Raw genomic sequence first — 113,290 nt, 5'->3', positions numbered from 1 at the left:
CCGTGCGGGGCAACAGCGCACTGGCTGATATACGCGCGATGTTAAAGCGCTAGAATTGACCACTTTTTACTAGACCTTCGGCGCACAAAGCGCCAAATGAGGACAGCTTCATGGAAGCATTGCACCAGAAAATCCGCGAACAAGGCATCGTGCTTTCCGACCAGGTCCTGAAGGTCGACGCCTTCCTGAACCACCAGATCGACCCGGCCCTGATGAAGCTGATCGGCGACGAATTCGCCACGCTGTTCAAGGATTCGGGCATCACCAAGATCGTCACCATCGAAGCCTCGGGCATTGCCCCGGCGATCATGACCGGTCTGAACCTCGGCGTGCCGGTGATCTTCGCCCGCAAGCAACAGTCCCTGACCCTGACCGAAAACCTGCTGTCGGCGACCGTTTACTCGTTCACCAAGAAGACCGAAAGCACCGTGGCCATCTCGCCGCGTCACCTGACCAGCAGCGACCGCGTGCTGATCATCGACGACTTCCTGGCCAACGGTAAGGCTTCGCAGGCGCTGATCTCGATCATCAAACAGGCTGGCGCCACGGTTGCCGGTCTGGGCATCGTGATCGAGAAGTCATTCCAGGGTGGGCGTGCCGAGCTGGACTCGCAGGGCTATCGTGTTGAATCGCTGGCTCGCGTGAAGTCGCTGAAGGATGGCGTCGTGACCTTCATCGAATAAAGCCACACCGCAGCTCCCCTGTAGGAGCTGTCGAGTGCAACGAGGCTGCGATCTTTTGATCCTGATTTTTACAATCAACATCAAAAGATCGCAGCGTGCCGCAGCTCCTACAGGTTTGCGGTAGACAATTATTGTGCGGTGGCTTTGAGGCCGGTGAGCAGCAGGCGCTGGAACAGGTCTTCCTTCAAGCCTTCCGGGTTGGTCAGCTGCATACGTTCAAGGTGTTCGGGGAACGTCGAAGCCTCCGGCGCATCCAGCGCAGCCTTGCCCAATTCCAGAATCTCGCTCAGCTTGAACTTGCTTTTCAGCCAGTTCAGCGCTCGCAGCAGATCGCGCTCGATCGCGGTGAAATCACAACCCAGCGGATACTCCGGAAACAGGTTCGGATGCTTTGCGGCGATGGCCTGCAAGCGTTGCGGGGTGTTGTCGGCAAATCGCGGATCGAGGCGGAAGTCCTTCGGCAGCTTGCCGACCTTCTGTGCCTGCTCGATCAACCCCGGCTGGAAGCGCGAATCGCTGATATTGAGCAACGACTCGATCACCACCGCATCGGCCTTGCCGCGCAGGTCGGCGATGCCGTACTCGGTGACCACGATGTCACGCAGGTGCCGTGGAATCGTGCAGTGGCCGTACTCCCAGACAATGTTCGAACTGACCTCGCCGCCGGACTCGCGCCAGCTGCGCAGGATCAGAATCGAGCGTGCATCATGCAGCGCGTGGCCTTGGGCGACGAAGTTGTATTGCCCGCCAACCCCGCTAAGCACCCGCCCGTCCTCCAGTTGATCGGCCACGCCCGCGCCCATCAGGGTCATGGTGAACACGGTGTTGATGAACCGGGCATCGAGGCGCTGCAAGCGCTTGAGCTCTTCCTGACCGTACAGCTCGTTGATGTAGCTGATGCGGGTCATGTTGAATTCGAGGCGCTTGCTCTGCGGCAGCTCGCGCAGGCGCTCGTAGAAACTGCGCGGGCCGAGGAAAAAGCCACCGTGCACCGAGATGCCATCGGTCTGCGCCGCTTCATCGAGGGTGCCGGCGTTGGCCTGCTCCTGAGTCTGCACGTCGGGGTAGACTTTGCGCCGGATGATCCCGGCATCGGCCAGCACCAGCAAACCATTGACGAACATTTCACTGCAGCCATACAGGCCCTTGGCGAATGGCGCGGTACCGCCCTCGCGCTCGATCAACTGCGCCCACTGGCTGAGATTGATGTCATCGAGCAACGCTTGGTAACCGGCGTTATCTGCCTGCCGCGCCAGCAGTGCGGCGGTCAGTGCATCGCCCATCGAGCCGATGCCGATCTGCAACGTACCGCCGTCGCGCACCAGCGTACTGGCGTGCAAGCCGATGAAGTGATCCTGAAAGCCCACCGGCATGTTCGGCGTGGAAAACAGCGTGCTGCTGTCCTTTGCGTCGATCAGCAGGTCGAAGGTGTCGATATCGACTTCGGCATCGCCGGGCATGTACGGCAGGTCGGTGTGCACCTGACCCACCAGCAAAATGGTCTCCCCGGCATCGCGGCGCTTGGCGATCATCGGCAGCAGGTCAAGGGTGATGTCCGGGTTGCAACTCAGGCTCAACCGATCGGGATGTTCGCTGCTGCTGGCAAGTAACTGCGCCACCAGATTGAGGCCGGCGGCATTGATATCGCGGGCGGCGTGGCTGTAGTTGCTGCTGACGTAATCCTGCTGGGCCGGTGCGCTGTTGAGCAGGCTGCCGGGCTGCATGAAGAACTGTTCGATACGGATGTTGGCGGGCAGGCTGTCACGCTGCAGATCGGCGAGGAAATCGAATTCGGGGTAGTCGCCGAACACGCGCTCAACGAAGGGTTCGATAAAGCGCTTCTGCAGACCGTCGCCCAGTGTCGGGCGCCCCAGGCACAGCGCGGTGTACATCGTCAGTTGTCGCTCGGGCAGATCCTTGATGCGCCGGTACAGCGCGTTGACGAAATGATTGGGCTTGCCCAGCCCCAGCGGCATGCCCATGTGGATATGCGCCGGCAAGCGTACGAGCACCTCGTCCACTGCCTGTTCGATCGAACACAACTGCACCATCTGAAGCCTCCTGCCCGTTCCGTGAATAGAGGTAGACCGAGCTTGCCTCGACTTTGCTGCAAAGGACAGCCCACGTCGCGAATCGCAGGCACAAAAAAACCGTCCGAAGACGGTTTTTTTCGTCAGAAGCGCGGCTTATTTCAGGCCGGACATCTTCTGGATCGCGCCTTTCAACTCGTCATCCGAGCAATCGGCGCAAGTGCCTTTAGGCGGCATGGAGTTGATGCCGGTGATGGCCTTGGCCAGGATGCCGTCGAGGCCGCCCTGATGATCGGCGCGGTCTTTCCAGGCGGCGGTGTCACCGATTTTCGGTGCGCCCAACAGGCCAGTACCGTGGCAAGCGTTGCAATGTTTTGCAATCACTTCATCCGGGGTCTTCGCACCACCGCCGCCGCCCGCAGAGGCAGCGACTTCCATTCCTTTGCATTCCTGCCCCTGAACGCACACCTGGCCCACTGGCTCGAGGCGCTTGGCAATGTCGTCATTCGTCGCAGCTTGAGCGCTGACAGCCCAGAGGGCCAGTACGGTTGCTGGTGCGGCCAGCATTTTCATAATTAGGTTCACGCGTTCACCCTCAATGGTGGCTATTCACGCCTGCGGCCACGGTTCGCAGGCGGGCGCAAGTATAGCGGGTAGCCCGCCACACTGAAACAACCCCATAGTCGAAGGGGTTATACCGCGCAGTGGAAAAACTCTTCGGATGCCTTCGCCGTCATGGCCTGGCGCCTCTGTGTTTAAAAATTCGCCGGCGTGGCTGCGCTGATTAGTCGCGCAGGCGCGTCGAACGGATTACGGAAACGGTGCGGCTTGGTACTTTCAAAATAGTAGCTGTCGCCGGCTTCGAGAATAAAAGTTTCCAGCCCCACCACCAGTTCCAGACGACCTTCCACCAGAATCCCGGTTTCCTCGCCTTCATGGGTGAGCATTTCTTCGCCGGTATCAGCGCCCGGCGGGTAGATTTCGTTGAGAAACGCGATGGCGCGGCTCGGGTGCGCGCGGCCGACCAGTTTCATGGTCACGGCGCCGTCGGAGATGTCGATCAGCTCGTTGGCCTTGTAGACGATCTGGGTCGGGACTTCCTGCAGGATTTCTTCGGAAAAGAACTCGACCATGGACATGGGAATCCCGCCCAGTACCTTCCTCAGCGAACTGATCGAAGGGCTGACGCTGTTCTTTTCGATCATCGAAATGGTGCTGTTGGTGACGCCCGCGCGTTTGGCGAGTTCACGCTGGGAAAGCCCTTTGAGCTTGCGGATCGATTGCAGTCGTTCACCGACGTCCAAGGCGGGAGCCTCCTGATGTTGTAAGAATATTGAGCGTTATCATGGCGACAGCGTTCAGTATTTACAACACTTGGCCCCCGCAGCGGCGTCAACCCTCGGAATAGAGCCTTGGCACCCGACGCAGGTTGCAGAAGATCTGATACGGAATGGTGTCCGCCCACTGCGCCACTTCGCTGGCGAGGATGTTCTTGCCCCACAGCTCGACGGTCGAACCGAGGTCTGCTTCCGGCACCTCAGTGAGGTCGATGCACAGCATGTCCATCGACACGCGACCGAGAATCCGGCTGCGTTTACCGGCCACCAGCACTGGCGTGCCGGTCGGTGCCTGACGCGGGTAGCCGTCGGCATAGCCCATGGCGACCACGCCGATGCGCATCGGCTTATCGGTAATGAATTTGGCGCCATAGCCAATCGGCTCGCCGGCGGGCAGTTCGCGCACGCAGATAACTTTCGATTCGAGGGTCATCACCGGTTGCAGACGCTCGGCCACGGCGTTGGCTTCTTCGAACGGGGTCGCGCCGTAGAGCATGATGCCCGGGCGGACCCAGTCGCTGGGGATCTGCGGCCAACCGAGCACCGCCGGCGAATTGCGCAGGCTGACTTCGGCCGCCAGGCCCTGACGCGCCGCCTCGAACACCGCCACTTGATCGGCGCTGCTCTGCTCGTGCAACTCATCGGCACGGGCGAAGTGACTCATCAGCACGATCTTCGCCACTTTGCCGCTGGCCAGCAGGCGTTGATAGGCCGCCGCGTAATCCTTCGGATGCAGGCCCACACGGTGCATCCCGGAATCGAGCTTCAACCACACGGTGATCGGTTTGCTCAATGCCGCCTGCTCGATGGCTTCGAGCTGCCACAACGAATGCACAACGCACCAGAAATCATGCTCGACGATGAGCGCCAGTTCATCGGCTTCGAAAATGCCTTCGAGCAACAACACCGGGGCCTTGATGCCCGCCGCGCGCAGCTCCAGCGCTTCTTCGATGCAGGCGACGGCGAACCCGTCGGCCTCGGCTTCCAGCGCCTGGGCGCAACGCACCGCGCCGTGCCCGTAGGCATCAGCCTTGATCACCGCCAGCGCCTTGGCGCCGGTGACTTCGCGGGCAATTCGGTAGTTGTGGCGCAGGGCTTCTAGGTCGATCAGGGCACGGGCAGGACGCATGGCGGCAGACTTCTAGGCGGTCATGGGAATAAAAACCGGCGCTGGCTGACGGCGTGAACCGCCAACAGCGCCGGGAGAGGGATCTTTGAAACGGTTACGGCAACGCGGCGACGATGGAAATCTCGACGAGGATGCTCGGCTTGGCCATCTTCGCTTCGACGGTGGCGCGGGCCGGCGCGGCGCCTTTGGGCAGCCACTGATCCCACACCGAGTTCATCCCGGCAAAGTGCGCCTCGATGTCGTTCAGGTAGATCGTCGCCGACAGCAGGTGCTGCTTGTCAGTCCCTGCCAGATCCAGCAAACGCTCGATGTTGGCGAGCACGTCGCGGGTCTGCTGTTCGACCCCGGCGTTGAAGTCATCGCCGACCTGACCGGCCAGATACACGGTGCCGTTGTGGGTGACGATCTGACTCATGCGCTCATTGGTGAGCTGGCGCTGGATTGCCATGTTTTGCGGACTCCTGAGGCTTGTTGCCGTAACGGGAAATATCGAGGCCTTCGGCGCTGATCTGCGGCTTTTTCTTCGCCATCAGATCGGCCAGCAAACGACCGGAACCGCACGCCATGGTCCAACCCAGGGTGCCGTGACCGGTGTTGAGGAACAGGTTCTTGAACGGCGTGGCACCCACGATTGGCGTGCCGTCCGGCGTGGTCGGACGCAAACCGGTCCAGAAGCTCGCCTCGGTCAGATTGCCGCCCTGAGGATAAAGGTCGTTGACGATCATCTCCAGGGTTTCGCGCCGACGCGGGTTGAGCGACAGGTCAAAACCGGCGATTTCCGCCATGCCGCCGACGCGGATGCGGTTGTCGAAACGGGTGATCGCGACCTTGTAGGTCTCGTCGAGAATGGTCGAAGTCGGGGCCATGTCCGGGTTGGTGATCGGCACAGTCAGCGAGTAGCCCTTGAGCGGATACACCGGGGCCTTGATGCCCAGCGGCTTGAGCAGTTGCGGCGAGTAGCTGCCGAGGGCCAGCACGTAGCGGTCGGCGGTTTCCAGCTTGCCGTCGATCCACACGCCGTTGATGCGGTCGCCAGCGTAGTCGAGGCGCTGGATGTCCTGACCGAAGCGGAATTCCACACCGAGTTTCACGGCCATTTCCGCCAGACGCGTGGTGAACATCTGGCAGTCGCCCGTCTGGTCGTTCGGCAGACGCAAGGCGCCGGCGAGGATATCGGTGACATTGGCCAGCGCCGGCTCGACGCGGGCAATGCCGGCGCGGTCGAGGACTTCAAACGGCACGCCGGATTCTTTCAGCACGGCGATGTCTTTGGCGGCGCCATCCAGCTGCGCCTGGGTGCGGAACAATTGCGTGGTGCCCAGGCTACGGCCTTCGTAGGCGATGCCGGTTTCGGCACGCAGTTCGTCGAGGCAGTCGCGGCTGTACTCGGACAGACGCACCATGCGCTCCTTGTTCACCGCGTAACGGCTGGCGGTGCAGTTGCGCAGCATCTGCGCCATCCACAGGTACTGGTCGATGTCGGCAGTGGCCTTGATCGCCAGCGGCGCGTGGCGCTGCAGCAGCCATTTGATGGCCTTGAGCGGCACGCCCGGCGCGGCCCACGGCGAAGCGTAACCCGGCGACACCTGGCCGGCGTTGGCGAAACTGGTCTCCATGGCCACGGCTGGCTGCCGGTCGACCACCACCACTTCAAACCCGGCACGGGCCAGATAGTAAGCACTGGCGGTACCGATGACGCCGCTACCCAAGACCATTACGCGCATTTTTGTATCCCTCATCGCGGCGGGGCCGCGTACGTCTGTTGTTAGAGCAATGATGCGCGCAGTGTAAAAAAGAATGGCCAGTGCATTTCACTATATAAGCGCCTATATTTGGCGACAATTCTCGGCAAAAACCCTTTTCACGGAGGCGCATCCCCTATGCGTACCAACACTCAGACCAAACGTGAGCTGGACAAGATCGACCGCAACATCTTGCGGATCCTGCAGGCAGACGGGCGCATATCGTTTACCGAACTCGGGGAGAAGGTTGGTTTGTCCACCACGCCGTGCACTGAGCGGGTGCGACGGCTGGAGCGTGAGGGGATCATCATGGGCTACAACGCCCGCCTGAATCCGCAGCACTTGAAGGGTAGCCTGCTGGTGTTCGTCGAGATCAGCCTCGACTACAAATCCGGCGACACGTTCGAGGAGTTTCGCCGCGCGGTGCTGAAACTGCCGCACGTGCTGGAATGCCACCTGGTGTCAGGGGATTTCGACTATCTGGTGAAGGCGCGGATTTCCGAGATGGCTTCGTACCGCAAGCTGTTGGGCGACATTCTGTTGAAGCTGCCGCATGTGCGTGAGTCCAAAAGCTATATCGTGATGGAAGAGGTGAAGGAGAGCCTGAGCCTGCCGATTCCAGACTGAGATTTGGAAGATCAAAAGATCGCAGCCTTCGGCAGCTCCTACAGGTGAATGCATTTCCATGTAGGAGCTGCCGAAGGCTGCGATCTTTTCAGACCAGCACCTGCCGATTCGAAGCCATGTACTCGAAGATCTGCTTTTCCACCTGTGGATGAATCAGCTCCACCGGCCCGCGCCCGTTCGGGCACGGCAGGGTTTTAGTGGTACCGAACAAGCGGCAAATCAGCGGACGCTCGCCATACACCGTGCAACCATTGGGGCCCAGGTGCACACAGTTCAGCTCTTCCATCGCCGCATCCTGTTCGGCGCGGGTCTTGCGCGGCAGACGTGACATTTCTTCCGGGGAAGTGGTCACCGGCCCGCAGCAGTCATGGCAGCCTGGCACGCACTCGAACGTGGGGATCTGCTGACGCAGGTCGCGAATGGTCTGGCGGTTGCAACTCATCGAAACGGTAATCCACATGAAATAGGCGGCAATTGTGCCGCAAAAGCCGTGATCCAGACAGCAACGACCGACCAGTGTTGCCCGTGCTCGGGCGTGCGGCTTATGCTCCGTCAAATTTTCTCGACACTCAGCCGTTGGATGACGCCCATGAACGCCCGCGCCCGAACCTTCGCGAGCCAACCCCACGTTGCCTCTTACTACGCCGCCAGCAGCCTGCCGCAGCCCGATCATCCGCAGCTGCAAGGTGAAGTGATGGCCGACGTGTGCGTGGTCGGCGGCGGGTTTTCCGGGTTGAATACCGCGCTGGAACTGGCCGAACGCGGCCTCAGCGTGGTGTTGCTGGAGGCGCACCGGATCGGCTGGGGCGCCAGTGGCCGCAACGGCGGACAGTTGATTCGCGGGGTCGGCCACGGCCTCGACCAGTTCGCCAATGTCATCGGTGCTGACGGCGTACGCCAGATGAAACTGATGGGCCTGGAAGCGGTGGAAATCGTCCGTCAGCGCGTCGAGCGCTTTCAGATCCCGTGCGATCTGACCTGGGGCTACTGCGACCTCGCCAACAAGCCGGCCGACCTCGAAGGCTTCGCCGAAGACGCCGAAGAGCTGCGCAGCCTCGGCTATCGCTACGAAACCCGCCTGTTGCAAGCGGATGAAATGCACACCGTGGTCGGCTCCAAACGTTACGTCGGGGGCTTGATCGACATGGGTTCCGGGCATTTGCACCCGCTGAACCTGGCGCTGGGCGAAGCCGCTGCCGCACAGCAATTGGGTGTGAAGCTGTTCGAGCAATCGGCGGTGACGCGGATCGATTACGGCACCGAGGTTCGCGTCCACACCGCTCAAGGTTCAGTGCGGGCGAAAACCCTGGTGCTGGGCTGCAACGCTTACCTCAACGACCTCAATCCGCAACTCAGCGGCAAAGTGCTCCCGGCCGGCAGCTACATCATCGCCACCGAGCCGTTGAGCGAAACCCAGGCGCACAGCCTGCTGCCGCAAAACATGGCGGTCTGCGACCAGCGGGTGGCGCTGGATTACTACCGGCTTTCGGCGGATCGGCGTCTGCTGTTCGGCGGTGCCTGCCATTATTCCGGGCGTGATCCGAAGGACATCGGCGCCTACATGCAACCGAAGATGCTCGACGTGTTTCCACAACTGGCAGGCGTGAAGATCGACTATCAATGGGGCGGGATGATCGGCATCGGTGCCAACCGGTTGCCACAGATTGGCCGACTCAATGACCAGCCGAACGTGTATTACGCCCAGGCCTATTCCGGGCACGGGGTAAATGCCACGCACCTGGCCGGCAAGTTGCTGGCCGAGGCGATCAGCGGGCAGCACAGCGGCGGCTTTGATCTGTTTGCCAAGGTGCCGCACATCACTTTCCCCGGCGGCAAGCATTTGCGTTCGCCGTTGCTGGCGTTGGGGATGTTGTGGCATCGGCTCAAAGAGTTGGTCTGATGCTTTTGCTGCGTCCTTGAAGCCGCCATCGCTGGCAAGCCAGCTCCCACAGGTTTTTGCGGCGAATACAAATATTGTGAACACCAAATTACTGTGGGAGCTGGCTTGCCAGCGATGAGGCCCGCCAGAAAAATACAGGTTTCAGATCCGCCAGAACGGCTTCAACCCCTCTTCATGCGCCTGCTCGCGGGTCAACCCGACATCCTTGAGCTGCTCCGGCGTGAGATTCAGCAACGCCTTGCGCGTGTGCAGACGATGCCAGAACAGGCCCCAGCGACTCAGGCCGGACGGCGCGTTGCGCATGGCGCTATTCCATGCGCTGTCCTCCTGCCCTGCCGCCAGTTCCTGACTGTGTAACGTCAGCCGCACATCGCTCAAGCCGTTCATTTTTGTCGCTCCTGTTTACTTGGGTAGCCAGAGATTCCATGATGCGCGGGTCCGCAAAAGCATTACAGATTCAACACATCTGTATTAATCCCATACAGATTTGCCGTTTCTGCGTCTGAATCACCGATTTTTGCTGCATCTGTACTGGTTTAACGAATCACCTGCATCGAGGCATTGCCATGACCCTGTATGTGAACCTCGCCGAGCTGCTCGGCACCCGCATCGAACAAGGCTTCTACCGTCCCGGTGATCGCCTGCCTTCGGTGCGCGCCCTGAGCGTAGAACACGGGGTCAGCCTGAGCACCGTGCAGCAGGCCTACCGCATGCTTGAAGACAGCGGCCTGGCAACGCCGAAACCCAAGTCCGGCTATTTTGTGCCGGTCGGTCGCGAGCTGCCGGAGCTGCCCGCCGTCGGGCGTCCGGCGCAGCGGCCGGTGGAGATTTCGCAGTGGGATCAAGTGCTGGAGCTGATTCGCGCAGTACCGCGCAAGGACGTGGTGCAACTGGGTCGCGGCATGCCCGACGTGACCACGCCCACCCTGAAACCACTGCTGCGTGGGCTGGCACGGATCAGCCGCCGGCAGGACATGCCCGGGCTGTATTACGACAACATCCACGGCACCCTCGAACTGCGCGAGCAGATCGCCCGGCTGATGCTCGATTCCGGCTGTCAGTTGAGCGCCAGCGATCTGGTGATCACCACCGGTTGCCACGAAGCGCTGTCCACCAGCATCCACGCGATCTGCGAGCCGGGCGATATCGTCGCGGTGGATTCGCCGAGCTTCCACGGCGCCATGCAGACCCTCAAAGGGCTGGGCATGAAAGCCCTGGAAATCCCCACCGATCCACTGACCGGCATCAGCCTCGAAGCGCTGGAACTGGCGCTGGAGCAGTGGCCGATCAAGGTCATCCAGATCACCCCCAACTGCAACAACCCGCTGGGCTACATCATGCCGGAGTCGCGCAAACGCGCGTTGTTGACGCTGGCGCAGCGTTTCGACGTGGCGATCATCGAGGACGATGTGTATGGCGAGCTGGCCTACACCTACCCGCGTCCGCGCACGATCAAATCCTTCGACGAAGATGGCCGCGTATTGCTGTGCAGCTCGTTTTCCAAGACCCTGGCGCCGGGGCTGCGCATCGGTTGGGTCGCGCCGGGACGGTATCTGGAACGGGTGCTGCACATGAAATACATCAGCACCGGTTCCACCGCGCCACAGCCGCAGATTGCCATTGCCGAATTTCTCAAAGGTGGATACTTCGAGCCGCATTTACGGCGGATGCGCACGCAATACCAGCGCAATCGCGACACGATGATTGACTGGGTCACCCGCTACTTCCCGGCCGGCACTCGCGCCAGTCGTCCGCAAGGCAGCTTCATGCTCTGGGTCGAATTACCGGAGGCTTTCGATACGCTGAAGCTCAATCGTGCATTACATGACCAAGGCGTGCAGATTGCCGTCGGCAGCATCTTTTCCGCGTCGGGCAAGTATCGCAATTGTTTGCGGATGAATTACGCGGCCAAACCGACACCGCAGATCGAAGAAGCAGTGCGCAAGGTCGGCGCGGCGGCGATCCGGCTGCTGGCCGAGTCCGAATCACTCGAGCTGAAACGTACCGTACCCCTCGAAGCGCTGAAGGTCGGCGACACGGCTTGAGGTATTGCTGACGCGGGCTTCGATCTGCAGCTCCACCTCCAGATGGCGCCCGGCGGCGATGCTGCCCGCGCGCCGGTTCACGATGCGATCACCAGGCTGCAGCAGATCCGCCGCGCCCGTCCGGCCTCCCTCGCGCTGCCATTGCACCGGCGCGCCATCCAGACGCGCCGCCACCATGCGTAGCTGCAAGCGTCCCGCTGCCCAGCGATAATCCAGCGCATCGCTGTTCGGGGCAGAAAACGACCAGGTGAACGAACGCGCGACCGGGCATTGAATCCGTAGGTGAACCGTGCGCACCCCAAAACTGCCGTCATTGCCCGATTGCCGAGCGCGCAGCTCCGGCCGCGTCGAAATGCCATAGTCCACAGCGCTCGGTGAGAGCGTCATCTGACAGGCGTCGCTGGCCATGACCGACGTTGCTGCCAGCGCTCCCAGCGTGATCAGGATAATCCGTCGAAGCATGCGCAATAACTCGCTCATGTGAGGTTCAACGGCTGACAGAGCGCGTCGACGGGCTCGATCAATGCATGCTCGTCCGGCGTTTCAGCCAGATTGAATTGCAGGTCGCAGTGCGCGCTATCCGACAGTTGCACCCGCAGCAGCTGCCCGGGTTTGATATCCGGAAGAAAGATCGTCCCGGCCTCAAGCACCGTGGTCACGAATGCGCCTTGCCGGTCTTGAACAAGCAAACCACTGGGCAGCCATTGCCGATCAACCGTTCTGGCCTTCAACAGCACACGCCGCACACGAGTGACGGTGAAATCCAGATGCTGAACCGAGCCGCGCCCGGCCTCCACCTCCTGATAACCGTCGAGCACCTCCACATTGCGCGGCAGGCTCAGTGGGTCGACCTCCAGCCTGGCCGCCGCATAGGGCGGCAGACTCGCCGCTACTGCCCGGCCCGAAACGTCCGTCCACACCGGACCTTGCGGCGTGTACAGCTTCAGACCCGCACGGTCACCAGCCTTGAGCACGGCAAAGGTCTCGCGCAGCGGATACGGCGACAGCGTCACACCGTCGCGATGCAGCGCCATGCCGCCACGCAGGCCCACGTCGAACTCACTTGCGCTGTCACGCTGGTTCAGGCCCAGGTCCACACGGCTGTAATGCGTGAGTGCGTTGACCCGCAATCCCAGCGATGGCGCTGCGGCTTCACGCTGTTCGGCGCTGGCGCTATAAGCCAGGGTTTCACTGAGCACCTCGCTCATCGACACGCCACTGCGCACTCCGGATCGCGGATCGCTGCGCACATAGCTACGAGCCCTGCGCTGCTCACCCAATGGCATCCCGACCGTCAGATAAGCCGAGGTACCCCGACGCCACGCGTCGGCATCGCCGATGCTGCGCTCAAGACTCAACGACAGGCTGATCCGCTCGGGCAACGTCTGCGACCAGGACAAACCCAGGCGCATGTGTGGCGGTTCGTCCACGCTGGTGTAGCGCGACCAGGTCATGCCGAATGCCCCCCAGCGCTCGACAGTACCGTTGAGCGAAAATGTCCAGTGATCGCGCCCGGGGGCCTCGGCGCGCCCCTGCTGCTGGTTCCACCCTGTGTCTGACAGGGTGCGAAAGCCCTGACCACGGCGCACGGCAACCACGCTGGTGGACAGATTCGGCGACAACACGGCACTGACGGTCATTTGTAATTGATGCCCTGCAATACCTGTCTCTCGATCACTGGACAGCACCTGGCGCACACCGGTGCTCAGATTGCCCGGCCATTGACGCTGCAGCCCCCAGCCTGCCGACAGGTAGTCCGCCCCACCCAGGATCCCGCCGCTCACGCGCAACGCTCGCGACAGACTCCATTCCCGGCCAAAGGTGGCAAACGATGGCGCCTGACGATCATCCGCACCCTGGCGTCGCACAGTGCCCAGCGCCAGATTGAAGCCGTCCGCACGGTCTGATTGCGCGTCTTGAAGACTGGCTGCAGGAACGCGGAAACGCCGCACCTGCCCTTCTTGCTCGTGCACGCTGACCTCGAGGTCGAGTTGGGTGCTCAACAATGGCAGCGCGCGCAGAGTGAATGGCCCACCGGGAACCCGCGTGGTGTAGATCAGCACGCCGTTCTGTCGGACTTCGATCCGCGAGGGCGACCAGGCAATGCCCTCGACCTCGCCACGCGCGCCCTGCTGTGCCGCGCGCAATTGCGCGAATGCATCCTCCGGCAGAATCTGCACACCGCTGAACGCTTCGCCGGCAAACAAGGGCGACTGCAGGTTCAACTGACCGATCTGCACGCTGGTTTCGTAGTCTTCCAGGGTGCGCATGCCATAGGCATACAGATGCTCGAAGCGCGTACTGTCGGGCAATTGCGTATAGGACTGGCGACTGCGCAAAACCCAGTTGCCAGCGTTCAAGCCAATCTCCGAACCCAGGCTGCGAAAATCGCTGCGCTGCTTCCCTGACTGGCCGCCCATGACCAACGCATCGTAATTGAATACGCCGCCGACACCGCCGTTGGTGAAGGTGTGCGGTTGAGGTTCCGGCAACGCCAGCAGGTCGGTCGGTAGCAGCAGGTCGATCTGCTCCTGACCGGGATGCAGCTCGACGATGGCCGAGGGCAGACCTTCGCGCAGTGTCAGACACGGCTCGACCGGCGCCGGTGCCGCTTGTGCGCGCACGCCGGCAGCCTTGAGCAAGGCCGGTTGCAGGCACGGCTCGCCCTCGGCATCGAACGTCACGAACACCCGACCCCGAGGCTGTCCATTGACCTCCAGCGCGACCAGACGTGTGCCCTGGGAGAAACGCGGTGCCTGGCGAAAGTACGCCGCCAATGCCGGATCGAGTCCGCGTTCGCGAAGCATCTGCGCGTCGAACTCCACCACCTCGCCGGCCAGCGCCACCCCCACACCCTGAACCATCACCAATGCCAGCCCCCGACGGGCAGAACCGCGCATCAATGCGTTACCGGAGCATCGAAGTGATCCACCGCAAAGCCATAGGTGGTGACCGGAAAAATCCGCACAGCCATGGCCCGCACCGTTGAACTCAACGGTAACCGGACGGACAGGCGCTCTCCGGGCAGGATCCAGGTACGCGGCAGCTCCACCACCTGCGTGCCCGGCAGCGGAACAATCGCCTTCGCCAGCCGCACAACGTAAGGACTGGGATTACTGACCAGCAGGCCTTCAGCCGTGGCCGACCAGCGCAGCCGCTTCCATGGCTCGCGCTCGACTGGCAGGCCGGCGGGGCGCAGGATCACCGGCAGGTTTTGCCGAACCCCCAGATTGACCCGGGCGCCGTCGACACCTGCGACAGGATTGATCCCCTCAAAGATCACCCGCTTCAGACGCTCGGTCTGCAACGGTTCGGCGCTCTGCAAAATAAACCGTACCTGCTGCACCGCGCCGGCCTCGACCCGGGCCACCGACGGGCTGAACAGCAACAGCGTCTGATCATGCGGCTCGATGTCTACGACCGTGGTATGCAGCAGGGCCGGACGCGTTTCGGTATTGCGCACGTTCATGGTTGCTTCGCCCACGCCCTCATCCACCACCAACACAGGGGTCTGCGGCACCATGCCCGCAGCGTGGACGACAGGCATCAAAAGCAGGGCGAGCAGGCACAGTGGCAGCGCCCTGAAGACAGGACGACACATCGAAATCGACATCGGTATTGTTCCGCTGGGAATGGCAACGCCCCCGTCAAAGGGCGCGCCGAAAGAGCGAGAAAGAACCCGGCCATGGCCGGGTTCTGACGATCAGAGGTAGTACATATCGAACGTGACCGAGCCATCGAGCGGAATCTCGCTGGTGATCGGCAGTGCGTTACTCGGACCAATGATCGGCAGCAGGCTCATCGGAAATCCGTGGTGGCGCGCCGCGACCGGGCCAGCGGCCACGCCCGTCCCCCAGGAGTACAGCGCCGGGGCATTGCTTACCAGCGGCGAGGAAGGCAGTTGCCACGTCGGCGCCGCCAGGCTTCGGGTGATCAGGGTCTGCTGGATGCCGTCGGCCTCCGGACGCCCGTGGCGCAGCGCAAAGCCACCGATACGGATGCCGTTGATTTCACCCAGGCCATAGAACAAGGCCGCATCGCTGTTACCGGCGCCATCGCTGATACCCGGCAGTTTGGTCGCCGCGCGATTGTCTCTGACCGACACTTCCACCGGTGCTGGCGCATCGCAGTTGATGTGCAGCGATATATCGTGAGTCGGCAGCAGCGTCTGCGTGGTCTTGTTCAGCGTGGCTGCCGATATCTTGCGCAAATCTACCGTGCCGCCACCGGCGAACGCGGGAATGCACGACGTCGGAATAATGGTTCCGATCACGCTCAGGTCCACGCTTTCGGCAACCGCCAGTGTGGGTATTACTGCAGCCGCAACGGCGGCCATCCATGTTGATGTTTTCATCAGTCCCTACCTGTTCGGCTATTTATAAATGGCAGTGGTTCAGTGCATCGCTTTCTCGAGGCCGTGAACGCCGGGGCGATGATTTCGTTTTTTGTAGGCTCCGTATGTAGGAATAGGCACCAAGCCAAAACAGAAAAAACGACAAAGCAAATAGTCCAAAGCCAAATGCGAACTCATTCCTACTTTCGAACGACTAATGGTTTACCCAATGTGGCGAGGATCTGCCTTGAAGGGTCTTTGAAATCCTCTGCATGCCATACTCCGCCCCCCAGCCTCCAGCCGAGAAAGCAACGTGCGACCCGGAAAAAAATTGCTCGCTGTCTGCGTGTTGTGTTCGTTGGCCAGTGGTTGCGCAACCCTTGATGTACCGCGCGAACCCAGCCAGGTGTTGCCGGCCTCCGGCTCCGTATTCGGCCGCTCGATCCAGGCCCAGGCCGCGCCCTGGCAGGGCCGTTCCGGCTTCCGTTTGCTGTCCAACAGCACTGAAGCGTTCACCGCGCGCGCCGAACTGATCCGCAATGCGCAAACCAGCCTCGACTTGCAGTACTACATCGTTCACGACGGTGTCAGCACGCGGATGCTGGTGGAAGAACTGCTCAAGGCTGCCGACCGCGGCGTGCGCGTACGCATCCTGCTCGATGACACCACCAGCGACGGTCTGGACACGATCATCGCCACGCTGGCGGCGCACCCACAGATTCAGATTCGCCTGTTCAACCCGCTGCACCTGGGCCGCAGCACCGGCGTGACCCGCGCTGCCGGACGCCTGTTCAACCTGTCGCTGCAACACCGGCGCATGCACAACAAACTGTTTCTGGCCGACAACAGCGTGGCCATCGTCGGCGGGCGCAATCTGGGCGACGAGTACTTCGATGCCGAGCCGAACCTGAATTTCACCGACATCGACATGCTCAGCGTGGGCCCGGTGGCCGAACAGCTCGGGCACAGTTTCGATCAGTACTGGAACAGCGCGCTGAGCAAGCCAATCGACGAATTCCTCTCCAGCAAACCGAGCATCAAAGACCTGCAAAACACCCGCACACGCCTGGAAGAATCGCTGGATGAAACCCGCAAACAGAACCACGCGCTGTATCAACAGTTGATGACGTTCAAGACCGCGCCGCGCATGGATATCTGGCGCAAGGAACTGATCTGGGCCTGGAACCAGGCACTGTGGGACGCGCCGAGCAAGGTGCTGGCCAAGGACGAGCCGGATCCGCAACTGCTGCTGACCACGCAACTGGCGCCGGAGCTGCGCGGCGTCAGCAAAGAACTGATCATGATTTCGGCGTACTTCGTACCCGGCCAGCCGGGGCTGGTGTACCTGACCGGACGCGCCGACGCCGGGGTCTCGGTGAGCCTGCTGACCAATTCGCTGGAAGCCACCGATGTGCCCGCGGTGCACGGCGGTTACGCGCCGTACCGCAAGGCGTTGCTGGAACACGGTGTGAAACTGTATGAACTGCGCCGTCAGCCCGGGGACAACTATGGCAGCGGTCCGCATTTGTTTTACAGCAAGTCGTTCCGCGGCTCGGACTCCAGCCTGCACAGCAAGGCGATGATTTTCGATCGACAGAAAGCGTTCATCGGCTCGTTCAACTTCGATCCGCGCTCAGTGTTGTGGAACACCGAAGTCGGGGTGCTGGTGGACAGCCCGGAGCTGGCCGGACACGTGCGCGAACTGGCGCTGCAAGGCATGGCGCCGGCCCTGAGTTATCAGGCGAAATTGCAGGATGGGAAGATTGTCTGGGTGACCGAGGACAACGGACAGATGCACACGCTGACCCAGGAACCCGGGAGCTGGTGGCGGCGCTTCAATGCGTGGTTCAGCACCACGGTGGGCCTGGAACGGATGCTTTAAAAAGCAAAAGATCGCAGCCTGCGGCAGCTCCTACAGCGGAGGAATGCGGTTTCCCTGCAGGCTGCGATCTTTTGACCTTAAGCCGTTTGCACCGTCCCGAATGCACCTTGGCGCATCAGCAGAATCACCAGCCCGAACGCCCCGGCCGCCATCAACAATGGCAACGCATGCCCGCTGATCCACTGGCTGCCCGCCCCCGCGAGCAAAGGCCCGATCAGACAGCCCACACCCCACAGCTGCGCAATGTGCGCATTGGCCCGCACCAGCGCATCGTCGCGATAACGCTCGCCGATCAGGATCAGTGACAAGGTGAACAGGCCACCGGCACTGGCCCCGAACAACACCCACAACGGCCAGATCAGCAGCGTATCGATCAACAGCGGAATCGCCAGGCTCGACAGCATCAGGATCACCGCGCATCCGGTGAACAACGTGCGCCGCGACAGGTAGTCAGCCAATGCGCCAATCGGCAGTTGCAACAGCGCGTCGCCGACCACCACGGTGCTGACCATCGCCAGCGCAATCTCGGCAGTGAAGCCCTGCTGCAGGCAATACACCGGCAGCAGCGTGAGGATCATCGCCTCGAACGCGGCGAACAACGACACCGCCCAGGCAATCGCCGGCAACTCGCGGGCAAATCCCCAGAGATCGCCGAAAGTCACACTGCTGGCTTCACTGCTCGGCGCCCCGCTGCGGCCCATCAACAGAAAAGGCGAAACCGTCAGCAGCCCGACACCGACCCAGAATCCATAATCATGTTCAGTACCCAGCGCCCCCAGAAGCAATGGACCAGACAGTTGGCTCAATGCATAACTGCTGCCATACAGCGCGACCAGCCGCCCGCGCCAGTGTTCGACGACCAGTTGGTTGATCCAGCTTTCGCCAAGGATGAACACGATGGTCAGGATCACCCCGATCATCAGGCGTAATACCAGCCAGATCGGATAACTCGGCAGCAGCGCCAGCAAGCCAATCGACAACGCGCCGGCCCACAGGCACAGGCGCATCAGGTTAGCCGTACCGAAACGCGCCGCCAGATGACTGGAAATCTTCGCGCCCAGCAATACGCCAATCGCCGGCATCGCCGCCATCACGCCGATGGCGAAAGAGCCATAGCCCCAACCCTCCAGACGCAACGACACCAGCGGCATGCTGACCCCCAGGGCCAGACCGACACTCAAGACAGACGCCAACACGGCGAAATACGTCGCCCAACGCATGGTCCACGCTCCTGTGGATTATTTTTATGTACACCACAAAACCAATGTGGGAGCAAACCCAGTGGTGAAGGGATTCATCCCCGACAGGTCGCGCAGCGACCTCAAAACCTGCACCATCAAATGCACTGGTTTTGCGACTGCTTCGCAGCCGATCGGGGATAAATCCCCTCACCACAGAGACTTGCTCCCACAGGGATCTCTGCTCGATTAGGGAGCCTGATTCACTCAGGCTCCCATCAACGATTTACAGCTTGATCCACGTCGCCTTCAGCTCGGTGTACTTGTCGAATGCATGCAGCGACTTGTCTCGACCGTTGCCCGACTGCTTGAAGCCGCCGAACGGTGCGGTCATGTCGCCGCCGTCGTACTGGTTGACCCACACGCTGCCGGCGCGCAGCGCTTTGGCGGTCAGGTGCGCTTTGGAGATGTCCTGGGTCCACACTGCTGCGGCCAGGCCATACGGCGTATCGTTGGCGATCTGGATCGCCTCTTCGGCGGTGTCGAAAGCGATGACCGACAGCACAGGGCCGAAGATCTCTTCCTGAGCGATCTTCATCGCGTTGCTCACGCCGTCGAAAATCGTCGGCTCGACGTAGGTGCCACCGGTTTCCTGGAGGATGCGCTTGCCGCCAGCGACCAGTTTGGCGCCGTCGCTGTGACCGGATTCGATGTACGACAGCACGGTATTCATCTGCTGGGTATCGACCAGCGCACCAACGTTGGTCGCCGGATCCAGTGGATTGCCCGGCTTCCAAGTTTTCAGCGCCTCGATCACCATCGGCAGGAATTTATCCTTGATCGAACGCTCGACCAGCAGACGCGAACCGGCGGTGCAGACCTCGCCCTGGTTGAAAGCAATGGCGCTGGCGGCGGATTCGGCAGCGGCTTGCAGGTCCGGCGCATCGGCGAAGACGATGTTCGGACTCTTGCCGCCGGCTTCCAGCCACACGCGTTTCATGTTCGATTCGCCGGAATAGATCATCAACTGCTTGGCGATCTTGGTCGAACCGGTGAACACCAGCGTGTCGACATCGTTGTGCAACGCCAACGCCTTGCCAACGGTGTGGCCGTAGCCCGGCAGCACGTTGAGCACGCCTTTCGGAATACCGGCCTCAACGGCCAGCGCAGCGATGCGGATGGCAGTCAGCGGGGACTTTTCCGACGGCTTGAGGATCACCGAGTTACCGGTCGACAGCGCCGGGCCAAGTTTCCAGCAGGCCATCATCAGCGGGAAGTTCCACGGCACGATGGCGCCGACCACGCCGACCGGCTCGCGGGTCACCAGACCCAGTTGATCGTGCGGAGTGGCGGCGACTTCGTCGTAGATCTTGTCGATCGCCTCGCCGCTCCAGCTCAGGGCCTGCGCCGCGCCGGGCACGTCGATGTACAGCGAATCGCTGATCGGCTTGCCCATGTCGAGGGTTTCGAGCAGCGCCAGTTCTTCGGCGTGCTGCTTGAGCAGGCCGGCGAAACGAATCATGGTGGCTTTGCGTTTGGTCGGTGCCAGGCGCGACCAGACGCCGGAATTGAAGGTGGCGCGAGCGTTTTCCACGGCGCGCTGAGCGTCGGCGGCGTCACAGCTGGCGATCTTGCCCAGCAGACGGCCATCGACCGGGCTGATGCACTCGAAAGTCTCGCCGGAGACGGCGTCGGTGTATTCACCGTTGAGGTAGGCGCGGCCTTCGATCTTCAGGTCGCGGGCGCGTTGTTCCCAATCGGCACGAGTCAGGGTGGTCATTCGAGTGTCCTCCTCTTGTTGAATAGAGCGCCGCGTTCTTCGCGGTCGTCTTCAGGAATGCTGCCCGGCCAGCCTGCTTTTCGGCCCAAGGCACCCGCCACCCTAAACCAGCGGCCGGGTTTGTTTCAATATATTTGACATAAGCGCGCCATACGACCTTGCGGTGTTCATTTTAATAAACATAGACTCTGGCCCTTTCAAGCCACCGCGCCGTCATCACGGGAGAAAACAACAATGAACATCCAGAACGTCGTCGACATCAGCCTGACCAGCAGCGAAGCCGAACGCTATCGCCCGGACCCGGCCAAAGTGCTCGAGGGTGATCCCGAGCAAGCGGTGTTCAATCAATACGACAGCCCTTGCGGGCAAATGGGTGTTGGCGTGTGGGAAGGTGCGGTTGGCCAATGGACGGTCAATTACACCGAACACGAATATTGCGAAATCCTGCAGGGAGTTTCGGTGCTGCGTGACAGCGATGGCAATGCCAAGACCTTGCGCGTGGGTGACCGCTTTGTGATTCCAGCGGGCTTCCGTGGCACCTGGGAAGTGCTGGAGGCTTGCCGCAAGGTCTATGTGATCTTTGAACAGAAGGCTTGAGGACTTTCGCTGACTGATCCGGCCCTATCGCTGGCAAGCCAGCTCCCACAGGTTTTGTGATTAACACCAACATTGTGAACACCGGTAATCACTGTGGGAGCTGGCTTGCCAGCGATGAGGCCCGGCCTGACACCGCAGAAATCCGAGGCAACAAAAAAGGCCCGTGTCGTGAGATACGGGCCTTTTTCGTAAGTCGGGAAAAATCAATTACTTGATTTTGCCTTCCTTGTAGATCACGTGCTTGCGAACAACCGGATCATATTTCTTGATCTCGATTTTGTCCGGGGTAGTACGCTTGTTCTTGTCGGTAGTGTAGAAGTGACCAGTACCGGCGCTCGAAATCAAACGAATCAATTCACGCATGATTAGCTCCCTTAAATCTTGCCGTCGCGACGCAGCTCGGCCAGCACAACGCTGATGCCACGCTTGTCGATGATACGCATGCCTTTGGCGGAAACGCGCAGGCGTACGAAACGTTTCTCTTCTTCAACCCAGAAGCGGTGATGCTGCAGGTTCGGCAGGAAACGACGACGGGTTTTGTTGTTTGCGTGGGAAATGTTATTCCCGGTTACCGGACCCTTACCGGTAACTTGACATACTCTCGACATGCCTCAGCCCTCTAAAACCACATGCCCAACCCGGCATGGGTTGGCCGCTTAATCTCTCAGTCATTTGGCGCCAGGCGCCGCGTTTCTTTAGAGGTCTTACCGGCTACACCTACAGTGAAGGAACCGGGCCCCTAGAAAAGAGCGCTGCTTTATACCAGAAAGACCGGGGTGCAACAACAATGGATGTGCAATCGACCGGTAAAAACGCGCATTTTCCGGCTGCGGGCGCTTTGGATAAAGGCTGAGGCGCGTTTTGACCACTCGTCGCAGAAAACCGCTCTAAAAGAGGTTCCCGACTTTTCCTCGTGCACCGTGGTCTGAAAAACACCACTGTCCCGGCCCGAAAAATGCAAAAAGGGGATAGTCATTTGCAATCCAGCCCTCTAGGGTAACCCTTTTCCAGACTGCACCTGCAGATGGGCCTTCGATCTGTAAAGGAAGCCGACCATGCGCCTCGCTGCCCTACCCCTGTTGCTCGCCCCGCTTCTGCTGAGCCCATTGGCCCAGGCTGCCGCCCTGAGCGTGTGCACCGAGGCCAGCCCTGAAGGGTTCGACGTGGTGCAATACAACTCGCTGACCACCACCAATGCCTCGGCCGACGTACTGATGAACCGCCTGGTGGACTTCGACACCGCCAGCGGCAAAGTCGTGCCAAGCCTGGCCGACAGCTGGGAAGTCAGCCCCGACGGCCTGAGTTACGTGTTCAAGCTGCACCCGCAGGTGAAGTTTCACAGCACTGACTATTTCAAGCCGACCCGCACCCTGAGCGCCGAAGACGTCAAGTTCAGCTTTGATCGCATGCTCGATCCCGCCAACCCATGGCACAAAGTGGCGCAAAGCGGATTCCCGCACGCCCAGTCCATGCAGTTGCCGACGTTGATCAAGAAGATCGACGCACTCGACCCGCTGACCGTGCGCTTTACCCTTGACCACCCGGATTCGACGTTCCTCGCGACACTGAGCATGGGCTTCGCCTCCATCTATTCCGCCGAATATGCGGACAAGCTGCTCAAGGCCGACGCCACCGACAAGCTCAACAGCCAACCGATCGGTACCGGCCCGTTCGTGTTCACGCGATTCCAGAAAGACGCCTCGGTGCGCTACAAGGCCAACCCGGACTACTTTGGCGGCAAGCCTGCGGTCGATCCGCTGATCTTCGCCATCACCCCGGACGCCAACGTGCGCCTGCAAAAACTGCGGCGCAACGAATGCCAGATCGCCCTGTCGCCAAAACCGCTGGACGTGAAGGCCGCGCAGGAAGAGCCGACGCTGAAAGTGGAAAAGACTGACGCGTTCATGACCGCTTTCGTCGGCATCAACAGCCAGCATCCACCGCTGGACAAGCCGGAAGTGCGCCAGGCGATCAACCTCGCCTTTGACAAGGCCAACTACGTCAAAGCCGTATTCGAAGACACCGCCGAACCCGCCAACGGCCCTTACCCGCCGAACACCTGGAGCTACGCGAAGAACCTGCCGGGCTATCCGCACGACGTGGCCAAAGCCAAGGCGTTGCTGGCCAAGGCCGGACTCAAGGACGGCTTCCAGACCACCATCTGGACGCGTCCGTCCGGCAGCCTGCTTAACCCGAATCCGAGTCTGGGCGCGCAATTGCTGCAATCGGATCTGGCGGAAATCGGCATTCAGGCGGAAATCCGCGTGATCGAGTGGGGCGAACTGATTCGCCGCGCCAAGGCTGGCGAGCATGACCTGCTGTTCATGGGCTGGGCCGGCGACAACGGCGATCCGGACAACTTCCTCACGCCGCAGTTTTCCTGCGCGGCGGTCAAATCCGGCACCAACTTCGCCCGCTACTGCAATGCCGACCTGGACAAACTGATCAGCGCCGGCAAGACCACCAGCGAGCAAGGCGTGCGCACCAAACTGTACGAACAGGCACAGGCGCAGATTCAGCAGCAGGCGCTGTGGTTGCCGCTGGCGCACCCGACTGCCTATGCGCTGACGCGCAAGGATGTGCAGGGTTATTCCGTCAGCCCGTTCGGGCGGCAGGACTACTCGAAGGTCACCCTGAAATAACCCGTCACAACACAATTCACCTGTGGGAGCGGGCTTGCTCGCGAAGGCGTCGGATCAGCCAAACTCTTATTGACTGACACACCGCCTTCGCGAGCAAGCCCGCTCCCACAGGGGTTGGTGTTTGTTGTTGAAAGCTACATCCAGCCACACTCCGCCATCGACAGCGGCTCGCCGTCGCCAATGATGAAGTGATCCAGCACCCGTACATCAATCAGGTCCAGAGCCTTCTGCAAGCGCTTGGTCAGTTGTCGATCCGCCTGGCTCGGATCGCTGTTCCCCGACGGGTGGTTATGGCAGAGAATCACCGCCGCCGCGTTGTTGGCCAATGAGCGTTTCACCACTTCCCGGGGATGCACGCTGGTGTTATCGATCGAGCCGCGAAACAGTGCCTCGAACGTCAGCACCTGATGCTTGGAATCGAGAAACAGGCAGCCAAACACCTCGTGTGGCTCGTGGCGCAGCATGGATTTCAGATAGTCCCGAACTGCCTGCGGATTCTCCAGCGCCGGTTTTTTACGCATGCGCTCGGCCAGGTGTCGCCGCCCCATTTCCAGCACCGCCTGCAACTGCGCGAATTTCGCAGGCCCCAATCCCAACTGTCCGCTGAACGCCGCAAGATCGGCTTCCAGCAACGCGCGCAGGCTGCCGAATTGCGTCAACAGGTGTCGCGCCAGATCCACCGCGCTTTTTCCCGTGACCCCGGTTCGAAGAAAAATCGCCAGCAACTCGGCGTCCGAAAGACTTCCCGAGCCCTGTTCAAGCAGCTTCTCCCGCGGCCGCTCCGCCGCAGGCCAATCGCGAATACTCATACACCTTCCTTGTCTGTGGGCACCGCTGTTCCGTAGCGGTCGCTGTGATATCGTAGCCCATCTTTTTTGCGGGCGAATTCACCCTGGGGAGGGGGTTTCGCCACGTATGTCACCCACGAAATGTAAAGGCAGACCTATGCAGCGGCTGTATCGGAAACGCATCGTTCTGGGCGTCGGCGGCGGCATTGCGGCCTACAAGAGCGCCGATCTGGTTCGTCGCCTGATCGACCAGGGCGCCGAAGTGCGCGTGGTCATGACCCATGGCGGCGCCGAGTTCATCACCCCGCTGACCATGCAAGCCCTGTCCGGGCACCCGGTTCACCTGGATCTGCTCGACCCGGCCGCCGAAGCGGCGATGGGCCACATCGAACTGGCCAAATGGGCCGATCTGGTGCTGATCGCCCCGGCTACCGCTGACCTGATCGCCCGTCTGGCCCAAGGCATCGCCAATGATTTGCTGACCACTTTGGTTCTTGCTACCGACGCCGTGGTGGCCGTCGCGCCAGCAATGAATCAGGCGATGTGGCGCGATCCGGCAACCCAGGCCAACCTGCAACTCCTTGAAAGCCGTGGCCTGAAGACTTTCGGCCCGGCCTCTGGCAGCCAGGCCTGCGGCGACGTCGGCATGGGCCGGATGATGGAAGCCACCGATCTGGCGCAGTGCGCGGCAGACTGCTTCCAGCGTCAGGCACTGACCGGCAAGCACGTAGTGATCACCGCCGGCCCGACCCAGGAAAACATCGACCCGGTGCGCTACATCACCAACCACAGCTCCGGGAAAATGGGCTTCGCTCTGGCCGAAGCCGCGGTGGAAGCCGGCGCCCGCGTGACCCTGATCAGCGGCCCGGTGCACCTGCCGACGCCGGATCGCGTCACGCGCATCGATGTGGTCAGTGCCCGCGACATGCTTGCAGCGTGCGAATCGGCCATCCCGTGTGATGTGTTCATCGCCTCGGCCGCGGTGGCGGACTACCGTCCGGAAGTGGTTGCCCCGCAAAAACTCAAGAAAGACCCTACAAGCGGCGACGGCTTCGTCCTGCAAATGGTGCGTAACCCGGACATCCTGGCCACCATCGCGACCCGCCCCGACCGCCCGTTCAGTGTCGGCTTCGCCGCCGAGACCGAACACCTGCTCGACTACGCTGCACGCAAGCTGAAAGACAAGAATCTCGACCTGATCGTCGCCAACGACGTGGCCAACCCGAGCATCGGTTTCAACAGCGAAGAAAACGCCTGCAGCGTGATCGACCGTGAGCTTCATGCCACTGTTTTCGCCCAGACCAGCAAGAGCAAGATCGCTCGCCAACTGGTCACTTTTATCGCCGAACGTCTGAATCAGGTTTAATTTACATGCACGCTTTGCAAGCCAAGATCCTCGACCCACGCATCGGTAGCGAATTCCCGCTGCCGCAATACGCCACCCCAGGCTCCGCCGGCCTCGACCTGCGCGCCATGCTTGAACAGGACATCGTGATCAAGCCGGGTGAAACCGTGCTGATCCCTACTGGTCTGTCGGTGTACATCGGCGACCCGAACCTCGCCGCGCTGATCCTGCCGCGCTCGGGCATGGGCCATAAGCACGGCATCGTGCTGGGCAACCTCGTCGGCCTGATCGACTCGGATTATCAGGGCCCGCTGATGGTGTCCTGCTGGAACCGTGGTCAGAACGACTTCACCATGACCGTCGGCGAGCGTCTGGCGCAGCTGGTGTTGGTGCCGGTGGTGCAGGCGCATTTCGAAATGGTTGAAGAGTTCGTCGAAACCGAACGCGGCGCGGGCGGTTTTGGCCATACCGGCACTAAATAACCCTGAAATATTATTGTGGCGAGGGGATTTATCCCCGATGGGCTGCGAAGCGGCCCCAAGACTTTTGGATCTGTTGCGCAACCATCGGGGATAAATCCCCTCACCACAAAATTCGTGCATTTCGGCAGCAGGTTTTAACACCGAAAATCAAGGTTTTGCCGGCCGCAGGCCACGCCAGACGAGGCGTCATGGCCCTTTCACACCACGAACTCTCTGCGGAAAACGCCGTCATACCCTTCAGTTTGAGCCTGCCGCCGAGTGAATCGTCGGTCTGTCCCGCCACTTTCGAGATGGAGCATTTGTGCAGATGAGCACCCCAGCCAAGATCGCCCCGAAGCTACCTGACAGCATCTTCCGCGCCTATGACATTCGCGGCACCGTGCCGGAATTCCTCAATGCCGAAACCGCGTACTGGATTGGCCGCGCCATCGGCTCGCAGAGCCTGGCCCAGGGTGAACCGAACGTGTCGGTCGGCCGCGACGGGCGTCTGTCCGGCCCGGAGCTGGTTGCCGAACTGATCCGCGGTATCGCCGAGAGCGGCTGCCATGTCAGCGACGTTGGCCTGGTTCCGACCCCGGCGCTGTACTACGCGGCCAACGTGCTGGCCGGCAAGTCTGGCGTAATGCTCACCGGTAGCCACAACCCGTCGAACTACAACGGCTTCAAGATCGTGATCGCCGGCGACACCCTCGCCAACGAGCAGATCCAGGTGCTGCACGAGCGCATCAAGACCGATGACCTGACCAGCGGTCAGGGCAGCGTCACTCAAGTCGAAATCCTTGACCGCTACACCACCGAAATCGTCCAGGACGTCAAACTGGCCCGCCGCCTGAAAGTCGTGGTCGACTGCGGCAACGGTGCGGCCGGCGTGATCGCCCCGCAACTGATCGAAGCGCTGAACTGCGAAGTCATCCCGCTGTTCTGCGAAGTCGACGGCAACTTCCCCAACCACCACCCGGACCCGGGCAAGCCCGAAAACCTCGTCGACCTGATCGCCAAGGTCAAGGAAACCAACGCTGATCTCGGCCTGGCCTTCGACGGCGACGGCGACCGTGTCGGCGTGGTGACCAATACCGGCAGCATCGTCTACCCGGATCGCCTGTTGATGCTGTTTGCCCGTGACGTGGTGGCGCGCAATCCCGACGCGGAAATCATCTTCGACGTCAAATGCACCCGCCGCCTGGTGCCGCTGATCAAGGAGTACGGTGGTCGCCCGCTAATGTGGAAGACCGGTCATTCGTTGATCAAAAAGAAAATGAAACAATCCGGCGCTCTATTGGCCGGCGAGATGAGCGGGCACATCTTCTTCAAGGAGCGCTGGTTCGGTTTCGACGACGGTATTTACAGCGCCGCACGGCTGCTGGAGATTCTCAGCAAGGAAAAATCCACCGCCGAAGAGCTGTTTGCGACCTTCCCGAACGATATTTCTACGCCGGAAATCAATATCCATGTGACCGAAGAGAGCAAATTCAGCATCATTGATGCACTGCACGACGCACAGTGGGGCCCAGGCGCTGACCTGACCACCATTGACGGCGTGCGAGTCGATTACGCCAAAGGCTGGGGCCTGGTACGCGCCTCCAACACCACACCGGTGCTGGTGCTGCGTTTCGAGGCCGATGACGAGGCAGAACTTGCGCGTATCAAGGCGGTGTTCCACACCCAACTGAAACGCGTTGCACCTGATCTCCAACTACCGTTCTGATTCACCCGGAGCCCTGAATGACCCTCGAACGCGAAGCCGCCGCCCACACCGCCCAGGTCCTGTCCGAAGCGTTGCCTTACATCCGACGTTATGTCGGCAAGACCCTGGTGATCAAATACGGCGGCAACGCGATGGAAAGCGAGGAGCTGAAAACCGGCTTTGCCCGCGACATCGTCTTGATGAAAGCCGTGGGCATCAACCCGGTGGTGGTTCACGGCGGCGGCCCGCAGATCGGTGATCTGCTCAAGCGCCTGTCGATCGAAAGCCACTTTGTCGATGGCATGCGCGTCACCGACGCCGCGACCATGGACGTGGTGGAAATGGTCCTCGGCGGTCAGGTCAACAAAAGCATCGTCAACCTGATCAACCGTCACGGTGGCAGCGCCATCGGCCTGACCGGTAAAGACGCCGGGCTGATTCGTGCGAAGAAACTGACCGTCACCCGCCAGACCCCGGAGATGACCCAGCCGGAAATCATCGACATCGGTCAGGTCGGTGAAGTGGTCGGGATCAACACCGAGTTGCTGAACCTGCTGGTCAAAGGCAACTTCATCCCGGTGATCGCGCCGATCGGCGTCGGTGAGAACGGCGAGTCGTACAACATCAACGCCGACCTGGTGGCCGGTAAAGTCGCCGAAGCGCTGAAAGCCGAGAAGCTGATGCTGCTGACCAACATCGCCGGCCTGATGGACAAGTCCGGCACCGTGTTGACCGGCCTGAGCACCCAGCAGGTCGACGATCTGATCGCCGACGGCACCATCTACGGCGGCATGCTGCCGAAGATCCGTTGCGCACTGGAAGCGGTTCAGGGTGGCGTTGGCAGCTCGCTGATCATCGACGGTCGCGTACCGAACGCGATCCTGCTGGAAATCTTCACCGATACCGGTGTGGGTACGCTGATCAGCAATCGCAAGCGTCCGTAAGGCGTCGCGCAAACAAAAAGACCCCGCTCAGCCTGACTGAGCGGGGTCTTTTTTTGCCTGCAATCCCTGTAGGAGCTGCCGCAGGCTGCGATCTTTTGACGTTTTGCTTTCAAAAAACAAGATCAAAAGATCGCAGCCTTCGGCAGCTCCTACAAGGGCAGCGCATCAGACGCCGAACTGGGCGCGGTACGCTTCCACGGCTGGCAGATGCTGCTTGAGCTGCGGATCGTCAGCGAGGAATTCCAGCACCTGGTTCAGCGAAACGATGCTGATCACCGGAATACCGAAATCACGCTCGACTTCCTGGATTGCCGACAACTCGCCGTTGCCACGCTCCTGACGGTTCAGGGCGATCAGCACGCCAGCGGCCTTGGCGCCATCCTGGGAAGCGATGATCTGCATCACTTCACGGATCGCGGTGCCGGCGGTGATCACGTCGTCGATGATCAGCACGTCGCCGGTCAACGGTGCGCCCACCAGACTGCCGCCTTCGCCGTGGGCCTTGGCTTCCTTGCGGTTGAAGCACCACGGCAGGTCGCGGTCGTGATGCTCGGCCAGCGCGACGGCAGTGGTTGCCGCCAGCGGGATGCCTTTGTAGGCCGGGCCAAACAGGACGTCGAAAGAAATGCCGCTTTCGGCGATGGCTGCCGCGTAGAAACGCCCCAGCTGCGCCAGGGCCGAGCCCGTGTTGAACAGGCCGGCGTTGAAGAAGTAAGGACTGGTGCGCCCGGACTTAAGGGTGAACTCACCGAAGCGCAAAACGCCGCGATCGATGGCAAAACGAATGAAATCGCGCTGATACGCTTGCATGAAAAAAACCCCAAATACCACGGATTTAGCTAATTAGCTTGACGCCGTGTATCATACACGCACGCGATTTTTGGGGCCATTTATGCGGATCATCAGTGTGAACGTCAATGGTATTCAGGCGGCAGTCGAGCGTGGTTTGCTCAGTTGGCTGCAAGCTCAGAATGCCGACGTCATCTGCCTGCAGGACACCCGTGCCTCCGCCTTTGAACTGGATGACCCAGCCTTCCAACTGGATGGCTACTTCCTTTATGCCTGCGATGCTGAAGTCCCTGCCCAAGGTGGCGTGGCTTTGTATTCGCGGTTGCAACCGAAGGCTGTCATCAGCGGTCTCGGTTTCGAGACGGCCGACCGCTACGGGCGCTACCTGCAAGCAGATTTCGACAAAGTCAGTATTGCCACCTTGCTGCTCCCTTCGGGGATGAACGGCGATGAGGACTTGAACCAGAAGTTCAAGCTCATGGACGACTTCGGCAAGTACCTGGACAAGCAGCGGCGCAAACGTCGCGAGTACATTTATTGTGGCTCGCTGTACGTGGCGCAGCAGAAGCTCGACATCAAGAACTGGCGCGACAGCCAGCAATCCCCGGGCTTCCTGGCGCCAGAACGCGCCTGGATGGACGAGATTGTCGGCAACATGGGTTACGTCGATGCCCTGCGCGAAGTCAGCCGCGAAGGCGACCAGTACAGCTGGTGGCCGGACAACGAACAGGCCGAGATGCTGAATCTGGGCTGGCGTTTCGACTACCAGATCCTGACCCCGGGCCTGCGGCGTTTCGTGCGCAGTGCACGCCTGCCGCGGCAGCCACGGTTCTCGCAGCACGCGCCGCTGATCGTCGACTACGACTGGACGCTGACCATCTAAGCGTCGATTCGTGAATGCAAAAAAGCCGACATCACAGTCGGCTTTTTTGTGCGCGCTGATTACAGGTCATTTGTGCTGATCGTTATTTGATCAACCGCCAGGTGAACGGATAACGGTAGGGGAACCCTTCGTTCGCCTTCACCCCGGCAATGATCGTCAGCACCAGCGCCCCGATGGCCAGCAGGCCCAGCAAGAAGAAGCCGATGATCAACACCATCAGCAGCAGACAGATCGCGGCAGCAATCGCCACGGTGATCTGGAAATTCAGTGCCTCTTTGCCCTGAGCGTCGATGAACGGATCAGTTTCGCGCTTCATCTGCCACAGAATCAGCGGCCCGATCAGGTTGCCGAACGGAATCCAGATCCCCAGCAAGGCGGACAAGTGACAAAACATCGCCCATTGGCGAACCTCCTGGCTCGGTTTGGGCAGCAACTCTTGCTCATCACTCATCGCGTCCTCCTTGCGGGTTACGAACCTGCTCAGTCGGCCAGTGCGGCCTTTTGCAGTTCGAAGATTTCGTTCATGCCTTTCTTGGCCAGTTCCAGCATGGCGTTCAGATCTTCAGGCTGGAACGGCGCGCCTTCGGCGGTGCCCTGGACTTCGATGAAGCCTCCAGTGCTGGTCATCACCACGTTGAGGTCGGTCTCGGCAGCGGAATCTTCAAGATAGTCCAGATCCAGCACCGGCTCGCCCTGATACATGCCGACCGACACAGCGCCGATCATTTGCTTGAGCGGGTCGCCGCCTTTCAGGCCGCCACGCTTCTTGATCACTTTCAGTGCATCAACCAGGGCCACCATGGCGCCAGTGATGGAGGCGGTGCGGGTGCCGCCGTCAGCCTGGATCACGTCGCAGTCGACGTACAGGGTCACGTCGCCCAGCTTGGACATGTCCAGCGCAGCGCGCAGCGAACGGCCGATCAGGCGCTGGATTTCCAGGGTGCGACCGCCCTGCTTGCCACGGCTCGCTTCACGCTGGTTACGCTCGCCAGTGGCGCGCGGCAGCATGCCGTACTCGGCAGTCAACCAGCCCTGGCCCTGGCCTTTGAGGAAACGCGGCACGCCGTTTTCGACGCTGACGGTGCAGATGACCTTGGTATCACCGAATTCGACCAGTACGGATCCCTCGGCGTGTTTGGTGTAGTTGCGGGTAATGCGGATCGAGCGGAGCTGATCGGCAGCGCGACCACTTGGACGTTTCATAGGGAATACCTGTACTGGGGACGGAAAACTGCCGAGCATTATAGAGCGCTGCACCGCGCCTGGGCACGGGTTAAAAATTCCGGCCGTCGACCCACGGCCCTGAAACACGCATAACCGACGGCCTGCAGCCCTTTGTCACACCGTGTGTTTGGGCGCATCCGCCGCACTGCGCTACAATCCTGCGCCTTTGCTGCCAGTCGGCTTAAATTCATTGATATCGAGCCTGCGGAACATCCCTTCTGCGCCGATCTGCATTGCGAGGTCACCGCCATGGTGCACAGCATGACCGCCTTCGCCCGCGTTGAGAAAGCCGGCGCCCAGGGCACCCTGAGCTGGGAACTGCGCTCGGTCAACAGCCGCTATCTGGAACCGCACCTGCGCCTGCCGGAGTCGTTCCGCGACCTCGAGGGCTCAGTGCGTGAAGCCCTGCGTCAGGGCCTGTCGCGGGGCAAACTGGAATGCACCCTGCGCTTCACCGAAGAAAGCACCGGCAAGCCGTTGCAGGTCGACCGCGAGCGCGCCGCGCAATTGGTCGCCGCCGCCGAAACCGTTGCCGGCCTGATCAAGAACCCGGCAGCACTCAACCCGCTGGAAGTGCTGGCCTGGCCCGGCGTACTGGTGGCCGACGCCACTGATCCACAAGCGCTGAACGCCGATGCGCTGGCGCTGTTCAATCAAGGTCTCAAGGAACTCAAGGCCGGCCGCGAGCGCGAAGGCGCGGAGCTGGCACGCCTGATCAACGAGCGCCTGACCTCCATAGAAGAAGACGTCGTGACCCTGCGTGAACTGGTGCCGCAGATGCTCGCGACCCAGCGCCAGAAAGTCCTCGACCGCTTCGCCGACATGAAGGCCGAACTGGATCCGCAGCGTCTGGAACAGGAGATGGTCATGCTCGCGCAAAAGAGCGATGTGGCCGAAGAACTGGATCGTCTGAGCACCCACATCATTGAAGTCCGCCGGGTGCTCAAGTCCGGCGGTGCTGCTGGCCGGCGCCTCGACTTCCTGATGCAGGAACTCAACCGCGAAGCCAACACACTGGGCTCCAAGGCCTTCGACCCGCGCAGCACCCAGGCCGCCGTCAACCTCAAGGTGTTGATCGAGCAGATGCGCGAACAAGTGCAGAATATTGAGTAAGGCTACAGACATGACCCACCACACCGGCACCCTGTACATCATTTCCGCCCCTTCGGGCGCGGGCAAGAGCAGCCTGGTCAAGGCGTTGACCGACACCAACCCGGAGATCCGCGTCTCGATCTCCCACACCACCCGCGCCATGCGTCCGGGTGAGGTGGATGGCGTGAACTATCACTTCGTGACCCGCGAAGAGTTCGTGAAGATGGGCGAGCACGGCGATTTCCTCGAACGCGCCGAAGTCTTCGGCAACTTCTACGGCACCTCGCAAAGCCGTCTGCAGCAGACGCTGGACGAAGGCCACGACCTGATTCTGGAGATCGACTGGCAAGGCGCCGAGCAGGTCCGCAAGTTGATGCCGCAAGCCCGCTCGATCTTCATCCTGCCGCCGTCGCTGCAGGCCCTGCACCAGCGCCTGACCAACCGTGGCCAGGACAGTGACGAGATCATCGACGGCCGGATGCGCGAAGCAGTCAGCGAGATGAGCCACTACGTCGAATACGATTACTTGATCATCAACGATGATTTCGCCCACGCGCTGGACGATCTGAAAGCGATTTTCCGTGCCAATCAGCTGCAGCAGAAGCGCCAGCAAGTGCGTTTCGGCAGATTGCTGGCTGAATTGCTGGGTTAATCAGCACTTCCCAAAACCGCTGCAAGCGCTTTACATTGGTGCCTGCAGCGCGTTGAAGGGTCTGGTCAAAAAATCAGCGCTTCCCTAATCGCTGGTGATTTTTTAAACTGTTGAGTCCGCTCGCCCAACCGGGCAGCGCGCATATTGCATTCGCTCCGAGGAATACCATGGCCCGCGTAACCGTTGAAGACTGCCTAGAACACGTGGAAAACCGCTTTGAGCTGGTCATGCTCTCTACCAAGCGTGCCCGTCAACTGGCCACCGGCGGCAAAGAGCCACTGGTCCAGTGGGAAAACGACAAGCCGACCGTTGTCGCCCTGCGTGAAATCGCTGAAGGCCTGATGAGCTACGAGTTCATCGCCGAGCAGGAAATCGTCCAGGATGAACCGCTCTTCGCTGCTTTCGAGGACGAGTCCAACGAGGCCGTCTAAGCCTATGCCTGGTCGACGTAGCACGGCGCGGGAACACAGCCTACGGCAGGAGTCATCATGCCGAGCATAGACGCCCTCGCCGATCGCTTATCGACCTACCTCGGCAACGACCAGGTCAACCTGGTCCGCCGAGCGTATTTCTACGCCGAACAAGCCCACGACGGCCAACGCCGCCGCAGCGGCGAGGCGTACGTCACGCATCCTCTTGCGGTGGCGAATATTCTTGCCGACATGCACATGGACCATCAGAGCCTGATGGCCGCGATGCTGCATGACGTGATCGAAGACACCGGTATCGCCAAAGAAGCGCTGCAAGCGCAGTTCGGTGAAACCGTGGCCGAACTGGTCGACGGGGTCAGCAAACTGACCCAGATGAACTTCGAGACCAAGGCCGAAGCCCAGGCCGAAAACTTCCAGAAAATGGCCATGGCCATGGCGCGCGACATTCGCGTGATCCTGGTCAAGCTTGCCGACCGCCTGCACAACATGCGCACGCTGGAAGTGCTGTCCGGGGAAAAACGCCGCCGCATCGCCAAGGAAACCCTCGAAATCTACGCGCCCATCGCCAACCGGCTGGGCATGCACGCGATTCGTATCGAGTTCGAAGACCTCGGCTTCAAGGCGATGCACCCGATGCGTTCCGCGCGGATCTACCAGGCGGTCAAACGCGCCCGGGGCAACCGCAAGGAAATCGTCAACAAGATCGAAGAATCCCTTGGCCATTGCCTCGCCATCGACGGCATCCAGGGCGAAGTCAGCGGACGCCAGAAACACCTCTACGGCATCTACAAGAAAATGCGCGGCAAGCGTCGGGCCTTCAACGAGATCATGGACGTCTATGCGTTCCGGATCATCGTCGACAAGGTCGACACCTGCTACCGCGTACTGGGTGCTGTTCATAATTTGTACAAACCGTTGCCGGGGCGCTTCAAGGATTACATCGCGATCCCCAAGGCCAACGGCTATCAGTCGCTGCACACCACGTTGTTCGGCATGCACGGCGTACCGATCGAGATCCAGATCCGTACCCGCGAAATGGAAGAGATGGCCAACAACGGCATTGCCGCCCACTGGCTGTACAAATCCAGCGGTGACGAGCAGCCAAAAGGCACTCACGCCCGCGCCCGTCAGTGGGTCAAAGGTGTGCTGGAAATGCAGCAACGTGCCGGCAACTCGCTGGAATTCATCGAGAGCGTGAAGATTGACCTGTTCCCGGACGAGGTCTACGTGTTCACGCCCAAAGGCCGGATCATGGAGCTGCCCAAAGGCTCCACGGCGGTCGACTTTGCCTACGCGGTACACACCGACGTCGGCAACAGTTGCATCGCCTGCCGGATCAACCGTCGCCTCGCACCGCTGTCCGAACCGCTGCAAAGCGGCTCCACGGTCGAGATCGTCAGCGCGCCCGGCGCACGGCCGAACCCGGCGTGGCTCAACTTCGTGGTCACCGGCAAGGCGCGCACGCACATCCGTCATGCGCTGAAACTGCAGCGCCGCTCCGAATCGATCAGCCTTGGCGAACGCCTGCTGAACAAAGTGCTCAACGGTTTCGACAGCGCGCTGGAGAAGATCCCGGCCGAGCGCGTCAAGGCAATGCTCGCCGAATATCGTCTGGAACTGATCGAAGATTTGCTCGAAGACATCGGCCTGGGCAACCGCATGGCCTATGTCGTGGCGCGCCGTCTGCTCGGCGAAGGCGAGCAGCTGCCGAGTCCGGAAGGTCCGCTGGCGATTCGCGGCACCGAAGGGCTGGTGCTGAGCTACGCCAAGTGCTGCACGCCGATCCCGGGCGACCCGATTGTCGGCCACCTGTCGGCGGGCAAAGGCATGGTCGTGCACCTGGACAACTGCCGCAACATCAGCGAAATCCGGCACAACCCGGAAAAATGCATCCAGCTCTCGTGGGCCAAGGATGTCACCGGCGAATTCAACGTCGAGCTGCGCGTCGAGCTGGAGCACCAGCGCGGCCTGATCGCGCTGCTGGCCAGCAGTGTCAACGCAGCCGACGGCAATATCGAGAAAATCAGCATGGACGAGCGCGATGGCCGCATCAGCGTCGTCCAACTGGTGGTCAGCGTCCACGACCGTGTGCACCTGGCCCGCGTGATCAAGAAGCTGCGCGCCCTGACCGGGGTCATCCGTATCACCCGCATGCGTGCCTAATTCACACCTAACAAGGAGTCATACATGACCAAGACTGTTATCACCAGCGACAAGGCCCCAGCCGCCATCGGTACTTACTCCCAGGCGATCAAGGCCGGCAACACTGTCTACATGTCGGGCCAGATTCCTCTGGACCCAAAGACCATGGAGCTGGTTGAAGGCTTCGAAGCCCAGACCGTCCAGGTGTTCGAGAACCTCAAAGCCGTAGCTGAAGCTGCCGGTGGTTCGTTCAAGGACATCGTCAAGCTGAACATCTTCCTCACCGACCTGAGCCACTTCGCCAAGGTCAACGAAATCATGGGCAAATACTTCGACCAGCCTTATCCGGCCCGCGCCGCCATCGGCGTTGCAGCCCTGCCGAAGGGTTCGCAAGTCGAAATGGATGCCATCCTGGTCATCGAGTAATGCACACGGCGCAGCCTTCAACCGCTGCGCCGACTGCTCTGCGGTAAAGAAAAGGTTTTGAAAGGATTCCACCATGCGCAAAGCGCTTGCTCTCTCGCTGCTCGCCATTTTCCTCGGCGGCTGTGCCAGCGACCCCGCCGACCGTGACATCAGCGGCACCTGGATCAACCAGGTGGCGATCGATGCCGCTGCCAAGGGCGCCCCCCTGCGCGAAGCGCTTCAGGCCTATGGCCCGAACCTGGAGTGGGACGTCAATACCAAGGCCGGTCAGGCCCGCTACACCAACGGTTTCGAGAACGTCGAAGGACGGCTGCAGGGCGAACAGTCCGGCGCCTGGAAAGTCGACTTCTATGGCAGCTCCGGCAGCGAGCTGAAACGCGACGGCGGCCGGATGAAACAAGCCGCCACCGAGAACGAGCCGGATCAGTTGTTCGACCGCGCACAAATCCCCGTACCGGAAGGCGCGCCAATCGGCGCCAGCTTCGAACGCGCACTGTATTCAGCCTATCTGGGCGGCAGCTGGAAGATTGCCAGCGGCGACGGCGAAGGCAACACCGTGCAATTCCAGGCCGACGGCCAGGTGTCCGGCCTGCCCGGCGCCGACCGTTATGCGCTGTGCCTGGCAGGCGACTGCGCCTCGATGAACAGCGACCACGACAGCATGTGGCTGCAGCTCAACGGTCAAGGCAACAACTGGATCTTTGCCCGCAAAGGCAAGGCGCTGGAAATCTTCCAGGCAGTGAATACCGCACTGGCGGATGAAATGCCGCAGTTCACCCCGGGTGAGCGCAAGTGGTTGCTTGAGAAACAGTAACCGCGCCTGAGAACAATATATAACCCTGTGGGAGCGGGCTTGCCCGCGATGAGGCCATCAGACTCAACACTTTAGTTGACTGCCAAGCCGCCATCGCGGGCAAGCCCGCTCCCACAGTGGTTTGTGGCGTTAGAAAGTCAGCACTTGCCTTCAAGAATCGCCGCATAACCTTCGCGGTAACTCGGATATTTCGGCGTCCAGCCCAGCGCCTTCGCACGAGCATTGCTGCACCGTTTACTGCCAGTGCGGCGTACGCTGGCGTCGTCAGCCCATTCGGTAACCCCCAGATACTCCCGCAGCCAGGCGACCACTTCGGCCAGCGGTGCCGGCGCATCGTCCACACCAATATAGATATCCTGCAACGGCTTGCCCTGATGAGCCGCCTGCAGCAGAAACGCCATCAGCCCCGCCGCGTCATCAGCATGGATGCGATTGCCGTACAGCGGCGGCTCGACCGCCACTCGATAACCACGACGCACCTGAGTCAGCAGCCACTCACGTCCCGGGCCGTAGATACCGGTCAGTCGCACAATGCTCGCCGGGATGCCGCTGTTCAGCGCCACTTGCTCAGCTTCGAGCATCACTCGCCCGGAATAGCCGCTGGCGACGGTCGCTGAATGTTCGTCGACCCACTCCCCTTCCTGCTGCCCGTACACACTGCTGCTGGAAACGAACAGTAGCCGATCAGGCGTCTGCCCGTAGTCGTCCAACCAACTCAGTACATTCTGCAAACCCTGCACATAAGCCGCACGATAACCGGCTTCATCGTGATCGGTCGCCGCCGCGCAATACACCAGATAGTCCACCGCCCCGAATGGCCAGTTTTCCGGGCAATCTTCCTTGAACAAATCACCAGCGACGCCGATGACGCCATCCGGCAAACGCGACACATCACGGCGCAGACCCTGCACCTCCCAGCCGGCGGACAACAATTGCGTAGCCAGACGACTGCCGACATCACCACAACCGGCAATCAAAACAGAAGGCGCGGACATCAAAAAACTCCCAAAAGAAAGGAACAGACTAGCCCTCGTACAGGACGAACGGCTAGCAATGAAGGAAAAAAAGAAACTCTATTACTTTTGTTAACAAGAATTACTTGCAATAATGCACCCCACTTTTGTTCTCGGCCTCACGAGGCCTGGAAGAGCATTACCGTTTTTCTACCTCAGGTCCGGCCAGCATGACACGTAATCAAAACCCCGCTTCGCCAACCAAACGACCTCGCGCCTTCAGCGCAGTGGCGGCCCTGCTGCTCAGCCTGATGCTGGCACCGACCGCCGCTTTCGCCGACGCACAAGCGCCAACCGCTCCGGCTGCCACCGAACAGCACGCACCAACTGCAGCCGCGCCAGCCACCACTGACCCGGTGCAGGCAGTAGACGCCGCCCCGGCAGATGCCCCTGAAGTGCTCGAACCCGACAACACCTTGGGCATGGCCCACGACCTGTCGCCATGGGGCATGTACCAGAACGCCGACATCATCGTGAAAATCGTAATGATCGGCCTGGCCATCGCTTCCATCATCACCTGGACCATCTGGATCGCCAAAGGCTTCGAGCTGATGGGCGCCAAGCGGCGTCTGCGTGGTGAAATCGCTGCCCTGAAAAAAGCCGCCACCCTCAAGGAAGCCAGCGCCACTGCGGCAAAGGAAGGCACCCTGGCCAACCTGCTGGTGCACGACGCCCTCGAAGAGATGCGCCTGTCGGTCAACAGCCGCGAGAAAGAAGGCATCAAGGAGCGCGTCAGCTTCCGCCTTGAGCGCCTCGTCGCCGCCTGTGGCCGCAACATGAGCAGCGGCACCGGCGTCCTCGCCACCATCGGTTCCACCGCGCCGTTCGTCGGCCTGTTCGGCACCGTGTGGGGCATCATGAACAGCTTCATCGGCATCGCCAAGACCCAGACCACCAACCTCGCCGTCGTGGCGCCGGGTATCGCCGAAGCGCTGCTGGCCACCGCGCTGGGTCTGGTTGCTGCGATTCCTGCGGTGGTGATCTACAACGTGTTCGCCCGCTCCATCGCCGGCTACAAGGCGCAGGTGTCCGACGCTTCGGCGCAGGTCCTGTTGCTGGTCAGCCGTGACCTCGATCACCAGCCTGAGCGCAGCAGCTCGCAACCACACATGGTGAAAGTGGGGTAATCGGCCATGGGCCTGCATTTGAAAGAAGGCGCAGACGACGATCTGGCCGAGAACCACGAAATCAACGTCACGCCGTTCATCGACGTGATGCTGGTGCTGTTGATCATCTTCATGGTGGCCGCGCCACTGGCCACTGTGGACATCAAGGTCGACCTGCCGGCCTCGACCGCCAAACCGGCGCCGCGCCCGGAGAAACCGGTGTTCCTCAGCGTTAAAGCTGATCAGCGCCTGTACATCGGCGACGATGAAGTCAACGCCGATACCCTCGGCGCGACGCTCGACGCCAAGACCCAGGGCAAGAAAGACACCACCATCTTCTTCCAGGCCGACAAGGGCGTGGACTACGGCGACCTGATGAGCGTGATGGATAAACTGCGCTCGGCCGGTTACCTGAAGGTCGGTCTGGTAGGACTTGAGAGCGCAGCCAAGAAATGATCACGACGCGCCATAAGCTGACGCGTTACAGCGGTAGCCTGGCCGTGGTGCTGGGCGTTCATGCGCTGGCCATCGCGCTGGCGCTGAACTGGACCGCCCGCCCGCCCATCGAACTGCCGCCGCAGGCAATGATGGTCGAACTGGCACCGGTTCCGGCCCCGCCACCGCCTGCTCCGCCGAAAGTCGTCACACCGCCGCAGCCACCAGCTCCGGTCGAAGAGTTGCCGATCCCGAAACTGGCTGAAGCACCCAAGGCCGAGATTGCCGTACCGAAGCCCAAACCCAAGCCAAAGCCGAAACCGCAGCCGCCCAAGCCCGTCGAAAAGAAACCGGAGCCGGTGAAGGAAAAACCGGCCGAGGAAAAACCGGCTGACACCCAACCGACTCAGGCGCCGACGGAGAAATCCGCCCAGCCCGCACCGGGCCCGTCGCCGGCACAAATGGCCGCCAAGGCCAGTTGGCAAGGCACCCTGCTCGCGCACTTGGGCAAATACAAGAAGTACCCGGCCAGCGCACAGGCTCGCGGCAAGGAAGGCGTGAACCGTTTGCGCTTTGTGGTCGACGCTGAAGGCAACGTGCTGTCATTCGAACTGGTGGGCCGCTCGGGCAACGCCGACTTGGATCGGGCCACCCTGGAAATGATCCGCCGCGCGCAACCGCTGCCCAAGCCACCGGCCGATATGCTGAACAACGGCTCGATCGAAATTGTGGCGCCGTTTGTGTACTCGTTGGAAAAACGCCGCTAACGCGATGCAAAACCTGTGGGAGCTGGCTTGCCAGCGATTGCAGTGTGTCAGACAAGGATTTATGAGCTGACCCTCCGCTATCGCTGGCAAGCCAGCTCCCACAGGTTTCTGTGTCAGCCAGAAGAACCCAACCAGAAAGGCACCGAAAGGTGCCTTTTGCGTATCTGCACACTGCAAACTCACATTGCCCGGTGTCGCATTCCTCACTCAGTCTGATAACGTGCGTCTATCGATTGCAGCCGTTATGCTTGGCCCGCAACTTCATGGACGCTCGCTATGACCCTCACAGAATTACGCTACATCGTTACCCTCGCCCAAGAGCAGCACTTCGGCCACGCCGCCGAGCGTTGCCACGTCAGCCAGCCGACTCTCTCGGTGGGCGTGAAAAAACTTGAAGACGAACTCGGTGTGCTGATTTTCGAGCGCAGCAAAAGCGCCGTGCGCCTGACCCCGGTCGGCGAAGGCATCGTCGCCCAGGCGCAGAAAGTCCTGGAGCAAGCGCAAGGCATCCGTGAACTGGCCCAGGCCGGCAAGAACCAGCTGACCGCGCCGCTGAAAGTCGGTGCGATCTACACCGTCGGGCCATACCTGTTCCCGCACCTGATTCCGCAACTGCACCGGGTCGCCCCGCAGATGCCGTTGTACATCGAAGAAAACTTCACCCACGTGCTGCGCGACAAACTGCGCAACGGCGAGCTCGACGCGATCATCATCGCCCTGCCGTTCAACGAAGCCGACGTGCTGACCCTGCCGCTGTACGACGAGCCGTTCTACGTCTTGATGCCAGCCCAGCACCCGTGGACGCAAAAAGAATCCATCGACCCGGGCCTGCTCAACGACAAGAGCCTGTTGCTGCTCGGCGAAGGCCACTGCTTCCGCGATCAGGTGCTGGAAGCCTGCCCGACCCTGACCAAGGGCAACGACGGCGCCAAACACACCACGGTGGAATCCAGCTCGCTGGAGACCATCCGCCACATGGTCGCCTCCGGCCTGGGAATCTCGATCCTGCCGCTGTCGGCGGTGGACAGCCATCACTACGCCCCAGGCGTGATCGAAGTGCGGCCGCTGTCGGCGCCGGTGCCATTCCGCACCGTCGCCATCGCCTGGCGCGCCAGCTTCCCACGGCCGAAAGCCATCGAGATCCTCGCCGACTCCGTTCGCCTGTGCTCGGTGGCCAAGCCCGCCGCGCCGGTCACGGCCGGTTAAGCCAGGGTCATGACCGAGCTGTCGCAAGTGTCGGTGACGGCACTCAAGGGTGTCGGCGAAGCCATGGCCGAGAAACTGGCCAAGGTCGGCCTGGAGAATCTCCAGGACGTGCTGTTTCACCTGCCGCTGCGTTATCAGGATCGCACCCGCGTGGTGCCGATCGGCCACTTGCGCCCGGGCCAGGACGCGGTGGTCGAAGGCACCGTCAGCGGTGCCGACGTGGTCATGGGCCGGCGCCGCAGCCTCGTCGTGCGCATGCAGGACGGCACTGGCGGGCTGAGTCTGCGCTTCTACCATTTCAGCAACGCGCAGAAAGAAGGCCTCAAGCGCGGCACACGGATTCGCTGCTACGGCGAAGTACGGCCCGGCGCTTCGGGGCTGGAAATCTACCACCCGGAATACCGCGCCATCACCGGTGACGAACCGCCGCCCGTGGATGAAACCCTGACCCCGGTCTACCCGCTCACCGAAGGCCTGACCCAACAGCGCCTGCGCCAGTTGTGCATGCAGACCCTGACCCTGCTCAAGCCGAACACCCTGCCCGACTGGCTGCCGACCGAACTGGCCCGCGACTACCAACTGGCGCCGCTGGCCGATGCGATACGCTACCTGCACAACCCGCCCGCCGACGCCGATGTCGATGAGCTCGCCCTCGGTCATCACTGGGCGCAGCATCGGCTGGCTTTCGAAGAACTGCTGACCCATCAACTGTCGCAGCAGCGTCTGCGCGAAAGCCTGCGTTCGTTACGCGCGCCAGCGATGCCAAAGGCTACGAAGCTGCCGGCGAAATACCTGGCCAACCTCGGCTTTAATCCGACCGGCGCGCAACAACGCGTGGGCAACGAAATCGCCTACGACCTCAGCCAGCACGAACCGATGCTGCGACTGATTCAGGGCGATGTTGGCGCGGGCAAAACCGTGGTCGCCGCCCTCGCGGCACTGCAAGCGCTGGAGGCCGGTTATCAGGTCGCACTGATGGCGCCGACCGAGATCCTCGCCGAGCAACACTTCATCACCTTCAAGCGCTGGCTCGAACCGCTGGGCATCGACGTCGCGTGGCTGGCCGGCAAGCTCAAGGGCAAGAACCGCGTCAGCGCACTGGAACAGATCGCCAGCGGCACGCCGATGGTGGTCGGCACCCACGCGCTGTTCCAGGACGAAGTGCAGTTCAAGAACCTCGCGTTGGTGATCATCGACGAACAACACCGCTTCGGCGTGCAGCAACGCTTGGCATTGCGGCAGAAAGGCGTCGGCGGGCGCATGTGCCCGCACCAACTGATCATGACCGCCACGCCGATTCCACGCACCCTAGCGATGAGCGCCTACGCCGACCTCGACACCTCGATCCTCGACGAACTGCCGCCCGGTCGCACCCCGGTCAACACCGTGCTGGTCACCGACACCCGCCGCGTCGAAGTCATCGAACGGGTGCGCAGCGCCTGCGCCGAAGGGCGTCAGGCCTATTGGGTGTGCACGCTGATCGAAGAGTCGGAAGAGCTGACCTGTCAGGCCGCCGAAACCACGTTCGAAGACCTCACCGCCGCCCTCGGTGAGCTCAAGGTTGGGCTGATCCATGGGCGCATGAAACCAGCGGAAAAAGCGGCAGTCATGGCTGAATTCAAGGCCGGCAATCTGCAACTGCTGGTTGCCACCACCGTGATCGAAGTCGGCGTCGACGTGCCCAACGCCAGCCTGATGATCATCGAAAACCCCGAGCGTCTCGGCCTCGCGCAACTGCACCAGTTGCGCGGTCGCGTCGGCCGGGGCAGCGCGGTCAGCCATTGCGTGCTGCTCTACCATCCGCCGCTGTCACAGATCGGCCGCCAGCGCCTGGGCATCATGCGCGAGACCAACGACGGTTTCGTCATCGCTGAAAAAGACCTCGAACTGCGCGGCCCCGGCGAAATGCTCGGCACCCGTCAGACCGGCCTGCTGCAATTCAAAGTCGCCGACCTGATGCGCGACGCCGACTTGCTGCCCGCCGTGCGCGATGCCGCGCAAGCGCTGCTGGAACGCTGGCCAACCCACGTCAGCCCATTGCTCGACCGCTGGCTGCGTCATGGGCAGCAATACGGCCAAGTGTGAGCACCGTCGCAGTTTGTGAAGGATCGTTCCGACAGAGCTGGTTATACTCCTGCCATTGTTTCAAAAACGGATACAGACCATGACTGACGCAGCTCTCGCCCCCGAACTTCCGCACGCGCCGTCTGTAATTCGGCTACTGCTCGGCAAGCTGGGTATCGCCTACGAAGAAGTGCTCGACCACCACGGCCTCAATGCTTCGCGCAAGGTACAAGCCGTGTTGCTGGACGATGCCGTCGGCGCGCTGATGGTGCTGTTTCCGCAGAGCCAGTTGCTCGACCTCAACCGCCTCGCCGAGCTGACGGGCCGACGCCTGACCGCCGTCTCGACCGAGCGCCTGGAAAAGATGCTCGGCAAACACAGCCTGAGCCTGCTGCCGGGCCTGCCGGCACTCACCAGTTCGCCGTGCCTCTACGAAGAAAGCCTGCTGCGCGAGCCGAAGCTGCTGATCAACTCTGGCGAGCCGGGCGTGCTGCTGGAAATCACCAGCGAAGCCTTCAAGAGCATGCTGACCAAGGCCAGCGCCGCCAACTTCGGCGAAGCCCTGAGCAGCATCCGCCCGAACCTCGATCGCCCCGACGATGACCGCGAGGAAATTACCCAGGCCGTGCAGGCGTTCACTGCACGCCGGATCCAGCAGCGTCTGGAAGCGACCATCGAGATTCCACCGCTGGCCGAGACGGCGCAAAAAATCATCAAGCTGCGCGTCGACCCCAACGCCACCATCGACGACATCACCGGCGTGGTCGAAACCGACCCGGCGCTGGCTGCACAAGTGGTGAGCTGGGCGGCGTCGCCGTACTACGCCTCGCCGGGCAAGATCCGCTCGGTGGAAGACGCGATCGTTCGCGTGCTCGGTTTCGATCTGGTGATCAACCTCGCGCTGGGCCTGGCCCTCGGCAAGACCCTGAGCCTGCCGAAGGACCATCCGCAACACACCACGCCGTACTGGCAGCAATCGATCTACACCGCCGCCGTCATCGAAGGCCTGACCCGCGCCATGCCGCGCGCCCAGCGCCCGGAAGCCGGCCTGACCTATCTGGCCGGTCTGCTGCACAACTTCGGTTACCTGCTGCTGGCCCACGTGTTCCCGCCGCACTTCTCGCTGATCTGCCGCCACCTGGAGGTCAACCCGCACCTGTGCCACAGCTACATCGAGCAGCACCTGCTGGGCATCAGCCGCGAACAGATCGGCTCGTGGCTGATGCGCTATTGGGACATGCCCGATGAACTGGCCACCGCCCTGCGCTTCCAGCACGACCCAAGCTACGACGGCGCCTACGCCGAATACCCGAACCTCGTCTGCCTGGCCGTGCGCCTGCTGCGCAGCCGCGGCATCGGCTCCGGCCCCGACGAAGACATCCCCGACGCCCTGCTCGAACGCGTCGGCCTGACCCGCGACAAAGCCAACGACGTGGTCAGCAAAGTGCTTGAGGCTGAAGTCCTGCTGCGTGAGCTAGCTTCGCAATTCAGCCAGGCTTGAAAACTTCGCGAGCAAACTGAACTGGTCAAGTAATCTTGGACACTGATTAAGGTTTCACGCCGCCAACTTCTCCCTGGCGACTGGTGACCGATAGTCGTTGTAGCTATGTGGCCTGGTGATGTTGTAGCGCGATACATAGCGCTGCACATCCGCTCGGGCCTCATGCTCCGATTCGTAGCCTGCTTCTGGCACCCACTCTGATTTCAAACTTCCAAAGAAACGCTCCATCGCAGCGTTGTCCCAGCATTCGCCTTTACGGCTCATGCTCTGCCGGAGTCCATGTTCCAGCAGTTCATTTCTGAATTTATGGCTGGTGTACTGGCAACCTTGGTCGGAGTGAAACAGTACGTCTTTTGGGCGACCGCGTAGTTCAATCGCCATCCGCAGGGCTTCGCAGGTCAGCGTGGCATCGGAGATCATCGAAAATGACCAGCCCACAATCCGGCGAGCGAACAAGTCCAGAACCGCCGCGAAATACAGCCAGCGCTTGCCGACTTTGATGTACGTCACGTCCCCACACCACACCTGATTGACCGCCGTAACATCAAACTTGCGTTTGAGCACATGCGGTGCCACCAACGCTTCCACGCCAGGTGACTTGTACTTATGGCGCCGGCGTTGACGGCTGACAATGCCTGCTTCTCGCATCAAGCTGCGAGCCATGAACCGCCCGACATCATGCCCGCCTGCTTGCAGCTGTTTAGCCAAGGTACGAGCGCCCGCGGACTCTCTCGACGCCTTGTGATGCTTGACCAGCATGGCCTTGAGCTTCTCTCGCCTAGGGCTCACTTTGCCTTGGCGCTGACGCCATGCGTAAAAGCTACTGCGGTTTATTCCGAACACACGACAGCAATCGTTAACGCCATACTGCTCGCCCAGCTCACAGATCAACGAGAGTGATCTTTGGCGTCCAAAAGCAGGAGAGCACTGGCTTTTTTTAGGATTTCGATATCCCGGTCTCTTTGCCTGAGTAAGGCTTTAAGTTCCTGAATCTCTCTCTGATCTGCAGTAATCGCCTTGGCTCCCACCGGAGTCGAGCCCAAGCGCTCCTTACGAACCTGATCGACCCAGCGGCGCAAGGCCGTAGGGCCCATGTCCAAACTGGCACAGACCTCGGGAACCGACTGCCCCTCGTCCAGCACCATGCTGGCAGCCTTGAGTTTGAACTCACTTGAATAAGATTTACGCATATCCAAACACCTCAGATTTGGGCGCCATCATAGCGCCCGATTGAGGTGTCCAAAATCATTAGGCCAGTTCAAACTCGCTCCCACAAGGTTTCGGTGACCTCCTGTGGGAGCTAGCTTGCTCGCGAAGAATCCACCCCAATCTACCTGCCTGACACAAAACCTGTGGTGAGGGGATTTATCCCCGACCGGCTGCGCAGCAGTCGCAAACCCAACCAACAGGATGTGTCAGTTATATCGAGGTCTCAGGTTTTGGGGCCGCTGCGCAGCCCATCGGGGATAAATCCCCTCACCACAAGAGCCCCTCCACTCAAGCCCGTCTACTCAAGCCTTCGGCTTGGCCTTCCTCGGCTTCAAATACTTCATCAACCCCTGAAACCACATCACCAGCGCCGGATTCCCCTTCAGCTGAATCGACTTGTCCTGAATCCCCTGCATGAACGCCAACTGCTTGTTCTTCGCCTGCATCGTGGCAAAGGCATAACCCGCATCCTTGAACGCAATCGCAAACGCCGGCTCCGCCACCACACCAGACTTGCTGGTAACGCGCTGATTTTTCACCACGAAATGCCGCGCCACCTTCCCGTCCAGCGTCTGCAGCTGAAACACCAGATCCTTGTCACCCAACTGCTGCTGGAACGCAGGATTTGTCCGGCTGGCCTTACCCATCAACAAACCCATCATCCACAGAAGAAAACGAAATTTCATGCGCACAGCCTCAAAAGGAAAATGAACGGCCGGGGCAGTGTAAGGGATTCGGACGATAACGCCACTATCGGCCGCTATTGGAAGATGATGCAGACCATTTCCCGCACGATGACCGCCAAGTCACACTTCTGCCCCCATCATCCTACACCTGTTGAAACACATCCCTGTAGGAGCTGCCGAAGGCTGCGATCTTTTGATCTTCCAGCCTGCAAACCTATGGGAAATTTCCTGCAAAGTGCCGCGATACCTATGAACTAGGCAGGTTGGCAGTTCGTCGATAGCCTCTGTGTGTCGCCGCAAAATCGGCGACTCGGACGTGCAAGTCCGGTTCAGGTGCACATTCGTTGATGGCATTTCGCCGAGCGTTTTCCTATGCTCGCGGATCGTTATGGCGGCTGTGCGTCGGAGACCTTCGGGTCTGCCGGCCACCTGGACCGGTCTTGCACACCAACGCACAGCTGCCACCTCTTTCGAAGTGCAAAGCGAATAGGTGTCGGCCTCACAACTCCAGGAAGCTGCACCATGATCAAACCAACACCCAATCCCCCCGAAACCCCAGACATATCGCCCTACGAATCGCTGGAATCCAAGAAATTCCACGAAGCCGCCGAACGCGCCCTCGACCACCACTTCAAACCGCGCACCGAATCCCAACCCAAACGCGAAACCGGCCTCTTCAGCCTCACCCCCGGCACCGATGCCGAAGCCCTGATGGCCAACGCCTCCGAAGACCTCCTGTCCATCAGCGCCATCGCCTGCGACCTCGCCGACGACCTCCACGGCTCCCGCCGCTCGGTAGCACTGGCCCTGAGCAGAATGGCGGATGGGGTGCGATTGATGGTGGAAGGGACGCTCGATCATATTGAAGTGCGGAACCTGGCAGCCAAGCCGTAGCGGAATTTGCGGATGAAAAAAGGGGACTTTAAGTCCCCTTTCTCAATGATCCCCGGCTCACCACTGACAGCCTGTTTCTGGCGAAGCGTTCCTTAGCGGTTCATGGGTAATTGAAAACGCATCCTCACCGCGCAGTAGGCGACGTCTTCACGCCACAGACGGCCAGCCATCTCACAATGCCCTTCTGCGTACGTCTTCCAAAGGGGATCATTGAACTCATCCCCTCCCAGTCGCTCAATGGCGGCCGCTAAATTTCTCTCACGATCCTTCCCTGCAATCGCAGATGCGGCTTTGTAAAAGCCATCTAGCGGTAAGCCCGTCTGCAGGGCAATCAACTCTCCCAACCGGGCATTGGTCGTTTGTACCAGACACCCCAGTCTCTCGATTGGCGCCTCAGCGCCCGGCAAAGTGGATTGATAAAGCTCCTCGCAAAACGACTCTTTGAAACGCACCCAGTTCTTTTGCACATCTCTCAGATGGCTCTGCTCCGCAGGAGCCAAACTCGTCAGCGCTTTTTTATATTGCTCGTTCAACACAGCATCGACCTTCTCGAAGGTTTGCTGCCCGCAAATGATCAAGTCGGGGTTGGAAAAGCTGTCTGGATTACACACTTCTGCGGCAAGTGCCGCAGTAGAGGTTGCCAATGCCAAACAGCAGAGAAGAATCGAAAATCCTTTCACGCTATAACTCCTTCGATACCAATATGCCCAGTGCGTATTTATTGAGCGATTTTTCGGCGGTCCTGGACATACAGCCAGATCAACGGCGGCAATAGCACGAGCAACGCAAAACCATCGAGCCACAGATGCGACCAGACCTGCTTTTGCGCAGACAGCCACATGTCCTGCGGCGCCCATAACAGGATGCCGGCGATCAACCAGCCCCACACTGCCGGGGCTTTCGAGCGATTGCCCAAGTGCACCAGCGCGAGCATGTACAGCGAATAACTTTGCAGCGTCGCGCCGAACAGCGCGAGCCACCAGACCTGTTGTTCGTGGCCGGCGGCGGGCACCGCATCGGCGCCCCAGAATGCGAGTTCGAGGATGTGCAGATAGCCGTCGAGTAAACCGGAGTGACCGGCCCAAGTCAGGGTGAGGCCGGCGAGTATGTGCACGATTGCGGCGGCGTATAGCCAGAGCACTAACGCGGGGCGAAGCGAGGTCGAGGGGGCTGGCATTCCGTGTCCTGAGCGCATTACTTGGGGTGGAGAGTTTAAAGGAAGGACAACATAAAAAATCCAAAAAACTTTCTAACGCATGTTTTTAAGTCGTACTTATTCTTCAAGTGAGATAGCCATTTTCAGAGTAGATCCATTCAGATAAACGATCGCTTCGCGCCCGTTAACATCGATAGGCGTAGGATTCTGAATCATTCCTTCATCACTGGCCTTCGCAATTTTCGTCAGCGTCTTATCCACAACATTGGCACGCCAAACAGTTTTATCGCCATTCTTGAAATAAAACGTCGGCCTTGATTTGCTCCAGATTGGATTATAAATATTCCAACTAGCATCCGGCCCACCAACCGGAGCTATCGTTTCATACCCTGGGGTATGCGAATAGTACGCTTGCAACTTTCCATACTCTCCACCCCAGCCGAATGTCAAACCACTTACAGCATTTTCATTAGTATTTGGCCACTGCTGAAACAATAAACTACTTTCAACCGGCGGCAGCTTGGAGCCGAGTTTATAAACCATCCCCCGCAACTGATTTTTCGAAAGCTGCTGTCGATAGTAAAACGACCCGTCCAGAATTCCCGCAAACCTTTTGCCTTCGTCATTCGACCCCAGACTCAGAGCACCATCAAAACCGATATCTTTCGCAATCGTGTGCAGTATTTGCCTGTCATTGCGATCAACGTACTCATAAAGATTGCCCCTGTACGCTATCATCGCTGGATCAAAATGCCCTTCAAATACGATGACATGCAACATGCCTGAGATTGTTTCGGCGGAGATTAAAAATCGTTCGACAACCCCCTTTTCATTGGGAAGCCATGCTAAATCAACGACCTTCCATGAGCGCTCAGACTGCGTATATGGCTTATCGCCCAAAATCAACTTAATATCTTTCTGGGTCGGCCTAGGCGCAATAGAAATCGGCGACAGAAACTGTATCTGCTGAGTATAAGCATCCTCTAGACACTCAACCGACTCACAAGCATTACGTTCCGACTCCAGCCAATCGCTTTCGATTATTTGAAAAGCCCGTCGACTCTTTAACGGCTTGAAAAGCTCACTTAGTTTTTCATCCAGAATGGATACAGACGAAGAACCACAAATTTTCTTTTCGACGTCCGTCGAAGCTTTACCGCAGTCGAAACTCGCGGAATGCGCAACCGTACTAAAAAACAAAAAGGTTAATGTTAAAATTCCAGAAACTGGAAATGTTTTTCTCATTGATTCAGCCATTAATTAAGTCTCAACGGGTGATACAAATTTCAAATTTGAAACTTTTCGGAGCGCGACAAGCAAGCTCTTTCCATCGCATTTCTTCGGGCGACGCTAGCATTGACTACAAAGAATCAAGGCATGAAATATAGCTAGACAAGGGGTCGGACTGAGCCAAAAAAATCCGCTCCCTTTTGTTGCCAAGATTATCTTTAATTATTTAGACCCAATCACTTTATCAATATAGGTCTTTATCAAACCTGCATTAACGTAAGGAAAATGTTGCTCCTCACCTTCTTGATACCCTTCCATCCCACTCAAGTTCTTATCAAACCTGACAAGGTTATTCACAACCAATTTATTGCCCAAACTTTTTTCATACCCATAAACTTGATAAAGGGTTCCATACGTTCCAATTCCCCTGCTCGTGATTTCCCAAGAAACCAAAACAAGTACATTTTTCTTACCTTTTATCGGATAAAAGAAAATCGACTCGATTTTTGGGTCAGAGCCTGCGACATCATACTTATCGACAAGACTTCTATTTTTTTTATCATCGGTATCAACAACATCCAAAACCAAGGCAACCGGAAACTCCGCGCTCCCTGTCTGCAAAAAGGAGAGTTCCCCTCCCTTTACAACATTAGTTTTAAACGGGCCCTGAATCACTCGCCCCAGAAGGTAACCCACATCTTGGGCATTACTGGAGTTCGCTATAAGCAAAACGAAAGCAAACATGAAAAAGCGTAACATTAGCGAATGACCTAATATTGATATTCATTTGCGCAGCAAGGGCTTGGAATCTGTTATTCCTGCAAGCATGCCAAACTAATAAATCCGTACCGTTCCCCCGCGACGCCACTTCCCACGCCTATCAAGCCGAATGCACCAGAAATATTACGCTCTAGGGCTAGCGCTGCGTTCGCAACAACTTCGAGGCCTAAACAACTGCGGCTCATTCGTGCAGTCACCGCCCAGATTTCCAGATAGTTCGCATGAAGGCCCAGACAAAGTGAAAAAAATTGGTAACATCTATTAAAAATCTCTCCTCGAGCAAAAAAAACAGCGTCCTTTTCTTGAACCCCTTTCATTATCCCTCTTACTCAAAAAACAAGGGGGGGGGACAGATAAAATAAAGCCCCCCCTCTTTACTACAAATCAGGTAAAGTTTTATCTAAATAAACAGAGCGATCCAGACTCATTCGCGCGACGCAGTTATTCACAGTAGTTACATAAGCTGGCTGCCCAACTTCTACTTCAAATGCCTCAAGAGCACAATTCGTATCACGTAGTTTCAGCCACGCACGCTGAGACTCTTTCAGCTTTTTCATGAATTCGTCGTGAAGATTAGCGTCAGCTTGATATTGAGATCCAACCCTTTTTATTAAATCCTTATAGCTACTATTAAGCTTCGCATCTGCAGATTCTTTTGCATGCTTTGCGCAGACATCTACTTGTTGACTGGTAGAAATATTAGCACAGTCCGGTTGTGCCGCAGCAACTGACAAGGGGATCAAGAGAGCAGAAAAAATGAATAGATTTCTCATATATTTTCCTAACGATTTTTTCTCAGATAAGCAGCACGTTTTCGACCTTCTTCGTACTGTCTAATTGTAGGATTGTTCTCAATATAGCTTATTAACTGATCAACATCATCCTTCATCCCTGCCTTCATTGGATTTGCCCCTTTTGTGAACCCCTGGTATACAAAATCCACCAGAATATCTTTAACGATCTGGCTTAATGCATCCCACTCCAGACGCTCTGAGAAAGGAGTCGTCCAGTGATTATAGTTTGCAATTGCCTTAGCAACATATCCCGGATAAATCAAATCAAATAGAGCTTCTTGCTGCTCAAGCGTTATCGTTCCTATATCGGCGCGATTCTGAGCCACGAAGTTTCTTGCATTAGTCCCCTTATACTGCCGAGCTTTAGATATCTTCGTAGCTTGAGCATCATCTACCCCAGCAGCGATCATATGATTGTATATTTCCGTTTCGGATCTAAACCCCATATCATATCCACGCCCTAAGGTAACCCCTGACAAGTCATTTCCCGGCCAGTGAATATGGCGGCTGAAAAACGGTGAACCCGGGATGTCATTGCCTTCAGCATCATAGGTAATTTGACCAGCCTTTGACGCGTCCTTTGCTAAGAAATTTCCGATCATTGCGATCGGATGAAAATGCCAAATAACTCCATCACCAAGACCCTTTTCTTGAATAACTGGGTCATCCCAAAAAACCAGCTTATCAATTCGTTCCTTTTCTAACTTAAGAATCGCCGGAGATCCTTCAAGAAGCTGGTTTAGACGACTCCATTTTGCAGATTCTGATTTTTCCTTCCACTCAGTGGGATGGCATGCGACCAACTTAGACCAGTGTTCTCGAAACTCTGCATTTTTCATTGCTTCAGGAAAATCTTCTGGCGTCACCTTGTCATCGTGATTGCCAAATTTATCCAGATCATCATATAGCTCTTGGAAAAAAGGTGGCATTTCATCAGGATCCAAAAAACCGTCAGAATTCGAATTGCTTTCTTTTACAACACGAAAGCCCAGCTTTTCCCAGTCATGTTGAGTTACGAGCTTGGCTTCTGCCTTCTTTATTAACCCTTTAATATCTTGACCGTTTTCCTTGACAGATATTTCGTACCATTCAGTAGGGTCTTTAAATATCGGAGACTTGCTCAACTCAACACAATGATCAACTTCCAGCGTCACACTTCCTACCTCGGGAGATTTTTTGGTCAAAACAGTACCAGAGGGTAGGTGAACATATCGTTTTCCCTTTTTTATTCCAGCCGTATTTTTCAGAAAATCGTCGACTTTTGGATCAAGTGTAAAAATCTCTAAATGAACTTGATGCTTACGGGCTACTCCCCCATTAGGCCCAGCCAAGACCTCATTCAAGCCAAGGTATCCAATCGTGTCTCCCGCTTTAATTTTCATATTCATTGGTACAACTGCATCAAAACTCGCCGGCATTAACTCCTGCCATTCGACAACACGATTTGGACTTACATCCTCTACGCACGCCCAAAAGCTTGACGGCACAGCTGTACTTTGATTTTTTAGTCCGGTGGGTGGATTCGAGGAGCTCGGAATAAATACACACTCGGCCATCCTAAGCAGTTTTCCATTAAGCTTAAGATTGAGGATTTTCGAACTATCGAATTCGATAATACTATTAGTGCTCAAGACCATGGAGCTGCCTTTTTTCGCTCCGGCGTTGGCTCCATCAGTCAATGTAGCAGGTGCATTCCGTAAGACTAGACCACTACCAGTGACTTTTGCACGAACTTTACCTTGCCAATACCCAGGTTTCGAACGAGCAATAGTTCCTCCACCCTGTTCTAGCGGGTAATGCTGAAATGGCAGCAAATGCATGTACAAGCTGTAGAACGTCAGCGTGTTATTCGTACTAGGTGTAACCTCAGTATTTGGCGGAGATTTGTAATCATGCCGCACTAAACAAAAAGAGCTTGAGTACTTAAGCTCACCCTCACCCTCGAATTCTGATTTCTCGTAATCTTTGTTCAGGCGGTAGGCGACGACCACTCCATCAGCCATACAGCGAATAGGCTCATCACTAATGCATTGAGGAGCGCTGGAACTACTTATATGAATCCCCCCATGCCAAAATTTGTGACTACCTAGAAGGTAATTGCCTGAAGTTTCACCTTGGATTGCAGAAAAAATCTCTTCCGCATCTTTATACCGTCCGCCACCGGGTTTTCGGAACGGAAACTGAAAATTAAGAAGGCTAAACACAGTTGATTCAGGTGTTGCTGAGCTCGGAGCAACAGTCTGTTGCCCCCACCAGACCTCTGGACTAATAAGGTTGCCGTTCGGATCCTTCATTTGATAGTGAACATGGCGTGGATACTGAGTTACGCCATTCGGCCCTTTCCCCCCCATAGTGCCAATTTCATCACCCGCCGCAACGGTAGATCCCTGACTTACAACATGGCTGCTCGTATGCAGAATCTCGTGGCTATTGCCATCCGCATCTTTGATTTTTATCGTCCCGTAATTCCCACCGGTAAATGTTACGGTACCGGCTATTGGCGCATAGACTTTGGGGTTCTCCAGATTTATCCCGTTTTGGCCACCAATATAATTAAAATCGGTCCCTCCGTGAGGGCCACTCGCACGCTGCTCGCCATAAACTCCTGTAATATGAGGTTGGTGACCATCAACTGGCGGCAGAACACGGAGCATCACTTCATTGAAAGACATATAATTTCCTTATTAAACTTCTATCAAAGTGAATAGTCTTGAATTTCGTCCAAAAACCAACACCCTTCCAACTTAAACACATAAAAAACCTGGTAATCGGTATCCGGCTTCTCTATTTTTATTTTAGCAACACCGTTGAAATTCTCTAAGACTGTCACTTCAACGCCGGCGGCAACTCGTTTCTCTTTTCCGAAAATTACTGGAAACACTACCTGATTCTTATCCAGCAGGACTGTTTTTTGCTCAGGTTCAGGCTCAGCATCTACAGTAATTATTTTTTTTAACGGAATATGGGTAAATTTCTGTTGAACAGAAGGATTTTCCAGATAAACAGAGAGAAACTCTGAGAACGTCGTCGATGGACAAGATTTTAAATCAGCTCCGCTTGCCATTGCGCAGTTTGAAAGAAATGCAAACATTGACATTATCAATGCAATAAAAAATTTACGTTGGCAGTTCATGTATCAACCCCTTTAGACAAATGAGTGATCACTCAGAAAACACAAAAAAAGCCTTCGGCTTAACCTTCTCAGGCACCGCATTCCCCAACGCCTGATCCATCAAACTCCCCGCCTTATCCTTATCCGCCGCCCCCGGCAGCAACGGCGGTTTAATCCCGATCCCGGTGCCATTCCCCGGAGAGCCACCCGCATTAATCTTCACCACCGGCCCAACCACCGTCACACCACCGCCATCAAGCTTGATAAAGCTCCCACCCCCAAGAATGGTCAGCTCTGTCCCCGCCTCAATAACAATCTTGTCCCCAGCCTTGAGGTGAATCTCCTTGCCCACGCTGGTCAGTTGCGCCGTGCCCAGTTTCACATGCTGGTTCTGCCCAACCGTGAGGTGATCATCCAGCTTCGCTTCAATCTTGCGGTCGGAAATCGTGGTGCGGTGTTCTTCAGCCTTGAGCTCGGTGTAAGTGTTCTTCACCACGGTGTCGTGACGTTCGTTGCCGACACGAATCTTCTGGTCGTGCTCGATGTTTTCATCCCAGTCGCGCTGGGCGTGGATGTAGATTTGCTCCGCGCCTTTTTTGTCTTCAATGCGCAGTTCGTTGTAGCCGCCGCCACCCGGGGAGCTGAGAGTTTTGAAGACGCTGCGGGTTTTGTTCGCCGGCAGGGCGTAGGGCACCGGGTTTTCCTTGTGGTACAGGCAGCCGGTGACGAGGGGTTGGTCGGGGTCGCCTTCGAGGAAGGTGACGAGGACTTCCATGCCGATGCGCGGAATGCTGATGGCGCCGTAGCGGTCACCGGCCCAGGAGCTGGAGACGCGTAGCCAGCAGCTGGTTTTGTCGTCGGCCAGGCCTTCGCGGTCCCAGTGGAACTGGACTTTGATGCGGCCATATTGGTCGCAGTGGATTTCTTCGCCTTTGGGGCCGGTGACCATGGCGGTCTGGCTGCCGAGCACGCGCGGTTTCGGGTGTTCGAGGGCCGGGCGGTAGAACACGTCCCACGGGGTGGCGAGGAAGGTGTTGCGGTAGCCCTGGTGGAAGTCGTCCTTGTTGTCGGTGGTGTCGCTGGTCACGCCTTCTTCGAGGACTTGCGGCTGTTTGCCTTCGTGGAAGATTTCGGTGAGCAGCCACAGGTCGTTCCACTCGCTGCGCGGGTGGTCGGACATGGCCATAAAGTGGCCGCTGACCAGTTTGGTCTGGTCGCCGCGACCTTCGGCCTGGCGGTAGTCGGCGCGGTGGCGTTCGAGGGCGCGCTGGCTGAGGAACTTGCCGCGCGCGCGATCAATGAAGCGGCCCGGGTAGTCGTAGTCTTCGAGATCCGGCTCAGTGCTCTCGCCATCCGGCTTGTAAGCCGCTTCCATCTGCAGGCGCGGTTTTTCGAAGTCGTAGTCGCGGCGCGTAGTGCGGCTGGTGCGGGTTTCCAGACGCAGTTTGAAGCCTTTGATCACCGGCTCTTCGGCGACCATGCCACTGCCTTGCACGTACGCGGTCGGCTGGCCGAGGTCGGGGAACACGGTCTGGTCGTCGCCGAACACCAGCAGGTGGGCTTTTTCGCTGTGCTGGAAGTGGTAGTGAATACCCTCCTCTTCGCACAGACGCTGGACGAAGTGCAGATCGGTTTCGTCGTACTGCACGCAGTAGTCGCGATCCGGGCACGGCTGGCTGAGCTGGAAGCTGTAGGCGTTGCCCTTGATCCCGTGTTCGTCGAGGATCAGCGCGATGATTTTTGGCGCCGACATCTGCTGGTAGATGCGCTGGTTGGTGCGGTGATGCAGGTACTGCAGTTGCGGCACCAGCGAGACCTTGTAGCGGGTCAGGCGCTTGCCGGCATCGCCCTGGGCGACGCGGTAGATCTGGCCGTGAATGCCCGAGCCCTGTGGATCGAACGCGAGGAACGCCTGCTTGTGCAGGAGTTTTTCCAGGTCCAGATCGGGGTTTTCGCTGACCAGTTCGAGGTCGAAACGAAACGGCTGGCTGATGCCTTCGGTGCCGGTGAACGACAGCACTTGCAGGTCGCCCACGTAGTCTTCGACCTTGAGGCTGAAGTGGGTTTCGTTAGCTGGGTTGAACATAAAGCGCTCCCTGTTCGAATGTCGTCCGTTACGCCCGAAGTCGCAACCGTTGCAGCCAGGACGAAGTGGCGCCCAAGGCGTCACGCAATTGATCGGCAGTGATGGTGCGTTCTGCCGCATTGAAGCTCAGCGCGGTTCGCAGCGCTGGCCAGCCGTGTTTCGGTAAGTTCGCCGGGGCTTGCAGCTCGCGCTCTAGGTGCTCGTCGCGGGCCTGGGTCGAGGGCAAGCGGCGGAACGGGTGTTTGCCGCTCGCCAGTTCATAGATCACGCAAGCCACGCCGTACACGTCCGCGCTGGCCGACAACGGTTGGCCCTCAAGCAGTTCGGGGGCGGCGTAGCCCGGGGTCCAGGCGTTGAAGCGCTCGCGGCTCAGGTGCGGCAGGCCGGGCAACACGCCCTCGTCTGCCTGGCCGAGACCGAAGTCGAACAGGCGCAGGCCGTCTTCACTGAGCATGACGTTGCTCGGTTTCATGTCACCGTGCAGCACGCCGCGACGGTGGGCGTAGGCCAGCGTGTCGAGCAGCGGCAGCGCGATGTCGCGCGTTTCTTTCCACGGCAGGCCGAGGGGCCGCTCGCAGAGCAGTTTGTCCAGAGTCAGGCCACGCATGTATTCCATGGTGATGAAGGCCCGCTGGCAGTCGGTGTCGACTTCAAAGGTGTGTGCACGCACGACGTTGTCGTGGCGCAGGCATCGGGTCAGGGCGAACTCGCTGTAGAGCAAGGCACTGGCGTCCGGCGATTCGGCAAATTCTTCGCTGAGGATTTTCAGCGCAATGTAAGGGTCGGGATCGCCGAACTGCTCGTGCAGCAGATCCCGCGCCCGGTAAACAGCGCCCATGCCGCCCGCCCCGAGCAGACGCTCGAGGTGGTAGCGGCCGGCGAGTACGTCCGGCAATGCACCGATGCTGGCCTTGGTCGGCGCCAGCAACGGCTCGGCGTTGTTTGCCTTGGCGAAGGCGAAGTAGGTCAGGTTGCTGGCCTGCTCTTCGCTCATCAGCAAGTCATCGACTGAGGATTCGATTTCAGTCATTGGCGGATCACCACGGCAGTCAGGTTATCCCGGGCGGCGCCACGCAGGGCGCCGTCGAACAGACGTTCCAGCGCCACATGCGGCGCGCTGAGGCTGAGGGCGTTGCCAAGGGCATCGCTGCTCAGGCCCTGATACAAACCATCGCTGCACAACAAAAACGCATCGCCCGGATAGACCTCGAGTTCGAGGACATCCAGGGTCAGCTGTTCGGCCGCGCCGACGGCTCGGGTCAACGCCTGAGCCGCCGGGTGCGCTGCGGCCTGTTCGACGCTCATCTGTTGCTCGTCGATCAGTTGCTGTTGCAGCGAATGGTCTTTGGACAGCTGATACAGCCGCTGCCCACGCCACAGGTAACAACGGCTGTCGCCGGCCCAGATGCAGGCCGCGCGATTACCTTCCACCAGCAGCGCCACGACGGTGCTGCCCATGATGCTGTCGTGGCGCCCGGCAGTGACCGTCAACTCCTGCCCCAAACGCCGGTTCAGCCAGTGCAGGCAATGGCGGATGGCTTTGAGGCGTTCGTCGAAGTCCTCGTGCTGCGGCAGTTCAGCCAGGCTGGCGACGATCAACTGGCTGGCGATGTCGCCACCCTGATGACCGCCCATGCCGTCCGCGACCACCCACAGCCCCTGCTGCGGATTGTCGAGGAAGGCATCTTCGTTGCGCGCCCGCACCTTGCCCGGGTCGGTACGCGCCGCGCTGCGCCAGGGACTGGCCACCAGCATCAGAGCTGCACCGGCATACGGAAGGTGCGCAGCACGCCCATGTCGAACGGGTTCGGCGTGCGCTGGCTGGTCAGCAGGTAGTTGGCGCGCAGGCCACCCACGTCGGCTTTCAGCACCAGCACGTCGCGACCGGTCAGGTACTCGGTCTGCATCAGGTCGAACAGACGGAACAGCGACCATGGGCCGGAGTTCTTCTCGATACCGATCGGACGCCCCGCCATCTTGTCCATCACCAGGCTGGTGCGACCGTCTTCAGCATCGGTCGGCCACTTGAACGTCATTGGCAGGATCGGACCGTGGCGGTATTCCATGGTCTTGTCGCCGAACTTGAACTCGGAACGGCTGACGGCCGGGTCGAGGGTGTACGGCTCCAGTTTGAACTGCACGGTCGGCTCGGCCGGGTTGATCGAGAAGAAGCTCTGGCGAATCGTCAGGGCTGCTGCCATCTGGTCGAGATACATCTTCGATACCGGCAGGCTGTGACCGTCGACGCTACGCATCCGGTAGTTGCCCGGATCACCGCTGACGAACGGACGCATGTAGCTGTCGAAGAAGCGGTCGACGGTGCCTTGAGCCCGGAAGAACTCGCGGAAGTCGCTGATCGCCACGTCGCTGGTGCTGCTGGCACTGAACGGATAACGCTTGCTGATGGTTTTGCCATACACGCTGTACAGCTCGTTCTGATAACGGCCGTTCAGGTATTGGTAAGCGTCGTTGAGCACCAGGCGCCACGAGTCTTCAGCCAGCACGTTGAACCACACACTCAGCGGACGCGGCAGGCGACCCGAGGCCGCACGCAGGTTGGTCAGCGCATCACGCTGGCCGCTCATGCGGGTTTTCGCCATTTCGAACGCGGCTTGTTCCGGCGTGCTGGAACGGGCCAGACCGGACAGTTGCAGTTGCAGGTCGTTGAGCGCGCTGATGGCCGGGGTCAGGTCAGCGGCCGGGCCGTTGTTGTCATCGAGCAAACGGTGCAGCGGCTCGAAGCGGCGTTGCAGCGACTTCTTCGCGGTGTCCGGCAGGCTTTTCGCCACGGCCATCGCCGAAGCCTTGTCCGCCACGGCAGACGCCAGTTTGCCGACCTTGCCCAGTTTGCCCTTCTGCCCGGCCAGTGCATCGGCGGCATCACCGGCTTCGTCCACCGGATCGGCGGCAGCCGGGAAGCGCGTGTTCTCGCGCACTTCCGTGAGCAATGCCAGCACCGGCGAGTTGGCCGAGGTCAGGCCCGCCAGTTGCTCGGCGCCTTCACCGGCGTCGCTGATCGGCGGCAAGGCCACCTGGCCAACGGCCTCGCTCCAGTAGTTGGCGTAGTCGCGGAAATACAGCTGCTCCAGCTCAACCATCAGGCGACGCAAGTCCATGTCGCTGATGCCCGCACCTTCGCCCAGCACCCAGTTGTCACGCAGGATGTCGGTGACCAGCGCCGAACCCTGCACCGAGAAATACTGCTGATAACCCTGTTGGGTGTAGAACCCCGGGATCACGTATTCGGTGCCGATGAACAGCGAGCCTTGCGGGCCGAGGTGTTGGCTGAAACGGTATTCCGGCAGGTTGCGCGCTTGCTCGCGGAGCATGCGGTAGACCACGGTGGCCAGCGATTCGGCGCGCAGCACCTGACGTGCCTGAGTGACCAGTTGATCGTTCAGCGGGTAGATGAACGGCTGCTTCAGCAAGCGCTCAAGGTGAGTGTTCAGACCATTCTGCACCGCGGTGTTGCCGGTGTAGCGCTGCGACCAATCAGTGGCGACCCAGTCCTTGAGCCACGCCGCGTCACGACGGTCTTTCATGTTCAGCATCAGGTAGGCACGCAGGCTGTTGAGCAGCTTGTCGCGGTCCTTCATGTTGGCGCGGATCTGCCCTTCGAGCATCGTCGCGACCCGTGGCAGCAACTGCGCTTCGAGCTCATGCTCGTAAGCTTGCTTGACCACCGGGTTGACGTCTTCGCCCTGATACAGACCGCCACGCTCGTGGTACGAGACGTCGCCCTTCTTCGGGAACACCTGAGTCGCGGCGTAGCTGGTGTCGAGGGTTTTCAGCACGCCCATCGCGTCATCACGCGGGGTCAGCGCCGAACGTTGCTGAGTCCAGTTCTGCGCCAGCGTGCGCAGGTTTTCCAGACGCTCGTAGTTGGCCGAGAAACCACCGGCCCAGAGCATGCCGAACAGCGCCAGTGCCGCCAGTGCGCCGACGTACAACGCACGCTGGCCCCAATGGATGCGGCTGCGCTCGCGTTTGTCGAGGCCGGCCAGATCCGACTCGGGGAAAATCACCCGACTGAACAGATGATGGATGAAGCGCGAACGGCCACTGCGCAGGGTCGGCAGCACGCCGGCACTCATGCCGAGGCTGGCGCCGATGCCGGCGGTGGTCGCGTCCATTTCCTGGGTCAGGTGCGGCGCACTGGTCAGGTAGAAACCACGCAGCAGCGACGCGCGCTGATAACGGTTGCCGGTGAACGCCATGTCGACGAACAGGCACAGACGCTCGCCGATCTGCCCCAGTTGATGCGGGAAGTCGAGGATGCGGCCACGGCGCTGGGTATCGCGCTCGGAGTGCATGCGCATGATCACCTGATTGTTCAGGCGCCGCAGCAGCTCTTCGAACTCGCCGCGCAGTACCGCGACGTCGGTACCAACCTGATCCTTGCGGAAACTGGTGCCCAGCACCTGATCGCTTTCTTCGCGAGTCAGTTGATCGAAGAACTCGTCGAAACCGAGCAGCTTGTCCGCCTTGCTCAGCACCAGGTACACCGGCACATCGACGTGCAGTTTCTGATAGACGTCTTGCAGACGACCGCGCACCTGGCGCGCGAGGGTGTCGATGTCCTGCTCGCTGCCACCGATCAGCGATTCCACCGGAATGGTCACCAGCACACCGTTCAACGGACGCCCGCGACGACGCTTGCGCAGCAGTTCGAGCAAGGTGGTCCAGGCATTGCCGTCGACTTCCGCGTCCGGCTGGGTGGTGTAGCGCCCGGCGGTGTCGATCAGCACACCGTGATCGGCGAAGTACCAGTCGCAATGCCGGGTGCCGAGGGTGTCGCGGGTCAGCTTGCGGTCGATCTTGTTGATCGGGAATTCCAGCCCGGAGAAGTCCAGCAGGCTGGTCTTGCCGGAGGCCTGCGGACCGATCAGCAGGTACCACGGCAAGTCGTTGCGCCAGCGTTCGCTGCGGCCGCGATACAGGCTCGAAGTCTTCAGGGTTTTCAGCGCGTCCTTGAAGCGCGCCTTCAACTCTTTCTGTTCTTCTTCGATCAGCTCGTCACGACGGATGCGATCCTGGCCGTCTTCGGTTTCTTCGACGGCTTTCTTGCGGATGCCTGCGCGCCAGCTGACGAAGACCATGGTCAGGCCCCAGATCAGGAACAGCACGCTGATGGTCAGCAGGCGCGAGGTCGCGCTCTCCCAGAACTTGTAGTCATCCACCGCCAACAACGGGCCGACGAACCACACCAGCAGCGCCACGAACAGCACCAGCAGCAGAGTCCAGACCCAGGTCTGGCGCAGGAAGGCGCCGACTTTCTTGAAAAACTTTTTCATCACACGTCCCTGTTTACGGCTGCGACTGCGGTTGCACCGCGGCCGGATCAAGCGGCTGATAAGGTTGCAGAACGGTGTCGCGCTGCTCGCCCAGGACCCAGGCGAAGCCCGAATACATCACCACCAGGCAGACCAGCGTGAACAGCACCACCATCCACGCCGGCACGATGCGCACCAGATTGCGGCGCTGGTCGTTGAGGCCTTCCCAGTGCGGCGACAATTCACGCGGCACGTCGCCACGCAACTGACGGATCTGCCGGTACAGGGCGTCGCGGATGCCTTCGAGTTCGAGCATGCCACGGGCCTGTACGCGGTACTTGCCCTCGAAACCGAGGGACAGGCACAGGTACATCAGCTCGAGCATCGGCAGGTGTTTGACCGGGTTCTTCGACAGGCGATCGAGCAGTTGGAAGAACTTCTCGCCACCGAACGTCTCGTTATGGAAGCTGCTGAGCAGGCTCATCTGCGACCACTCGCTTTCGTTGCCCCACGGCGTGGTCACTACAGCTTCGTCGACCACGGTGCAGAGCACGTAACGGGCGGCCATCACCTGACTGCTTTCGGCGCCGTTGTGCAGGGCGCGCACTTCGAACAGTTTGAGCCCGGCGGTCAGGCGCTCGTTGAGCGCGTAGAGGTCTTCGCGGGTTTCGCTGTGCTTGAGGCGCACCACTTCCGAGAGCAGTTCGGACGACGCCGCCACCAGCGAATTCAGGCTGATGTTGAACGCCTCCGCCGGGCGCAGGCGCGCGGCGTAGATCATCCGTTCTTCCAGTTGCTCGAAGCGCGGCGGCGCGGCGAAGTCGGTCAGCGGACTGGCTGCCGGTCCGTGGCCCTGACGATCGAGCAGGACGGTTTTGTCGTCCTGGTTGTAATCCGTTTCCTTGATCATGTCGGTCAGTTCCTGATGGCCCAGAATTTCAGTTCAAGCTCGGCGAATTCGCCGGACACGTGGAACGCGAAGCCGCCGGAGCGCTCGAGTTGCGCCAGGTCTTCGGAACTGAGTTCGAGGATGAAGTAGGTTTTGTTCGAGTGGAACGCGATCTGCCGCGGGGCCACCGGCAACGGTTTGACCTTGATCCCCGGCAAGTGCAGGTTGACCAGTTGGCGGATACGCTCCACCGGGCCGACCTTGAGGTGCGCCGGCAAGCGATGGCGCAGTTCTTCGGAGTCGCAGTTGGCACTCGCCGCCAGCACGAACGACGCCGAGCCAAGCAGTTTGTGGTCGTGCAACGGCGACACGATGATCCCGTACTGACGCGCCTGCAGAATCAGTTCGATGGCGTGCTGTTCGAGCACCATCGACAGCACCTGACGAATCGCTTCCATCAGTTTGCGGAAGCTCGCGCCCTGATCGGCGTGGGAATAGCGGCTGTCCAGACGCGGGCGTTTGCTGTCGCTGGAGAAGGTCGCCAGATCGCCGAGCATGGTCAGCAGCGTGCGATACAACTCTTCCGGATGCACCTGCTCCAGACCGAGGTAGTGGCGCAGCAGCAGTTCGGTACGGTTGATCAGTTGCAGCATCATGAAGTCGCCGACTTCCGCACCGCCGACCTTGCCGTTGGAGCGGATCCGCTCGGCAATCGTGTCGCCCCGGTGGTTGAGCATGCTGATGACTTCTTTGAGGCACGACAGCAGATAACTGGACGCGTGAGCCTGAATGTAGGTCGGCACGAAATCCGGGTCGAGGCTGATCACGCCGTCGGGCGTGGTGTCGAGCACGTCGCAGATCTTCAGCTTCACGTAGGCCTGATCGCTCTGCTGCTCGCCGAGCAGCAGTTTGAAGTCCGGGCGACCACAGCTGACCTGGCTGGCGGAATCGTCGCCGGCGTTGGAGTCGGCCACTTCGGCGTCGTACGCGGTGTAACGCGCGAGCACGTCGGACTGCTCCGGGCGACGCGCTTCGATGTGGTTACCGGTGACCAGCGGCAGCGCCAGGTAAATCGGCGTGTTGCCGGTGTTCGGCGGCACGTCCAGCGCCAGCGGCTCGGTGTTGCCGCCGAGTTCGAACAGGCTGCCGTCCGGCAGGATCCCCGACGCGGCACTGATCACCAGTTTGCCCATGTTGAGGAACTGCAAGTCGATCTCCAGATTGAGGAAACCCCAGGTGTAACCACCCAGCAACTGGGTGCGGGTTTTCATCTGGTGATCGTAATAGCGATCGTTGTGCTGGAAGTGCTGCGGCCGCAGCAGCATGCCTTCCTGCCAAATGACTTTATGGGTATTCATCTTCAGTCATCCGCCTTGGCGAGCGCTTCATGGGTATTGCGGATCCCGGCTTGATCGAGGGTCAGATCGGCCTCGGTCAGCTCCAGCGGGGTGACCTGAACGGTGTAGCGCCACTTGGTTTCCGGCAGATCGCGGTACGCAGCGAGAACGCCGACGTAGCGGCTGCCCTCCTCCACGCTGAGTTTCATTTCCACGGTTTCACCCGGGCGCAGTTCGAGTTCTTCGCTGGCCACCAGATCCGGGTTGAGGGATTCCTTGGCGCGCTCGTAGAGGCTGAAGAAATCAGCGTTCTCGAAGGTGACCGGGTGCTTGAGTTCAAACAGGCGCACGACGATTGGCGAGGGACGGCCATTGAGGTCCGGGTTGAGCTGATCGCTGCCGGTCAGCTTCAGGTTGATCTTGGTCACTTTCGAGTACGGCGACAGCGACGAGCAACCGGCGAGCAGCACCAGCACGGTGAGCGCAGTCAGCGTCTTGAAAAAAGCGGTCGAGCGGCGAGACATGCGCATCATCCTTGGTGGTCGGTGTGGAGGGTGGAGATCAGGCGGATCTGTTCTTCGTAGGCCTGGGCGAAATCGCGGGCCAGCAGACGCTCGCTCCAGTCATCGTCCTGACGCAGGGCCTGGTGGTAACGGCCGAACGCTCTCCAGCGTCCGCCCGAGGTGGCGATCAACGGTTTGTTGTCGCGCTCGAAACGCAGGGTCAGCTGTTCCGGCGAGAAGTGCTCCAGCGTACCGCGCACGGCGGCGCGACTGGCGGTGAGCAAGGCCACCTGGTGCGCCTGCAGATCGCGGAACGCACGGGAGATCGCCTGCTCGGCCGGCAAATGACCGGGCTTGTGCGGCTGCAACAGAATCTGCAGCGCTTCGCTCGGATCGACGGCGAATTTCAGCGGGTTCTTGTTGGTGCCTTGCACGGTGGTCTGGGCCAGACGCAGTTCGTTCTTCAGCTCCGAACGGGTGCGCAGGCTCTGCTGCAAACCGCCGATGCTCTGGCGCAGCAGCCGCGCAGCGTTCAGCGCCAGCGCTTCGCGAGCGTCGTGATCCAGGCCTTTAACATCCACGCCCAGCGCCGCGCCGAAATGCTCCCAGAAACCTTCGCTCTGACGCTCGACGGCTTTCGGGGCCGGAGCTGGCTCGGGCTCAACCGGGGCGACCAGTTCGGGCACCATCAGGCTTTCCATGTCGATGCGCGCATAGTCGGCGCGCTGACGGGAGTCCTCGGGCTTGGCCGTCGGGGCCAGCAGTTCGTCGATTTCCGAGTAGACGCGCTCTTGCTGTTCGATCGCGTTCAACGGATCAAGGTCGAGGAAGGCGTCGTCCGGAATGATGCTGCCGGCGGCACGCGGACGGCCGACTTCACCGTCGAAGGTCGCCGGATCGCGCACCAGCCGCGCACGAATCTCGAAATCGCCGAGCACGTAGGTGCTGCCGTGCTCGATGCGCACCGGTTCGCCCTTGTGCAGGCGTGCGCCGCTGTCACCGTCCTGGACGCCGTTGCTGCTGGTGTCGGTGAGGAAAAACGTGCCTTCGCGGTAGCTGACAATCGCGTGGTGATTGGACAGGTGACGCTTGCGGTCAGGAATGATCCAGTCGCAGTCCTCGCCCCGCCCGATCACGCCACCGGCCTGTTTGAAGGTCTTCTGGCACAACTCGGTAGGCACGAACTGCTTGGTGTTCAGCATTTCGAAAACCAGTTCCATGTTTGATGCTCCTTGCGGTCACTTGCCGCGATTGACCGCTTGCGGATCACCCAACGGGCGATAGTCGTTGTCGTTGAATTTGTAATTGCCGCTACAGCCGCCAAGGCCGCATAGAACGACGAGGGTCAGCAGGACAGCGTGCCAGTGACGAACAGACATCAGAGGGTCTCCAGGGGTAGACAAAGCACAAAGCGCCGACCCTTGCGGGCGGCGCTGAAATTAATTCTTTGGGTGGTCTCGAAGGCTCTGCATCGGGGCCTTGAGCCAGACCACCGAGGCGTACGCACCTCCTGTGGCCAGTGAGCAATCTGTGGCGAGGGGACTTGTCCCCGATGGGCTGCGAAGCAGCCCCAAGACCTGATCACCGGTTCTTGCAGGAGAACCGCGCTTGCTCGATTACGACTGCTGCGCAGCCGATCGGGGATGAATCCCCTCGCCACAGAGAAGCCGTTCAAGACAGGAGTTGTGCACACTGCAAGAGACAGGTTCAGGTCAACCATCGAAATCACCCAGGTTGATATTCAGGCGCCCGAGGCGGTACAGCAGGGTGCGGCGCGGCAAGCCCAGTTCACGGGCGGCGAGGGTCTGGTTGCCGTCGTTCTTGCGCAGGCAATCGAGCAACAACGTGCGTTCGACTTTTTCCAGACGTTCGCGCAGATTCAGGCCGCTGTGGTCTTCGGGCATCGGCTCCATGCGCAGGGAGAAATGCTCGGCCAGCAACTCGCCGCCCTCGCACAACAGCACCGCGCGTTCGACCAGTGCCTTGAGTTCGCGCACGTTGCCGGGGAAGGTGTAACCGGACAGGTGCTCCAGCGCCGCGCTCGACCAGCGCACCGGGTCGCGCTGCAAATACGCGCAGGTCTTCTCGGCGAAGTGCTGAGCAAGCTCGAGGATGTCGCCTTCGCGCTGACGCAGGGCCGGCAACTCGATCGGGAATTGCGCGAGGCGGTAATACAAGTCCTCGCGGAATTTGCCTTCGCTGACCAGCGTCGACAGATCGCGGTGCGTCGCGGCGATGATGCGCACATCGATCTTGTGCGTGTCGTTGGAACCCAGCGGGCGAATCTCGCCCTCCTGCAACACCCGCAGAATCTTCGCTTGCAGCGACAGCGGCATGTCGCCGATCTCGTCGAGCAACAGCGTGCCACCGTTGGCCGCATCGAACAGCCCCGCGCGGTCACGGTCAGCGCCGGTGAAGGCACCTTTGCGATAGCCGAACAGCTCGCTTTCCAGCAGGTTTTCCGGGACGGCCGCGCAGTTCTGCACGATGAACGCCTGAGAGCGACGCGGGCCGCAATCGTGAATCGCCCGGGCCACGACTTCCTTGCCGGTCCCGGTCTCGCCGCGCAGCAGCACGGTGTACGGGCTGTGCAGGACTTTGCTGATCAACGAGTGGGTCTGGCGCATGGCGGCGCTTTTGCCGATCAGGCCATAGCCGTTGATGCTCGGCACACTGCGCGCCACCGTGGCCGACTCGGCCAGCGGCTGGCGCAGACGCTGCAGCAAGTGCAATTGTCCGAGCACGAACGAGCCGAGCTGACCGAGCGAATCGGCAAAGCCTTGCAAGTCCACACGGCGACGGCTGGCGCACAGCAACAAGCCTTCGACCGCTTTGTGCTGATTGACCAGCGGCACGCACAGCAGCGATTGCCACGGTGTCGCCGCAGCCGGCAGAAAACTGGTCTCGTGCAGGCTGCCGCTCAGGTCGTCGAGGCACACCACGCGGTTCTGGCACAGGGCAAACTGCAGCAGCTGCTCACCGTTGTAGTCCGCCGGCAGGCTGGTGGCGGCGCGCGGTTGCAGCGCGCCGTCGAGGCATTCGGCGTTCATCCCCAGGCAAGTGTGGGTGGCGTCGAGCAGGTACAGCTGCGTCAGTTCGCAGCCGCTCAACTCGGCCAACCCGCGCACGAAGTCACCCAGCAGCGCAGCACCGTCCGCCGCCCGCGACAGGCTGGCAAACTGCGCCAGCAAGGCTTCGGCATAGACCAGTGGCTGCGGCACTTGAGTGAACATCACACCCACCTCAGGCGAACTCGCACGTCACGCTGGCGTTGCCGTCGAGCGTGGCATGCACACGCTTGAGGCTTTCACCGGTGGCCATTGCATCGAGCAAGCGGTCGGCCACCAGCGGCAGCACGTGCTGATCGAGCAAATGGTCGATCAGGCGCGCGCCGCTTTCGCTTTGCGTGCAACGCTCGGACAGGTGATCGACGAGGTTCTGGCACCAGCTGAAATCCAGCTGACGGCGATTGAGGCGCTCGCCCAGACGACCGAGTTTGATCTCGATCAGCTCGCGCAATACCGGGCCGCCGACCGGGTAGTACGGCACCACTTTCATCCGCGCCAGCAGCGCCGGTTTGAAGTGTTTGCTCAGCACCGGGCGAATGGTTTCCTCAAGCAGCTCGGCGGTCGGGCGAGCGCCGTCTTCGCAGAGGTCGCTGATCTTGTCGCTACCAAGGTTCGAGGTCATCAGGATCAAGGTGTTGCGGAAGTCGATCTCGCGACCTTCGCCGTCGTTGGCCACACCTTTGTCGAAGATTTGGTAGAACAGGTTGAGCACGTCCGGATCGGCCTTCTCGACTTCATCGAGCAGCACCACCGAGTACGGCTTCTGGCGCACCGCTTCGGTGAGCATGCCGCCCTCGCCGTAACCGACGTAGCCCGGTGGCGCACCGATCAGACGCGAGACGGTGTGCTTCTCCTGGAATTCAGACATGTTGATGGTGGTGATGAAACGGTCGCCGCCGTACAGCAGGTCAGCCAGAGCCAGCGCGGTTTCGGTCTTGCCGACGCCGCTCGGGCCGACCAGCAGGAACACGCCGACCGGTGCGTCAGGCTTGTTCAGGCCGGCGGCAGTGGCGCGCATCGAGCGATCCAGCGCGTGCACGGCTTGTTCCTGACCACGGATGCGCGTGCGCAGGTCGGTGGCGAAACTCGCGACCTTGGCGTTGTGTTCGCGGGCCAGTTGCGCCAGCGGCACACCGGTCCAGGCGCTGATCACTTCGGCCACCAGACGCGGGCAGACTTCGAAGCTGACCAGACGCTCTTTGACTTGAGCCGCGGTCAGGGCGCTGTGGGTTTCGTTGAGCTGGGCTTCCAGCGCTTCGACGCTCTGGCCTTCCTCGACCTCGGCGGCGATGGTTTCGATCACCGTGCCTTCGGCGTCTTCTTCAACGCTGACGGTCGGCTCGACAGCGGCAGCTTCGCGGGCCTTGGCCAGTTGCTGACGCAGTTCCAGCAGACGCTCGGCCAGTTGTTTCTGCTCGGTCCACAGACTTTCCAGCGCGACCATTTCGCTTTCGGCTTCGTCGAGCCGCGCTTCCAGCGCATCCAACGCTTCGTGGTCGATCAGCAGACCAGCCTCGGCATCGCGACGCAGGGCCTGACGCTGACGGCCACCTTCAGCCAGTTCGCCACGCAGGCGTTCGAGGCTTTCCGGGGCAGCGGCGAGGCTGATGCGCACGCGGGCGCACGCAGTGTCGAGGACGTCGACGGCTTTGTCCGGCAGCTGGCGACCGGCCAGATAGCGCGCCGACAATTCCGCCGCCGAGACCACCGCGTCATCGCGCAGATAGATGCCGTGGCTCTTCTCGTAGACCTGCGCCAGACCACGCAGGATGGTCACCGCTTCGCTGACGGTCGGCTCGTGCAACTGCACCGGCTGGAAACGACGGGCCAGCGCCGGGTCCTTCTCGAAGTATTTCTTGTACTCGGCCCAGGTGGTGGCGGCGATGGTGCGCAGTTCACCGCGAGCCAGCGCCGGTTTCAGCAGGTTGGCCGCGTCGGAACCGCCGGCATTGCCACCCGCGCCGATCAGGGTGTGGGCTTCGTCGATGAACAGGATGATCGGTTTCGGCGAGGCTTTGACTTCGTCGATCACGCCTTTGAGACGCCGCTCGAATTCACCTTTGACGCTGGCGCCAGCCTGCAGCAGGCCCATGTCCAGCGACAGCAGCTCGACGCCCTTGAGCACCTGCGGCACTTCACCGGCCGCGATGCGCGAGGCCAGGCCTTCGACGATGGCGGTCTTCCCCACACCAGCTTCACCGACCACGATCGGGTTGTTCTTGCGGCGACGGGCAAGGATGTCGACCATCTGGCGGATCGCGCCATCGCGGCACAGCACCGGGTCGAGTTTGCCGTCGCGGGCCTGTTGGGTCAGGTTGTGGGTGAAGCGCTGCAGCAGCGATTCGCCCTGCGCCGCCGGCTTGCCGTTGGCCGCCGGTTGCTCCTGTTGCGACAGGGCAAATTCCTTCAGGCGATCGATGTTCAACTTGGCGAGCAACGGCTGGTAACGGCTACCGGCGTAGCGCATCGGGTTGCGCAGCAGCGCGAGGATCAGCGCGGCATCTTCCACCGAGGTCTGGCCCAGTTCAAGGTTCGCCACCAGCAGCGCGTCTTGCAGCCACTGCACCAGTTCCGGGGCAAACACCGGGTTGCGCGAGGCGCTGTGTTCAACGCGAGATTGCAGTGCGGCGCTCAGTTCACCGGCGTCGACATCCGCATCCTGCAATGCGCGCGACAGCAAGCCGTTCGGACGCTCCAGCAGGCCCAACAGCAAGTCTTCGACGAGGATCTTGCTGCCGCCACGAGCCACGCAACGTTCGGCCGAACGTTCCAGATCACGACGGGTTTCGGCGTCCAGCGCCTGGATGAGTTGTTGCAGGTCTACGTTGATCATGGCTCACGTCCTTAATGAATTTTGCTGCCCAGGGTGACCACGCCGTCTGCTTTTTCGCAGCCCAGCCAACTGGTCCACCCCAGGCGACAGTCGTTCTTCTCACCAATGCGCAGTTCGCGGATTTCTTCCGGGCGCAGCACCAGGCGAATGTCGTAATCAAGCGGGTCACGCAAGGTGAACCGCACCAGCGCGCACAGCGGCTGGTAACCGAAACCGATCGGCAGGAATTCGTGGAATCGCTCCCAGTCGAGTTCGGTGATGTGAATGCGGAATTTGCCGCTGCGGTCGCGCACCCGCTCGCCCAGCACCAGGTCTTCACCGAGCAGGCTGTTGGCGCGGCCGAGGCGGTTGCGCTGCTCGTCGAGAATCTCCACGCGGCGCTCGATGCACTGCTCGATGACCAGGTCTTCGTGTTTGAAGTAGTAACGCAACACCGCTTCGATCAGTGCCGCCGAGTGCGCGCGCAAGCTGAGCAAACCAAGGTATGGCAGCAGGCGCTTCCAGTTCAGCTCCTTGGCCTTGCGGATCTCGTCGCCGCCCAGACCGATCAGCGCGAACAGCTGCGAGGAGAACGGGTCGATCGCGCCGCTCTGGAAGCTGGCGCGATAGCGGTACTTGCGCCAGATCGGCAGCATCAGCCGTTGCAGGCGATGGTGGAACAGGTCGAGGAAATTGCGCGTCGGATTGCCGTCCTCGCTGTCGCCCAGCGCCTGCTCGCCGTAGAACGCCGGCAGCGGCGAACCGGAGCCGACCAGCCCGATCAGGTTGAAACGCATGCGCGCGCGCATCTGCCCGTGCTCTTCGAAAAACTCCACGCGATCGACGTCGCTGCGCGGAAAGCCCAGGCTCGGGTTGGCCTGAAACTCCACCTGGTCGTACAGATCGTCTTCGCTCAGGTACGGGTGCGCCTCGCGCAGCCGGTCGATCACCAGCAGCACGGCCTGAAACAGCGAGTACTCGCGTATTACCTTGGTCAGCCCGCTTAAAGCAGGGGCTGCAGGCCCATACGTGGTGTCCATTGGTACACCTCTCCCTGTGTGCTTTTTACCCGCAGCTCGTGGTACGAATTGAGACTGGCGTAAAGCGCGAAAAACTCGTTGAGAACCGAGGCGAAAACGAACAGGTCGCCTTCGCCGATATACCCTTCCGGGTCGATGGTCAGTTCGGTGCGCAGACCGCGCACCGGCAAGCCACGGTGCAGCCGGTCGACGTGGTGGTGCTTGATGTGCTTGAGGCCGCCGAGCAGGCGTTTACTGACCTTCTCCGCGTGCTGGTCGTAATAGCGCGGCAGGTCGTAGGTTTCGAGAATCACCTTCAACGCGTTGACGTCGGCCAGCGACAGATAGTTGAGCGACATGTTGCTGATCAGCTTCCACAGGAAGTCACGGTTCAGCGGCGGCGCAAAGCTCGACGTGGCCGGGGTGATGTTGCGGAAACTGAGGAACTCCGGGGTCTCTTCGCAAGCCATGCAGATGTCGCCAAGCTTGAGCTTGCGCGGCAGGTTCTGGTTGGTGCACATCAGCTCGATCGACAGGGTTTCGTGGGCTTCGGTGTGGCGGATGCCGAAGCTCAGGTAGGTGTCGAGGCCGTCATGCAGCAAGGACGAACGCTGGCGGATGCTGTAATGCGGACGGCTGTTGGGCACGTCGAAACTCGGGTCGTGCTCGAACGATTCGAACGGCACGTACTCCTGATAACCGAGGCCGCCGGGCTTCCAGCCGGTGACGGTTTCCACCGAGAACACGCCGCAGTTTTCCAGATCGTATTCCGCCGGCAGCAGCAGGTATTCATCCTGTTTGCCATCGAGGCGGATCGGCAGCGCGTCGTGCGCGAACAGGTTGGCAATCGGCGTGCAGAACAGCTTCACGTTATCCAGGGTCGGCCGCATGCGCATGATCCCGCTCTTGCGGATATCGAAACGCAGCTCCAGGCCGCGCATCTGCTTGAGCGTGTCTTCCGGCAGCGCCTTGAGGATGTCCAGACCGTTGACGTCGACGAACAGGAACTTGTCCTGGAAGGCGAAGTATTCCTGCAAGTAGCGATAGCCACGGAAAGTGTTCAGCGGATACGGGATCAACGCTTCTTCTTCGGCAAAACCCACCGGCTTGACCCGGTCACCGGGAATCTTGAACGCCATCGGTTTGCCTGCAACGCCATCGATTGGCTTGCCGGCGCCGTCGAGCGGGATCAGTTCGATGCCTTCCAGGTTGCGCAGCAGGCTCAGGTACAGCATCTGGCTGATGTAGCGCTCGCCGGCAAAATGCAGGCGCAGTTTGCTCAGTTCCAGCTCACCGAGGTGGCCGTCAGCGCTCATTTCCAGACGCAGGCTGAGCAGCGAACCGTCGCCCTTCACCGAGTAGTTCAGCGCGGCCAAGTCCAACGGCAGGACTTCCGTCGGGTAGCAGGTGCGGAAGCGGCAACGCACGTCTTCGATCGGTTTGCTTTCGATCGGCGTATCGCGCTCGACCACCAGCGCCGGCCCCGAACGCTTCAGCGGATCAAACTGCAGAATGCTGAACGCCGGCAGCGGGCGCATGTAGTTCGGCCACAACAACTGCATCAGCGAATGGCTGAGCTCCGGCAGCTCGTCATCGAGCTTCTGCCGCAGACGCCCGGTGAGGAACGCAAAACCTTCCAGCAACCGCTCCACATCCGGATCCCGTCCGGCCTGGCCCAGGAACGGCGCCAACGCCGGACTACGCTCGGCGAAACGGCGACCGAGTTGGCGCAGTGCGGTGAGTTCGCTTTGGTAGTAGTGGTTAAAGGACACGGGTTACCTGCCTGGTAGTGGAACTCATGGAATAACTGTCCTGCGGATTACGCTTGATGTCCGACCTGGTCATTGGATGGCACCTGCAGGCTGACTTGGCTGAATGCGACGTGCGATGTTTCGCAAAGCCCAACGCAACTCGATGACTTGAGTGGTGAGGATCGCCAGCAACGTGACGCAGCCTTGAGCTACGCCGTAAAACAGGGCTCTTAACGGGTTGTCGGGTAGCATCCAGAGCAGGATGAAGCCCACCATCAGAAAAAGGATGGCCAGCTTGGCGACCAGACCTGGAATCAGCGCAACGATCAGGTTGACGCCCAGAAAAATGTAAAACAGTGCGTAAGTCGCAATGCCGATGGCGACACCATGGGAGGTAAATCCGCCGTTCAAAAGCCTGTAAGCATGTACAACCGCGTCATTCAAAAATGCATAAGCCACGCATCCGAGGGCGTGGATTAATAGGCATAGGGCGAGACGAACGTAGCTGTTCATACTGCTATCAATTTTCCAGAATCTCGTAGGGTGTATTACTGATGAAAATATTCAGCCAGTTTTCTTCCCATTGAGGCATCCCTATCTCGAACGTTTTCTTACTCTTATTAAAATATATCCATACAATACCGACAGTTGACTCATCCTCTGAGGTCCTCATGTCCAATGACTGAGTGTCATACAGTGGGGTACGATAAACTTCTTGCGGATTTTGCCTGTCAACAACTCTCAAATAGGCCATTCCACCGAGGGTAAGAATTCTCCCAACCCGCACGTTTTCCATAACGTATCGGCCGGATGGGCTGATTACCGTCGAACTAGCAGGATAATTCCGCATGGCAGATACAACAAAAAATAATGAAACAGAAAAAACCACAAACAATACAGCCACACAGAAAGCCGCCTTCCTGTGCTTATTAATATCAGGGACAGTCCCTTTTTTCATAGAGAAACCCTCCACAATCATCTTCCTCTGCCAGAGAACAGAGAAAACTTACTCATTAACTTGAAAAGAAAAATGGCAACAATCGACGCCAGCACACCAAAAAACAAAAAATAGGGTATATAGGCCAGCCACATAAATATCATTCCAAAACCAGCAGACCTGCCAGCTAACAAACATCCGACACCATACAAAACCCAAGGCGCACCATAAAATGGGATAAAAATTAACGGCGCCCACCAAGCAAGCCTTATTATTTCAGTCTCAGTTTTTGTAGAAATCACATGAGACGAAAATGCCGCAAATAAAATGTACGCTGCCAATCCGAAACCAAGAACGTAAACGAGAACAAATTGCTCTACTCCACCGCTTAGTGGTTTGGAAAAATAGAATGCGTCCACTGCCAACAGAATCGGCAACAAAATTGCGGGCATCCAAACAGCCACTTTGAAATAACTTGCATATGTCATTTCAACGTCGACTCTGTATTAGAATCCGGCATAGGTTCCTCCCAAATGCCCATCCAGCGGCCATCATTGGGGCTAAGATTGATAAAGAAATCGTTCCACTCTGTAATCGGGCGCATTTCAAGCTGCTCCTTTTTGAGTTTCCTTCTTCTCATCTCGTTTCCCAGCTGATCCTTAAAGTTCCCTTCATCATCCACTTCAATACGAATAGCCGAAGAGATCATTGGATATTTTTTATCACCAAATAAAGAAACGGCAGCGGCCCCTTTGCGTACGTGAACTCCAAGAAAAATCGACTTCCCAGTCGGATCAGAAATAAATGCCTCGCAGTTTGGAAAGCCATCACCGGAAATATAAGTAACAACATCCAGATGCTTTGCAACTCGATCTAGTGTCATTATTATTTTGTAACTGACATCCAGACTTGGTACAAACGTAAGGCCCGTGAGTTTTTTTGTCATCGCAGACATTGGAAACGCGTGATTCTCACCAGCATATCCGCCCTCTACCCAAACAGTAGTGACTGCGCCTTTTTCCATTTTGATTGATGGCCAACTTCCACCTTTCGGCTTTAGTTCTGCATCGTAGTGGGTGTGCTCCGCGCCAGCCTTCCCGGAATCGTTCGACTCCGTCTGGGTATCTGTGACTTCATTTGATAGAAGCTTAACAAAGAACTTATGCCATACCCGTGAAGTTATTAGCGTACCTTGAACACCAGAGAGGCCGCTCGGCTTTAACGAAAAACCACGCGCATCGCCTTCAAAGTTAAAGCCGCTCCACCCAAATGTTTTACCCGGATGAAACGATCTTATATTGAACTCATAAGTTGATAACTTTGCTAGCTTTACGATCGCTACCTGCCCTTCAAGATTGGTAGAAGGAGTGGAAGGAGCCTGCGCCAAAGGCGTTGCGTTAGACATTTGCGACTCCTGCAGGAGTAAGCAGAGAAACTTTCAGTACTTGGGAAGCTTTGCCAGTACTAACGGCTTTGGTATGCCCGTTCGCGTCTGTCACACCCTCATAAACTTCACCTGACTCGGTCTCCAATCGGTAGCCATAATTTGCTACTGGATTACCCTCTTCATCCCGCAAAACAAAAAAATCATTGAAGTAGCCAGGCATTGGAACTGGCGGCACAAACGGCGCCGGCGAATGCGAATTGCCGATAATCACCGTCCCGGACCCCGCCGTGACCTTGTTGCCATGGGTTCCCACCGAATCAACCGTGGCAGCCGGTTTGCCATTGATCAAAACCGTCGTCGCCAGATCGCCGACCAACGCACCACCACACGCCGAGGCATCGCCTTGGCGGGCGGCCGCGAGGCCGTCGAAGAACACGTCGCCGGAACCGGCGGCGATCGGGTTGGTACCGTGGCCAGGAAGTGGGCAAGCGGTGGGATCGGATACGCGTGCTGCGGGTTTGCCAGACATCGGGAATCTCCTTAGGTGACCTTCACTTGACCGCTGCCATCCAGGCGCGCGGAGAAACTGACCTGACGCTTGAAACCCTCGACTTCCAGCAGGCCTTCGATGCTGAAGGCCAGCCGTAGCTGGTCGTGGTCACGCGGCAGGGAAATGACACGCACGTTGCTCAGGCGCGGCTCGTAGGCTTCGATGAAGTTTTCGATGGCCAGACGGGCCTGACTCAGGGAGTCGTGCAGGCTCAGACGCATGTCATTGAGATCGGGCAACCCGTAGTCGGCCAGCGTTTGCACGCTGCCGGCCCGGGTGCTGAGCATTTTGGCCAGATGGGCAGCCACTGACGCCATGGCACAAGCCTCAAGGCTGTTGCCCTTGCGTAGTTGCGCGTCGCCGTTGAGGCGCTCGAACAGGCTGCCGTATCCGTCCATGAGTCGCTCTTACTCTTTGTCCAGCTTGCCAACCAGCGACAGGGTGAAATCGGCACCCATGTACTTGAAGTGCGGACGCACGTTCAAGCTGACGCGGTACCAGCCCGGCTCGCCTTCAACGTCGCTGACGATCACTTGCGCAGCGCGCAGCGGACGACGGCCACGCACTTCGGCGCTCGGGTTTTCCTGGTCGGCCACGTACTGGCGGATCCACTTGTTCAGTTCCAGCTCGAGGTCGGTACGCTCTTTCCACGAACCGAGTTGCTCGCGCTGCAGCACTTTGAGGTAGTGAGCCAGGCGATTGACGATCATCATGTACGGCAGTTGGGTGCCGAGCTTGTAGTTCAGCTCTGCCGCCTTGCCTTCTGCGCTGATGCCGAAGAACTTCGGCTTCTGCACCGAGCTGGCGGAGAAGAACGCCGCGTTGTCGGAGCCTTTGCGCATGGTCAGGGAGATGAAGCCTTCCTCGGCCAGTTCGTATTCACGACGGTCGGAAACCAGAACCTCGGTCGGGATCTTGGTTTCGATTTCGCCCATGCTTTCGAAGTGGTGCAACGGCAGATCTTCAACCGCGCCACCGCTCTGTGGGCCGATGATGTTCGGGCACCAGCGGAATTTGGCGAAGCTGTCGGTCAGCTTGGTGCCGAACGCGAACGCGGTGTTGCCCCACAGGTAGTGCTCGTGGCTGTTGGCAACGGTTTCCTTGTACACGAACGATTTGACCGGGTTTTCTTCCGGATCGTACGGGTTGCGCAGCAGGAAACGCGGCACGGTCAGGCCGACGTAGCGGGAGTCTTCCGAAGTACGGAAGCTCTGCCATTTGGCGAATTGCGGGCCTTCGAAGTGGTCTTTCAGATCTTTCAGATCCGGCAGGCCGGTGAAGCTTTCCAGACCGAAGAATTTCGGGCCGGCGGCGGCGATGAACGGCGCGTGGGACATGCACGAAACGCTGGCCACGTACTGCATCAGTTTCACGTCCGGCGAGCTTGGGGACATGAAGTAGTTGGCGATGATCGCGCCGACTGGCTGACCACCGAACTGGCCGTATTCAGCGGTGTAGATGTGCTTGTACAGGCCCGACTGCATGACTTCCGGCGAATCTTCGAAATCGTCCAGCAAGTCTTCTTTGGAGACGTTGAGGATTTCGATCTTGATGTTTTCGCGGAAGTTGGTGCGGTCGACCAGCAACTGCAGGCCACGCCACGACGACTCCAGCGCCTGGAAATCCGGGTGGTGCAGGATCTCGTCCATCTGACGGCTGAGCTTGGCATCGATCTCGGCGATCATGCGGTCAACCATGGCCTTCTTGACCGGCTCACCGTTGTTCTGCGGCTTGAGCAGTTCTTCGATGAACGCCGACACGCCACGCTTGGCGATGTCGTAGGCTTCGTCGTCCGGAGTCAGACGGGTTTCGGCGATGATGCTGTCGAGAATGCTGTATTCGCCGCTTTCGGCGCTCTTCTCTTGTGCTGCGCTAGTGCTCATTGTGTTGGCTTCCTTGGCTGGAGTCTCAGGCGTCCGGGGCTGCGGCGTTCAGGCCCAGCTCACCGAGTACGCGACCGCGGGATTCGTCGTCGGCGAGCACGCCTTCGATCGCTTTACGGAACGCAGGTGCGTTACCCAGCGGGCCTTTGAGGGCCACCAGCGCATCGCGCAGTTCCATCAGTTTTTTCAGCTCAGGCACTTGCTCGACCAGGCTGGCCGGGTTGAAGTCCTTCATCGAATTGACGCGCAATTGCACAGCCAGCTCGTCGGCCTCGCCATCTTCCTGCAGACGGTTCGGCACGCTCAGCGTCAGACCCAGTTCTTGCTTGGCCAACACTTCGTCGAAGGTCATCTTGTCGATGCTGATCGGCTTGCGATCTTCGATTTTGCGATCGTCCTTGCGGTGGGTGTAGTCACCGATTGCCAGCAGCTTCAGCGGCAGTTCAATCTCTTCCTGAGCACCGCCGGTGGCGGGTTTGAAGGTGACGTTGATGCGTTCCTTGGGGGCTACCGAGCCTTCTTTGGCCATGGCTTTTCTCCTTGCGGTTGTGGCCCTGGGGCCTATTCGAGTACCACTTCGAGATCGAGGTGGCACAGCCTGCGATAAATCTCTTCCTTGCGTTCACGCACTGCATGGTTCTGCGGCAACAGCTCGCAGCAACTGTGCAGCAGGTGCAGCACTTCCAATGCAAGATCGGGCTCCCAGGCGTGCAGGCCTGAGTCCTGTAATGTCTGATCGAGGGTTTCGAGCTGGTTCTTGGCCAGTTCGTATTTCTTGGCCATGAAGCACAGCCGCGCGAGGGCGAACTGCCAGAAGAACCGCTCGCGTCCACCGTGGGCCGTTTGCAAGCCTTGCTTGAGAATCTGCACGGCAGGCTTGAGGCCTTCCTTGCGCAGCAGCGGCAGCACGTCCTGCAGGGCTTTTTCCCAGGCGGGCTGGGTTTCGACGTCGTCGGTTTCGACCTTGCGCGGCGCGCTGGCGCTTTGCAGGTGCGGCATGACATTGCCGGCAATCCACGCCCGGGTGGACGGATCGGCAAACGGCGCGCCGTCATGGAAGCGACATTCGATGATGCCGGGCAGGCGCTGAACCAAAAGCGCGAAGTGGATTTCCACTTCGCGCATTGCCATCTCGGCGTTGAGGTTCTGGAGACATTCCCAGACCATCCTCTGGCCATCGAACCAGAACGGCGCCTTCGCCAGGCTCGCCTCCAGTTCCACCAGCAGGTCGGCGTATTTGCCCTGATCGAAGCGATCCTGATACTGCTTGAGCTTGTCCACCGGCAGACCGCGCAACACGGTGATCTGCTCGGCGTTGCGCTCGGGCACCGCGTCGATCGGCAGCCACAGCAAAGTGCGGTTCAGACGCAAGGCGCGCAGGTCGGTGGCTTTCTGTTTGAGCCACCAGGCACACAACGGACGCGCGCTTTCCTGCTGGGCGCGCAGAGCCTTGTAGGCGTCTTTTTCGTTGTCGATCGGTGCGCCGGGGGTCAGCAACTGGCTCGCGGCCTGCTTGACCTGCGCCACTGCTGCGCCCACCACACCGGGGGCCGGCTGATTGTCGGCGGCACGCTGGATCATGGTTTTCAGGCGACGCGAGAGCGGCAGCAACAGCGGAGCGTCGTCGCCCAGGTGCTCGGTGCACGCGGCATCGAGCCCGGCCAGATGCTCGGACAACTGCCGAAACATCGGCAGCTGTTCCTTGATCGCGATGTTTTCAGTGAGTACCTGCTCCAGACGCGGCACCAGCCAGCCGATGGCGGCGGCACGGGTGCGCGGTTTGAGCGGGTGAACGTAGGTCCAGTGGTTTTCCGACAGATGGTGCAGCAGACCGAGGCCGGCCAGCAGCCCGGGGAAGGATTCACGCTGGTACAGCGACCAGGTCAGCCAGGCGCCGACACGCAAATCCTTGGATTGGGTGCGCAGCAGGTTTTCGCTGTTTTCGCGGATTTTCAGCCAGTCGATCTGCCCGCTTTCGTGCATCGACGAGGCTTTGGCCAGCTCGCTTTCCAGCGCCTCGAATTCGCTCGAAAAACGAACGTCTTCGCCCGCGAAATTCTCTTTGGAAACAGAGACTTTTGCGAGTTCGAGGTAATGGGCGGAAAGTTTGCTTGAGTAGGACATCCATGGCCTTTATTCAGGATTACAGTCAGGCGCCTATTGGAGTTACCGCGGCGCGGGACAGTATCGAAGAGCGGTGAAGCGACTCATCCAATTGAGATGTGCTCTTTCAAGTGGGCGCATCGTAATCACTATGATGGCCACTAGCAAGCATCTGATTAAACAACAAGACGAAGTGTTCAGTGGGGTGTGTAAGAGATCGCCCTATATATGGCAGGGGAATCCCTGATGGCGAATTATATTGCGCGCATTTGCCTCACCCCCTCAGAACCCTTGATCCAGAGCGGCCCAACCCGCTGTGTGCGAATCGCCTCGAACACCCGTCCCAATACACGGCGGCAAGCATGACAACTCTCGAAAAAAATAGAAGTAGGACTCTTCCGAAAATGCATTGGATTTTACAAACGATTTACCGACGACAACACTCAACAACAAAAGTGCCATCAATTTGATGGCAATTCATTTTTCTGAAACTTTATTCAGCTCGTGAATGCTGTACTTCAGTGCTAACTCAATAATTATCGAAGTGACTTCCCACAGACATTTCCTCCAATCCGCACAACACTTTCACGCCCGGAATACTCTGACAAATGTCAGGGATACTTCTTACATCAATTTATTTCCTGCGTCGCTAGCGTGCCTTGGCAAATTCTTTTCGCGTGGCGATCAGGGAGGATCGAACACCGCGCATCGACTCACTATGCCAAGGACAAGCGTATGTTCAGTACGGGCAGCTGCGCGCCTTTCTCCCTGCACATTCCCGGCGCTCGCCATGACTTCGAGGTGCTCGCATTTGATGGTGAAGAAGCCATCAGCCGCCTGTACGCGTTCCGGGTCGAGCTGGTCAGCGAACGTGCAGATATCGATCTGGAAAGCCTGCTCAGTCAGCCGGCTTTTCTGCAATTCGGGTTCAACAACGAAGGGATTCACGGGCGCATTGAAGATGTACGGGTGGGTGAAAGCGGAAAACGCCTGACCCACTATGAGCTGACGCTGGTGCCTGCGTTGCATTATCTGCAGTTCAGTCATGACCAACGGATTTTTCAGCAGCGTACGGTGCCGCAGATCATCGCGCAGGTGCTCAAAAGGCATGGCATTCAAGGTGATGCTTTTACCTTTCATGTCGCCTCGAATCCGCCACGCGACTATTGCACTCAGTACGCGGAAAGCGACTTTGAGTTCATACAGCGCCTGTGCGCCGAGGACGGAATCGCTTGGCATCACCAGCATTCGGCGGACGGCCACCTGCTGGTGTTCACCGATGACCAGGTGTTTCTCCCCACGTTGGCTGCGATGCCGTATCTGCAGGAATCCGGCATGGTGGCCGAGCATCAGGTGGTCAGCCGATTCAGTGTGCGCAACAGTACGCGCACCAGCACCGTCACTCGTCGTGACTACGACCTGAAACGCCCGAGCCTGTTGCTTGAAGCCCGCTTCACTGCCGGCTTCACTCCAGCACTGGAGGACTACCGTTATCCGCTATTGATTGAAAACGACAGGCGCGGCAAGCAAGTTGCCCGGCAAGCGCTGGAGCGCCACCGTAGTGATTACGAACGGGGCGACGGCGAAAGCGATCAGACGAGTCTGCGTAGCGGCCACTTGTTTGAGCTGAACGGACACCCGCGCAAACAGTGCAACGATCTGTGGCTGCTGCTCAGCGTTACTCACGAAGGCCGCCAGCCGCAAGTGCTTGAGGAGACCGGCACCGGCAACGTCGAACCCGCCGATGGTTTTACCCAAGGCTACCGCAATCGCTTTAGCGTGATTCCTGGCGAGGTGGTATTCAGGCCTGCACTGCCGCCGCCACGCCGTCCGCTGGTGACTCAGACCGCACGGGTTACCGGCCCCGAAGGCGAAGAGATTTATTGCGATGAGTTCGGTCGCGTGAAGATCGAATTTCCCTGGGATCGCAAAGAACTCAACAGTGAGCGCAGCAGTTGTTGGGTACGCGTAGCGAGCAGTTGGGCCGGCGATCATTTTGGCGCAGTGACCATTCCGCGGGTTGGCATGGAAGTCGTGGTGTCCTTTTTGGAGGGCGACCCGGACAAACCACTGATCACCGGTTGTGTGTCCAACAGAGTTACCGCGCCACCCTACTCATTACCCGATCACAAGACCCGAACTGTCTTGCGCAGCGAAAGCTCGCCGCGCAACGGCGGTTACAACGAACTGTCGATCGAGGATCGCGCCGGGCAAGAGCTCATCCATGTGCGCGCACAGCGCGACATGGCGCAAAAAATCGGCAACAGCTTTCAACTGGAAGTGGGCAACGAGCGCCGCGAAACCATCAATGGCAACAGTTACACCCGTGCCGGAAGGTCTCTCGACATCGAGGCCGGCCAGCAAGTGCTGCTCAAGGCTGGCGCCAGTGTGGTGCTGGATGCCGGCGCGAGCATTACGCTGAAGGCTGGCGGCCATCACCTCGTGATCGATAGCGGTGGCATTTTCAGCAGCACTGAAATCGAAACGGACCGCGAGCCGCAAGACAGTGAAGCGCCCCAGCCGCTGCGGCCTGGACTGGATGGCGCATTACCCGTTGCGCCAGCGGTACACGAACGCGCAGAGGCAGAGCTCGAGGAAGAGGAGGAAGAAGTCGACCTGGAGGATGAGACGCCGGGGGGAATAACTTTGCGTATCGGGGTGTTTTTCGATGGCACGGGGAATAATCGAGTGAACAGCCAAATGACCGCTGGCTGTTACGCGCGCGAGGTGGGGCTGGCGGAGCAGGCGGAAGAAATCCAAAAGTTCTGCATGAGCCAAGGTTATGACGAATGGGGCGGAGCACCCGATACCAGTTACGGCAACGACCTGAGCAATGTGGCGAGGCTATATGACTTGTATCGCGATGACAGTGAACGAAGATTGGAAAGTGATGAACCTACTGGATTCATCCCGGTATATGTGGAAGGCATCGGCACCAGCAGCGGAGCGGAGGACTCGCTGTACTCGCAAGCAACTGGAGACGGCGCACAGGGCGTCTTGGCAAGAGTCGAGCAAACTCCCTCACTCATCCTAGAGCGGCTGCGTTTTTTTCATCAGCACAATGAAGATAGGAAAGTCGCTCGAATCGAGTTTGATATTTTCGGATTCAGCCGAGGCGCTGCGGCTGCGAGGCACTTTGCCAATGAAGTGCTGAAAAGCGAGAAAAACATCTTGGCGGAGGTATTCGCGAACACACCTATGACCGTCGAGGGTTTCAGCCGGGATGACATCGCCATCAACTTCATTGGCATTTTCGACACTGCTGCAGCCGTCGCAAAAATGTCCTTCGGCGATTTTAGCGTTCACGACGCCGCAAACCCCGGCGTAAACCTTTACCTCGCGCCAGACGTTGCAAAAAAAGTTGTGCATCTCGTGGCAAGGGACGAGCGCCGTCACAATTTTTCGCTGAACACCGCCGATACCGCCGATATCGTATTGCCAGGCGTGCACTCCGATCTGGGTGGCGGGTATGTGCCCCGTATCACCGAGCGTGTTTTACTCAGCAAACCCCGCCAAAGCCCGGAGGATGTGCGCCTGCCCCATCATGAATCCGATGCTTACAGGGTCACACAGTATGAACTCAGGCGACTGCAAGACCAGCTCAATCTGCATGGATTACCACTGCAAATACGTACTTGGGAGAAGATATTCACCCGAAACGCCAAGGGCGACAGAGCCCGTTGGAAACAAGTGCATGCAGTCATCAGTTGCGAGCGTGAAGTACGCAATGATCTGTCATTGATCTATTTGCGAGTCATGCGGGAATTGGGCGTGAAACATGGCGTCCAGTTCAAAATCATTAAAGAAGACGACAGTCGGTATGCGCTGCCAAAGGAACTACACACCATCGCAGGAAAATTAATGGCTTACGCGCTCGGTGAAAGCCGCCGTATCGGATTGACACTGGCCGAAGAAGCTCTGCTCGTAGCTCGCTACATTCATCTATCCGCAAATTGGAACGCTGCAAGAGGATTGGATGGGAGCGAACTCAGCATCGTGTTCATCAACCGGCCCGCCGAAAACTTTATACGTGCGGTGCATCCTAATGTTTGAGAAATATGTCTCCTGCAGCATTTTTTGCAGTTTGTCGCTTGCACTGCTTTTGAGCGGATGTACTTCACCTTCTGATCGCTCTCTGCCCTACGACGCATGGACAGTGCAGTTTTTCTCTCCTGACTACATGGATGTAGTGATTGAGTCTACCGCGGCAGTAGATATAGATAACCGGCTATTCAGTAACGTCGGCAGCAGCGTCGCAGCACAACGCTATCCGAACCCGTACAGAAAAGGCACACCGAGCGAATTCAAAGGCAATCCTGCCGGGTGGCCCGAAGACCCTTGGGGGAAAGGTCGACCGACTTCAGGCGCGAACCTGCCCGAACGTATCTATGTCCGCTGGCAGTCTCTCGCTGAACCCCAAACCTACGAGGTTGTTATCAGAATTCCAGAGGCCACTCGAAAGCTGATGCTTGAACGCAAGGAAAGCTTTTGTGCGTTCGATGGAAAAGTCATAACGCAATTCCGAAAATGGCTGGTAGTGGGACTGGCCCCGGGTGGTATTGCCAAGGTATGGGTTCGCGGACCATGCCTTCCGGGAGTCGAAGTCACACGTGTAGAAGGCATAATCCACTCAAAGGGATCGAATAGCGGGCTCAGAGACGGGAAATACTCTGCTCTACAGGAAGAATCCAAAGCCTATATCGAAAAATTCGGCATTCCCTATGGCTCGTGGTAATCACAATCCGGTTATCTCACCGGGGAATCCAAGCCATAACATAGGCAAATACTTATGCCTGCTTTTCGGATTTCTGCTGGCAGTTTGCACTCAAATCCATGCTCAAGCGAAAGATAATCAGCCCTGGTTCCTTGGCTTTGGAGCACCGGATTACATGGAGGTCTGGATTGAAACCGCCGATGTGGTGGATATCCGGGAGCGAGTGTTCCGACGCGCCGGAGCCGGCATTGCTTCGGTAAGAGTCCCGGCCGATAACAAAGGCACACCGGCAGGTTGGCCCAAAAACCCCGGAAGTGGCGCAGGGCGTGATGTCATCGGCGCTGACCTGCCCCGCTTGATCTACGTACGCTGGCAATCTCTGGCCGAACCTCAGACTTATGAAGCCTATATCGTCATCCCCGAATCAGCCCGGGAGATCATGCGCAAGCCGGAGAAAGTTTTTTGCAGGGCTGATGGCAAATGGATTACCGACTACCGCGACGGCGTCGGAATCGGCTTGGCTCCCGGCGGCATTGTGAAGGTCTGGCTTGGAGGACCTTGCCTCAAGTCTCTAGAGATTGCTCGGGTCGAAGGAAGTGTAGTGAAACAAGGCCCCTATCAAGGAAAAAACGAGGGGCGGTACGCGTTGCCCCTATCACCTGAATCAAAAACCTACATCGAAAAATTCGGCATCCCCTTCGGGAGCTGGTAAGGAGCTTTACCTCATGGAATTGAAACCCCTGCTTTTCGCAGCACTGCTGTCGCTACCCGTCTCTCAAGCCTCCGCAGATACCCCACCACTGGACGGTCATTACTATCTGACCGGCGCAATGGAAATGGGCGCCGAATTGCTGCTGCGCAAGGACGGCACGTTTGACGCAGGCGTGGCATATGGCAGCGCAGACGGCTTTGCCAAAGGCACCTGGCAGGTGCAGAACAACACCGTGACGCTGAAGAGCGAAACCAAACCGGCCTCGAACAGCGATTTGTCCGGCCTGTTTCAGGATCTGCAACTGGCAATCGAGCCGAACTGTCTGGCCGTGGATTTCGGCAACGGCAAGGCCTGTTTCCGACGTCAGTAAACCGATTTACAGCCACAAAAAATGGGCACCCGACCGCAATCGGTGTGCCCATTTTTTATTGCAGTTCTCCCCGCTTCTCAGGGAGTTCGCCGCAATTTAAGGATTGACGCTGTCTTTCAACGACTTGCCTGGCTTGAATGCAACAGTGTTGCTGGCCTTGATTTTCACCGGTTCACCGGTTTGCGGGTTCTTGCCGGTGCGGGCGCCGCGGTGGCGTTGCAGGAAGGTGCCGAAGCCCACCAGCGTGACGCTGTCCTTGCGGTGCAGAGCGCCGGTGATTTCTTCGAGGACGGCGTTGAGAACGCGGTTGGCCTGTTCTTTGGTCAGATCCGCTTTTTCAGCGATTGCAGCGGCGAGTTCTGGTTTACGCATTAGTGAAGCCCCTTTGACGGTTTTTTGTTGTTATGTCCGTGCTGTTCTCGTTGGAACAGCGCCCAAGGCGCCGCAGGCTCTACTCTGCGGCAGACGGGAGTGAGAATGGCACGCGGATACCGGCGGCGCCAGTCTCCCCGCGACCTTTGTAGGGGCAAAAGCGGGGTGATTCCGACAGAACGACCGGTATTTACGCCAGCAGGGCCGGAAGCTGTTTGTTCAGAGCAAGTTTTTCCATCACTGCCGCGCCGGTCAGCGCGTAACCGAGCAACTGACCCTCGGCGCTGTGGCACAGGGCCTTGATGTCGGCGCCCTGCCCTTCGACGGTCCAGACGCCTTCGCTGCCCCGTGGCGGTGGCGAAACGACCAACGGGCATACCGGGGTTTTCACCGTGATCGGCATCGCGCCGTAGCTCACGGCCGTCGGATTGCCGGCCAGGGTTTGTGCCAGCGCACGCGCACAGCTCATGAGGGGCATCACGTACAACAGATTCAGCCCATCGACCTCGGCGCAGTCGCCCAGGGCGTAAATATTGGCGTGGGACGTTTTCAAATAACGGTCGACGACAACGCCGCGATTGACCTGCACCCCGGCAGCCGCCGCCAGATCGATGCGCGGACGCAGGCCGATGGCCGACACCACCACATCGCAGGCAATCACCTGACCGTCGGACAGATGCGCTTCCAGCCCGTCCGCGACTTTTTGCAGGCGGGTGAGCACCGGGCCAAGGTGAAAACGCGCGCCCAGGCTTTCCAGCCCGGCCTGCACGGCGGCCGCAGCGGCCGGGTGCAGCAGCATTGGCATCACTTGCTCGCACGGCGCCACCAGTTGCACCTCGTAGCCGCCGAGGATCAGGTCGTTGGCGAATTCGCAGCCGATCAGGCCCGCTCCCAGCAGCAACACGCGGCGCTTGCCCGCAGCGGCGGCACGAAAGCGTGCGTAGTCTTCAAGATCGTTAATCGGGAATACCAGTTCGGCGCCATCGCCTTCGATCGGCACCCGCACGGTTTCCGCGCCCCAGGCGAGGATCAGGTCGCGGTAGTACACCGCTTCTTCGCCGATCCACAGGCGCTTGTGGCCGGCGTCGATGCCGCTGATGCGCGTGTGGGTGCGCACTTCGGCCTTCAATTGCTCGGCCATGGCGCCGGGTTCGGCCATGCTCAGGCCATCGGCGTCCTTGTTCTTGCCGAAACCGGTGGAGAGCATCGGTTTGGAGTAAGAGCGCCCGTCGTCGGCGGTAATCAGCAGCAGCGGGGTTTCGCCATCGAGTTTGCGAAACTCCCGGGCGAGGTTGTAACCCGCGAGCCCGGTGCCGACGATTACGACAGGTGCGTTCATGCCTTACTCCTTGGTTTTTCTCAGTTGATTTCGATCATTTCGAAGTCCGACTTGCCGACGCCGCAATCCGGGCACAGCCAGTCTTCCGGCACGTCCTGCCAAAGGGTGCCTGGCGCGATGCCGTCATCCGGCCAACCTTCGGCTTCGTTGTAGATCAGGCCGCAGACGATGCATTGCCACTTTTTCATTCAGGTACTTCCTCAATTCAGGCTTTGGTCGGCGCGGACGGTCGATGGTGGTTGCGCTGCCGTCCGGCTCAGGGCGTTTTGTACTGAGGGTGCCGGGCAGATGCAAGCCTGTTCGGCGCAACGGCGACCCGGATCCATCAAATTCGCAGCACGCCATGTTAAGCTCGCCGCCTCATTTGCGGCCAATAATGACTCATTGTGCACCATTCAAATGCCTGCCCGGCCCCGCTCTGGCTGACTCAAAGCCGACTGACGCCCCTTCCCGATTCGTTGACCCTGAACTGGTTGTTCGACGAAGGCTCGCTGACCCGCCGCCTGACGCGGCTGTCGAATGACGGCTTCAGCGTCACACCGTTGTTCGAAGGCTGGGACACTCTGCGCAGTGACGAATGCGCGGCGCTGGATCTGGCCGAAGGCAGCGAAGGCTGGGTGCGCGAGGTGTATCTGCGCGGTCACGGCGAGGCCTGGGTGTTCGCCCGTAGCGTGGCGTCACGCGCCGCCCTGCAAGGCGACGGCTTGCACATGGACGAACTGGGCAGCCGCTCGCTGGGCGAACTGCTGTTTTGCGACCACGCCTTCCAGCGCCGCGCCATCGAGGTCTGCCACTACCCGCAGGACTGGCTGCCGTCAGAATGCCGCGCGCCGGAACTGTGGGGCCGCCGCTCGCGCTTCGACCGTGGCGCCCTGAGCGTGCTGGTGGCAGAGATTTTCCTGCCGACGCTGTGGAGCACCGCCCGCGCCCATCCGGAGAACAGCTGATGTACCAGAGCCTGCTCAAGTCCCTGAACCGCTTGAACCCGCGCGCCTGGGATTTCATTCAGCTGACGCGCATGGACAAGCCGATCGGCATTTACCTGCTGCTGTGGCCGACGCTATGGGCGCTATGGATTGCCGGTAAGGGCTCGCCCTCGCTGGCCAATATCGTGATTTTTGTCCTCGGCGTGGTACTGACCCGCGCCGGGGGTTGCGTGATCAACGACTGGGCGGATCGCAAGGTTGATGGCCACGTCAAACGCACCGCGCAACGACCGCTGGCCAGCGGCAAGATCAGTTCGAAAGAGGCGCTGGTGTTCTTCGCGCTGCTGATGGGCGTGAGCTTCCTGCTGGTGCTGTGCACCAATGCGCCGACCATCTGGCTGTCGCTGGGCGGCCTGGCGCTGGCGTTCACCTATCCGTTCATGAAGCGCTACACCTATTACCCGCAAGTGGTGCTCGGCGCGGCGTTCTCGTGGGGCATGCCGATGGCGTTCACCGCCGAAACCGGCGAACTGCCTGCCGCCGCGTGGCTGCTGTGGATCGCCAACCTGTTGTGGACGGTGGGTTACGACACCTATTACGCGATGACTGACCGTGATGACGACCTGAAGATCGGCGTGAAATCCACGGCGATTCTGTTTGGTGATGCGGATCGGGTAATCATCCTGACCCTGCAGGCGCTGTCATTGGGCTGTCTGCTGCTGGCCGGGTCGAAGTTCGAGCTGGGGACGTGGTTCCATCTCGGCCTGCTGGTGGCCGCGGGCTGTTATGCGTGGGAGTTCTGGTACACCCGCGATCGCGACCGCATGCGTTGCTTCAAGGCGTTCTTGCACAACCATTGGGCCGGATTGGCGATTTTTGTCGGGATCGTGCTGGATTACGCGTTGCGCTGATCCACAAAAACCTGTGGAAGCGAGCCTGCTCGCGAAGGCGTCGTGTCAGTCAGCCAATGTGTTAACTGACACACTGCTTTCGCGAGCAGGCACGCTCCCACAGGGATGTAGTTGCTGCAGGAATCAGTGTTTAGGCATGTGCCACATGTCCTTGAACCCTTCCCCCTTCATGTCGCCCGGTTTTTCATCCATTTTGAAGGTGTAAAGCGGCTTGCCGTCATATGCCCACTGCATGGTGCCGTCATCACGCTTGATGGGGGTGAATTTGCCTTCAGCCTTGGCACCCGCCGGCGCCATCATCGGCGGCCAGTTCTTCGCGCAATCGCCGTTGCACATCGATTTACCGCCCGTGTCCTTGTCGAAGGTGTACACGGTCATGCCTTTGTGATCGGTCATCATGCCGTCTTTCATCATGACCGGGTCAGCGGCGAACGCCATCGATGGTAATGCAACGGCAGCAGCCATCAGCAGGGCTTTGAAAGAAGCAGTCATTTGAGTCATGGAAACCTTCTTTTGTGGTTGTCAGGATTCGGACTTAGAGCTTAGCCCAGGATCACGCCAACCGCCGGGCGACTAAAATACTGTCACACGACTGCAATAATTCCGTTATCTAATGCGGCGCAAGACAGTTAAATGACAAGAGGATTAAGGCATGGTTGGCAGGAGCATTCTGATCGTCGACGACGAAGCGCCCATTCGCGAAATGATCGCCGTTGCGTTGGAAATGGCCGGCTATGACTGCCTCGAGGCGGAGAACTCGCAGCAGGCACACGCCATCATCGTTGACCGCAAACCGGACCTGATCCTGCTCGACTGGATGCTGCCCGGCACCTCCGGCATCGAACTGGCCCGCCGCCTCAAGCGTGACGAGCTGACCGGGGACATCCCGATCATCATGCTCACCGCCAAGGGCGAAGAGGACAACAAGATCCAGGGGCTTGAAGTCGGCGCCGACGACTACATCACCAAGCCGTTTTCCCCACGCGAACTGGTCGCCCGCCTCAAGGCTGTGCTGCGCCGCGCCGGCCCGACCGATGGCGAAGCGCCGATCGAAGTCGGCGGCCTGCTGCTCGACCCGATCAGCCACCGCGTGACCATCGACGGCCGTCCGGCCGAGATGGGCCCGACCGAATACCGTCTGCTGCAATTCTTCATGACCCACCAGGAACGCGCCTACACGCGCGGGCAGTTGCTGGATCAGGTCTGGGGCGGCAACGTCTATGTTGAAGAGCGTACCGTCGACGTGCACATCCGGCGCCTGCGCAAAGCCCTCGGCGATGCCTACGAAAATCTGGTACAAACCGTGCGCGGCACCGGCTACCGGTTTTCCACCAAGGCCTGATCCGACCGCCAGACTCGCTGACAAGGACCGTATTTTCCGTGAATCAAAACTGGCATGGCACCCTGATTCGCCACATGCTGTTGCTGGTCACCGCCTGCCTGGTGATCGGCTTGATCAGCGGCTATTACGGCTGGAGCCTCGCTGCAGGCCTGGGCCTGTATCTGGCCTGGACGCTCAAGCAACTGCTGCGCCTGCACGAATGGCTGCGTCTGCACCAACCCGATGAAGCACCGCCCGACGGCTATGGCCTGTGGGGCGAGGTATTCGACAGCATCTACCACCTGCAACGCCGCGACCAACGGGTACGCGGGCGCCTGCAAGCGGTGATCGACCGGGTGCAGGAGTCCACCGCCGCGCTGAAAGATGCGGTGATCATGCTCGACAGCGACGGCAACCTGGAATGGTGGAACCGCGCCGCCGAAACCCTGCTCGGCCTCAAGACCCCGCAGGACAGCGGCCAACCGGTGACCAACCTGGTGCGCCATCCGCGCTTCAAGGAATACTTCGAGCAGGACAGCTACGCCGAACCGCTGGAAATCCCTTCGCCCACCAATGATCGTGTGCGCATCCAGCTGTACCTCACGCGTTACGGCAACAACGAACACTTGATGCTAGTGCGCGACGTCACGCGCATCCATCAGCTGGAACAGATGCGCAAAGACTTCATCGCCAACGTCTCCCACGAACTGCGCACGCCGCTGACGGTGATCTGCGGCTACCTGGAAACCTTGCTCGACAATGTCGAGGAAGTGAATCCGCGCTGGAGCCGCGCCCTGCAGCAGATGCAGCAACAGGGCGGGCGCATGCAGACCCTGCTCAACGACCTGCTGTTGCTGGCGAAACTGGAAGCCACCGATTACCCGTCGGACAATCAGCCGGTGCAGATCGACACCCTGCTGCAATCGATCAAGAGCGACGCCAAGCAGTTGTCCGGGCAGAAAAACCAGAAAATCACCCTCGAAGCCGACGGCAAGATCCTGCTCAAGGGCAGCGAGGCGGAACTGCGCAGCGCCTTCTCCAACCTGGTGTTCAACGCCGTGAAGTACACCCCGGCCGAGGGCAACATCCGCATTCGCTGGTGGGGCGACGAGCAAGGCGCGCACCTGAGCGTGCAGGACTCCGGGATCGGCATCGACAGCAAGCACCTGCCGCGCCTGACCGAACGCTTCTACCGTGTCGACTCCAGTCGCAACTCCAACACCGGCGGCACCGGGCTGGGCCTGGCAATCGTCAAACATGTGTTGCTGCGCCACCGCGCACGGATGGAGATCAGCAGCGTGCCTGGTCATGGCAGCACGTTCACCTGCCACTTCGCCCCGGCCCAGGTGGCCCAGGCACGGGCCATCAGCGCCGCCGAGTGATACCGGCCAGCACGCGCCACTAGGCAATCGCCAAGTCAGCCGCTACATTGGCTGACTTGCGTCTGCCTTTCAGGCGCGATTTTTTCTCTCTTACGAATCACACGGAACCTGCAAAACTCCATCATGGACCCTTCCCCTGGCTTGTCCCTCGCTACGATTTTCGCCGATTTCGGCATGATTCTTTTTGCTCTGATCCTGGTGTTGCTCAACGGCTTCTTCGTTGCGGCGGAATTCGCCATGGTCAAACTGCGCTCGACCCGGGTCGAGGCCATCGCCGACAAGAACGGCTGGCGCGGGCACATCCTGCGCACCGTTCACAGTCAACTGGATGCGTACCTCTCGGCCTGTCAGCTCGGTATCACCCTCGCCTCCCTTGGCCTGGGCTGGGTCGGTGAACCGGCGTTCGCGCACCTGCTCGAGCCGCTGCTGAGCGCGGTCGGCGTGCAGTCGCCGGAAGTGGTCAAAGGCATTTCGTTCTTTACCGCGTTCTTCATCATTTCCTACCTGCACATCGTGGTCGGTGAGCTGGCGCCCAAGTCATGGGCGATCCGCAAACCGGAGCTGCTGTCGCTGTGGACGGCAGTGCCGCTGTACCTGTTCTACTGGGCGATGTACCCGGCGATCTACCTGCTCAACGCCAGCGCCAACGCGATTCTGCGCATCGCCGGCCAAGGCGAACCCGGCCCGCACCACGAACACCATTACAGCCGCGAAGAACTGAAACTGATCCTGCACTCCAGCCGTGGCCAGGACCCGAGCGACCAAGGCATGCGCGTGCTGGCCTCGGCGGTGGAGATGGGCGAACTGGAAGTGGTCGACTGGGCCAACTCCCGCGAAGACCTGATCACCCTCGAATTCAACGCGCCGCTGAAAGAAATCCTCGCGATGTTCCGTCGCCACAAGTTCAGCCGCTACCCGGTGTACGACAGCGAGCGCCAGGAGTTCGTCGGCCTGCTGCACATCAAGGACCTGCTGCTGGAACTGGCGGCGCTGGACCATATTCCGGAGTCGTTCAACCTGGCCGAGTTGACCCGCCCGCTGGAGCGCGTGTCGCGGCACATGCCGCTGTCGCAGCTGCTGGAGCAGTTCCGCAAGGGCGGCTCGCACTTCGCCGTGGTGGAAGAAGCCGACGGCAACATCATCGGCTACCTGACCATGGAAGACGTGCTGGAAGTGCTGGTCGGCGACATTCAGGACGAACACCGCAAGGCCGAGCGCGGGATCCTCGCGTATCAGCCGGGCAAGCTGCTGGTACGCGGCGACACGCCGCTGTTCAAAGTTGAACGCCTGCTCGGTATCGACCTGGATCACATCGAAGCGGAAACCCTCGCCGGGCTGGTCTACGAGACCCTCAAGCGCGTCCCGGAAGAGGAAGAGGTGCTGGAAGTCGAAGGCCTGCGGATCATCATCAAGAAGATGAAAGGGCCGAAGATTGTGCTGGCCAAGGTGTTGATGCTGGATTGACGGGTGTTTTGGGGGACGCTTCTGTGGTGAGGGGATTGATCCCCCTCACCACAGAAGCCCCTCCACAGCGGCCCCCTAACGGTTTTACTGTTTGCCCAACGCAAAGTTGGGCAACGCCCCCAGCGGCTGGTTGAACTGATACGGAATCGACACCAGCCCCTGCCCGGTATTGCGCTGCACCACAAAGTGCAGGTGCGGGCCGCTGCTGTTGCCGGTATTGCCCGACAGCGCCAGCGGGCTGCCGACCGTCACCCGCTGCCCCTCGCGTACGCTCACCGAACCTTGCTTGAGGTGCAGGTACACACCCATCGTGCCGTCGTCATGCAGCACCCGGACGAAATTGCCGGACGCATCATTGCCGCGCCCGCTCTGTGAGTTTTCGGTTTTCACCACCACCCCGGCCCGTGCGGCAATGATCGGCGTGCCGACCGGCATGGCGATGTCCATCGCATACCGGTTCTTCGGCCCGTAATGGCTGTACTGGCCGTTGGCGCCCTGACTCAGACGGAACGGCCCGCCCCGCCACGGCAACGGATAGCGATAGCTCTGCGCGGCGCCTGCAGGGTCACCCAGCGAATACTGAAATTGCGGTGAATACACCAGCGGCTGACCCTGGGTAATCGCTGTGAGCAGCGCCAACCGGGTATTACTGCGCGCAGGCAGCACTCGGCGGATGGTCTGGGCCGGCACGCCACGCACGTTGCTCATCCCGGTAAACGCCAGCGCAATCTCGACCGGCGCATACAGATCGTTGCGCACGAACACCACGTCGGCGCCCTTCTGCTTCTTGATGTCGAGGTACACCTGGCGCTCCAGATGTTCGACCATGCGGTCCTGAAACACGAACACCTGCGAGCCTTTGCTCGGTCGGTCGCTGTACGAGACGACACCGTTGGCATCGGTGGATTTGTAGATGGTCATGGCCACAGTCGAGGTGGAGGCCAGGAAAAGACCACAGAGAAACAGCAGGCGCGCGAGCATGGGCAGGAATCTGTCGAAGGAAGGCCTGGAAAAGAGCCTAGCAGCTGAGACAGACCAGGCTAGTCGACAGATGTTTCAAGTTGCCCAGCGCACAAAGCAAAAGATCGCAGCCTGCGGCAGCTCCTACAGGGAAATGCATTCCAATGTAGGAGCTGCCGCAGGCTGCGATCTTTTCACAGACGCCGCTTACGCGCCCGGAACGAAGTGCTTCTGCGCCGTACCGCGGGCGATCAGGCGGGAGATGTAGTCGAGCTTCTGCGCATCCTGGTCGACGAAACGGAACGTCAGTTGCAGCCAGTCGCTGTCGGCTTTCTGTTCGTGGGCAACGATAGCGTGCAGGTAGCCGTTGAGGCGGGCGATTTCGGCGTTGTCGCCCTGCTCCAGATCGAGCACGGCGCTGTCGAGAATCTGCGGCAGGGCATCGGTGCGTTTCACCACCAACAGCGCTTCCTTGATGCTCAGGGCCTTGATCACGCATTGCTGGGTGCCGCTTGGCAGGCGCAGTTGGCCCTGGCCACGACCGCCGGCCGGCGCTTTGGAGGCGGCCGGAGCCTGGACTGGCGGGCTGTTGAGCAAGCCGCGGGACGGCACCGCAGCAGGCGCCGCCGCAGCGGCAGGCTTGGCAAACGGATTGGCCGCAGCAGAGGCCGGCGCAGCACCGACCACCGCAGGCTTGCCACCGGTCAGCGCACTCAGGGAATCGTTGCCGAATGCCGAATTCATCTTGGTCGGTGCGCTGTTCATCAGGGTGTCGAGCTTGCCGACCTTGTTCAGCGCCTGCTTGACCTTGGTCAGCAGTTGCTCGTTGGTGAACGGCTTGCTGACGTAGCCGGAAACGCCGGCCTGAATCGCCTGCACCACGTTCTCTTTATCACCACGGCTGGTGACCATGATGAATGGCATGGTCTTGAGATTGTCCTGCTCGCGGCACCAGGTCAGCAGTTCAAGACCGGACATTTCCGGCATTTCCCAGTCGCACAGCACCAGGTCGAATGCTTCCTTGGCCAACATGGCCTGAGCCTTTTTGCCGTTGATGGCATCCTCGGTGCGGATCCCCGGGAAGTAATTACGCAGGCACTTTTTCACCAGGTCGCGAATGAACGAAGCATCGTCCACGACCAACACACTGATCTTGCTCATCCAACACCCCTATAAAAATCCCGGCAAGCATACCGCTTTGCTGATGGCACATTGCCAACAATCTTCAGTCACGCCGGGACTTTTCGTTCGCGGGTGCTGCTTTTCAATTCGATTCTCTGTTCAAGCGCCATAAACAAAAACGCCCGGCCAAAGGGCCGGGCGCTTTTCTCAGGCAATCTTACTTATCGTCAGCATCGCCCGGAACATTAGCGGTTTCGCCGCTTGTGCCTTGAACTTCTTCTTTCATGCGTTTGAGGCCCAGGTGCCGCACATCGGTGCCGCGTACCAGGTAGATCACCAACTCCGAGATGTTGCGCGCGTGGTCGCCGATACGCTCCAGCGAACGCAGCACCCAGATGATGCTCAGAACCCGCGAAATGGAGCGCGGGTCTTCCATCATGTAGGTCGCCAGCTCACGCAGCGCGGTCTTGTATTCACGGTCGATGACCTTGTCGTATTGCGCCACCGACAGCGCCAGATCGGCGTCGAAGCGGGCAAAGGCGTCCAGCGCATCGCGCACCATGTTGCGCACCTGGTCGCCGATGTGACGCACTTCGACATAACCGCGCGGCGCTTCGCCTTCTTCGCACAGCTGGATGGCGCGGCGGGCGATCTTGGTCGCTTCGTCGCCGATGCGCTCCAGATCAATCACAGACTTGGAGATGCTGATGATCAGACGCAGGTCGGACGCCGCCGGCTGACGACGGGCGAGAATGCGCAGGCATTCTTCGTCGATGTTGCGTTCCATCTGATTGATCTGGTCGTCGATCTCGCGCACCTGCTGGGCCAGACCGGAATCGGCCTCGATCAGCGCGGTGACCGCGTCGTTGACCTGCTTCTCGACCAGCCCGCCCATGGCCAGGAGGTGGCTGCGCACTTCCTCAAGCTCGGCGTTGAACTGCGCGGAGATGTGGTGGGTAAGGCCTTCTTTACTAATCATGTTGGCGTCCTTGGAGCGTCCGGTAAGGTGCGGTGGGCCGCAGCGTCAATTCTGTGAATAACCGCAACTGTCAGCCATAACGACCGGTGATGTAGTCTTCGGTCTGTTTCTTCGCCGGATTGGTGAACAGGGTATCGGTGTCGCCGAATTCCACCAGTTTGCCCATGTACATGAACGCCGTGTAGTCGGAAACCCGCGCGGCCTGCTGCATGTTGTGGGTGACGATGACGATGGTGAACTTGGACTTCAGCTCGTAGATCAGCTCTTCGACTTTCAGGGTCGAGATCGGGTCGAGGGCCGAGCACGGCTCGTCGAGCAGCAACACTTCCGGCTCAACCGCGATGGTGCGGGCAATCACCAGACGCTGCTGCTGACCACCGGACAGGCCGAGTGCCGAGTCGTGCAGACGGTCTTTGACCTCATCCCACAGTGCAGCACCTTTCAACGCCCACTCGACGGCTTCGTCGAGGATGCGCTTCTTGTTGATGCCTTGAATGCGCAAACCGTAGACCACGTTTTCGTAAATGGTCTTGGGGAACGGGTTGGGCTTCTGGAACACCATGCCGACGCGACGACGCAACTCGGCGACGTCTTCACCCTTGCGGTAGATGTTGTTGCCGTACAGGTTGATCGCACCTTCGACACGGCAGCCGTCAACCAGGTCGTTCATACGATTGAAGGTGCGCAGCAGCGTGGACTTGCCGCAGCCGGACGGGCCGATGAACGCGGTCACGCGCTGTTTCGGGATGTTCATGCTGACGTCGAACAGCGCCTGCTTCTCACCGTAGAACAGGCTCAGGCCCGGGACTTCGATGGCCACCGTTTCCTGCTCGAGGCTCAGGCTCTGCTTGTCGCGACCCAGGGCCGACATGTTGATGCCGTGGGTATGTGTTTCGTGCTGCATGGGAGGCTCCCTGTGCTAACAAATTCGGTTCGTTGTACCGCCGGACAACGCCAGCGGGTTACTCAAATTCTGTGTCTGTCGCGATTCCTGTGGGAGCTGGCTTGCCAGCGATGGCATCACCGCGGTGTTACTGGCAGACCGAGTCGTCTGCATCGCTGGCAAGCCAGCTCCCACAGGGTTTGTGTCAACTATCCAGTGCTTTGTACTTCTCGCGCAGGTGGTTACGAATCCACACCGCCGACAGGTTCAACGTGGCGATCACCAGCACCAGCAGCAGCGCCGTGGCGTACACCAGTGGTCGTGCCGCTTCGACGTTCGGGCTCTGGAAGCCGACGTCGTAGATGTGGAAGCCCAGGTGCATGATCTTCTGGTCCAGGTGCAGGTACGGGTAGTTGCCGTCCACCGGCAGCGACGGCGCCAGCTTCACCACACCCACCAGCATCAGCGGCGCCACTTCACCGGCGGCGCGGGCCACGGCGAGGATCATGCCGGTCATCATGGCCGGGCTGGCCATTGGCAGGACGATCTTCCACAGCGTCTCAGCCTTGGTCGCGCCCAGTGCCAGCGAGCCTTCACGGACGGTGCGCGGGATACGCGCCAGACCTTCCTCGGTCGCCACGATCACCACCGGCACCGCCAGCAGCGCCAGGGTCAACGAAGCCCAGAGCAGACCCGGTGTGCCGAACGTCGGCGCCGGCAGCGCTTCAGGGAAGAACAGACGGTCGACCGAACCACCCAGCACGTAGACGAAGAAGCCCAGACCGAACACGCCGTAGACGATCGCCGGCACACCGGCGAGGTTGTTCACCGCGATGCGGATCACTCGGGTCAGGGTGTTCTGCTTGGCGTATTCACGCAGGTACACCGCCGCCAGCACGCCGAACGGGGTGACGATCATCGCCATGATCAGGGTCATCATCACGGTGCCGAAGATCGCCGGGAAGATCCCGCCTTCGGTGTTCGCTTCACGCGGGTCATCCGAGAGGAACTCCCAGACCTTGCCGAAGTAGAAACCGATCTTGGTCATCGTGCCCATGGCGTTCGGCTGGTAAGCGTGAACCACTTTGCCCAGGCTGATTTCGATCTCTTTGCCGTTTGCATCGCGGGCGGTCAACGCGTCGCGGTTGAACTGCGCATGCAGATCGCTCAGGCGTGCTTCGACATCCTGATAACGCGCGTTCAGCTCGGCACGCTCGGCGTCCATGTCCGCTTGCGCGGTGGCGTCGAGCTTGCCGTCCAGTTCCAGCTTGCGCCCGTGCAGACGGATGCGTTCCAGCCCTGCGTTGATCGCACCGATGTCAGTCTTTTCCAGCGATTTGAGCTGTGCAGCCAGGCCGTTCACCCGGTTGATCCGCGCTTGTAGCTCAGGCCACGCCGCTTCACCTTCGGCGATGACCTTGCCGTCCTGTTTGACGTTGACCAGGTAGCCGTAGAAGTTGCCCCACTCGCGACGCTCGATCGCCATCAGTTCCGGCGGCGTGGTCTGCTTGGTCAGCCACTCGCCGACCACCCAGGTGAAATCGTTGCCGTTCAGGTCGCGGTTACCGACCTTGATCAGCTCGCGGGTCATGAATTCCGGGCCCTGATCAGGCACCGGCAGGCCGGCGCTTTTCAGGCGTGCGCGCGGTACTTCTTCTTTCTGGACCACTTCGCCGATGACCAGGTGATTGGCCTGGCCCGGTACGTCGTAGCTGGCGTGGATCAGGTCCGCCGGCCAGAAGTGACCCAGACCGCGCACGGCAATCACCGCCAGCAGGCCAATGGTCATGATGACCGCGATGGACACCGCGCCACCGCTGATCCAGACGCCCGGGGCGCCGCTCTTGAACCATCCATTCAGGGAGTTCTGTTTCACAGACTTCTACCTTTCTTAAAGCGACGAGTATTTCTTGCGCAGACGCTGACGAATCAGTTCTGCCAGGGTGTTCATGACGAAGGTGAACAACAGCAGCACCAGCGCCGAGAGGAACAGCACGCGGTAGTGGCTGCCGCCGACTTCCGACTCAGGCATTTCCACCGCGACGTTGGCGGCCAGGGTGCGCAGGCCTTCGAACAGGTTCATTTCCATGACCGGGGTGTTACCCGTGGCCATCAGCACGATCATGGTTTCGCCGACCGCACGGCCCATGCCGATCATCAGCGCCGAGAAAATGCCCGGGCTGGCGGTGAGGATCACCACCCGGGTCATGGTCTGCCACGGCGTGGCACCGAGCGCCAGGGAGCCAAGGGTCAGGCCACGCGGCACGCTGAACACGGCATCTTCGGCAATCGAGTAGATGTTCGGGATCACCGCAAAACCCATCGCCAGCCCCACCACCAGAGCGTTGCGCTGGTCGTAGGTGATGCCCAGGTCGTGGGAGATCCACATGCGCATGTCACCGCCGAAGAACCAGTTCTCCATGTACGGGCTCATGTACAACGACAGCCAGCCCACGAACAGAATCACCGGAATCAGCAGTGCACTTTCCCAGCCATCCGGGACTTTCAGGCGGATCGACTCGGGTAGACGACTGAAAGTGAAACCGGCCACCAGAATGCCGATCGGCAACAGCATCAGCAGGCTGAAGATGCCCGGCAGATGCCCTTCCACATACGGGGCGAGGAACAGACCGGCGAAAAACCCGAGGATCACCGTCGGCATCGCTTCCATCAGCTCGATCACCGGCTTGACCTTGCGGCGCATGCCCGGGGCCATGAAGTAGGCGGTGTAGATCGCAGCAGCAACCGCCAGCGGTGCCGCCAGCAACATCGCGTAGAACGCCGCTTTCAGGGTGCCGAAGGTCAGTGGCGAGAGGCTCAGTTTCGGTTCGAAATCGGTGTTGGCCGCCGTCGATTGCCAGACGTATTTAGGCTCGTCGTAGTTCTCGTACCAGACCTTGCTCCACAACGCGCTCCACGACACTTCCGGGTGCGGGTTGTCGAGCAGCAGCGGTTGCAGCTTGCCGCCGGCCTCGACGATCACCCGGTTGGCGCGCGGCGACAGGCCGAACAGGCCCTGACCTTCGGCCACCGGCTCGACCAGCAACGTGCGGTGCGCGGTGCTGTGGAACACACCGAGCTTGCCGCTGGCATCGAGGGCCACGAAGCCCTTGCGACGCTCTTCGGCGGTGATTTCAACGATCGGCGTGGTGCCCATCTGGAAGGTACGGATCTGCTTCAGGCGCAGTTCGCCATCGGTGTCACGGGCCATGAACCACTGGGCCAGGCCACCCTTGGAGTCACCGATGATCAGCGAGATGCCACCCACCAGTTGCGTGCTCGCAGTGACTTCGGCGTCAGCGTTTTCCAGCAGTTTGTAGCGACCGTTGAGGCTCTTGTCGCGCAGGCTGAACACGTCGGCCTGGGCGCGCCCGTTGACCACGTACAGCCATTGCTGGCGCGGGTCGACGAAGATGTTTTTCACCGGCTCGGTCATCTGCGGCAGTTCGATACGCTTCTGCTCGTTGGTGACTTCGCCGGTCATCATGTTTTCTTCGCTGGTCAGCGACAGCACATTAAGTTGCGCACCGGTCGAACCCACCAGCATCAACGTCGAATCGGTCGCATTGAGGCTCACGTGCTCCAGTGCCCCGCCGCTCTCGTTCACAGCGATCGGCGCTTCGCCGTACGGGTATTCGATGGCCGGGGTGATGGTTTTCTTGCCATCGGGATAGCTGACTTTATAGGTGTGACGGAACACCAGCGCCTGGCCGTTGGACAGGCCCACCGCTACCAGTGGATGACCTGGCTGATCTTCGCCAATGGAAGTAACGGTAGCGCCAGCAGGAACCGGCAGATCGACGCGCTTCAATTCAGCGCCACTGTCGATGTCGAAGAACAGCGCCTGGCCCTTGTCGGAAACGCGCATCGCCACCTGATTCTGCTCTTCGAGCGAAATCATCAGCGGCTTGCCGGCGTCCTGCATCCAGGCTGGGGTAATGGCATCTTTCGCGGTCAGGCTGGCACCCTGGAACAACGGGGCAACGACGTAGGCGAGGAAGAAGAAGATCAGCGTGATGGCTGCCAGCACCGCCAGACCGCCAACGAGGACGTACCAGCGGGTGAAGCGATCCTTGAGCGCGCGGATGCGGCGCTTGCGTTGCAACTCAGGCGTATTGAAGTCAATGCGCTTGGGAGGGTTCGTAGTCATTTTGGAATTGGCCAGATCATTCATGCGCACACCCTAGCGATCCTGTATGACAGAAAGATGACAATGCAGTGACGCAGCAAATCCGCCGCCAGCAGGGCACTGGCAGTGGATAAAAGAATTCGGGGAGTGTGGGGCGAACTTGCTCGCGAAAGTGCCGGTTCTGAAGGCCGCTTCGCGAGCAGGCTCGCTCCCACATGAGTCAGGCGGGGTTTACCCCTGACTCAGTTTGTTACTTTTTTGCGACTTCAGCGCCGCCTTCCTGCAGACCCAGGTCAGCCAGTGCTTTTGCAGCAACCTTCGCCGGCAGCGGGATGTAGCCATCTTTCACCACCACTTCCTGGCCCTGTTTGGACAGAACCAGTTTCACGAACTCAGCTTCCAGCGGGGCCAGAGGCTTGTTCGGGGCCTTGTTCACGTAAACGTAGAGGAAGCGCGACAGTGGGTACTTGCCGTTCAGGGCGTTTTCTTCGGTGTCTTCGATGAAGTCAGTGCTGCCTTTCTTCGACAGAGCAACAGTCTTCACGCTGGCAGTCTTGTAGCCGATGCCCGAGTAACCGATGCCGTTCAGCGAGGAGCTGATCGACTGCACAACCGACGCCGAACCTGGTTGTTCGTTGACGTTAGGCTTGTAGTCGCCTTTGCACAGGGCTTCTTCCTTGAAGTAGCCGTAAGTGCCGGATACCGAGTTACGACCGAACAGTTGCACTGGCTTGTTGGCCAGGTCGCCGGTCACGCCCAGGTCGCCCCAGGTTTTCACGTCGGCTTTGGCGCCGCACAGACGGGTGGACGAGAAGATCGCGTCAACCTGTTCCATGGTCAGGTGCTGGATCGGGTTGTCCTTGTGCACGAACACCGCCAGGGCGTCCACGGCCACCGGAATAGCAGTTGGCTTGTAGCCGTATTTCTGTTCGAAGGCCGCCAGTTCGGTGTCCTTCATCTTGCGGCTCATCGGGCCCAGGTTGGAGGTGCCTTCAGTCAGCGCAGGTGGCGCGGTGGCGGAGCCAGCGGCCTGAATCTGGATGTTTACGTTCGGGTATTCTTTCTTGTAGTTCTCAGCCCACAGGGTCATGAGGTTGGCCAGAGTGTCGGAACCAACGCTGGACAAGTTGCCCGATACACCGGTGACCTTGGTGTAAGCCGGAATTGCCGGGTCAACGCCAGCGGCTACCGCGTGGGCAGTCGCAACGCCAGCAGCGACAAAAGTCATTGCCGCCATCAAACGCTTCAGTTTCATGCCTTACTCCTAGCAGATAGGGTGTGTTAAGTCGGGGCCAAGTATCAGCAGGCCGTGTGAACACTCTATGGCTGAAATATGACAATTGGATGAAAGGCCAGCATCTGGGTTTTACTGAATGATTCGAGTGGCCCCCTTCGCGAGCAGGCTCGCTCCCACAGTTGAAATGCATTCCAATGTGGAAGCGAGCCTGCTCGCGAAGGGGCCGGTACTGCTGGAGGAAATTCGGGATCAGCGCCCCTTGTTCCAGAGCCACGCGCCAACAAGAATCCCCATCGTGCACAGCACCGCCACATAGTAGGCCGGGCCCATCGCACTCTCTTTAAGCAGCAGGCTGACCACCATCGGCGTCAGGCCACCGAAGATCGCGTACGCCACGTTGTACGAGAACGACAGCCCGCTGAAGCGCACCACCGGCGGGAACGCTTTCACCATCACATAAGGCACCGCGCCGATGGTGCCGACCAGCAGACCGGTCAGGGCATACAGCGGGAACAGCCAGTTCGGGTGGTCGGCGAGGCTGTGATAGAAGGTCCAGGAGCTGATCAACAGGCCCAGGCTACCGAAGACAAACACCCGGCCGGCGCCGAAACGGTCGGCCATGGCACCGGAGATGATGCAGCCGACGCTGAGGAACACGATCGCCAGGCTGTTCGATTGCAGCGCCACCGTTGGCGAAAAGTGATAGACCGTCTGCAGCACGGTCGGGGTCATCAGAATCACCACGACGATCCCGGCGGACAGCAGCCAGGTCAGCAGCATCGAGATCGCAATCGCCCCGCGATGGTCACGCAGTACAGCGCGCAGCGGTACTTCTTCGGCCAGCGCCTTGCGCAGTTGCAGCTCAGCGAACACCGGAGTTTCGTGCAGCCAGCGGCGCAGATAGACCGAGAACAGGCCGAATACGCCGCCGAGCAGGAACGGGATCCGCCAGGCGTAATCCGCGACTTCCACCGGCGTATAAATGCTGTTGATCGCGGTGGCGACCAGCGAGCCGAGCAAAATGCCGGCAGTCAGGCCACTGGTCAGGGTCCCGCAGGCGTAGCCGATGTGCTTTTGCGGCACGTGTTCGGAAACGAAGACCCACGCCCCCGGCACCTCACCGCCAATCGCCGCGCCCTGGATCACTCGCATCAGCAACAGCAGGATCGGCGCCCACAGGCCGATCTGTGCGTAGGTTGGCAGCAGGCCCATGATCAGGGTCGGCACGGCCATCATGAAAATGCTCAGGGTGAACATTTTCTTGCGCCCCAGCAGGTCGCCGAAGTGCGCCATGACGATGCCGCCCAGCGGCCGCGCAAGGTAACCGGCGGCGAAAATGCCGAAGGTCTGCATCAGGCGCAGCCACTCGGGCATGTCGGCCGGGAAGAACAGCTTGCCGACCACGGTGGCGAAGAACACGAAGATGATGAAATCGTAAAACTCCAGCGCACCGCCCAAGGCCGATAGCGACAGAGTCTTGTAATCATTGCGGGTCAGGGGGCGTGCAGGTTGCTCGGGCTGCGCGAGGCTCGAAGGCGCTGTGGTCATGGCAAGGGCTTCTCTTATAGGCGGATCTACCGCCACAACAACGCTGGCTGTGGCTTGGGCAGGTTCGGCACCATAGCAAATTGTTCGAAAAAGCACATAGAGGCGCGTATTTGACGGTCAAAATCAGAACCCGATGGTCGTCGTGGAGTCTACCGACCGATATACTCGCAACCTTGCTCCGGTTTGTAGGGGGTTGCTGTGCGAAAACGTCGTTGGTCGCCCTGGTGCGTGGATCCAGCCGCTTTCGCAGAGTTTCCCTTTAGACGCCTATGGAAAACGTGACGAACGCAGTATGTTCGGTGCTGAATCGTTTTTCCTGAAGACGGCTACCACCAGCAATACCAACGAAGAGTCACGGGTCAGAGGCACCCCCGGCATGATAGAGCTCGAACAAGAAGATCCGATCCCGCAAGGCGACCTGGCCTTGCAAATCACCGCACTCCCGCGCGAGACCAACGGCTTTGGCGATATTTTCGGCGGCTGGCTGGTGGCGCAGATGGACCTGGCGGGGACCGCGATGGCCAGCCGCGTTGCCGGTGGCCGTGTGGCGACCGTGGCCATCGACCGCATGGCCTTTCTGGTGCCGGTCGCGGTCGGTGCGCAATTGTCCTTTTATACCCAGACCCTGGAAATCGGCCGCAGCTCGATCCAGATGATGGTCGAAGTGTGGAGCGACGATCCGTTGTCCAGCGAGTGGCGTAAAGTGACCGAGGCGGTATTCGTCTTCGTCGCCATCGACGGCAGCGGTCGCACCCGCTCAGTGCCACCGCGCGCGCGTTAAACATCGCCGCGGTTTTGCGGTCGATAGTCGTCCCAAGTGTCTGATCGAGAGCTGTCCCATGAACACGCCCAACGTTGAAGCCGTGAAACTGGATGAACTGAACTGCTGGCGCATCCGCCACGGTCAGGCCGAAGTGCTGGTGGCCCAGCAAGGCGCGCACATCCTCAGTTATCAGATCGACGGCCAGCCGCCGATCATCTGGCTCAACGACAAGGCTGTGTTCAAGACCGGCAAGAGCATCCGCGCCGGTGTGCCGGTGTGCTGGCCGTGGTTCGGCAAGTTCGAACGCAACCCGCAGCACGTGCAGGCCATGTACACCGGTGAGCAACCGGCACCCGCACACGGTCTGGTGCGAGCGATGGATTGGGAGCTGGGCGGCATCGAATCAGAGGCTGACGGCGTCAAGGTCGAATTCAAGCTGCCCTACCCCGAAGGTGGCCTGCCGGGCTGGCCGCATCAGGTCGATCTGACCCTGACCCTGCATCTGAATGATCAGTTGCACATCAGCCTGACCAGCCATAACCGGGGTGTCGAAACCGTCAGCATCAGCCAGGCGCTGCACACTTATTTCGCAGTCAGCGATGTGCGCAACGTGCACATCGACGGTGTGGACGGTCTGGAGTACATCGAGACCCTGGACAACTGGAACACTCACCACCAGCAAGGCGCACTGCGCTTCGCCGGGGAAACCGACCGCATCTACCTCGAGGCTCCGCCGCAACTGATTATCGTCGACCCGGCCTGGGAGCGGCTCATCGTACTGACCGCAAGCGGCTCACGCACCGCAGTGATCTGGAACCCGTGGATCGACCGCGCCGCCGCGTTCAGCGACATGGACAACGACGGCTGGCAGCGCATGCTGTGCATCGAGACGGCGAATGTGATGAATGATGTGGTCACGCTAGGCTCGGATGCGAGCCATACCATGGGTGTGAGCATCGGCAGCAAACCGCTCTAACGAACACCGCAATCTCAATGTGAATGAAAGCCTTTGTGGTGAGGGGATTTATCCCCGATGGCCTGCCGAGCAGGCCCTTGCCCTTGATTCAAAGCGGGGGTCGCTGCGCAACCCATCGCGGATAAATCCCCTCGCTACAATTGTTCAGGTGTTAGAGATCAGACTCCTGCACCACCCGCACCTTGTCCGCATCCAGCGCATACGCCGCATCGGCCAGGTCATTGCTGACCTTCTCGATCTTCAGCGTGCCGGTCACCCACAGCGGCGTGTAGATGTCATCCAGCTTCAAGCCCTTGGGATAACGCACCAGCACCAGTTGATTCGGCGGCGGTGGCGGTACGTGGATGCACGCGCCCGGGTATGGCACCAGGAAGAACAGCGTGCTGCGACCCTTCGCATCGGATTCCAGCGGCACCGGGTAACCACCGATGCGGATGTGCTTGTCGTTCATCGACGCCACGGTCTTGGTCGAATACATCACCGCCGGCAAACCCTTGGCCTGCTTCATCCCGCCCTTCTCGGTGAAGGTGCCGGTGGCTTCCGGGGAGTTGTGGTCGATTTCGGGCATGGCCTCGAGGGCTTTCTGGTCCGACTTGGGCATCAGTTCCAGCCAGTCGGTTTCCGGCAGTTCGCCGGCGTGGGCCAGACCGCTGCCCAGCAAAAGGAGAGTCAACAAAAGACGGCGCATGGAGGTGCTCGGTAAAAAATGCTCGGATAAAGGAAGGACGTTGAATCGCCGAGCATTCTAGCCCTCCCTGCCGCGTTGGCAGAGAGGACTTGGTCGCTTGGATCAGTTCTTTTTGATCAGGCCGTAGATCACCAGCAGCACGATCGCGCCGACCAGCGCACCGATGAAGCCAGCGCCTTGACCTGCCTGATAGATACCCAGGGCCTGGCCGCCGTAAGTGGCCGCCAGCGAACCGCCGATACCGAGCAGGATGGTCATGATCCAGCCCATGCTGTCATCGCCCGGTTTGAGGAAGCGTGCCAGCAGGCCGACGATCAAGCCGATAAAGATGGTTCCGATAATTCCCATGGCATTTCCCTCTGACACTCAATAGTAGATATGCCAAAGCCTAGTCAGACTTTGGCATCCTGCCATGAGAGAACGGCGAGCCCTGAATGGTTCCGCCGCTGCCAGATGAAACTGTCGTTACTCGGCGATCAGCGCTTCGACCTTGACGATCTGCGCCTGCAGCGTGGCCATGTCGGCGCAGCGCAGGTTGGCGTGACCGACCTTGCGCCCGGCCTTGAAGGCTTTGCCGTAGTGATGCAGATGGCAGTCTTCGATGGCGATGACTTTCTCAACCGGCGGAACCACGCCGATGAAGTTGAGCATGGCGCTCTCGCCGACCTTGGCCGTCGAGCCCAGCGGCAGGCCGGCTACGGCGCGCAGATGGTTTTCGAACTGGCTGCACTCGGCGCCTTCGGTGGTCCAGTGCCCGGAGTTGTGCACGCGCGGGGCGATCTCGTTGGCCTTGAGGCCACCGTCGACTTCAAAGAACTCGAACGCCATCACGCCGACGTAATCCAGCTGCTTGAGCACACGGCTGGAGTAGTCTTCGGCCAACGCCTGCAGCGGGTGATTGGTGCTCGCCACCGATAGCTTGAGGATGCCACTGTCGTGGGTGTTGTGCACCAGCGGGTAGAAGCGGGTTTCACCATCGCGGGCACGCACGGCGATCAGCGAAACCTCACCGGTGAACGGCACGAAGCCTTCCAGCAGGCAGGCCACGCTGCCCAGCTCGGCGAAGGTGCCGACCACGTCTTCCGGCTTGCGCAGGACTTTCTGACCCTTGCCGTCGTAACCCAGGGTGCGGGTTTTCAGCACGGCCGGCAGACCGATCGAAGCCACGGCGGCGTCCAGGTCGGCTTGCGATTGAATGTCGGCGAAGGCCGGAGTCGGAATCCCCAGGTCCTTGAACATGCTCTTCTCGAACCAGCGATCACGGGCGATGCGCAGGGCTTCGGCGCTCGGATAGACCGGGACGAATTGCGAGAGAAACGCCACGGTTTCCGCCGGGACGCTTTCGAACTCGAAGGTTACCAGGTCGACTTCGTCAGCCAGTTGGCGCAGGTGATCCTGATCGCCGTAATCGGCCCGCAGGTGTTCGCCCAGCGCGGCGGCACAAGCGTCCGGCGCAGGGTCGAGGAAAGCGAAGTTCATGCCCAGCGGAGTGCCCGCCAGCGCCAACATACGGCCCAACTGGCCGCCACCGATTACACCGATCTTCATCTCAACAACCTCAGGCAATACGTGGGTCTGGATTGTCCAGGACGCTGTCTGTCTGCTCGGCACGGAAGGTTTTCAGTACCGCGTGGAATTGTGGATGCTTGGCGCCGAGGATGCTCGCCGACAGCAGCGCGGCGTTGATCGCGCCGGCCTTGCCGATGGCCAGGGTGGCAACCGGGATGCCCGCCGGCATCTGCACGATCGACAGTAGCGAATCGACGCCCGAGAGCATCGACGACTGCACCGGAACGCCCAGCACCGGCAGGTGGGTCTTGGCCGCACACATGCCTGGCAGGTGGGCTGCACCACCGGCACCGGCGATGATCACCTCGATGCCGCGGCCCTCAGCCTCTTCGGCGTACTGGAACAGCAGATCCGGGGTGCGGTGGGCAGAAACCACCTTGACCTCGTACGGGATGCCGAGCTTTTCCAGCATATCGGCGGTGTGGCTAAGGGTGGACCAATCGGACTTGGAGCCCATGATCACGCCAACCAGTGCACTCATCGTCGCGCCTCTTCTCTCTGGGCGCCCGCAGGCGCGTCAAAAACAACAAGCCACGCAGGATTGCGTGGCTTGATTGTACGAAAAATGGCCGGACGTACCGGCCGAAGGCCGCGCAGTATACCGCAAAGAAGCCAATAAACAGCCCCCGAAACGACCATCTGTCAAATCAGCCAAAGGCCCGGTTTTATTGACTTGAAGGTCAGCGCTCCAGCATCACTCGATACCTGTGGGAGCTGGCTTGCCAGCGATGGCGTCGGATCAGTAACCACAGGCGGTGACTGACCCACCGCTATCGCTGGCAAGCCAGCTCCCACAGAGTTGTTGGGTGGGCTCAGGAAGCCTGCGCAGCGCCGCCTTCAAGCTTGCGCCACAACAACCGCACGTTAGCCTTGCGCACCAGTGCGCAGCGGTACAGGCGAATTTCCAGCGGTACATGCCATTGCGGGCCGCCGCAGACCACCAGTTCGCCGCGGGCCAGCTCGGCACGCACGCTCAGTTGCGGTACCCAGGCGATGCCGAGGCCTTCCAGGGCCATACTTTTCAGACTGTCGGCCATGGCGGTTTCATAGATCGTGGTAAAGCGCAGCTGACGTTGACGCAGCAAACCATTTACCGAGCGCCCGAGAAACGCCCCGGCGCTGTACGCCAGCAACGGTACGCTGACGTCACCTTCCAGATCGAACAGCGGCTTGCCTTCGGCATCCGCCGCACACACCGGGAGCATCTCGGTCTGGCCCAGGTGCAACGACGGGAAGATTTCCGGATCCATCTGCATCGCTGCGTCCGGGTCGTAGAACGCCAGCATCAGGTCGCAGCCGCCTTCGCGCAGCGCGTGCACCGCGTCGCCGACGTTGGTCGCGACCAGCCGTGTGGCAATGTTCAGCCCTTCATTACGCAGTTGCGCGATCCAGCGCGGGAAGAATCCCAGCGCCAGCGAGTGCGCGGCGGCGACTTGCATCACTTCACCCTGCCCGCCTTCCAGGTGATGCAGGTGGCGCAGCACTTCGCCGAGCTGTTCGACCACGGTGCGCGCGGTCACCAGAAACAATTGCCCGGCCGCCGTCAGTTCGATCGGCGTGCGCGAGCGGTTGACCAGCGTCAGGCCCAGCGCCGCTTCGAGGCTGCGGATCCGCCGACTGAACGCCGGCTGGGTCACGAAGCGCCGTTCGGCCGCCTGCGAGAAGCTGCGGGTGGCGGCCAAAGCACTGAAGTCCTCGAGCCATTTGCTTTCCAGATTCATCACGCCCTCCCGGGAACGCACCAAAACAGGTCACACGTCTGCCGCGCAGGCGGCGTCACATGGGCATTATGCCGAATGTGCATAGGCCAGTGTTTAACAGCATTGGCCCAAAAAATCCTGTAAGCCTAGCATTCGCAGCGTTCCGGCATAGACCGGGTCCATATCGAGATGATTTCTATCATGTCCTCCGCTGCATCTTTCCGCACAGAAAACGACCTGCTTGGCGCCCTCGAAGTACCGGCTCAAGCGTATTACGGCATCCAGACCCTGCGAGCGGTGAACAACTTCCGTCTCTCCGGCGTTCCGATTTCGCATTACCCGAAACTGGTTGTGGGTCTGGCGATGGTCAAACAGGCCGCCGCTGACGCCAACCGTGAGTTGGGTCATCTGAGCGAAGCCAAGCACGCTGCCATCAGCGAAGCCTGTGCCCGATTGATCCGCGGTGATTTCCACGAAGAGTTCGTGGTCGACATGATTCAAGGTGGCGCCGGTACGTCCACCAACATGAACGCCAACGAAGTGATCGCCAACATTGCGCTCGAAGCAATGGGTCACCAGAAAGGCGAGTACCAGTACCTGCACCCGAACGACGACGTCAACATGGCGCAGTCGACCAACGACGCCTACCCGACCGCGATCCGCCTGGGTCTGCTGCTGGGTCACGATTCGCTGCTGGCCAGCCTCGACAGCCTGATTCAGGCCTTCGCCGCCAAGGGTGAAGAATTCAACCACGTCCTGAAGATGGGTCGTACCCAGCTGCAGGACGCCGTGCCGATGACCCTGGGTCAAGAGTTCCGCGCATTCGCCACCACCATGGGCGAAGACCTGGCCCGTCTGAAGACGCTGGCCCCGGAACTGCTGACCGAAGTGAACCTGGGCGGCACCGCGATCGGCACCGGCATCAACGCCGACCCGCGCTATCAAGCGCTGGCCGTTCAGCGTCTGGCGCTGATCAGCGGTCAACCGCTGGTGCCCGCTGCCGACCTGATCGAAGCCACTTCCGACATGGGCGCCTTCGTGCTGTTCTCCGGCATGCTCAAGCGCACCGCGGTCAAGCTGTCGAAGATCTGCAACGACCTGCGCCTGCTGTCCAGCGGCCCACGCACCGGCATCAACGAGATCAACCTGCCGGCGCGTCAGCCAGGCAGCTCGATCATGCCCGGCAAGGTCAACCCGGTGATTCCGGAAGCCGTTAACCAGGTGGCCTTCCAGGTCATCGGTAACGACCTGGCGCTGACCATGGCAGCCGAAGGCGGCCAACTGCAGCTGAACGTGATGGAGCCGCTGATCGCGTTCAAGATCCTCGACTCGATCCGTCTGCTGCAACGCGCCATGGACATGCTGCGCGAGCACTGCATCGTCGGCATCACCGCCAACGAAGCCCGCTGCCGCGAACTGGTCGAGCACTCGATCGGTCTGGTCACCGCGCTGAACCCGTACATCGGCTACAAAAACGCCACCCGCATCGCCCGTATCGCCCTTGAAAGCGGCCGCGGCGTGCTGGAACTGGTGCGCGAAGAAGGTCTGCTCGACGAAGCCATGCTCGCCGACATCCTGCGCCCGGAAAACATGATTGCCCCGCGTCTGGTTCCGCTCAAAGCCTGAGCCGACGCGTTATTTGTAGCACCGCTCACCAGGTCGAGGGACTAGACACCTCTCACCTTTTGAGGGCTTGGGGATTTGTCCCCAAGCCCTTTTTTTTAACTTTCTGATCCTGAGACCCGTATGTCTGGGGACTGAACAATGTAGAGGTGAGCCCTTATGGTGAGGGGATTCATCCCCGATGGGTCGCGAAGCGGCCCCAAAACCTGCCATCGCGATGTAACAAGTACACCGCGTGCAATGATTTGCGACTGCTTCGCAGCCGATCGGGGATGAATCCCCTCGCCACAGGGTTTGCATCTACAGAAACGCAGTTCCCGCACAAGCCCGGCGCCGGTAACGCCGGGTGCTTCAAAGCTTCGTTTCGTCGCTTGCACCACGAGCGTGCAGACGGGCGCCGCACTGATCGGTATAGTGCCGCCCCTCTTCGCGTGAGCGGTCGTCGGTAAC

At 59.8% G+C, this 113,290-nt stretch carries 108 protein-coding genes and 1 pseudogene (1 of these 109 only partly in view); 38 read left to right on the top strand and 71 right to left on the bottom strand.

Translation table 11 applies throughout. The features are described from left to right. Positions 1-53, top strand: partial view of a DNA helicase Rep gene (gene rep, locus KVQ82_RS01290; RefSeq protein ID WP_027610430.1) — the 3' end only. The gene continues 1,957 nt to the left of window position 1, outside the view; only the last 53 of its 2,010 coding nucleotides appear in the window; its start codon lies beyond the left edge, outside the window; its stop codon occupies positions 51-53. 57 nt (positions 54-110) lie between these two features. Beyond that, the gene (locus KVQ82_RS01285) at positions 111-683 is read left to right on the top strand and encodes a xanthine phosphoribosyltransferase (RefSeq protein ID WP_003229440.1); all 573 of its coding nucleotides are present in this window, start codon (positions 111-113) and stop codon (positions 681-683) included. A gap of 128 nt (positions 684-811) precedes the next feature. Here KVQ82_RS01285 and KVQ82_RS01280 read toward each other — a convergent pair whose 3' ends face one another. From KVQ82_RS01280 to dadA, 6 genes are all read right to left on the bottom strand, one after another. Further along, positions 812-2,734 (bottom strand): acetyl-CoA hydrolase/transferase C-terminal domain-containing protein, encoded by a 1,923-nt coding sequence (locus tag KVQ82_RS01280; RefSeq protein ID WP_222017645.1) that lies wholly within the window; start codon positions 2,732-2,734, stop codon positions 812-814. Between the two features lie 135 nt (positions 2,735-2,869). After that, the gene (locus KVQ82_RS01275; RefSeq protein ID WP_041071964.1) at positions 2,870-3,286 is read right to left on the bottom strand and encodes a cytochrome c5 family protein; all 417 of its coding nucleotides are present in this window, start codon (positions 3,284-3,286) and stop codon (positions 2,870-2,872) included. A 182-nt stretch (positions 3,287-3,468) separates the two neighbouring features. Next, positions 3,469-4,017, bottom strand: a complete 549-nt coding sequence (locus KVQ82_RS01270) for a cupin domain-containing protein (RefSeq protein WP_007920393.1) — start codon at positions 4,015-4,017, stop codon at positions 3,469-3,471. A gap of 88 nt (positions 4,018-4,105) precedes the next feature. Further along, positions 4,106-5,179, bottom strand: coding sequence for an alanine racemase (gene alr, locus KVQ82_RS01265; protein ID WP_041071963.1), 1,074 nt, complete (start codon positions 5,177-5,179; stop codon positions 4,106-4,108). Positions 5,180-5,273: 94 nt separating this feature from the next. Next, entirely contained in the window at positions 5,274-5,627 is a 354-nt protein-coding gene (locus KVQ82_RS01260) for a RidA family protein (protein ID WP_041071962.1), read from the bottom strand. Next, positions 5,599-6,903 carry a D-amino acid dehydrogenase gene (gene dadA, locus KVQ82_RS01255; protein WP_041071961.1) on the bottom strand — a complete coding sequence of 435 codons (1,305 nt, stop codon included), beginning with the start codon at positions 6,901-6,903 and terminating at the stop codon, positions 5,599-5,601. The genes KVQ82_RS01260 and dadA overlap by 29 nt, the downstream gene beginning before the upstream one ends. A gap of 156 nt (positions 6,904-7,059) precedes the next feature. On the opposite strand from dadA, the gene KVQ82_RS01250 reads away from it, so the two are divergent. Continuing rightward, positions 7,060-7,548: an Lrp/AsnC ligand binding domain-containing protein gene (locus KVQ82_RS01250; RefSeq protein WP_003177284.1), complete on the top strand. Its 489-nt coding sequence runs from the start codon at positions 7,060-7,062 to the stop codon at positions 7,546-7,548. Between the two features lie 88 nt (positions 7,549-7,636). On the opposite strand, the gene KVQ82_RS01245 is transcribed toward KVQ82_RS01250, so the two are convergent. Then, positions 7,637-7,990 carry a YkgJ family cysteine cluster protein gene (locus tag KVQ82_RS01245; protein ID WP_222017642.1) on the bottom strand — a complete coding sequence of 118 codons (354 nt, stop codon included), beginning with the start codon at positions 7,988-7,990 and terminating at the stop codon, positions 7,637-7,639. A gap of 147 nt (positions 7,991-8,137) precedes the next feature. Here KVQ82_RS01245 and KVQ82_RS01240 point away from each other — a divergent pair, with 147 nt between their 5' ends. After that, positions 8,138-9,448, top strand: a complete 1,311-nt coding sequence (locus KVQ82_RS01240) for an FAD-binding oxidoreductase (RefSeq protein ID WP_222017641.1) — start codon at positions 8,138-8,140, stop codon at positions 9,446-9,448. Positions 9,449-9,589: 141 nt separating this feature from the next. Here KVQ82_RS01240 and KVQ82_RS01235 read toward each other — a convergent pair whose 3' ends face one another. Beyond that, a complete protein-coding gene (locus tag KVQ82_RS01235) occupies positions 9,590-9,835 on the bottom strand; it encodes a DUF1127 domain-containing protein (RefSeq protein ID WP_222017639.1) in 246 nt (81 codons plus the stop codon). 179 nt (positions 9,836-10,014) lie between these two features. On the opposite strand from KVQ82_RS01235, the gene KVQ82_RS01230 reads away from it, so the two are divergent. Continuing rightward, positions 10,015-11,493 carry a PLP-dependent aminotransferase family protein gene (locus KVQ82_RS01230; RefSeq protein WP_222017637.1) on the top strand — a complete coding sequence of 493 codons (1,479 nt, stop codon included), beginning with the start codon at positions 10,015-10,017 and terminating at the stop codon, positions 11,491-11,493. Here the strand turns inward: KVQ82_RS01230 and KVQ82_RS01225 are convergent. The 4 genes from KVQ82_RS01225 to KVQ82_RS01210 form a co-directional block, all read right to left on the bottom strand. Then, positions 11,434-11,973, bottom strand: coding sequence for a hypothetical protein (locus tag KVQ82_RS01225; protein WP_222017635.1), 540 nt, complete (start codon positions 11,971-11,973; stop codon positions 11,434-11,436). The genes KVQ82_RS01230 and KVQ82_RS01225 overlap by 60 nt on opposite strands. Continuing rightward, a complete protein-coding gene (locus KVQ82_RS01220; RefSeq protein ID WP_222017633.1) occupies positions 11,970-14,393 on the bottom strand; it encodes a fimbria/pilus outer membrane usher protein in 2,424 nt (807 codons plus the stop codon). Before KVQ82_RS01220 ends, KVQ82_RS01225 begins: the two co-directional genes overlap by 4 nt. Further along, entirely contained in the window at positions 14,393-15,106 is a 714-nt protein-coding gene (locus KVQ82_RS01215; protein ID WP_222017631.1) for a fimbria/pilus chaperone family protein, read from the bottom strand. Before KVQ82_RS01215 ends, KVQ82_RS01220 begins: the two co-directional genes overlap by 1 nt. A gap of 90 nt (positions 15,107-15,196) precedes the next feature. Beyond that, on the bottom strand, positions 15,197-15,847 hold the full coding sequence (locus KVQ82_RS01210) for a DUF1120 domain-containing protein (protein WP_041071953.1): 651 nt from the start codon (positions 15,845-15,847) through the stop codon (positions 15,197-15,199). Positions 15,848-16,139: 292 nt separating this feature from the next. On the opposite strand from KVQ82_RS01210, the gene KVQ82_RS01205 reads away from it, so the two are divergent. Beyond that, positions 16,140-17,708, top strand: coding sequence for a phospholipase D family protein (locus KVQ82_RS01205; RefSeq protein WP_222017629.1), 1,569 nt, complete (start codon positions 16,140-16,142; stop codon positions 17,706-17,708). A 77-nt stretch (positions 17,709-17,785) separates the two neighbouring features. Here the strand turns inward: KVQ82_RS01205 and KVQ82_RS01200 are convergent, their stop codons facing one another. Continuing rightward, entirely contained in the window at positions 17,786-18,928 is a 1,143-nt protein-coding gene (locus KVQ82_RS01200; protein ID WP_222017628.1) for an MFS transporter, read from the bottom strand. 244 nt (positions 18,929-19,172) lie between these two features. After that, entirely contained in the window at positions 19,173-20,666 is a 1,494-nt protein-coding gene (locus KVQ82_RS01195) for an aldehyde dehydrogenase (protein ID WP_041071948.1), read from the bottom strand. Between the two features lie 234 nt (positions 20,667-20,900). On the opposite strand from KVQ82_RS01195, the gene KVQ82_RS01190 reads away from it, so the two are divergent. After that, positions 20,901-21,263, top strand: a complete 363-nt coding sequence (locus KVQ82_RS01190) for a cupin domain-containing protein (RefSeq protein WP_222017626.1) — start codon at positions 20,901-20,903, stop codon at positions 21,261-21,263. 207 nt (positions 21,264-21,470) lie between these two features. Here the strand turns inward: KVQ82_RS01190 and rpmG are convergent, their stop codons facing one another. Together rpmG and rpmB are read right to left on the bottom strand one after the other, a co-directional pair. Continuing rightward, positions 21,471-21,626 (bottom strand): 50S ribosomal protein L33, encoded by a 156-nt coding sequence (gene rpmG, locus KVQ82_RS01185; protein WP_003177274.1) that lies wholly within the window; start codon positions 21,624-21,626, stop codon positions 21,471-21,473. 11 nt (positions 21,627-21,637) lie between these two features. Continuing rightward, positions 21,638-21,871 (bottom strand): 50S ribosomal protein L28, encoded by a 234-nt coding sequence (gene rpmB / locus KVQ82_RS01180; protein WP_003229474.1) that lies wholly within the window; start codon positions 21,869-21,871, stop codon positions 21,638-21,640. Between the two features lie 447 nt (positions 21,872-22,318). Here rpmB and KVQ82_RS01175 point away from each other — a divergent pair, with 447 nt between their 5' ends. Further along, positions 22,319-23,905 (top strand): ABC transporter substrate-binding protein, encoded by a 1,587-nt coding sequence (locus KVQ82_RS01175; protein ID WP_222017624.1) that lies wholly within the window; start codon positions 22,319-22,321, stop codon positions 23,903-23,905. A 134-nt stretch (positions 23,906-24,039) separates the two neighbouring features. On the opposite strand, the gene radC is transcribed toward KVQ82_RS01175, so the two are convergent. Beyond that, the gene (gene radC / locus KVQ82_RS01170) at positions 24,040-24,714 is read right to left on the bottom strand and encodes a DNA repair protein RadC (protein WP_098966267.1); all 675 of its coding nucleotides are present in this window, start codon (positions 24,712-24,714) and stop codon (positions 24,040-24,042) included. A 136-nt stretch (positions 24,715-24,850) separates the two neighbouring features. Between radC and coaBC the strand changes: the two genes are divergently transcribed. From coaBC to argB, 4 genes and pseudogenes are all read left to right on the top strand, one after another. After that, a complete protein-coding gene (gene coaBC, locus KVQ82_RS01165) occupies positions 24,851-26,059 on the top strand; it encodes a bifunctional phosphopantothenoylcysteine decarboxylase/phosphopantothenate--cysteine ligase CoaBC (RefSeq protein ID WP_003229480.1) in 1,209 nt (402 codons plus the stop codon). Positions 26,060-26,064: 5 nt separating this feature from the next. Further along, positions 26,065-26,520, top strand: a complete 456-nt coding sequence (dut, locus tag KVQ82_RS01160; RefSeq protein WP_027610410.1) for a dUTP diphosphatase — start codon at positions 26,065-26,067, stop codon at positions 26,518-26,520. Between the two features lie 307 nt (positions 26,521-26,827). Continuing rightward, positions 26,828-28,225, top strand: a pseudogene (locus KVQ82_RS01155) (phosphomannomutase/phosphoglucomutase); the annotation flags it as partial. A 17-nt stretch (positions 28,226-28,242) separates the two neighbouring features. After that, complete coding sequence (gene argB, locus KVQ82_RS01150) at positions 28,243-29,148, top strand: acetylglutamate kinase (protein ID WP_003229488.1); 906 nt, start codon at positions 28,243-28,245, stop codon at positions 29,146-29,148. Positions 29,149-29,313: 165 nt separating this feature from the next. On the opposite strand, the gene pyrE is transcribed toward argB, so the two are convergent. Beyond that, positions 29,314-29,958, bottom strand: a complete 645-nt coding sequence (gene pyrE / locus KVQ82_RS01145; RefSeq protein WP_041071932.1) for an orotate phosphoribosyltransferase — start codon at positions 29,956-29,958, stop codon at positions 29,314-29,316. 82 nt (positions 29,959-30,040) lie between these two features. Here pyrE and KVQ82_RS01140 point away from each other — a divergent pair, with 82 nt between their 5' ends. Further along, positions 30,041-30,820 (top strand): exodeoxyribonuclease III, encoded by a 780-nt coding sequence (locus KVQ82_RS01140; RefSeq protein ID WP_007920349.1) that lies wholly within the window; start codon positions 30,041-30,043, stop codon positions 30,818-30,820. Positions 30,821-30,902: 82 nt separating this feature from the next. On the opposite strand, the gene KVQ82_RS01135 is transcribed toward KVQ82_RS01140, so the two are convergent. Both KVQ82_RS01135 and rph read right to left on the bottom strand, forming a co-directional pair. Beyond that, a complete protein-coding gene (locus KVQ82_RS01135; RefSeq protein WP_003229492.1) occupies positions 30,903-31,271 on the bottom strand; it encodes a DUF4870 domain-containing protein in 369 nt (122 codons plus the stop codon). 29 nt (positions 31,272-31,300) lie between these two features. Then, the gene (gene rph, locus KVQ82_RS01130) at positions 31,301-32,023 is read right to left on the bottom strand and encodes a ribonuclease PH (protein ID WP_027610407.1); all 723 of its coding nucleotides are present in this window, start codon (positions 32,021-32,023) and stop codon (positions 31,301-31,303) included. Between the two features lie 270 nt (positions 32,024-32,293). Between rph and KVQ82_RS01125 the strand changes: the two genes are divergently transcribed. The 6 genes from KVQ82_RS01125 to KVQ82_RS01100 all read left to right on the top strand — a co-directional run bounded on the left by KVQ82_RS01125 (position 32,294) and on the right by KVQ82_RS01100 (position 37,601). Beyond that, positions 32,294-33,157, top strand: a complete 864-nt coding sequence (locus tag KVQ82_RS01125; RefSeq protein ID WP_108184203.1) for a YicC/YloC family endoribonuclease — start codon at positions 32,294-32,296, stop codon at positions 33,155-33,157. A 10-nt stretch (positions 33,158-33,167) separates the two neighbouring features. Then, complete coding sequence (gene gmk, locus KVQ82_RS01120) at positions 33,168-33,788, top strand: guanylate kinase (protein ID WP_041071927.1); 621 nt, start codon at positions 33,168-33,170, stop codon at positions 33,786-33,788. A gap of 167 nt (positions 33,789-33,955) precedes the next feature. Next, a complete protein-coding gene (gene rpoZ, locus KVQ82_RS01115; RefSeq protein ID WP_008030604.1) occupies positions 33,956-34,219 on the top strand; it encodes a DNA-directed RNA polymerase subunit omega in 264 nt (87 codons plus the stop codon). Positions 34,220-34,276: 57 nt separating this feature from the next. Then, positions 34,277-36,382, top strand: coding sequence for a bifunctional GTP diphosphokinase/guanosine-3',5'-bis pyrophosphate 3'-pyrophosphohydrolase (spoT, locus tag KVQ82_RS01110; RefSeq protein WP_041071922.1), 2,106 nt, complete (start codon positions 34,277-34,279; stop codon positions 36,380-36,382). Between the two features lie 24 nt (positions 36,383-36,406). Next, complete coding sequence (locus KVQ82_RS01105; RefSeq protein ID WP_003229509.1) at positions 36,407-36,787, top strand: RidA family protein; 381 nt, start codon at positions 36,407-36,409, stop codon at positions 36,785-36,787. 73 nt (positions 36,788-36,860) lie between these two features. Beyond that, positions 36,861-37,601 (top strand): hypothetical protein, encoded by a 741-nt coding sequence (locus KVQ82_RS01100; protein ID WP_222017620.1) that lies wholly within the window; start codon positions 36,861-36,863, stop codon positions 37,599-37,601. 137 nt (positions 37,602-37,738) lie between these two features. Here the strand turns inward: KVQ82_RS01100 and KVQ82_RS01095 are convergent, their stop codons facing one another. After that, positions 37,739-38,596 (bottom strand): SDR family oxidoreductase, encoded by an 858-nt coding sequence (locus KVQ82_RS01095; protein ID WP_222017618.1) that lies wholly within the window; start codon positions 38,594-38,596, stop codon positions 37,739-37,741. Positions 38,597-38,784: 188 nt separating this feature from the next. Between KVQ82_RS01095 and exbB the strand changes: the two genes are divergently transcribed. From exbB to KVQ82_RS01065, 6 genes are all read left to right on the top strand, one after another. After that, the gene (gene exbB / locus KVQ82_RS01090; RefSeq protein ID WP_108184206.1) at positions 38,785-39,741 is read left to right on the top strand and encodes a tonB-system energizer ExbB; all 957 of its coding nucleotides are present in this window, start codon (positions 38,785-38,787) and stop codon (positions 39,739-39,741) included. 6 nt (positions 39,742-39,747) lie between these two features. Continuing rightward, positions 39,748-40,176: a TonB system transport protein ExbD gene (exbD, locus tag KVQ82_RS01085; protein WP_041071566.1), complete on the top strand. Its 429-nt coding sequence runs from the start codon at positions 39,748-39,750 to the stop codon at positions 40,174-40,176. Then, positions 40,173-40,922 carry an energy transducer TonB gene (locus KVQ82_RS01080; protein WP_222017615.1) on the top strand — a complete coding sequence of 250 codons (750 nt, stop codon included), beginning with the start codon at positions 40,173-40,175 and terminating at the stop codon, positions 40,920-40,922. The genes exbD and KVQ82_RS01080 overlap by 4 nt, the downstream gene beginning before the upstream one ends. A gap of 276 nt (positions 40,923-41,198) precedes the next feature. Then, positions 41,199-42,128, top strand: a complete 930-nt coding sequence (locus KVQ82_RS01075) for a hydrogen peroxide-inducible genes activator (RefSeq protein ID WP_007962352.1) — start codon at positions 41,199-41,201, stop codon at positions 42,126-42,128. A 9-nt stretch (positions 42,129-42,137) separates the two neighbouring features. Then, complete coding sequence (gene recG, locus KVQ82_RS01070; RefSeq protein ID WP_222017614.1) at positions 42,138-44,213, top strand: ATP-dependent DNA helicase RecG; 2,076 nt, start codon at positions 42,138-42,140, stop codon at positions 44,211-44,213. Positions 44,214-44,292: 79 nt separating this feature from the next. Further along, entirely contained in the window at positions 44,293-45,693 is a 1,401-nt protein-coding gene (locus tag KVQ82_RS01065; protein WP_041071572.1) for an aminoacyl-tRNA deacylase and HDOD domain-containing protein, read from the top strand. 54 nt (positions 45,694-45,747) lie between these two features. Here KVQ82_RS01065 and KVQ82_RS01060 read toward each other — a convergent pair whose 3' ends face one another. The 3 genes from KVQ82_RS01060 to KVQ82_RS01055 all read right to left on the bottom strand — a co-directional run bounded on the left by KVQ82_RS01060 (position 45,748) and on the right by KVQ82_RS01055 (position 47,588). Beyond that, positions 45,748-46,584, bottom strand: a complete 837-nt coding sequence (locus KVQ82_RS01060) for an IS3 family transposase (protein ID WP_260687688.1) — start codon at positions 46,582-46,584, stop codon at positions 45,748-45,750. Next, entirely contained in the window at positions 46,581-46,883 is a 303-nt protein-coding gene (locus KVQ82_RS31450; RefSeq protein WP_232967021.1) for a transposase, read from the bottom strand. Before KVQ82_RS31450 ends, KVQ82_RS01060 begins: the two co-directional genes overlap by 4 nt. 321 nt (positions 46,884-47,204) lie before the next feature. Continuing rightward, on the bottom strand, positions 47,205-47,588 hold the full coding sequence (locus KVQ82_RS01055; RefSeq protein ID WP_003229522.1) for a helicase: 384 nt from the start codon (positions 47,586-47,588) through the stop codon (positions 47,205-47,207). Positions 47,589-48,110: 522 nt separating this feature from the next. Between KVQ82_RS01055 and KVQ82_RS01050 the strand changes: the two genes are divergently transcribed. Beyond that, entirely contained in the window at positions 48,111-48,482 is a 372-nt protein-coding gene (locus KVQ82_RS01050) for a DUF6124 family protein (RefSeq protein WP_095668011.1), read from the top strand. Between the two features lie 92 nt (positions 48,483-48,574). Here the strand turns inward: KVQ82_RS01050 and KVQ82_RS01045 are convergent, their stop codons facing one another. From KVQ82_RS01045 to tssA, 30 genes are all read right to left on the bottom strand, one after another. After that, positions 48,575-49,162, bottom strand: coding sequence for a lysozyme inhibitor LprI family protein (locus KVQ82_RS01045; protein WP_131670742.1), 588 nt, complete (start codon positions 49,160-49,162; stop codon positions 48,575-48,577). A gap of 38 nt (positions 49,163-49,200) precedes the next feature. Next, complete coding sequence (locus KVQ82_RS01040) at positions 49,201-49,659, bottom strand: cell division protein (RefSeq protein WP_222017612.1); 459 nt, start codon at positions 49,657-49,659, stop codon at positions 49,201-49,203. A gap of 96 nt (positions 49,660-49,755) precedes the next feature. Beyond that, positions 49,756-50,895 (bottom strand): lysozyme inhibitor LprI family protein, encoded by a 1,140-nt coding sequence (locus KVQ82_RS01035; RefSeq protein ID WP_222017610.1) that lies wholly within the window; start codon positions 50,893-50,895, stop codon positions 49,756-49,758. Between the two features lie 195 nt (positions 50,896-51,090). Further along, positions 51,091-51,612, bottom strand: a complete 522-nt coding sequence (locus tag KVQ82_RS01030; protein ID WP_260687903.1) for a hypothetical protein — start codon at positions 51,610-51,612, stop codon at positions 51,091-51,093. Positions 51,613-51,680: 68 nt separating this feature from the next. After that, positions 51,681-51,965, bottom strand: coding sequence for a hypothetical protein (locus KVQ82_RS01025; RefSeq protein WP_222017606.1), 285 nt, complete (start codon positions 51,963-51,965; stop codon positions 51,681-51,683). Positions 51,966-52,025: 60 nt separating this feature from the next. After that, positions 52,026-52,421: a lysozyme inhibitor LprI family protein gene (locus KVQ82_RS01020; protein WP_222017604.1), complete on the bottom strand. Its 396-nt coding sequence runs from the start codon at positions 52,419-52,421 to the stop codon at positions 52,026-52,028. An 8-nt stretch (positions 52,422-52,429) separates the two neighbouring features. Further along, on the bottom strand, positions 52,430-55,114 hold the full coding sequence (locus KVQ82_RS01015) for a peptidoglycan DD-metalloendopeptidase family protein (protein ID WP_222017603.1): 2,685 nt from the start codon (positions 55,112-55,114) through the stop codon (positions 52,430-52,432). A gap of 23 nt (positions 55,115-55,137) precedes the next feature. After that, complete coding sequence (locus KVQ82_RS01010) at positions 55,138-55,575, bottom strand: hypothetical protein (RefSeq protein WP_222017602.1); 438 nt, start codon at positions 55,573-55,575, stop codon at positions 55,138-55,140. Positions 55,576-55,603: 28 nt separating this feature from the next. Then, positions 55,604-57,640 carry a type VI secretion system tip protein VgrG gene (locus tag KVQ82_RS01005; protein ID WP_222017601.1) on the bottom strand — a complete coding sequence of 679 codons (2,037 nt, stop codon included), beginning with the start codon at positions 57,638-57,640 and terminating at the stop codon, positions 55,604-55,606. A 28-nt stretch (positions 57,641-57,668) separates the two neighbouring features. Continuing rightward, on the bottom strand, positions 57,669-58,670 hold the full coding sequence (locus KVQ82_RS01000) for a serine/threonine-protein kinase (protein WP_222017599.1): 1,002 nt from the start codon (positions 58,668-58,670) through the stop codon (positions 57,669-57,671). Then, positions 58,667-59,395 (bottom strand): PP2C family serine/threonine-protein phosphatase, encoded by a 729-nt coding sequence (locus KVQ82_RS00995; protein WP_222017597.1) that lies wholly within the window; start codon positions 59,393-59,395, stop codon positions 58,667-58,669. Before KVQ82_RS00995 ends, KVQ82_RS01000 begins: the two co-directional genes overlap by 4 nt. Next, positions 59,395-62,934 carry a type VI secretion system membrane subunit TssM gene (gene tssM, locus KVQ82_RS00990; RefSeq protein ID WP_222017594.1) on the bottom strand — a complete coding sequence of 1,180 codons (3,540 nt, stop codon included), beginning with the start codon at positions 62,932-62,934 and terminating at the stop codon, positions 59,395-59,397. The genes KVQ82_RS00995 and tssM overlap by 1 nt, the downstream gene beginning before the upstream one ends. Before the next feature lie 13 nt (positions 62,935-62,947). Beyond that, positions 62,948-63,823, bottom strand: coding sequence for a type IVB secretion system protein IcmH/DotU (icmH, locus tag KVQ82_RS00985; protein WP_003229559.1), 876 nt, complete (start codon positions 63,821-63,823; stop codon positions 62,948-62,950). A gap of 5 nt (positions 63,824-63,828) precedes the next feature. After that, entirely contained in the window at positions 63,829-65,160 is a 1,332-nt protein-coding gene (gene tssK, locus KVQ82_RS00980; protein ID WP_007962327.1) for a type VI secretion system baseplate subunit TssK, read from the bottom strand. Between the two features lie 2 nt (positions 65,161-65,162). Next, positions 65,163-65,663, bottom strand: a complete 501-nt coding sequence (gene tssJ, locus KVQ82_RS00975; protein WP_007962325.1) for a type VI secretion system lipoprotein TssJ — start codon at positions 65,661-65,663, stop codon at positions 65,163-65,165. Between the two features lie 5 nt (positions 65,664-65,668). After that, complete coding sequence (tagH, locus tag KVQ82_RS00970; RefSeq protein WP_222017592.1) at positions 65,669-66,862, bottom strand: type VI secretion system-associated FHA domain protein TagH; 1,194 nt, start codon at positions 66,860-66,862, stop codon at positions 65,669-65,671. 18 nt (positions 66,863-66,880) lie between these two features. Then, on the bottom strand, positions 66,881-67,021 hold the full coding sequence (locus KVQ82_RS00965; protein WP_003229566.1) for a hypothetical protein: 141 nt from the start codon (positions 67,019-67,021) through the stop codon (positions 66,881-66,883). A 333-nt stretch (positions 67,022-67,354) separates the two neighbouring features. Beyond that, entirely contained in the window at positions 67,355-68,875 is a 1,521-nt protein-coding gene (locus KVQ82_RS00960) for a sigma-54-dependent Fis family transcriptional regulator (RefSeq protein WP_222017590.1), read from the bottom strand. A 10-nt stretch (positions 68,876-68,885) separates the two neighbouring features. Continuing rightward, on the bottom strand, positions 68,886-71,543 hold the full coding sequence (tssH, locus tag KVQ82_RS00955; protein ID WP_222017588.1) for a type VI secretion system ATPase TssH: 2,658 nt from the start codon (positions 71,541-71,543) through the stop codon (positions 68,886-68,888). 11 nt (positions 71,544-71,554) lie between these two features. Further along, positions 71,555-72,562, bottom strand: coding sequence for a type VI secretion system baseplate subunit TssG (gene tssG, locus KVQ82_RS00950; protein WP_041071592.1), 1,008 nt, complete (start codon positions 72,560-72,562; stop codon positions 71,555-71,557). Beyond that, positions 72,526-74,313 carry a type VI secretion system baseplate subunit TssF gene (gene tssF, locus KVQ82_RS00945; protein ID WP_121182770.1) on the bottom strand — a complete coding sequence of 596 codons (1,788 nt, stop codon included), beginning with the start codon at positions 74,311-74,313 and terminating at the stop codon, positions 72,526-72,528. The genes tssG and tssF overlap by 37 nt, the downstream gene beginning before the upstream one ends. A 69-nt stretch (positions 74,314-74,382) precedes the next feature. Next, positions 74,383-74,805, bottom strand: coding sequence for a hypothetical protein (locus tag KVQ82_RS00940; RefSeq protein ID WP_222017586.1), 423 nt, complete (start codon positions 74,803-74,805; stop codon positions 74,383-74,385). A gap of 7 nt (positions 74,806-74,812) precedes the next feature. Continuing rightward, the gene (locus KVQ82_RS00935; protein WP_222017584.1) at positions 74,813-75,250 is read right to left on the bottom strand and encodes a hypothetical protein; all 438 of its coding nucleotides are present in this window, start codon (positions 75,248-75,250) and stop codon (positions 74,813-74,815) included. Between the two features lie 17 nt (positions 75,251-75,267). Further along, positions 75,268-75,717, bottom strand: coding sequence for a hypothetical protein (locus tag KVQ82_RS00930; RefSeq protein WP_222017582.1), 450 nt, complete (start codon positions 75,715-75,717; stop codon positions 75,268-75,270). Continuing rightward, positions 75,714-76,634 (bottom strand): hypothetical protein, encoded by a 921-nt coding sequence (locus KVQ82_RS00925; protein ID WP_222017580.1) that lies wholly within the window; start codon positions 76,632-76,634, stop codon positions 75,714-75,716. Before KVQ82_RS00925 ends, KVQ82_RS00930 begins: the two co-directional genes overlap by 4 nt. Beyond that, entirely contained in the window at positions 76,627-77,145 is a 519-nt protein-coding gene (locus KVQ82_RS00920; RefSeq protein WP_222017578.1) for a PAAR domain-containing protein, read from the bottom strand. Before KVQ82_RS00920 ends, KVQ82_RS00925 begins: the two co-directional genes overlap by 8 nt. An 11-nt stretch (positions 77,146-77,156) precedes the next feature. Beyond that, the gene (gene tssE / locus KVQ82_RS00915; protein WP_007920274.1) at positions 77,157-77,564 is read right to left on the bottom strand and encodes a type VI secretion system baseplate subunit TssE; all 408 of its coding nucleotides are present in this window, start codon (positions 77,562-77,564) and stop codon (positions 77,157-77,159) included. A 9-nt stretch (positions 77,565-77,573) separates the two neighbouring features. Beyond that, complete coding sequence (gene tssC, locus KVQ82_RS00910; protein ID WP_003229584.1) at positions 77,574-79,049, bottom strand: type VI secretion system contractile sheath large subunit; 1,476 nt, start codon at positions 79,047-79,049, stop codon at positions 77,574-77,576. Positions 79,050-79,074: 25 nt separating this feature from the next. After that, positions 79,075-79,578: a type VI secretion system contractile sheath small subunit gene (gene tssB, locus KVQ82_RS00905; protein WP_003229587.1), complete on the bottom strand. Its 504-nt coding sequence runs from the start codon at positions 79,576-79,578 to the stop codon at positions 79,075-79,077. Positions 79,579-79,610: 32 nt separating this feature from the next. Further along, on the bottom strand, positions 79,611-81,173 hold the full coding sequence (gene tssA / locus KVQ82_RS00900; protein WP_222017577.1) for a type VI secretion system protein TssA: 1,563 nt from the start codon (positions 81,171-81,173) through the stop codon (positions 79,611-79,613). A 714-nt stretch (positions 81,174-81,887) separates the two neighbouring features. Between tssA and tssI the strand changes: the two genes are divergently transcribed. Genes tssI through KVQ82_RS00880 form a run of 4 tightly spaced genes read left to right on the top strand, consistent with a single transcriptional unit; the run spans position 81,888 to position 86,948 of the window. Further along, positions 81,888-85,205: a type VI secretion system tip protein TssI/VgrG gene (tssI, locus tag KVQ82_RS00895; protein WP_222017575.1), complete on the top strand. Its 3,318-nt coding sequence runs from the start codon at positions 81,888-81,890 to the stop codon at positions 85,203-85,205. Beyond that, complete coding sequence (locus tag KVQ82_RS00890) at positions 85,198-85,887, top strand: DUF2931 family protein (RefSeq protein ID WP_108184228.1); 690 nt, start codon at positions 85,198-85,200, stop codon at positions 85,885-85,887. The genes tssI and KVQ82_RS00890 overlap by 8 nt, the downstream gene beginning before the upstream one ends. After that, the gene (locus KVQ82_RS00885) at positions 85,874-86,578 is read left to right on the top strand and encodes a DUF2931 family protein (RefSeq protein ID WP_222017573.1); all 705 of its coding nucleotides are present in this window, start codon (positions 85,874-85,876) and stop codon (positions 86,576-86,578) included. The genes KVQ82_RS00890 and KVQ82_RS00885 overlap by 14 nt, the downstream gene beginning before the upstream one ends. 13 nt (positions 86,579-86,591) lie before the next feature. Next, entirely contained in the window at positions 86,592-86,948 is a 357-nt protein-coding gene (locus tag KVQ82_RS00880) for a hypothetical protein (RefSeq protein WP_222017571.1), read from the top strand. Positions 86,949-87,044: 96 nt separating this feature from the next. Here the strand turns inward: KVQ82_RS00880 and KVQ82_RS00875 are convergent, their stop codons facing one another. The 3 genes from KVQ82_RS00875 to KVQ82_RS00865 all read right to left on the bottom strand — a co-directional run bounded on the left by KVQ82_RS00875 (position 87,045) and on the right by KVQ82_RS00865 (position 88,847). Further along, positions 87,045-87,320: an HU family DNA-binding protein gene (locus KVQ82_RS00875; RefSeq protein WP_003213368.1), complete on the bottom strand. Its 276-nt coding sequence runs from the start codon at positions 87,318-87,320 to the stop codon at positions 87,045-87,047. 190 nt (positions 87,321-87,510) lie between these two features. After that, positions 87,511-88,659 carry an NAD(P)/FAD-dependent oxidoreductase gene (locus tag KVQ82_RS00870; protein WP_222017569.1) on the bottom strand — a complete coding sequence of 383 codons (1,149 nt, stop codon included), beginning with the start codon at positions 88,657-88,659 and terminating at the stop codon, positions 87,511-87,513. A gap of 20 nt (positions 88,660-88,679) precedes the next feature. Then, entirely contained in the window at positions 88,680-88,847 is a 168-nt protein-coding gene (locus KVQ82_RS00865) for a rubredoxin (protein WP_086792472.1), read from the bottom strand. Positions 88,848-89,045: 198 nt separating this feature from the next. Here KVQ82_RS00865 and KVQ82_RS00860 point away from each other — a divergent pair, with 198 nt between their 5' ends. Together KVQ82_RS00860 and ubiA are read left to right on the top strand one after the other, a co-directional pair. Further along, positions 89,046-89,606 carry a chorismate lyase gene (locus tag KVQ82_RS00860; protein ID WP_108184231.1) on the top strand — a complete coding sequence of 187 codons (561 nt, stop codon included), beginning with the start codon at positions 89,046-89,048 and terminating at the stop codon, positions 89,604-89,606. Further along, complete coding sequence (gene ubiA, locus KVQ82_RS00855; RefSeq protein ID WP_108184232.1) at positions 89,606-90,496, top strand: 4-hydroxybenzoate octaprenyltransferase; 891 nt, start codon at positions 89,606-89,608, stop codon at positions 90,494-90,496. The genes KVQ82_RS00860 and ubiA overlap by 1 nt, the downstream gene beginning before the upstream one ends. Positions 90,497-90,619: 123 nt before the next feature. Here ubiA and KVQ82_RS00850 read toward each other — a convergent pair whose 3' ends face one another. After that, positions 90,620-90,997, bottom strand: coding sequence for a hypothetical protein (locus tag KVQ82_RS00850; RefSeq protein WP_041071626.1), 378 nt, complete (start codon positions 90,995-90,997; stop codon positions 90,620-90,622). 151 nt (positions 90,998-91,148) lie between these two features. Here KVQ82_RS00850 and phoB point away from each other — a divergent pair, with 151 nt between their 5' ends. The 3 genes from phoB to KVQ82_RS00835 all read left to right on the top strand — a co-directional run bounded on the left by phoB (position 91,149) and on the right by KVQ82_RS00835 (position 94,663). Next, on the top strand, positions 91,149-91,838 hold the full coding sequence (gene phoB, locus KVQ82_RS00845) for a phosphate regulon transcriptional regulator PhoB (RefSeq protein WP_003229608.1): 690 nt from the start codon (positions 91,149-91,151) through the stop codon (positions 91,836-91,838). A 74-nt stretch (positions 91,839-91,912) separates the two neighbouring features. Continuing rightward, positions 91,913-93,199, top strand: coding sequence for a phosphate regulon sensor histidine kinase PhoR (gene phoR / locus KVQ82_RS00840; RefSeq protein WP_260688132.1), 1,287 nt, complete (start codon positions 91,913-91,915; stop codon positions 93,197-93,199). 123 nt (positions 93,200-93,322) lie between these two features. Then, the gene (locus KVQ82_RS00835) at positions 93,323-94,663 is read left to right on the top strand and encodes a hemolysin family protein (RefSeq protein ID WP_007962298.1); all 1,341 of its coding nucleotides are present in this window, start codon (positions 93,323-93,325) and stop codon (positions 94,661-94,663) included. A gap of 84 nt (positions 94,664-94,747) precedes the next feature. On the opposite strand, the gene KVQ82_RS00830 is transcribed toward KVQ82_RS00835, so the two are convergent. The 8 genes from KVQ82_RS00830 to KVQ82_RS00795 form a co-directional block, all read right to left on the bottom strand. Then, the gene (locus KVQ82_RS00830) at positions 94,748-95,644 is read right to left on the bottom strand and encodes a M23 family metallopeptidase (protein WP_041071631.1); all 897 of its coding nucleotides are present in this window, start codon (positions 95,642-95,644) and stop codon (positions 94,748-94,750) included. A 186-nt stretch (positions 95,645-95,830) separates the two neighbouring features. Continuing rightward, a complete protein-coding gene (locus KVQ82_RS00825; RefSeq protein WP_222017567.1) occupies positions 95,831-96,784 on the bottom strand; it encodes a response regulator in 954 nt (317 codons plus the stop codon). Positions 96,785-96,962: 178 nt separating this feature from the next. Beyond that, positions 96,963-97,724: a phosphate signaling complex protein PhoU gene (gene phoU, locus KVQ82_RS00820; RefSeq protein ID WP_007962290.1), complete on the bottom strand. Its 762-nt coding sequence runs from the start codon at positions 97,722-97,724 to the stop codon at positions 96,963-96,965. Between the two features lie 70 nt (positions 97,725-97,794). Continuing rightward, positions 97,795-98,628, bottom strand: a complete 834-nt coding sequence (gene pstB / locus KVQ82_RS00815) for a phosphate ABC transporter ATP-binding protein PstB (protein WP_007962289.1) — start codon at positions 98,626-98,628, stop codon at positions 97,795-97,797. A gap of 184 nt (positions 98,629-98,812) precedes the next feature. Then, positions 98,813-100,483, bottom strand: coding sequence for a phosphate ABC transporter permease PstA (gene pstA / locus KVQ82_RS00810; RefSeq protein WP_041071636.1), 1,671 nt, complete (start codon positions 100,481-100,483; stop codon positions 98,813-98,815). 15 nt (positions 100,484-100,498) lie between these two features. Next, positions 100,499-102,532, bottom strand: coding sequence for an ABC transporter permease subunit (locus KVQ82_RS00805; protein WP_174376841.1), 2,034 nt, complete (start codon positions 102,530-102,532; stop codon positions 100,499-100,501). Between the two features lie 454 nt (positions 102,533-102,986). After that, positions 102,987-103,991 carry a phosphate ABC transporter substrate-binding protein PstS gene (locus KVQ82_RS00800; protein ID WP_086792482.1) on the bottom strand — a complete coding sequence of 335 codons (1,005 nt, stop codon included), beginning with the start codon at positions 103,989-103,991 and terminating at the stop codon, positions 102,987-102,989. A 231-nt stretch (positions 103,992-104,222) separates the two neighbouring features. Continuing rightward, positions 104,223-105,521 (bottom strand): MFS transporter, encoded by a 1,299-nt coding sequence (locus KVQ82_RS00795; protein ID WP_198758415.1) that lies wholly within the window; start codon positions 105,519-105,521, stop codon positions 104,223-104,225. 376 nt (positions 105,522-105,897) lie between these two features. On the opposite strand from KVQ82_RS00795, the gene KVQ82_RS00790 reads away from it, so the two are divergent. Both KVQ82_RS00790 and KVQ82_RS00785 read left to right on the top strand, forming a co-directional pair. Next, positions 105,898-106,302: an acyl-CoA thioesterase gene (locus KVQ82_RS00790; protein ID WP_003229628.1), complete on the top strand. Its 405-nt coding sequence runs from the start codon at positions 105,898-105,900 to the stop codon at positions 106,300-106,302. A 58-nt stretch (positions 106,303-106,360) separates the two neighbouring features. Next, the gene (locus KVQ82_RS00785; protein ID WP_222017565.1) at positions 106,361-107,260 is read left to right on the top strand and encodes a D-hexose-6-phosphate mutarotase; all 900 of its coding nucleotides are present in this window, start codon (positions 106,361-106,363) and stop codon (positions 107,258-107,260) included. Between the two features lie 151 nt (positions 107,261-107,411). On the opposite strand, the gene KVQ82_RS00780 is transcribed toward KVQ82_RS00785, so the two are convergent. The 5 genes from KVQ82_RS00780 to KVQ82_RS00760 all read right to left on the bottom strand — a co-directional run bounded on the left by KVQ82_RS00780 (position 107,412) and on the right by KVQ82_RS00760 (position 111,238). Beyond that, positions 107,412-107,948, bottom strand: coding sequence for a DUF3299 domain-containing protein (locus tag KVQ82_RS00780; protein ID WP_007962278.1), 537 nt, complete (start codon positions 107,946-107,948; stop codon positions 107,412-107,414). A gap of 102 nt (positions 107,949-108,050) precedes the next feature. Then, entirely contained in the window at positions 108,051-108,296 is a 246-nt protein-coding gene (locus KVQ82_RS00775; RefSeq protein WP_003229635.1) for a GlsB/YeaQ/YmgE family stress response membrane protein, read from the bottom strand. A 117-nt stretch (positions 108,297-108,413) separates the two neighbouring features. Continuing rightward, positions 108,414-109,496, bottom strand: coding sequence for a 5-(carboxyamino)imidazole ribonucleotide synthase (locus KVQ82_RS00770; protein WP_198758417.1), 1,083 nt, complete (start codon positions 109,494-109,496; stop codon positions 108,414-108,416). Between the two features lie 10 nt (positions 109,497-109,506). Beyond that, on the bottom strand, positions 109,507-109,998 hold the full coding sequence (gene purE / locus KVQ82_RS00765; protein WP_003229641.1) for a 5-(carboxyamino)imidazole ribonucleotide mutase: 492 nt from the start codon (positions 109,996-109,998) through the stop codon (positions 109,507-109,509). Positions 109,999-110,329: 331 nt separating this feature from the next. Further along, positions 110,330-111,238 (bottom strand): LysR substrate-binding domain-containing protein, encoded by a 909-nt coding sequence (locus tag KVQ82_RS00760; protein WP_041071648.1) that lies wholly within the window; start codon positions 111,236-111,238, stop codon positions 110,330-110,332. Positions 111,239-111,418: 180 nt separating this feature from the next. Between KVQ82_RS00760 and aspA the strand changes: the two genes are divergently transcribed. Then, positions 111,419-112,843: an aspartate ammonia-lyase gene (gene aspA / locus KVQ82_RS00755; RefSeq protein ID WP_041474969.1), complete on the top strand. Its 1,425-nt coding sequence runs from the start codon at positions 111,419-111,421 to the stop codon at positions 112,841-112,843. Positions 112,844-113,290 lie beyond the last annotated feature (447 nt).

Source organism: Pseudomonas sp. AO-1 (assembly GCF_019775695.1).
GTDB classification, from domain to species: Bacteria; Pseudomonadota; Gammaproteobacteria; order Pseudomonadales; family Pseudomonadaceae; genus Aquipseudomonas; species Aquipseudomonas parakoreensis.
This window is presented reverse-complemented; position numbering and strand designations above follow the sequence as displayed.

What these genes read in the sequence shown, in the direction of transcription:
- KVQ82_RS01285 (WP_003229440.1), top strand. Translation starts at nt 111, where the DNA reads ATGGAAGCATTGCACCAGAAAATCCGCGAACAAGGCATCGTGCTTTCC.
- KVQ82_RS01280 (WP_222017645.1), bottom strand. Translation starts at nt 2,734, where the DNA reads ATGGTGCAGTTGTGTTCGATCGAACAGGCAGTGGACGAGGTGCTCGTA.
- KVQ82_RS01275 (WP_041071964.1), bottom strand. Translation starts at nt 3,286, where the DNA reads ATGAAAATGCTGGCCGCACCAGCAACCGTACTGGCCCTCTGGGCTGTC.
- alr (WP_041071963.1), bottom strand. Translation starts at nt 5,179, where the DNA reads ATGCGTCCTGCCCGTGCCCTGATCGACCTAGAAGCCCTGCGCCACAAC.
- KVQ82_RS01260 (WP_041071962.1), bottom strand. Translation starts at nt 5,627, where the DNA reads ATGGCAATCCAGCGCCAGCTCACCAATGAGCGCATGAGTCAGATCGTC.
- dadA (WP_041071961.1), bottom strand. Translation starts at nt 6,903, where the DNA reads ATGCGCGTAATGGTCTTGGGTAGCGGCGTCATCGGTACCGCCAGTGCT.
- KVQ82_RS01250 (WP_003177284.1), top strand. Translation starts at nt 7,060, where the DNA reads ATGCGTACCAACACTCAGACCAAACGTGAGCTGGACAAGATCGACCGC.
- KVQ82_RS01245 (WP_222017642.1), bottom strand. Translation starts at nt 7,990, where the DNA reads ATGAGTTGCAACCGCCAGACCATTCGCGACCTGCGTCAGCAGATCCCC.
- KVQ82_RS01240 (WP_222017641.1), top strand. Translation starts at nt 8,138, where the DNA reads ATGAACGCCCGCGCCCGAACCTTCGCGAGCCAACCCCACGTTGCCTCT.
- KVQ82_RS01235 (WP_222017639.1), bottom strand. Translation starts at nt 9,835, where the DNA reads ATGAACGGCTTGAGCGATGTGCGGCTGACGTTACACAGTCAGGAACTG.
- KVQ82_RS01230 (WP_222017637.1), top strand. Translation starts at nt 10,015, where the DNA reads ATGACCCTGTATGTGAACCTCGCCGAGCTGCTCGGCACCCGCATCGAA.
- KVQ82_RS01225 (WP_222017635.1), bottom strand. Translation starts at nt 11,973, where the DNA reads ATGAGCGAGTTATTGCGCATGCTTCGACGGATTATCCTGATCACGCTG.
- KVQ82_RS01220 (WP_222017633.1), bottom strand. Translation starts at nt 14,393, where the DNA reads ATGCGCGGTTCTGCCCGTCGGGGGCTGGCATTGGTGATGGTTCAGGGT.
- KVQ82_RS01215 (WP_222017631.1), bottom strand. Translation starts at nt 15,106, where the DNA reads ATGTCGATTTCGATGTGTCGTCCTGTCTTCAGGGCGCTGCCACTGTGC.
- KVQ82_RS01210 (WP_041071953.1), bottom strand. Translation starts at nt 15,847, where the DNA reads ATGAAAACATCAACATGGATGGCCGCCGTTGCGGCTGCAGTAATACCC.
- KVQ82_RS01200 (WP_222017628.1), bottom strand. Translation starts at nt 18,928, where the DNA reads ATGCGTTGGGCGACGTATTTCGCCGTGTTGGCGTCTGTCTTGAGTGTC.
- KVQ82_RS01195 (WP_041071948.1), bottom strand. Translation starts at nt 20,666, where the DNA reads ATGACCACCCTGACTCGTGCCGATTGGGAACAACGCGCCCGCGACCTG.
- KVQ82_RS01190 (WP_222017626.1), top strand. Translation starts at nt 20,901, where the DNA reads ATGAACATCCAGAACGTCGTCGACATCAGCCTGACCAGCAGCGAAGCC.
- rpmG (WP_003177274.1), bottom strand. Translation starts at nt 21,626, where the DNA reads ATGCGTGAATTGATTCGTTTGATTTCGAGCGCCGGTACTGGTCACTTC.
- rpmB (WP_003229474.1), bottom strand. Translation starts at nt 21,871, where the DNA reads ATGTCGAGAGTATGTCAAGTTACCGGTAAGGGTCCGGTAACCGGGAAT.
- KVQ82_RS01175 (WP_222017624.1), top strand. Translation starts at nt 22,319, where the DNA reads ATGCGCCTCGCTGCCCTACCCCTGTTGCTCGCCCCGCTTCTGCTGAGC.
- radC (WP_098966267.1), bottom strand. Translation starts at nt 24,714, where the DNA reads ATGAGTATTCGCGATTGGCCTGCGGCGGAGCGGCCGCGGGAGAAGCTG.
- coaBC (WP_003229480.1), top strand. Translation starts at nt 24,851, where the DNA reads ATGCAGCGGCTGTATCGGAAACGCATCGTTCTGGGCGTCGGCGGCGGC.
- dut (WP_027610410.1), top strand. Translation starts at nt 26,065, where the DNA reads ATGCACGCTTTGCAAGCCAAGATCCTCGACCCACGCATCGGTAGCGAA.
- argB (WP_003229488.1), top strand. Translation starts at nt 28,243, where the DNA reads ATGACCCTCGAACGCGAAGCCGCCGCCCACACCGCCCAGGTCCTGTCC.
- pyrE (WP_041071932.1), bottom strand. Translation starts at nt 29,958, where the DNA reads ATGCAAGCGTATCAGCGCGATTTCATTCGTTTTGCCATCGATCGCGGC.
- KVQ82_RS01140 (WP_007920349.1), top strand. Translation starts at nt 30,041, where the DNA reads ATGCGGATCATCAGTGTGAACGTCAATGGTATTCAGGCGGCAGTCGAG.
- KVQ82_RS01135 (WP_003229492.1), bottom strand. Translation starts at nt 31,271, where the DNA reads ATGAGTGATGAGCAAGAGTTGCTGCCCAAACCGAGCCAGGAGGTTCGC.
- rph (WP_027610407.1), bottom strand. Translation starts at nt 32,023, where the DNA reads ATGAAACGTCCAAGTGGTCGCGCTGCCGATCAGCTCCGCTCGATCCGC.
- KVQ82_RS01125 (WP_108184203.1), top strand. Translation starts at nt 32,294, where the DNA reads ATGGTGCACAGCATGACCGCCTTCGCCCGCGTTGAGAAAGCCGGCGCC.
- gmk (WP_041071927.1), top strand. Translation starts at nt 33,168, where the DNA reads ATGACCCACCACACCGGCACCCTGTACATCATTTCCGCCCCTTCGGGC.
- rpoZ (WP_008030604.1), top strand. Translation starts at nt 33,956, where the DNA reads ATGGCCCGCGTAACCGTTGAAGACTGCCTAGAACACGTGGAAAACCGC.
- spoT (WP_041071922.1), top strand. Translation starts at nt 34,277, where the DNA reads ATGCCGAGCATAGACGCCCTCGCCGATCGCTTATCGACCTACCTCGGC.
- KVQ82_RS01105 (WP_003229509.1), top strand. Translation starts at nt 36,407, where the DNA reads ATGACCAAGACTGTTATCACCAGCGACAAGGCCCCAGCCGCCATCGGT.
- KVQ82_RS01100 (WP_222017620.1), top strand. Translation starts at nt 36,861, where the DNA reads ATGCGCAAAGCGCTTGCTCTCTCGCTGCTCGCCATTTTCCTCGGCGGC.
- KVQ82_RS01095 (WP_222017618.1), bottom strand. Translation starts at nt 38,596, where the DNA reads ATGTCCGCGCCTTCTGTTTTGATTGCCGGTTGTGGTGATGTCGGCAGT.
- exbB (WP_108184206.1), top strand. Translation starts at nt 38,785, where the DNA reads ATGACACGTAATCAAAACCCCGCTTCGCCAACCAAACGACCTCGCGCC.
- exbD (WP_041071566.1), top strand. Translation starts at nt 39,748, where the DNA reads ATGGGCCTGCATTTGAAAGAAGGCGCAGACGACGATCTGGCCGAGAAC.
- KVQ82_RS01080 (WP_222017615.1), top strand. Translation starts at nt 40,173, where the DNA reads ATGATCACGACGCGCCATAAGCTGACGCGTTACAGCGGTAGCCTGGCC.
- KVQ82_RS01075 (WP_007962352.1), top strand. Translation starts at nt 41,199, where the DNA reads ATGACCCTCACAGAATTACGCTACATCGTTACCCTCGCCCAAGAGCAG.
- recG (WP_222017614.1), top strand. Translation starts at nt 42,138, where the DNA reads ATGACCGAGCTGTCGCAAGTGTCGGTGACGGCACTCAAGGGTGTCGGC.
- KVQ82_RS01065 (WP_041071572.1), top strand. Translation starts at nt 44,293, where the DNA reads ATGACTGACGCAGCTCTCGCCCCCGAACTTCCGCACGCGCCGTCTGTA.
- KVQ82_RS31450 (WP_232967021.1), bottom strand. Translation starts at nt 46,883, where the DNA reads ATGCGTAAATCTTATTCAAGTGAGTTCAAACTCAAGGCTGCCAGCATG.
- KVQ82_RS01055 (WP_003229522.1), bottom strand. Translation starts at nt 47,588, where the DNA reads ATGAAATTTCGTTTTCTTCTGTGGATGATGGGTTTGTTGATGGGTAAG.
- KVQ82_RS01050 (WP_095668011.1), top strand. Translation starts at nt 48,111, where the DNA reads ATGATCAAACCAACACCCAATCCCCCCGAAACCCCAGACATATCGCCC.
- KVQ82_RS01040 (WP_222017612.1), bottom strand. Translation starts at nt 49,659, where the DNA reads ATGCCAGCCCCCTCGACCTCGCTTCGCCCCGCGTTAGTGCTCTGGCTA.
- KVQ82_RS01035 (WP_222017610.1), bottom strand. Translation starts at nt 50,895, where the DNA reads ATGGCTGAATCAATGAGAAAAACATTTCCAGTTTCTGGAATTTTAACA.
- KVQ82_RS01030 (WP_260687903.1), bottom strand. Translation starts at nt 51,612, where the DNA reads ATGTTTGCTTTCGTTTTGCTTATAGCGAACTCCAGTAATGCCCAAGAT.
- KVQ82_RS01025 (WP_222017606.1), bottom strand. Translation starts at nt 51,965, where the DNA reads ATGAAAGGGGTTCAAGAAAAGGACGCTGTTTTTTTTGCTCGAGGAGAG.
- KVQ82_RS01020 (WP_222017604.1), bottom strand. Translation starts at nt 52,421, where the DNA reads ATGAGAAATCTATTCATTTTTTCTGCTCTCTTGATCCCCTTGTCAGTT.
- KVQ82_RS01015 (WP_222017603.1), bottom strand. Translation starts at nt 55,114, where the DNA reads ATGTCTTTCAATGAAGTGATGCTCCGTGTTCTGCCGCCAGTTGATGGT.
- KVQ82_RS01010 (WP_222017602.1), bottom strand. Translation starts at nt 55,575, where the DNA reads ATGAACTGCCAACGTAAATTTTTTATTGCATTGATAATGTCAATGTTT.
- KVQ82_RS01005 (WP_222017601.1), bottom strand. Translation starts at nt 57,640, where the DNA reads ATGTTCAACCCAGCTAACGAAACCCACTTCAGCCTCAAGGTCGAAGAC.
- KVQ82_RS01000 (WP_222017599.1), bottom strand. Translation starts at nt 58,670, where the DNA reads ATGACTGAAATCGAATCCTCAGTCGATGACTTGCTGATGAGCGAAGAG.
- KVQ82_RS00995 (WP_222017597.1), bottom strand. Translation starts at nt 59,395, where the DNA reads ATGCTGGTGGCCAGTCCCTGGCGCAGCGCGGCGCGTACCGACCCGGGC.
- tssM (WP_222017594.1), bottom strand. Translation starts at nt 62,934, where the DNA reads ATGAAAAAGTTTTTCAAGAAAGTCGGCGCCTTCCTGCGCCAGACCTGG.
- icmH (WP_003229559.1), bottom strand. Translation starts at nt 63,823, where the DNA reads ATGATCAAGGAAACGGATTACAACCAGGACGACAAAACCGTCCTGCTC.
- tssK (WP_007962327.1), bottom strand. Translation starts at nt 65,160, where the DNA reads ATGAATACCCATAAAGTCATTTGGCAGGAAGGCATGCTGCTGCGGCCG.
- tssJ (WP_007962325.1), bottom strand. Translation starts at nt 65,663, where the DNA reads ATGTCTCGCCGCTCGACCGCTTTTTTCAAGACGCTGACTGCGCTCACC.
- tagH (WP_222017592.1), bottom strand. Translation starts at nt 66,862, where the DNA reads ATGGAACTGGTTTTCGAAATGCTGAACACCAAGCAGTTCGTGCCTACC.
- KVQ82_RS00965 (WP_003229566.1), bottom strand. Translation starts at nt 67,021, where the DNA reads ATGTCTGTTCGTCACTGGCACGCTGTCCTGCTGACCCTCGTCGTTCTA.
- KVQ82_RS00960 (WP_222017590.1), bottom strand. Translation starts at nt 68,875, where the DNA reads ATGTTCACTCAAGTGCCGCAGCCACTGGTCTATGCCGAAGCCTTGCTG.
- tssH (WP_222017588.1), bottom strand. Translation starts at nt 71,543, where the DNA reads ATGATCAACGTAGACCTGCAACAACTCATCCAGGCGCTGGACGCCGAA.
- tssG (WP_041071592.1), bottom strand. Translation starts at nt 72,562, where the DNA reads ATGGACACCACGTATGGGCCTGCAGCCCCTGCTTTAAGCGGGCTGACC.
- KVQ82_RS00940 (WP_222017586.1), bottom strand. Translation starts at nt 74,805, where the DNA reads ATGAACAGCTACGTTCGTCTCGCCCTATGCCTATTAATCCACGCCCTC.
- KVQ82_RS00935 (WP_222017584.1), bottom strand. Translation starts at nt 75,250, where the DNA reads ATGAAAAAAGGGACTGTCCCTGATATTAATAAGCACAGGAAGGCGGCT.
- KVQ82_RS00930 (WP_222017582.1), bottom strand. Translation starts at nt 75,717, where the DNA reads ATGACATATGCAAGTTATTTCAAAGTGGCTGTTTGGATGCCCGCAATT.
- KVQ82_RS00925 (WP_222017580.1), bottom strand. Translation starts at nt 76,634, where the DNA reads ATGTCTAACGCAACGCCTTTGGCGCAGGCTCCTTCCACTCCTTCTACC.
- KVQ82_RS00920 (WP_222017578.1), bottom strand. Translation starts at nt 77,145, where the DNA reads ATGTCTGGCAAACCCGCAGCACGCGTATCCGATCCCACCGCTTGCCCA.
- tssE (WP_007920274.1), bottom strand. Translation starts at nt 77,564, where the DNA reads ATGGACGGATACGGCAGCCTGTTCGAGCGCCTCAACGGCGACGCGCAA.
- tssC (WP_003229584.1), bottom strand. Translation starts at nt 79,049, where the DNA reads ATGAGCACTAGCGCAGCACAAGAGAAGAGCGCCGAAAGCGGCGAATAC.
- tssB (WP_003229587.1), bottom strand. Translation starts at nt 79,578, where the DNA reads ATGGCCAAAGAAGGCTCGGTAGCCCCCAAGGAACGCATCAACGTCACC.
- tssA (WP_222017577.1), bottom strand. Translation starts at nt 81,173, where the DNA reads ATGTCCTACTCAAGCAAACTTTCCGCCCATTACCTCGAACTCGCAAAA.
- tssI (WP_222017575.1), top strand. Translation starts at nt 81,888, where the DNA reads ATGTTCAGTACGGGCAGCTGCGCGCCTTTCTCCCTGCACATTCCCGGC.
- KVQ82_RS00890 (WP_108184228.1), top strand. Translation starts at nt 85,198, where the DNA reads ATGTTTGAGAAATATGTCTCCTGCAGCATTTTTTGCAGTTTGTCGCTT.
- KVQ82_RS00885 (WP_222017573.1), top strand. Translation starts at nt 85,874, where the DNA reads ATGGCTCGTGGTAATCACAATCCGGTTATCTCACCGGGGAATCCAAGC.
- KVQ82_RS00880 (WP_222017571.1), top strand. Translation starts at nt 86,592, where the DNA reads ATGGAATTGAAACCCCTGCTTTTCGCAGCACTGCTGTCGCTACCCGTC.
- KVQ82_RS00875 (WP_003213368.1), bottom strand. Translation starts at nt 87,320, where the DNA reads ATGCGTAAACCAGAACTCGCCGCTGCAATCGCTGAAAAAGCGGATCTG.
- KVQ82_RS00870 (WP_222017569.1), bottom strand. Translation starts at nt 88,659, where the DNA reads ATGAACGCACCTGTCGTAATCGTCGGCACCGGGCTCGCGGGTTACAAC.
- KVQ82_RS00865 (WP_086792472.1), bottom strand. Translation starts at nt 88,847, where the DNA reads ATGAAAAAGTGGCAATGCATCGTCTGCGGCCTGATCTACAACGAAGCC.
- ubiA (WP_108184232.1), top strand. Translation starts at nt 89,606, where the DNA reads ATGTACCAGAGCCTGCTCAAGTCCCTGAACCGCTTGAACCCGCGCGCC.
- KVQ82_RS00850 (WP_041071626.1), bottom strand. Translation starts at nt 90,997, where the DNA reads ATGACTCAAATGACTGCTTCTTTCAAAGCCCTGCTGATGGCTGCTGCC.
- phoB (WP_003229608.1), top strand. Translation starts at nt 91,149, where the DNA reads ATGGTTGGCAGGAGCATTCTGATCGTCGACGACGAAGCGCCCATTCGC.
- phoR (WP_260688132.1), top strand. Translation starts at nt 91,913, where the DNA reads ATGCTGTTGCTGGTCACCGCCTGCCTGGTGATCGGCTTGATCAGCGGC.
- KVQ82_RS00835 (WP_007962298.1), top strand. Translation starts at nt 93,323, where the DNA reads ATGGACCCTTCCCCTGGCTTGTCCCTCGCTACGATTTTCGCCGATTTC.
- KVQ82_RS00830 (WP_041071631.1), bottom strand. Translation starts at nt 95,644, where the DNA reads ATGCTCGCGCGCCTGCTGTTTCTCTGTGGTCTTTTCCTGGCCTCCACC.
- KVQ82_RS00825 (WP_222017567.1), bottom strand. Translation starts at nt 96,784, where the DNA reads ATGAGCAAGATCAGTGTGTTGGTCGTGGACGATGCTTCGTTCATTCGC.
- phoU (WP_007962290.1), bottom strand. Translation starts at nt 97,724, where the DNA reads ATGATTAGTAAAGAAGGCCTTACCCACCACATCTCCGCGCAGTTCAAC.
- pstB (WP_007962289.1), bottom strand. Translation starts at nt 98,628, where the DNA reads ATGCAGCACGAAACACATACCCACGGCATCAACATGTCGGCCCTGGGT.
- KVQ82_RS00805 (WP_174376841.1), bottom strand. Translation starts at nt 102,532, where the DNA reads ATGCAGGACGCCGGCAAGCCGCTGATGATTTCGCTCGAAGAGCAGAAT.
- KVQ82_RS00800 (WP_086792482.1), bottom strand. Translation starts at nt 103,991, where the DNA reads ATGAAACTGAAGCGTTTGATGGCGGCAATGACTTTTGTCGCTGCTGGC.
- KVQ82_RS00795 (WP_198758415.1), bottom strand. Translation starts at nt 105,521, where the DNA reads ATGACCACAGCGCCTTCGAGCCTCGCGCAGCCCGAGCAACCTGCACGC.
- KVQ82_RS00790 (WP_003229628.1), top strand. Translation starts at nt 105,898, where the DNA reads ATGATAGAGCTCGAACAAGAAGATCCGATCCCGCAAGGCGACCTGGCC.
- KVQ82_RS00785 (WP_222017565.1), top strand. Translation starts at nt 106,361, where the DNA reads ATGAACACGCCCAACGTTGAAGCCGTGAAACTGGATGAACTGAACTGC.
- KVQ82_RS00780 (WP_007962278.1), bottom strand. Translation starts at nt 107,948, where the DNA reads ATGCGCCGTCTTTTGTTGACTCTCCTTTTGCTGGGCAGCGGTCTGGCC.
- KVQ82_RS00775 (WP_003229635.1), bottom strand. Translation starts at nt 108,296, where the DNA reads ATGGGAATTATCGGAACCATCTTTATCGGCTTGATCGTCGGCCTGCTG.
- KVQ82_RS00770 (WP_198758417.1), bottom strand. Translation starts at nt 109,496, where the DNA reads ATGAAGATCGGTGTAATCGGTGGCGGCCAGTTGGGCCGTATGTTGGCG.
- purE (WP_003229641.1), bottom strand. Translation starts at nt 109,998, where the DNA reads ATGAGTGCACTGGTTGGCGTGATCATGGGCTCCAAGTCCGATTGGTCC.
- KVQ82_RS00760 (WP_041071648.1), bottom strand. Translation starts at nt 111,238, where the DNA reads ATGAATCTGGAAAGCAAATGGCTCGAGGACTTCAGTGCTTTGGCCGCC.
- aspA (WP_041474969.1), top strand. Translation starts at nt 111,419, where the DNA reads ATGTCCTCCGCTGCATCTTTCCGCACAGAAAACGACCTGCTTGGCGCC.